Here is a 113202-nt window from a genome sequence, read left to right as displayed (position 1 = left end):
GCTGCTGCTTCTGCGAAGTCACCGGTGGTCGTGGTGACGACCTTGGCAAGGAGGGGATCGAAGGTGCGGTCGACGACCAGGCCGTCGAAGACATGAGTGTCGACCCGCGCACCTTCGGGCAAGTCGACTCGGGTGACCGTGCCCGTGGTCGCGGAGACGGTGCCGCGGTGTTGCCGCTCGGCGTTCACACGAGATTGGATCGCGTAGACCCCGGTCCGAGGCCGGTCCAGGCGGATCTGTTGCAGGGAGTCGCCGACAGCTATGCGTAGTTGCGCCACCACGAGGTCCACGTCGGTGACCTGCTCGGTGACGGTGTGCTCGACCTGGAGGCGCGGGTTCACCTCGATGAAGGCATGGTCGAACTGAGGTCCTCGATGGAGCGACCGTGCGTCGACCAGGAACTCGACGGTGGCCAGGCCGCGGTAGTCGAGCGGAGCGACGAGCCGCTCTGCATGCCCCTCGAGCACCGCACGCTGCTCCTCGCTGAGTGCGGGGCTGGGAGCGACCTCGATGAGCTTCTGGTGTCGTCGCTGGATGCTGCACTCTCGCTCACCCAGCGTCGCCACCGCGCCGGTACCGTCTCCGATGACTTGCACCTCGATGTGCTTCGCGTGGGTCATCATTCGCTCGGCGTACACCGCGCTGTGGCCGAATGCGCGGCCCGCCTCCGATCGACAACGATCGATGGCCTCGTCGAGCTCCTCCAGTCGTCGCACCACTCGAATCCCGCGTCCGCCCCCGCCGGCGACCGCCTTCACCATGATGCCGTCGGGGGAGTCGACGAGCAGCTCACGGGCGTCCTCGGGCGAGTCGAGCGTCGAGGTGGCGGCGAGTACGGGAACCCCGCTCCTCACGGCGTGCGCCCGTGCGCTGGCTTTGTCGCCGAATAGCTCGAGGACCTCCGGCGCAGGTCCGACGAAGATCAGGCCGGCCTCGAGGCACGCCCGTGACAATTCAGCGGTCTCGCTCAGGAATCCATAGCCGGGATGGACGACATCGCTCCCGCTCTCGCGAGCGGCTCGGACGATCTCGTCGACGTCCAGGTATCCGTCGACGCCGGCTCGGGCGAGCAGCGCCGACTCCGGAGAGGCGTCTTCGCCCTCGACGTGCACGTGCTGCACGGTCCAGTCCAGCGCCGTCACGGCCCGTTCGATCCGGACGGCGATCTCGCCGCGGTTGGCGATGAGGACCTTCATGCCTGCTCCCATGCGTTGACGTTGGTGTCAATGGGTACACTGTCACGTCGTTGACACCAATGTCAACGGTTGGGATACTCGCGGCATGAGTTCAGGCTGGTCGGTACGCGAAGAACACGACCGCGCAGGGACCGACCGTCGAAACGAGTTGCTTGCCGCCGCTCGCGGCGCCTTCGAGGACTTGGGATACGGGGCGACGACGATCGCCCAGATCACCGATCGGGCGGGAGTCAGTCGTGCGACCTTCTACGTCTACTTTGCCTCGAAGAACGAGGTGTTCGCTGTCCTCGCCCGGGAGGTGCGTGACCGGTTCGAGAAGGCGCAGGACGTCAGCGACCTGGCAGCTGAGGACGTCCCCTCGGTCCTGCGTCATACGATCGCTACGACGCTCGCCGTCACTGCCGAGCATCTCGCGCTCATGACGGTGCTGGATCACCAAGCGCTGGCCGATCCGGAGATCAAGCGAATGTGGGGTGGAATCCGGCACGAGTCCGTCCTGCGCACGGCCCGCTACCTCGAACGTCAGGCCGCCGCGGGGCGGATCCAGCCGGCGGCCTCGGCGGAGGCTCTGGCCCTCATGGGCGCGGGCATGAACGATCGCTGTGCGCCGCTCGTCGCCGACGGGTCGATGCGCGCCGAGGACGCGGTAGCGGAGATGCACGCCATCTGGATGGCCTGTCTGCGTCGTTGAGGAGCGGACCCTCAGTGCCGACTCGTGGCAAGCTCGTGGCTGCGGGGGAGGTCCCATGCGAGTGAACCCTGCTCACGCAGTCGGGCGTCGATGGCGTCCGTCAGTTCCGCAGGCATCGCCGTGGTGCGGCGAGTTTCGAGATCGACGTACGCCTCGACGTACTCCGCCGTACTCGCGACGCGGTCGTTCGTGACGTTGAAGAGGATCGCCATTGCGTGGATCACCTTGCCGCTTCGGCCGAGGATCCGATGGTGGAGCGAGAGTTCGTGACCGACCAGGATCTCGGAGTGGAACTGCAGGTGGTGCGCGATGCTGAAGGTGCTCTGGCCCGTCCGCTCGATCCAGTCTGGAGTGAGACCGAGATCTCGGAAGGCCGCCTCCGTTCCCTCCATGAGCAGTCCGAAGTGATGCCTGACGTTCACATGGCCGTTCTCGTCCTCGAAGGTCGGCGACGCCGTCCTCAGAAGCACCGTTCCCAGCGCTTCCAGATCGGCGCGCGTCGGGTAGGTGGAGCCGTTCATGACACTACCTGTCCGCCGAGAGCGGAGGCTTCGCTCGCCAGCTCGTTCTTTCGGACCTTGCCCGTGGCCGTCATGGGCAACTGGTCGACCACGGCGACCAACGGCACTTTGTACGGGGCCATGTTCTCGCGGCACCAGGCGATGAGTGCAGCAGCCTCCATCGTGGCGCCGTCACGCAGGACGACGAAGGCCACGGGGCGCTGACCGGTGGTCGGGTCGTCGGTCGGCACCACCGCGACGGAGTCGACGGCCGGGTGCTGCGCGAGAAGCATCTCGACATCCGCAGGAAAGACGCTCATCCCATTCACCTTGATCATCTCCTTCCGTCGTCCGAGATAGTGCAAGAAGCCGTCCGCGTCGATGCGGCCGTTGTCGCCGGTGTGAATCCACCCGTCGACGAGCTGTTCACGAGTCGCGGTCTCGTTCCGCCAGTAGCCGTCGGTCACCGAGGGGCTCCGGACGATGATCTCGCCGACCTCGCCGAGAGGGGTGGGCTGCAGGGTGCCCATCTCCACGACCGCGATGTCGGTCCCCGGAACGGGGATCCCGCAGAACACCGGTTCCGACCGCAGGTCGAGATCGTCGGCATCGAAGCCGTAGGGGGTGGCATCGATGGTGTGAGTCTCCGTCATGCCGAAGGAAGACTCGCGAAGCACGGATCCGGGAACGATCTCGGCCCACTGGGCACGGACCTCGGGTGTCATCTTTCGGACGAACGAGACCGCCTGGGGGTCGACGAGAGAACTCAGATCGCGCTCCTTGATTCCCTCCAGCGCCATGAGCTCCAGATAGTTCTCGACTGTCCCTGTCATCAGGGTGACTCCGTGCTCCTCGATCGCGTCGAGGGCACGCTCGGCGCTCCAGCGAGGCATGAGGATGCTGGTCCCCCCCAGGACGAACGGGATCAGCAAGCCGAGGTCCTCCCCTGCGATCCAGAAGATCGGTAGATAGCAGAGTCCGACGTAGCTGCCGTCGGAGGGCATGCGGGTGGCCGTGGCGGCGCTGGCGGCCGTGTAGAGCATGTGGCCTTGCGAGTGACGACAGCCCTTCGGCATGCCGGTCGTGCCGCCGGTGTAGTTGAGCGCTGCGAGCGAGTCCAGGTCACCGTCATCGGACTCGAAGGGCGCGTGCCGGAGGGCGTCAGACCACTCGGGACTGTCCACGACGAGCTCGGAGATCTCGGGGACGCGATCGTCGCACTTGCGGATCACTGGGCGGAGGGCCGAGCTGGTGACGATCATGACAGGCTCGGCGTCGAGCAGCTCGTACGCCAGCTCCGCAGGTTGGAACATCGGGTTCACAGGAACGTGGACCGCTCCGAGGCGGAGGAGTGCGAGGAAGGCGATCGCGAACTCGGGTGAGTTGCCGAGGAAGAGAGCGACCCGGTCCCCTTTCGACACGCCGCGAGCAGACATCCACGTGGCCACCCTCCGGTGCGTGTCGTCGAGTTGGGCATACGTCCAGAACCGATCGTCCATGCGCAAGGCCACGTGGTCGGGGCGTCGAGTCGCCCAGTGGCTGACGTGCTGCGGGATGGTGATCAGGCCCGCGGGATAGCCGACCTCGTGGGGCACGCCTGGGGGTCGAAGGTCTCGGTGGCGTCGCCTCAGCTCGGCGACGTAGTGCTCGAGGTCGTGCGTTCCGCTCATCGCTCTCCTCGTGGTCGGGTCGGCTGCGCGTACTCACATTGACGTTGACGTCAATGTGAGTACAGCGTCTGTTGACGCTCATGTCAATGCTTGAGGACCAGGGAGAGCGCCAAGTCGGCGTACTGCACGCCGATCGCGGTCGGAGAACGTCGGAAGTCGTGGTGGTACCACCGCGCCACGTCGATGCAGAACGACAGGATCAGGATCTTCATCCCTTCCGGATCGGGAACGTCGAACGCCCCGGTAGAGACTCCCTCCTCCAACAAGGAGCGAAGGAACTGCTCGACGCCGCGCCTCAAGCGGGCGACGTCGCTGAACCGCTCGCCGCCGTGCAGACGCATCTCGTACTCGATCATTCGCGAGAGGATGTGCATGTCCGCGTTCCACGCGGCGAACGACGTGATCGCCAGGCGAAGCTTGGTGCTGGGGTCCGTCGCCAGGCCCGCGGGGTCGATGAAGGCCGCCGTGGAGGCACGGTGGCCCTCCGTCGCGATGCGCAGGAACAGGTCCTCCTTCGACTCGAAGTGGATGTAGACGGCGGCTGGGCTCATGCCCGACCTGGCGGCGATCTCTCGTGTCGAGGCGCCGTGGTAGCCCAGGTCGGCGAAGGCGAGCGTGGCACCGGTCAGGATCCGCCCGGCGGCTCCGTGAGCGCGGTCGCTCCAGAAGTCCTCGACGCGTCGCTCGCTGGCCAGTCTGGGTCTTTCGTGTTCCGGCATCGGGTGCTCCCGGGCGGTGGTGATCCGCGATGCTGTCGGGATCGACGGACAGGGCCAACGTGCTAAGCATATGCTTAGAGATCGGGAAATACTCGATTCCGCAAGCGTGAGGAGAACATCGTGTCGAAGACACTTCATACGGAGCTGGCAGCGTCGGTCTTCAAGATCCATGTCTCGCCGGGGGACCGGCTCGATGCCGGTGACACCGTCGCCACTCTGGAGTCGATGAAGATGGAGATCCCGATCGTCGCGGAAGTTGCCTGCAGAATCGACGAAATCCTGGTCGAAGAGGGCGACATCGTCGATGAGGGTGATGCGGTGGCTCGATGGTCAGGGTGTTGAGGCCCTGACGCCGCGCGACAGCGCTCGAAATGAAGATGAATTCATATTAAGGCTTGCGGAGCGTGACCCGCGTCACTTACCGTCGACTGTAGAGACCTAAGCGAACGCTTAGGGGTAGTCGTTCGAGGAGCGCAATGGCACACGTCTGGTCCGCCGAGATCGAGGAGATCGCCCGCCGCCGGGACATGGCCGCCGAGCTGGGCGGCCCAGAGAAGGTCAGGCGTCAGCACGACAACGGGCGCAGCACGGTCCGAGAGCGCATCGGTGACCTGCTCGACGACGATTCCTTCGAGGAGATCGGTGTCCTGGCGGGGTTCGCCCACGAAGGGGCGGATGGATCGCGCAAGGTCGTGCCGGCCAACTTCGTCTACGGACTAGGAGAGCTTGACGGCCGTCGCGTCGTCGTTGGGGGGGACGACTTCACCATCCGCGGAGGAGCGGCAGACGCCGCGATCATGGCCAAGCAGGTCGACTCCGAGCGGGCCGCCTGCGCGCTGCGCCTCCCGCTCATCCGCCTGATCGAGGGCACGGGCGGAGGCGGCAGCGTCAAGATGGTGGAGCAGGCTGGATACACCTACGTGCCCGCCAACCCGGGCTGGGACGTCATCGTGGACAACCTGTCGCAGGTACCGGTCGTCTCGGCCTGCATGGGTCCAGTGGCAGGTCTGGGCGCAGCTCGGGCTGTCATGAGTCATTTCAACGTCCTCATCGAGGACGTCGCGCAGCTCTTCGTAGCCGGTCCGCCGGTGGTGAAGCACGCCACCGGCGAGCAGCTCACGAAGAACGAGCTGGGCGGAGCCCAGGTCCATCGTCGCAGCGGCGCCGTTGACCGGATCGCTCCCGACGAGAAGGCCGCGCTGCAGTCCGTGCGCGACTTCCTCTCCTACCTCCCCTCCAGCGTGCACGAGCTGCCTCCCGTGGCGGAACCGGTGGCTGCCGCGACCGATTCGGAGGCGTTGGCGAGTGTCGTGCCGCGCAACGCCCGGCAGCCCTACCGACTGCGGACCGTGCTCGATGCCGTCTTCGACGCGGGGTCGAACTTCGAGTACGCGTGCTACGGCGGATCGGTCTACACGGGGCTCGCGCGCCTCGATGGGCACCCCGTGGGCGTCGTCGCCACCGACTCCTACAAGGGAGCCACCATGACTCCCAACGGGGCCGACGCGCTCACCCGGCTCGTGGACCTCTGCGAGACCTTCCACCTTCCTCTCGTCAGCCTGACCGACCAAGCCGGAATGATGATCGGGCTGCAGGCGGAGCGCGGCGCATCCATCCGGCGTGGAGCTCGGGCGGTCGTCGCTGCCTACCAGGCGCGCATCCCGATGGCGGAGGTCATCGTCCGCCGCGTGTTCGGTGTCGGTGGTGCCGGTCAGGTCAATCGGCACCGGTTCAGCCGACAGTGGGCCTGGCCGTCCGGTGCCTGGGGGAGTCTGCCGGCCGAGGGCGGCGTCGAGGCGGCGTACCGGCACGAGCTGGAGAGTGCCGAGGACCCCGAGTCCTTCATCCGGGACGTCAACGACCGCATCCAGTCGGCCGTGTCCCCGTTTCGCACGGCTGAGCACTACGGGGTCCATGATCTCATCGACCCGCGGGAGACCCGGGGTCTGCTGACGCGATGGGTTCGCGACGCCTACCGGATCCTGCCCGAGCTCACCGGACCCCCGAGCTTCGGAACGAGGCCATGACATGACCCCGTCCGAACGACTTGAGTTCGACTTCTCGACCGCGGTCGAGGCCCTTGATCATCACGCCCGGACCACGCCCGACCGGGTGGCGGTGCACTACGGCGAGACCGGGCAGGACACGACCTACGCCGAGCTTGCCCGCACGACCGACCTCATCGCCGGCAATCTCGCCGACCGCGGTCTTCGGCCCGGGGCCAAGGTCAGTGTCCTGACCACTCAGCCCCTCGTCGCCACGCTCGCCATGTTCGGCGCCTGGAAGGCGGGATGTCTGTATGCCCCGATCAACTTCCAGTACACCCAGGACCTCCTTGCCTACCAGTTGAACGACACCGATCCCGACCTGCTCGTCGTGGATGTTGGCCTGCTCCCGGCAGTCCAGGCCGTCCACGCTGCACTGGAGCAGGTGCCGCCGACGGTCGTCGTGGGCGGCGAGGGTCCCGACACGTGGGACTCCCTCCTCGCCGAGTCGACCCGACCAGATGTCGTCGTCGAGTGGGACATGCCGGCGAACATCATCTACACCTCCGGCACCACCGGACCATCCAAGGGCGTGGTCCAGCTCCACCGGTGGGTGAACCAGTACTGCTGGTTGGGGCGACGGATGCTGACACCCGACGACGTCGTCTACAACGATCTGCCGATGTACCACGTCGGCGGAGCTCACTTCAACGTCACACGGGCCATCTGGTCGGGTGCCAGCGTGAGCCTGTGGGATCGATTCAGCCCACACGACTTCTGGCGGCGGATCCGCGGGACCGGCTGCACTGCCGCGGTCCTCCTCGACGTGATGATTCCCTGGTTGCTGGGTAGCGAACCGAGCGACGATGACCGCGCCAACCCGCTCAACAAGGTGCACATGCAGCCCTTGCCCGCGACGCACCACGAGTTCGCAGTCCGCTTCGGCATCGACTTCGTCACCTCCGGGTTCGGTCAGTCCGAGGGCGGCAACCCGCTCGCGGCGGTGTTCGAGCAGCTGCCCGAAGGCGAGGGAACACCTCCTGAGCTCTACCGGGGGCGGAACCACGCTCAGGTGCACGCGCTGGTGGAGGCCTTCGACCTCGTGCTCGTGCGCGGGGACGAGGAGGTGCCGAAGGGCATCATGGGTCGTGAGCTGCCACACATGGAGGTCACGGTCCGCGATACGACGGACGACGAGTGTCCGCCCGGCCAGGTCGGCGAGCTCTGCATGCGGCCACGCTCGCCCGGCGTGCTGTTCCACGAGTATCTCGCGAAGCCGGCCGCGACCGTCCAGGCCTGGCGCAACCTCTGGTTCCACACAGGAGACGCAGCCTTCGCGGATGCGGACGGAATCTTCTACTACGTCGATCGGCTCGGTGACCGCATCCGAGTCCGCGGGGAGAACATCTCCAGCTTTCACGTCGAGGAGCTGCTGGCGAAGCACGAGTCGGTGCAGCTGGCTGCTGTCGTCTCGGTACCCAGTGCCGTCGGCGACGAGGACGAGATCGTGGCCTTCATCGAGATGGCCGAGGGGCACAGCTTCGACGCGAACTCGCTGCGGTCGCACTGCGAGTCGACCATGCCGAAGTTCATGCGGCCCCGCGACGTGATCGTGCTCGAGCAGATCCCGCGCACCCCGACCAACAAGATCGAAAAATACAAGCTGCGCAAGCAGTTCTTGGAAGGAACACCATCATGACCCTGCGAACCCGAAGGGGTGCCATGCTCGTGGCAGCCCTCCTGACCGTGTTGACCGCCTGCGGCGGCGGTGGCGACTCGAACGGCTCCGACCGCGCGCTTCGTGTCGCCGCGGCCGCCGACGCGTCCTCGTTGGACCCGATCCGCGGGAACGCCGGCACGGACCACGTGCTGCTGTACCCCATGTACGACACCCTCGTGTCCATCGACGCTGGTCTCGAGCCGCAGCCCGGGCTCGCTGAGTCGTGGGAGCAGGTCTCTCCCACCGAGCTCACCATGCAGCTGCGCGAGGGCGTGACCTTCCACGACGGTGAGCCGTTCGACGCCGAGGCAGTCAAGTACAACATCGAGCGAGCGAAGGGCGAGGGGTCGAACATCCAGGCGGACGTGGCGGCCGTGGAGTCAGTGCGGGTGGATGACCCGATGACGGTGACCTTCGAGCTGGGGAGACCCGACGCGTCGCTCCTCCTGGTCCTTGCCGACCGGGCCGGGATGATGGTGTCTCCGGCCGCTGCCGAGGCAGCCGGTGGAGACCTCAGTACCAGTCCCGTCGGTGCGGGTGGGTGGGAGTTCCAGGAATGGCGTCGTGGCAGTGTGCTGCGCGTGGCCCGGTACGACGACTACTGGGACGAGAGTGCCGAGCGGGTCGCATCGATCGACATGAACATCATCCCGGACCCCACGACGCGTGCCACGTCGCTGCGCTCGGGTCAGCAGGATATTGCCCTCGAGGTGGCTCCGTCCGACGCCGGTTCGCTGGAGGACGCCTCCGGGGTCGACCTGGACCAGTCTCCGCGCGTGAACCTGCATCAGGTCTACCTCAATCGGGGTTCCGACGAGCTCGGTGACCCGGAGGTCCGGCGGGCACTCTCGTTGGCCATCGATCGCGACAACCTCCTCGAGAGCGCCTTCTTCGGGCGGGGTTCGGTAGCGCACGGCGCCCTCCCGAACGACTACTGGGCGGAAGCGCCCTCGTCGGTGCGGTACGACCACGACCCAGCGGAGGCTCAACGCCTGCTCGAGGAGGCCGGCGCGAGCGACCTCAGCTTCGACATGATCGCCAACGCCGACTCCGCCACCGTCCGCGTGGCCGAGATCCTCAAGGAGCAGTGGGCAGCGGTCGGCGTCACCGTCAACATCCTGCCGCGCGAGGTCGTGCAGGCGACGAACGACTACTTCAACGACCGCCGGGCCCCTGCTCTGCTGTCGATGTGGACCGGACGTCCGGACCCTGCCATGACCTACACACTGATGTTCTCTGCCGAGGGGTACTTCAACACCTCGGACGAGGCCACCCCCGGTCTCGAGGAGGCCGTGGCCCGTGCTGACGTATCGACGGATCCGGCCGAGCGCAAGCCTGGCATGGACGAGGCGGCGGAGGCGGTCTTCGAGGACACACCTTTCCTCCCCTTGGCCTTCGCGGACTCGTTGATCGGTCTGCGTGAGGACGTCGACGGATTCGAGTCGAACCTGCTCGGCAAGCCGAAGTTCATCGGCGTCACGCTCGGCTGACTCGAACCCACATGAGGAGGTGATGGTCATGCCGCTGTTGGAAGTCGCGGGCCTCGAGGTCTTCTTCGGTCACGAGAGCGAGGAAGTCCAGGCCCTGCACGACATCAATCTGACCATCGAGCCCGGGGAGATCGTCGGCCTGGTCGGCGAGAGCGGCAGTGGCAAGACCGTCACCTCCTTGGCGCTCATGGGGCTGCTCGACCCCCGCAGTGCTCGTGTGCGGGGCCACGCAGTCCTCGACGGCGACCCGCTCTGGGACGAGCGAGGACGTCGACGGCCACGTCGTGACGTCCCCCTCGCTATGGTCTTCCAGGAGCCGATGACCGCGCTCGACCCGGTCTTCACCGTGGGGCGTCAGCTGGTGGAGACCCTGAGGGTGCGCCAGCACATGACCAAGACCGCCGCGCGGGGCGAAGCCCTGAACCTGCTGGACTCGGTGGGCATCTCCGACTCCCGGGCCAGGATGAAGGCCTATCCCCACGAGCTCTCCGGCGGCATGCGCCAGCGAGTGATGATCGCCATCGCCCTGGCCTGCAACCCCAGTCTGCTGATCGCCGATGAACCCACGACGGCGGTCGACGTGACCATCCAGGCTCAACTGCTCGATCTGATTCGGGACCTGGCCCGTGACCGTGGCATGGCAGTTCTCTTCGTGACGCACGACCTCGGAGTGGTAGCCGAGACGTGTGACCGCGTCGTGACGATGTACGCCGGGCAGATCGTGGAGCGTGGCCCCGTTCGACGGGTGTTGTCCGACCCCGGCCACCCCTACACGGCCGGGCTCCTCGCAGCGCTACCGTCCCCCACCTCCCGCGGCGGACGACTCGAGACCATCCCGGGCCGGGTGCCCGCTCCGGGTGAGCTGGTCTCGGGATGCGTCTTCGCCCCGCGCTGCCCGCATCGGCGTGAGGCCTGCGAGGACGTCCAGCCCCTCATCCAGCTCGAGGACCAACGGGACGCACGGTGCGTCCGGGCCCACGAGCTCGACTTGAAAGGCGCCCCATGACGACTTCTGTGCCACTGCTCTCCCTGGAGTCGGTGACGGTGCGGTTCCCCATCGGTCGACGACGCCACGTGACCGCGGTCGACACCGTCGACCTGAACCTCCTTGAGGGGGAGACGCTGGGGTTGATCGGCGAGAGCGGTTCGGGCAAGTCCACGGTCGCCCGGGCCGCGATCGGCTTGGCGCCGGTGAGCGGCGGCACGGTGCGATGGCGGGGCGACGACGTCCGCTCCTTCTCCGGACAGCGCCGTCGGGAGTTCACCGAAGCCGTCCAGATGGTCTTCCAGGATCCACACAGCGCTCTCGACCCGCGTCGGACGATCATCCAGAGCGTCCGCGAGCCACTCGACGTGATGGGTCGGGGTCGCAAGAGCGCTCGCCAGGAGACTGCGGAGAAGGCTCTCTCCGACGTCGGCCTGCCGCGCCAGATGCTCGGGAGGTATCCCCACCAGCTGAGTGGAGGGCAGAAGCAGCGTGCGAACATCGCCCGGGCGCTCGTGACGGACCCGCAGGTCCTGATCTGTGACGAGTCGGTCGCCGCGCTCGATGTTGCGCTCCAGGCAGAGATCTTGAACCTGCTGCAGGACCTGAAGGAGAAGTACGAGCTCACGGTCCTATTCATCAGCCATGACCTGAGCGTCATCAGCCATCTCGCCGACCGCATCGCCGTCATGTATCTCGGTGACATCGTCGAGGAGGCACCTACCGACGCCATCGTCGAGCGCCCTCTCCACCCGTACAGCGAGGCCCTGTTGTCGGCCCAGCCGCTCGTCAGTCACGCTTCTCGGGGCACTCGGATCACACTCGAAGGTGACATCCCCAGTCCGGTATCTCCTCCACCGGGGTGCCGCTTCAACACGCGCTGCCCGCACGCAGCGGATGAGTGTCGTGAGACCAGGCCAGCCCTGGTCCCGGTCGTGCCCGGACACGAGTCGGCGTGCTTGAGGATCGAGGATCTCTACCCTGGTTCCGTGCGCTCGGAGGCGCTCCGATGAGGGTCTTGCGCGTCGCCGGGACCAGCGCAGTGGCGGCGGTGCCTACGCTCGTGCTCGCGACTCTCATCGTCTTCTTCCTGCAGCGTCTGATCCCTGGAGACCCGGCGGTCGCCATTGCGGGCGAGTACGCCACTCCAGACAACCTGGAACGGATCCGGGTCGACCTCGGGCTCGACCAGCCACTGGTCATGCAGTACCTGAGCTGGATCGGGAATGCTCTCACCGGTGACCTCGGGACGTCCTACCAGACAGGCGAGCCGATCGCGGCCCTCGTGTTCGATCGGTTGCCGCTGACCCTGCTGCTCACACTCTTCGCTCTGGTGGTCGCGATCGCCATCGGCCTGCCGGCTGGGGTGATCGCCGCACAAAAGGTGGACACCGCGTTCGATCGCTTCCTCACCACAGCGGCGACGTTCGGCCTTGCCGTGCCGAACTTCTGGCTCGGCATGATGCTCATCGTGGTCTTCGCGCTCGGACTCGGGTGGTTCCCGGGACCGGGGGGCGTCAGGCTGCAGGACGACCCTGCCCAGGCGCTGCATGGGCTCGTCCTTCCCGCGCTCGCGCTCGGGCTCGTCGGGGGGGCCGAGATCTGTCGCCAGGTGCGAAGCGCGATGGTGGAGAATCTCTCTGCCGACTATGTGCGGACACATCGCGCGAAAGGGCTGCCCAATCGGGACATCGTGTGGCGGCACGCCCTCAAGAACTCCAGCCTCCCGTTCGCGACGATCATCGGTCTGCAGGTGTCCCGACTGATTGGCGCTGCGGTCGTCGTCGAGGCGGTGTTCGGACTCTCCGGACTGGGATCACTTGCCGTCGAAGCGACGAATCAGCGCGACTACGGCGTCATCCAAGCTGTCGTCTTCGTGGCTGCGCTGATCGTGCTCCTGACGAATCTTCTCGTCGACATCTCCTACCGCCTACTCGACCCGAGGATCGCCTGATGAGCGTCATCACCACCCACGTCAAGGCTCGCACGCCTCGTCGTCGCGCAGGTCGACTCGCCGTATGGACCAGCTACGCCATCCTCGGTGCAGTCCTGGTCGTCGTCCTGTTCGCAGGCCTCCTCGCTCCGTACTCACCGACTGAGCAGGCACTCGATCGCATCCTGCTTCCGATGAGCACAGCACACCCGTTGGGGACCGACGACCTCGGGCGAGATGTGCTCAGCCGGATGCTGCACGGAACGCGTGTGTCGGTGCTCGCGGCGTCGTTGGCCGTCGCCATCGCCGTGGTAGCAGGTCTTCCAGTGGGCATCCTGGCAGGATGGCGAGGCGGTCTGGTCGACCTGTTCGTCATGCGGCTCGTGGACTCGGTGATGTCATTCCCCGCCATCGTCCTGGCGATCGGGATCACCGCGACCATGGGGCCGAACATCACCAATGCGATGATTGCCGTCGGCATCGTGCTCTCGCCGGCCATCATCCGTCTCGCCAGGGCCCAGGTCATGGCCATCAAGTCGGAAACCTACATCGAAGCCGCGGCGTCCTTCGGTGCCGCGGGCTTGCGACGGATGATCGTGCCGCATGTCGTGCCAAACATCATCCAGCCGATACTCGTGCAAGTGGCCGTCCTCATGGGCTTCGCTCTCATCGCTGAGGCCAGCCTGAGCTTCCTGCAGCTCGGCGTGCAGCCCCCGGACGCGTCGTGGGGGGCGGTGCTCTCGCGCTCCTACGTGTTCCTCGATCAGGCGCCGCTGCAGATATTCGTGCCGGGAATCGCCATTGCGGCAACCGTCTTTGCCTTCAACATCATCGGCGACGAGGTTCAACGACTGCTCGACCCCAAGAGGAAGTGACCATGTCGACCTTGTTCGTGGCCAACCGTGGCGAGATCGCCGCACGCATCATCCGTAGCGCGAGGGAGGCAGGCTTTCGTTGCGCCGTTGCGCGGCCCGACGTCGATGAGGGCTTGCCTTACGTCGATGATGCGGACGTCGTGATCGACCTCGAGTCCCCGCGGTCCTTCTCCGACCCAGCCGTGATGGTCGACGCCGCCGTCGCGGCGGGTGCCGACCTGCTGCACCCAGGCTACGGGTTCCTTTCCGAGAGCGCGGACTTCGCACGAGCAGTTCAGCAGGCGGGAATCGTGTTCGTCGGCCCCGGCCCGGACATCATCGAGACGATGGGCGATAAGGCCAACGCGCGGGCACGTGCCGTTGCCTCAGGCCTGGCCGTTCCGGCCGGGTCGCTCGGGCCGATCAGCTCGGTGCGTGAGGCCCGGCTGGTTGCGGCCGAGGCGGGTTTCCCTCTCATGGTCAAGGCCGTAGCGGGCGGAGGCGGGATCGGCATGGCTGTCGCCGCCGACGAATCTTCGCTCGAGGAAGTGGTCACAGCCGTCATGGGCAGGGCCGCGTCCGTCTTCGGTGACGACCGCGTCATCGTCGAGCAGTACCTCTCGGCCTCGAAGCACGTGGAGGTCCAGGTGATGGGTCTACCGGACGGGCGCGTCATCGCTCTCGCTGAGAGAGATTGTTCCGTCCAGCGTCGCCATCAGAAGGTCGTGGAGGAGAGCCCGTCACCGGCGGTTGACCGGACACAACGGGCAAGGCTGCGCAGCCTTGCCTGTCAGCTCGCCGAGGGTGTCGGCTACCAGAACGCCGGAACGGTCGAGTTCATCCTGGACTCTTCGTCCGGCGAGGCCTACTTCCTCGAGATGAACACCCGGCTTCAGGTTGAGCACCCTGTCACTGAAGCCGTGCACGGGGTGGACCTCGTGCGGTGGCAACTCGAGATCGCGCAAGGGTCGTCTCGCGTCCCTGATGGCCTCCTCCTGGAGCCACGGGGACACGCGGTCGAGCTGAGGCTCTATGCTGAGGACTCGGAACGCTTCCTCCCACGGCCCGGGAAGATCTCGCGGTGGACGCTACCGTCAGGGAAAGATCTCAGGGTGGACTCAGGATACGCGGACGGGGCAGTGGTGACCCCATTCTTCGACCCGCTGTTGGCGAAGATCATCGCGCTGGGGGGCACCAGGGATGAGGCCATCGACTCGGCGGTCGCCGCGGTGCGCGAAACGCGAGTCGACGGGCCTGGGAACAACCTTGTGTTCCTCGATCGCGTCCTCCGAACACCCGAGTTCCGCGAGGGCACCTACGACACGAACGTGGTCACCGTGATGGCTGCCCGTCGGCATGATGACGACAGGGCACCCGCCGAGTAGCCCGTCGACGCTTCGACCCCTGGTGATCGAAGGTGTCATGCAGACATGGGCGACGTGCTCGCCGCCCGGACCGATTTGAATCCCGCGCCTCCAGCGGCGTAGACTTCCCTGTCGGCCTGTACAGGCGCGCTCACCCCTGCCTGCGGGCTGGACGCGCGCGTGCGCGGTCCGAGTCAGACGAAACGATTCGAGAAGCTGAGGTTCATGGCGAAAAAAGAAGGCGTCATCGAGATGGAAGGTGCCGTTGTCGAGGCACTGCCCAACGCGATGTTCCGCGTGGAGCTGGCCAACGGCCACAAGGTCCTCGCGCACATCAGCGGCAAGATGCGTCAGCACTACATCCGCATCCTCCCCGAGGACCGCGTGGTGGTGGAGCTCTCGCCGTACGACCTCAGCCGTGGGCGCATCGTCTACCGCTACAAGTGAGCCAGCTCCCCGTGAGCACCGGGCTCGACCACAACAGAACAGCACCACACACGTTCAGAGACTGAGAAGAGAGCTTCCTCGATGAAGGTCAACCCGAGCGTGAAGAAGATCTGTGACAAGTGCAAGGTGATCCGTCGCCACGGCCGCGTCATGGTGATCTGCGAGAACCCCCGCCACAAGCAGCGGCAGGGCTGAGACAGCTTCTTCACACGCACCACCCACATCTGACGGCTCACCTGCCCACGGCAGGTGTCACCCCCGGCGCAGAGGCCGGGGCCCGGCTCAGGACCCCCAGTGGTCCTGGAGGCAGCCGGGGCGCCCCGGATGACGACACCTCTGCCGAACGGAAGGACACGCCACCATGGCACGCCTCGTTGGTGTCGACCTCCCGCGCGACAAGCGCGTAGAGATCGCACTCACCTACATCTTCGGGGTCGGACGCACTCGTGCGATCCAGACCCTCGCCGCCACCGGAGTCAGTGGGGACCTGCGGGTCCACGAGCTGACCGACGACCAGCTGGTCGCCCTGCGCGACCACATCGAGGCCAACTACCAGGTCGAGGGCGACCTGCGTCGTGAGGTCACCGCCGACATCCGTCGCAAGATGGAGATCGGTAGCTACCAGGGCCGCCGCCACCGTGCGCACCTGCCGGTCCGCGGCCAGCGCACCAAGACCAACGCGCGCACCCGCAAGGGCCCCAAGCGCACCGTCGCCGGAAAGAAGAAGTGATCTGATGGCTCCCCGTACTGGCGCCAAGAAGACGCGCCGCAAGGTCAAGAAGAACGTCGTTCAGGGCGAGGCCCACATCAAGAGCACGTTCAACAACACGCACGTCACGATCACGGACCCCACCGGGGCCGTCATCGCCTGGGCCTCCGGCGGCACCGTCGGGTTCAAGGGCTCGCGCAAGTCGACTCCGTTCGCCGCGGGCATGGCCGCCGAGGCCGCCGGCCGGCAGGCGATGGAGCACGGCATGAAGAAGGTCGACGTCTTCGTCAAGGGCCCCGGCTCGGGCCGCGAGACGGCGATCCGCTCGCTGAGCGGAGTCGGCCTCGAGGTCGGCACCATCTCCGACGTGACCCCCAGCCCGCACAACGGCTGCCGCCCGCCCAAGCACCGGAGGCTCTGACACATGGCCCGCTACACCGGACCCCTCACCAAGAAGTCGCGCCGCTTCGGCGTCGACCTCGTCGGCGGAGACGCCGCCTTCGAGAAGCGCCCCTACCCGCCCGGCATGCACGGTCGTGCCCGGGTCAAGGAGTCGGAGTACCGCACCCAGCTGCACGAGAAGCAGAAGGCGCGCTACACCTACGGCGTCCTCGAGAAGCAGTTCCGCACGTACTACGAGAACGCGCACCGCAAGCCCGGCAAGACCGGTGACAACCTGCTCCAGCTGCTCGAGTGCCGCCTGGACAACGTCGTCTACCGCTCCGGCCTGGCGCGCACCCGTCGTCACGCCCGCCAGCTCGTGACCCACGGTCACTTCCTGGTCAACGGCGTCAAGACGAACATCCCGTCCTTCCAGGTCAGCAAGCACGACATCATCGACGTCAAGCCCAAGAGCCTGGAGACGACGCCATTCATCGTCGCCCGCGAGACCCACGACGCCGACACCGTCCCGGCGTGGCTCGACGTCTCGCCCGATCGCGGTCGCATCCTCGTGCACGACAAGCCCGTGCGCGAGCAGATCGTCGTCCCCATCCAGGAGCAGCTGATCGTGGAGTTCTACTCCAAGATCTGAGGCCTCCGCCCGTCCCGGAGCCCAGCTCCACCCCGTCCCGTTCCCTCAAATGGTGGGGGGTTCGGAAAGGAAGAAACACATGCTCATCGCACAGCGCCCCATCCTGACCGAGGAAGTCGTCGACGACTACCGTTCGCGGTTCGTCATCGAGCCCCTCGAGCCGGGCTTCGGCTACACGCTCGGCAACTCCCTGCGTCGCACGCTGCTGTCCTCGATCCCCGGAGCGGCCGTCACGTCGATCCGCATCGACGGCGTGCTGCACGAGTTCTCCACGGTCCCCGGGGTCGTCGAGGACGTCACGGAGATCATCCTCAACCTCAAGAGCCTCGTTGTCTCCTCCGAGCACGACGAGCCGTTCGTGATGTACCTGCGCAAGAGCGGCTCCGGTGTCGCGACGGCCGCGGACATCGAGGCGCCCGCGGGCGTCGAGGTCCACAACCCCGACCTGCACGTCGCCACCCTCAACGACAAGGGATCCCTCGAGATCGAGCTCGTCGTCGAGCGCGGCCGCGGCTACGTCTCGGCGGCGCAGAACAAGACCGGCGACGAGGAGATCGGTCGCATGCCGGTCGACTCGATCTACAGCCCCGTGCTGAAGGTCAGCTACAAGGTCGAGGCCACCCGAGTCGAGCAGCGCACCGACTTCGACAAGCTCGTCGTCGACGTCGAGACCAAGCGTTCGATGGCCCCGCGCGACGCGCTGGCCTCGGCCGGCTCCACGCTGGTGGAGCTGTTCGGCCTGGCGCGCGAGCTCAACGTGGAGGCCGAGGGCATCGACATCGGTCCGAGCCCGGTCGACGAGCAGCTGGCCGCCGACCTCGCCCTGCCGGTCGAGGACCTGAACTTCACCGTCCGGTCCTACAACTGCCTCAAGCGCGAGGGCATCCACACCGTGGGTGAGCTCATCACGCGCTCGGAGCAGGACCTGCTCGACATCCGCAACTTCGGCTCCAAGTCGATCGACGAGGTCAAGGCCAAGCTCGCCGAGATGGGCCTGGGCCTCAAGGACAGCCCGGCCGGGTTCGATCCCGCCGCCGCTGCCGAGGCCTTCGACGACGACGCGAGCTTCGCCGAGGACGAGCAGTACTGACCTGCCGCCCGCACGACTGAAACTGGAGACACCCTCATGCCTACGCCCACCAAGGGAGCGCGCCTCGGCGGCAGCCCCTCGCACCAGCGCCTCATCCTCGCCAACCTGGCGACGGCGCTGTTCGAGCACGGCCGCATCACGACGACGGAGGCCAAGGCCCGCCGCCTGCGCCCCTACGCCGAGCAGCTCATCACCAAGGCCAAGACCGACACCGTCGCCAACCGGCGCCAGGTCGTGAAGGTCATCCGCGACAAGAGCGTGCTGCACACGCTCTTCACCGAGATCGGGCCGGCCATGGCCACCCGTCCGGGCGGCTACACCCGCATCACGAAGATCGGCCCCCGCAAGGGTGACAACGCCCCGATGGCCGTCATCGAGATCGTCGAGGGCAAGGAGTTCTCGGCGACCACCGAGAGCACCAGTGCCGCTCCGGCCGCCGAGCCGACGGTGAACGACGCCGACGACGCCGCCGAGGTCGAGACCGACGTCGTCGCCGGCGCCCCGGCCGACGAGGCCGAGACCGAGCCGGCCACCTCCGAGGAGGTCGAGGCGTCCGCCGAGGCCGTCGAGGAGGCGTCCGCCGACGCCGAGCCGGAGAACGCGGCCGACGACAAGGCCTGATCTTCCGGGTCACGCCGTCACGGGACCCCCGCACCGCGCACGCGGAGCGGGGGTCCCGTGCGTCCACCCGATCCCGGCGATCCCGTCCGCCGGCGGCCGCGAGGCACTAGCATCGAACGGTCGGGGACGGTCGGAAGGGGCCCACGGATGAGGTCGGTCTCGCTCGCCGGCGTGGTCATGGTGCTCGCCGCCTCGCTCGCGGCCCCCTCGGCAGCGACCGAGGACCCGGCTGACGAGGCCTCGCCGGTGGCGCGCGGGCTCATCGTCAGCTCCGACGTCTCCGACGAGGGCCTCGAGGCGTCCGCTCAGGAGCAGGCGGAGGAGGTCGGGCCGGTCGAGGTCGTGCAGGTCGCCGGGCTCACCGACGACCTCCAGACGGTCCGCTTCGACGAACCCGTCCCGTACGACGACGCCGCGGAGATCGCCGATGCGCTCACCGAGCAGGCCGACGTCGAGTGGGCGGTCCCCGACGGCAGGGTCGTCGCGCAGGCCGCCTCGCCGGTCACGCCCGACGACCCGCTCTTCGGATCCCAGCTGCAGCTGTGGGACAGCGCGGCCTCGACGGCCGGTGGGCACAGCACGAAGGCTCCGGCGTTCTGGAGGACGAGCAGAGGAGCCGGAGTCGTCGTCGCGGTGCTCGACACCGGGATCACACAGCACACCGACCTCCGGCGCCGGACCGTCCCCGGGTACGACATCGTCGGGGCCGACCGCGACGCCGCCGGACGCCCACTGCCCGCTGGTCACCCGGACCGCTACTACACGGCCAACGACGGCGACGGCCGCGACGCCGACGCCACGGATCCCGGCGACTGGGTCCCGGCGGGTGACGCCCGCTGCCACGGCCTGCTCGCGCCCAAGGTCGACAGCAGCTGGCACGGGACGCACGTGGCGGGGATCATCGCCGCCGAGCAGGACAACGGCACGGGCATCAGCGGGATCGCCCCGGACGCGCGGGTGCAGTCCGTGCGTGTCCTGGGTCGCTGCGGCGGGTGGGACTCCGACGTCCTCGCCGGCATCACGTGGGCCTCCGGAGGGTCGGTCTCCGGACTTCCCCGCAACCCGACGCCGGCCGCGGTGCTGAACCTCTCCCTCGGCAGCGAGTACACCTCGGCCTCGGCGGCGGCCTCGGCGTGCCGGGCCTACGACACCGTCCTCGACGGTGCTCGCTCGCGTGGGTCCGTGACGGTGGTGGCGGCCGGCAACGCGTCGGGTCCGGTCGCGGCGAGCACCCCGGCGGCCTGTCGCCACGTCGTCGCGGTCGCCGCGACCGGGCGGTCGGGCCGACCGGCGGTCTACACGAACCGGGGGTCGGCGGTCGACGTGGCGGCGTTCGGCGGCGATGCGAGCCGGGACGGATCGGCGGTCCTGTCGACGATCGACACCGGCGTCACCACGCCGGCGGGTCCGGGGTACGCCCGACGTCAGGGGACCAGCATGGCCACCCCGGCAGTGGCAGGAGCAGCGGCGCTGCTGCGGTCCGCGGGCGTGCCGGCGTCGTCGGTGGAGACGGTGCTGCGCCGCTCGGTGCAACCCCATCCGACCACGGGAGGCGACGTCTGCACCACGAGCACGTGCGGGGCCGGGGTGCTCGACCTCTCCCGCGTCCCGGTCACGGTCGGGCTCACCGTCAAGACCACGCGACGTGCGTACGGCAGCAGCGCCGCCTACCCGGTCAGTGTGCGCATCGACGGCCGGCACCCGGCCAGGGGTCGGGTGGAGCTGCGTCGCGGGTCGACGGTCCTGGCACGCGCCACGCTGTCCAAGGACGGCACCGCGCGGCTCAAGGTCAAGGGGTCCGCCTGGCGCATCGGACGCAACGACCTGCGCGTCGTGCACCAGGGCGGGCGACGCTCGTCGGTGCGGACCGTGACCGTCACCAAGGCCACCCCGACGGTGCGGATGTCGGTGCCCTCGAGTGTCGGCAGCAGGACGCGCGCCCGGATGTCGGTCCGGGTCACGGCCGCCGGAGTGGCCCGTCCGGCCGGACGCCTCGACGTCTACGACGGTCGTCGACGGATCGCCTCGGCCACGCTCACGTCGGCTCAGCAGGGACGACGGACGATCGTCCTGCCACGACTGGCCCGCGGCGACCACCGGCTCCGTGTCGTCTACACCGGCTCGTCGACCGTCGCCAAGAAGTCCTCCGCGAGCCGCACCGTCCGGTCCCGGTGATCACTCCCGCCTGACGGTCAGCACACGGAAGCCCTTCGCTCCGGCCGACCGGTCGCAGGCCCACCCCTCCTCGACCAGCCAGCGCTGGAGGCTGTCGGCGCCGAGGTTCTTGCCGACGACGAGGTACGCCGTCCCGCCGTCGGACAACCGGGGCAGCCAGCGCTGCAGCAGCGCGTGGAGGGCCGGCTTGCCGATCCGGATGGGCGGGTTGGACCACAGGTGGTCGAACCTGAGGTCCGCGGGGACGTCGTCAGGGGCGGCCACGTGCACCTCGACGCCGAGCCGTGCGGCGTTGTCGCGCGTCAGCTCGAGCGCGCGTTCGTTGACGTCGGTCGCCCAGACGGTCGTCGCGGGGGAGTGGTGGGCGATCGCGCAGGCGATGGGTCCCCATCCGCAGCCCAGGTCGAGCACCGTCCCCGTCGTGGGCGGGTCGACGGCGCCCAGGAGGATCGCGGTGGCCTTGTCGAGGCGCTCGTGGGAGAAGACCCCGTCGGCGCTGTGCAGGGTCAGCTCCGCACCCCACGCGGACACCGTGACGTCACGGCGGCGCTCGGGGCCGGTCGGTGTCTCGAAGTAGTGGTCCTGCGCGCGGCCGTCGTCCACGCGTCCATCCTGCCTCAGCAGCGTCGCGCGACGTGGTCGGGGGACCAGGGCGGGAGGAGGAGCCGGTCGCGCTGGATGATCGAGATCTGCTCACCCCGCTCGGCGCAGGAGCGTTCGAAGCCCTCGGGGACGTTGTCGGTGTACTCCACCTGGATCATCTCGTCGCCGTAGCGCTCCTCGAAGAGCCCGCACGTGTCGTAGGCAGCGCACTCCTCGGCGATCGTGAAGTCGAAGCCCAGCCGGCTGCCGTCGATCTCGAGGGTGTTCTTCTGGGCGATCGCGAGACCCTCGGCGTGCGCCATGTCGACCATGGCCGCGGCGATGTCCTCTGCGTCCTGCAGCGTGAGCAGCTCCTCGGAACGGCCGAAGGAGTCGAGGTTGTCCGGCTCGACCGCCTTGAACCCGGCCTCGGCACAGCCGGCGAACCAGTCCGACATGAGGGCCAGGTACTCCTCGCGGTGCTCGGGCCGGGTGTCCAGCAGCACCTCGTCGGGCCAGTTGGGGTCACCGACGAGGTTGCCTTCCTCGGTACGCAGCAGCAGGTCGGGGTGGTTCTCCTCCCACCAGTCCATCGTGCCGGGCTGGGTCTGGAAGGCGTTGATGTAGCAGATCCCGTAGAGGTCGGGGACCCCTGGCGCCTCGTGGTCACGCACGACGACGGTGACGTCGTCGGCGGGGACGTAGGCGCCGCCGAGCTGGTAGTCGACGACCGCGTCGACTGGGAGCGGCTCGATCTCGCGCGTGAGGTCGGCGGTCTGCACAGGAGCCGGGGCGGGTCGCTGGAGGCCGACGGCGAGCGCGACGACGCCGACGAGCGCCGCCACCGCGACGACGCTGCCCAGCACACGACGACCCAGCGCACGACCGACGACCATGGACCCCAGTCTGCCCAACGCGACGAAGCGCGGCAGGGCGGTCCCGGCTCAGTCCTCGTCGCGACGACGGCGCGAGACCCGGACCCGCTCGGCCAGGAGGGCCGGCTCGGGGTAGAGGACCTCCTCGAGGGTGAGACCGTGGGCCGGCATCACCCGGACGCGCGGGTCGCGCGCGCCTGCCCGCAGCACCTCACCCGCCCAGTGCGGTGGGTGCCGGTGCTCGCCGGCCGCGACGAGGGCTCCCATGAGCGCGCGGACCATGGAGTGGCAGAAGGCGTCGGCGCGGACGGTCGTCGTGACCACGGGACCCTCCCGCCGGCTCGACAGCTCCAGGAGCGTCCGGATCGTCGTGGCTCCCTCCCGGCGGCGGCAGAACGCGGCGAAGTCGTGCTCACCCACGAGGTGCTCGGCTGCGGCGTCCATCGCGACGACGTCGAGGCGACGACGCCAGCCCACGACGTGACGGCGCGTCAGCGGGTCTGGTGCGCCGGAGTCGTCCAGGCGGTAGGCGTACCGCCGCTCGAGGGCGGCGAAGCGCGCATCGAAGCCCTCGGGGGCGACCGATGCGTCGCGCAGTGCGACGTCGTGGGGCAGGATGCCGCGGACGCGTCGGGCCAGTCGTTCGACATCGACGTCGTCGGGCAGGTCGACGTGCGCGACCTGCCCGCGCGCGTGCACCCCGGCGTCGGTTCGCCCGGCGCAGGTCAGGCGCGGCGCGGGCTCGAGCCGCGTGACCGTCGCGAGGGCGTCCTCCACCACCTGCTGCACGGTGCGCAACGACGGCTGCGCCGCCCAGCCACGGAAGTCCGTCCCGTCGTAGGAGAGGTCGAGACGCACGCGCACGGGCCAACGGTAGCCCGGTGGTCAGGAGGTCTCCCTGAGGAGTCCCTCACCAGCAACGAGCAGTGGTGGAGCCTCGTTCTCAGCGGTCACGACCACGTCGACGACTGCAGCGACGCCGGTCGCCGCGGCCGTCACCTCGAGCCCGACCCGCCGGTCGGTGCGGTCCCGGAGGAGGTGGTCATCGACGGAGGTCTCTAGCCGGCCAGGCGGACGTTGTTGCAGCGCGGCGTGCCGAGCATCGTCACGTCCATCGTCCCGACACGGATCCCGAGCGCAGCCAGCACCGGCGCCACCAGGAGGTCGACGGCGCCGGTGAGTGCGTTGACGACGTCGAGCAGAGTGTTGTCGATGGGCTCCAGCAACCCGCTGATCAGGCCGGTCGGCTCAGCCTGGATGACGATCCGGCTCGAGCCGCCGTACTGCTGCACCAGGTCGTGCGGTGCCGGCGGGTAGGGGAACTCCCGCACGTCGGTCCGCTCGCCGACCTCGCCGACGAGCCGCGCGCTGAGTCCCAGAACAGTGATGTTCGAGTTCCCCCGATTCTCCCGCGGCTGGATGGACGCGAGGCCGGTCGTTCCCTGCACGGTCGTGCGCTGCGGGCTCTCGCACCGGACGGCGGTCAGCTCGGCGCTGCCTCGGGCGACGCCGACCGCCATGCTGATGCTCGCGGTCTCGAGCCCGAGGAGGCGGATGTCCTTCGCCATGTCGATGCGCACCTGCGCCGTCCGAGCGACCGTGCCGACGGGCCCGCAGGCGATCTGCGGCGGCTCGATGATGTGCAGCTGCGTGCTGCCGTTGACGAGGTCGAGGGGGAGGGCGATGTCGAGCTGGTTCACCCGCAGGGCGTTCGTCCCGTTGGCCGCGACGATCGACGCGGCGACGAGGTCGAGGGCGTTGACGCTGGCGTCGAGCGCCGAGGTGCCGGTGGTGCCGAGGGCGAGGACGTCGCCGAGCAGGAAGCTGCGGCTCCCGGCACGGACGGCGATGGACCGCAGGACGGTGGCGCGCGCGACGGCGGTCGCGGTGGCCTCGGTCGACAGGACGTCGGCGGCGGCGTCGAGGAAGCTCGCCAGCGTCACCCGGGTGGTGGCGACCTCGTCCGGCGTCCCGATGCCCAGCTCGGCGGTGAGCCTGCCGATCGGGACCGACAGGTCCTTCAGGTCGACGAGGCCGGTGTACCCCGCCACGTCGAGGTTGTTGACCTTGATCACCTGGTCCAGCACCGGACCGAGGGCGCTGGCGGAGGAGTTGAGGGACAGTGCCTTCGTCCCGGCGGAGAAGCACACGGACGCCGGGGCCTGCGCCCCGATCGCGCTGCGACGTGCTGTGCCGCTGTCGGTGCCGATGACGGGGGCGAACGCGTAGTCGACCTCGGTGCGCGACGTGATGCGGACGGCGTTGCAGGCGGTGCTGGCGGAGGTGAACGTGCCGGCGGCGTCGATGCGTCCGGGCTCGACCTGCAGGGACTGGTCGCGCCCGATGCGTGCCGGCTGCCGCGTCAGGCTCGCGTTGGCCACCTGGGTGAGGGTCGTGGCGTTGCAGGTCGAGAGCGCCGGGGACCGCGCGGTGTCGAGGGCGACGGCGTCGGCGACGGACTGCATGTCCCGCACGGCCACCCGGTTCAGGCCGAGGTCGACGGCGAACGCCGTGAAGCCGAGCACCACGGTCACCATGAGGGCGGTCATCGGCAGGATGGAGCCGCGCTCGTCGCGTCCGGCGGCGAACCACGAGGACCTGCGCCTGGACACTCAACCCACCTCCATCGACGCGGAGTACCGCAGCCGGTCGGGCAGGGTGATGCCCAGCCCCGGGAAGGACGGGATCAACGGATTGGCGCGATAGGCGTGGTCGACGACGACCGTGGTGCACGTGCCACCGCCCGACCCGCACGACGTCGACGTCGTGATCGTGCAGGACCCGACGGTCGTGCCTCCTCGGGTGAGGACACCGCCCGTGGCGCACTGCACGCCGTACGAGCCCAGCGACCCGTTGATGGCGTCGCGGGCGCGGGAGGCGAGCTGGGCCTGCGCCGTCCCGCTCGGCGCCACGGCGACGCTTCGGGCTCCCTCGGACGCCGCCTGACTGACCGCCTGGCGGTAGCTGAGCATGTAGCCGTAGCTGATGACGGCGAAGACCAGGGCGATGAACAGCGGCGCGATGAGGGCGAACTCGACCATGGCGGCACCGTGCTCGTCGCGCCGGCGCACGCGGTGGCGTCGGTTCCCGATCATCACTCTGCTCCCTCAGGTGACTCGTCGACCTCGTGCTCACGGGTCGGGCGGAAGCTCCCTCCCCACCGGGGCTCCCGACCCGGCAAGGCTTCCTGCCTCGAATCTAGCGCGCGAGAAGGCCCCCTGTCCCCGGAACCGGGGAACAGGGGGCCGTCAGGACCGGGTCGGGGTCAGGCCCAGCGCTGGGCGGCGGGCACGAAGTCGAGGCCGCGACCACCGGTGTAGATCTGCTTGGGCCGGGCGATCTTCTGCTCCTTGTCGTCGACGAGCTCCACCCACTGCGCCAGCCAGCCCGACGTGCGCGGTATGGCGAACAGGACGGTGAACATCTCCGGCGGGAACTGCAGCGCCTCGTAGATGAGCCCGGAGTAGAAGTCGACGTTCGGGTAGAGCTTGCGCTGGACGAAGTACTCGTCCTCGAGCGCGATCTTCTCCAGCTCCTGGGCGATCTCCAGCAGCGGGTTGACCCCGGTGACCTCGAAGACGTCGTCGACGGCCTTCTTGATGATCTTGGCGCGCGGGTCGTAGTTCTTGTAGACCCGGTGACCGAAGCCCATGAGGCGCTCGTCGCCGTTCTTGACGCCCTCGATGAACTCCGGGACCTTGTCCTTGCTGCCGATCCGCTTGAGCATGCGGAGCACGGCCTCGTTGGCGCCGCCGTGCAGCGGGCCGTAGAGGGCCGCGATGCCGGCCGAGACCGCCGAGTACGGGTCGACCTGGCTCGAGCCGACCGACCGCACCGCGTTGGTGGAGCAGTTCTGCTCGTGGTCGGCGTGCAGGATGAACAGGACCTCCAGCGCCTTGGACAGGCGCGGGTCCGGGTCGTACTTCTGCTCGCTCATCTTGAACAGCATCGAGAGGAAGTTCTCGGTGTAGGTGAGGTCGTTGTCGGGGTAGATGTACGGCTTGCCCTGCGCGTGGCGGAAGGACCACGCGCCGAGGGTCGGCATCTTGGCGATCATGCGCACGATCTGCTCGTGGCGGACCTGCTCGTCGGTGATGGCGCGGGCCTCGGGGTAGAACGTCGACAGGGCGCCGACGCCGGACAGCAGCATCCCCATGGGGTGCGCGTCGTAGCGGAAGCCCTGCATGAGGCTCTTGAGGTTCTCGTGCACGAAGGTGTGGAAGGTGATCTCGTGCACCCACTGGTCGTGCTGCTCCTTGGTGGGCAGCTCGCCGTGGATGAGCAAGTACGCGACCTCCAGGTACGTGGAGTGCTCCGCGAGCTGCTCGATGGGGTAGCCGCGGTACTCCAGGATGCCCTTCTCGCCGTCGATGTAGGTGACGGCGCTGCGGGTGGAGGCGGTGTTGGTGAAGCCGGGGTCGTAGACGGCGAGACCGGGCTCGTCGTCGGTCTTGCCGATCTTGCCGAGGTCAGCGGCACGCACGGTGCCGTCGGTGATCTCGAGCTCGTACTCCTCGCCCGTACGGTTGTCGCGTACGGTCAGCGTCTGGTCGGTCACGATGGGTCTCCTGTGCCGTGCAGTTGCAGTCCGCGGTGTCAGCGGCGCTCTCGTCCCAACCTAGTGGCCGCAGTGGTGCGGCGCACACCGCCCCCGGCGTCCGCGCCCCGTTTTGACCCCGTGGGGATGGGCCCGTTACCCTTGAGAGTCGCTGTCGACCGATGCCCGCCCGTGGGTCGTAGGTCGACGGCCGGACCGGTGGTCATCCCCGGTCACCCCCCCGTCATCATCGACTGCATTCGACCCGAGTACTTCGACACCGAGAAGGTCACGCCGTGCCCACGTACAGCCCGAAGCCTGCTGACATCAACCGTCAGTGGCATGTCATCGATGCCGAGGACGTCGTCCTCGGCCGCCTTGCCGTCCAGGCCGCGACGCTGCTGCGCGGCAAGCACAAGCCCACCTACGCCCCGCACGTCGACGGGGGCGACTTCGTCGTCATCGTCAACGCGGACAAGGTCTCGCTGTCGGGCAACAAGCGCACCGACAAGCCGGTCTACCGGCACAGCGGCTACCCCGGTGGTCTCAAGCAGATCGCGTACGGCGACCTGCTCGACAAGGACGCCCGCAAGGCCATCGAGACCTCGGTGCGCGGCATGCTGCCGAAGAACCGCCTGGGTCGTCAGCTGATCAAGAAGCTCAAGGTCTACGCCGGCCCCGAGCACCCGCACGCGGCGCAGCAGCCGCAGCCGTTCGAGATCACGCAGATCTCCCAGTAAGCACCTGAGCACAGCGAGCCGAGAGAAGATCACCGTGGCCGACACCACCACCGAGACCGAGTTCGAGACCACCGCCGACGGCGTGGCCTACACCTCCGAGAGCACCGCCTCCGCCGAGGGCACCACGAGCGACTCCATCGTCGCTCCCGGTGCCGCGACCGGTCGACGCAAGGAGGCCAAGGCCCGCGTGCGCATCACGCCCGGCACCGGCGTCTGGACCGTCAACGGCAAGCCGCTGGAGGAGTACCTCCCCAACAAGCTGCACCAGCAGATCGCCAAGGAGGCGCTCGCCGAGACCGGGCTGGAGTCCAGCTTCGACGTCATCGCCCGCGTCAGCGGCGGCGGCATGACCGGCCAGGCCGGTGCGCTGCGCCTCGGCGTGGCCCGTGCGCTGAACGGTGTCGACGAGGACGTCAACCGCCCCATCCTCAAGAAGGCGGGCCTGCTGACGCGCGACGCGCGCATCAAGGAGCGCAAGAAGGCCGGCCTCAAGAAGGCTCGCAAGGCTCCGCAGTACAGCAAGCGCTGATCCCTTGGGCCGGATCTTCGGCACCGACGGGGTCCGGGGACTGGCCAACCGGGACCTGACGGCCGAGCTCTCCCTGGACCTCGCGGTGGCCGCCGCGCACGTCCTGGGAGAGGTCGGCGCGTTCGCCGACCAGCGACCCACCGCGGTCGTCGGACGTGACCCGCGGGCCTCCGGCGAGTTCATCGAGGCCGCGATCGTCGCCGGGCTCGCCTCAGCAGGGGTGGACGTGCACCGCCTCGGGGTCGTCCCCACGCCCGGCGCCGCGTTCCTGACCGCCGAGCTCGACGCCGACATGGGCGTCATGATCTCCGCGAGTCACAACGCGATGCCCGACAACGGCATCAAGTTCCTCGCGCGGGGCGGCCTGAAGCTCGCCGACGACCTCGAGCGGGCCATCGAGGAGCGTCTCGAGGAACCCTGGGAGCGTCCGGTCGGTGCCGCGGTGGGCCGCGTCGGGGACAGCCACGTCGGGGTCGAGACGTACGTGCGGCACCTCGTCTCGGCGGCCGGTACCCGTCTCGACGGACTGAAGGTCGTGCTGGACTGCGCCGACGGGGCGGCCTTCGAGGTCGGACCCCGCGCCTTCGCCGACCTCGGCGCGACGGTCGTCGCCATCCACGCCGAGCCCGACGGGCTGAACATCAACGATCGCTGCGGCTCCACCCACCTCGACGGTCTGCAGCGCGCGGTCGTGGAGCACGGCGCCGACGTCGGCTTCGCCTTCGACGGGGACGCCGACCGCTGCCTGGCGGTCGACGCGTCCGGTGAGGTCGTCGACGGCGACCAGATCCTCGCCGTGCTGGCCGTGGCCGCGAAGGCCGCCGGGACCCTGCGTGCCGACACCGTCGTCGCCACCGTGATGAGCAACCTCGGCTTCGTGCAGGCCATGGAGTCAGCCGGCATCTCCGTCGTGCAGACCGCCGTGGGGGACCGGTACGTGCTGGAGGCCATGCGGGCCAGCGGGTTCGTGCTCGGCGGCGAGCAGTCCGGTCACGTCATCATGAGCGAGCACGCCACTACCGGCGACGGTGTCCTGACCGCCCTGTGCCTGGCGGGGCGGATGGTCGAGACCGGGTCGAGCCTGGCCGAGCTCGCCGGTGTCATGACGCGCCTGCCGCAGGTCCTCGTCAACGTGCCCGGGGTCGACAAGTCCCGTGCCGAGAGCGATCCGCGGCTGCAGGCCGAGGTGGCGGCGGCGACGGGGCGCCTGGCCGGGAGCGGGCGGGTGCTGCTGCGCCAGTCCGGCACCGAGGACCTCGTGCGGGTGATGGTCGAGGCGCCCACGAGCGAGCTGGCCGGCGAGGTCGCCGACCACCTGGCGACGGTCGTGCGCCTGACGCTCGGCTGACGGGTCAGCCCCTGCGCACCTGCTCACCCGAGAGCAGGTAGGCGGCCAGGAGCCGCTTGAGCTCGATGACGGCCTCCGCGTGGCCCTGGCCGTCACGCACCGAGAAGTTCAGCATCGAGTACGTGACGTGGACGAGCACCTCGGCCATGATGCGTCGGCGCTCGCGAGGGGTGCCGGGCGTGAGGGGTGCGAGCGCGCGAGCCACCTCCGCGGCGAGCTCGCGCTCGGTCACCGCCGCCGTGGCGCGCGTCGCGGGGGTCGACTGCACGGCGTGCCACACCGCTCGGCGCGACGGGTCGGCGAGCCACAGCGCCGCCATGTGGTCCACCAGCCGGTTCAGGAAGCGCAGCCAGTCGAGCGTGGGGATCTCCTCGGCGAACCGGGCCAGCTCCTCGCGCACCGCGACGGCGTCGCGACGGTCCAGCTCACAGACGATGACGTACTTGTTGGCGAAGAACTGGTACAGCGTCCCGATGGGCAGCTCGGCGCGGTGGGCCACCTCCTCGCACGTGAACGACTCGAAGCCGACCTCGAGCAGGAGGTCACGGGAGACCTGCAGCAGGAGGTCGAACTTCCGCTGGCTGCGCTCCTGCGTGGGGCGCCGTCGCGGCTCGAGGATCTCGGCGGGCACGGCCCCACCCTAGATCAGGCGCGCAGTCCTGCCTGGATGAGCGGGACGATGAGGTCACCGATGCCGTCGAAGCCGGCGCCGAGGGTCTGGCCGTGGGAGTGCCGGTAGTGGATGCCCTCCAGGATCACTGCGAGCTTGAAGAAGGCCAGGGCCAGGTGGAAGTCGATGTCGGAGACGTCGCGACCGGACCGCTCGGCGTAGCGGGCGAGGACCTCCTCGCGCGACAGGTAGCCCGGCGCCTTGGCCGCGTCGGTGACCAGGGCGCGACCGGCGCCGGGGGCCTCCTCGGCCAGCTGCTGGTAGGCGAGCAGGACGGCGACGTCGGTGAGCGGGTCGCCGAGGGTGCTCATCTCCCAGTCGAGCACCGCCGTGATGCGGTCCTCGTCGGTGGTGTCGACGAGTAGGTTGTCGAGGCGGTAGTCGCCGTGGACGATCGTGCCCTCGCCGGTGCTCGGGATGGTCCCCTCGAGGCGGGCGACGAGGTCGTCCATGCCGGGCAGCTCGCGGCTGCGGGAGGCGTCGAGCTGCTTCTTCCATCGTCGGACCTGGCGCTCGAGGTAGCCGTCGGGCCGCCCGAAGTCGGCCAGACCGACCGCTGCGGGGTCCACGGCGTGCAGCTCGGCGAGGACGTCGACCATGCGTCCGGTGATGTCCCGCGTGCGCTCCGCGCCGAGCACCGCGAGGTCCGAGGCCTGGGAGAACGCCGTGCCGGCGGCACGCTCCATGACGTAGAACGTCGCGCCGATGACGGACTCGTCCTCGCACAGGGCGTGCGTGGCCGGCACCGGGACGGCCGTCGGCGCCAGGGCGGTGATGACCCGGTGCTCGCGGGCCATGTCGTGTGCCGTCGCGAGCACGTGCCCGAGTGGGGGCCGCCGGACGATGACGTCGGTGCTGCCGTCGGAGACGGCGTACGTGACGTTCGACTTCCCGCCCGTGATCAGTGTCGCCTCGAGGGGCCGGTCGAGCAGACCGGGCCGCTCGGCGTCGATCCAGTGCGCGAAGGCGTCGAGGTCGAGTCCGTCGGGCACGATCAGTCCTTCGGTCCGCCGGCGACGTAGATGACCTGTCCGGAGACGAAGCCGGCGCCCTCGCTGACCAGGAAGGAGGCGGTGTGCGCGATGTCCTCGGGCTGACCCACCCGCTGGACGGGGATCTGCTCGGCGCTGTACTTGATGAAGTCGTCGAAGGGGACGCCGACGCGCTCGGCGGTGGCCGCCGTCATGTCGGTCTGGATGAAGCCGGGGGCGATCGCGTTGGCGGTGACTCCGAACTTGCCGAGCTCGATCGCGAGCGTCTTGGTGAAGCCCTGCAGGCCGGCCTTGGCGGCGGAGTAGTTCGCCTGTCCGCGGTTGCCGAGGGCGGACGTGCTCGAGAGGTTGACGACGCGCCCCCAGCTCGCCTCGACCATGTGCTTCTGGGCGGCCTTGGTGACCAGGAAGGAGCCGCGCAGGTGGACGCCCATGACGGTGTCCCAGTCGTCGACGCTCATCTTGAACAGCAGGTTGTCCCGAAGGACGCCGGCGTTGTTGACCACGATGGTGGGCGCACCGAGGTCGGCGACGACGCGATCGACGGCCGCGGTGACGTCGCTCTCGGAGCTGACGTCGGCACCGACGGCCAGGGCCGAGCCGCCGGCGGCGGTGATGGCGTCGACGGTGCCGCTGCAGGCCTGCTCGTCGAGGTCGACCACGGCGACGCGGTGTCCGTCGGCGGCCAGACGCTGGGCGACGGCTGCGCCGATGCCGCGGGCGGCTCCGGTGACGATGGCGGTGCGGGGCTCGGTCATGGGACTCCTTCGTCGGTGCGAGACAGAACGCTACTAAGCGCTTGCTTAGCGCCACCGTAGCGCACGGTCGGGGGCGGTGGCGAGACATGCGGCACAGAAGATGAGGAATGCCTCAGGTTCTGTGTATAGTTGAGGAAGTCCTCATGTTCTCGATCCGCTCGACAGGGAGACCGCATGACCCAGCTCGATGCCCTCACCTCGACTCGTCCACCCTCGAGCGAGCACCGTGACGTCCTCACGCAGCGACGCGCGGACCGGTTCGAGCGGGTGGAGCCACGAGGACGTCGGCAGCACACGGCGCGGGAGCGGGCCGAGCTGTTCTGCGACCCGGGGTCGTTCGTCGAGATCGCGCCGTTGCGCACGGCCGGCTCGACGGGCGGCGCCGGAGTCGTCACCGGATGGGGCACCGTCGCCGGGCGACCCGTCGTCGTGGCCAGCCACGACGCCGCCGTGGCGTCCGGGGCCATCGGAGCGGTCTTCGCCGAGACGGTGCAGCGCGCCCAGGAGCTCGCCATCGACCGGGGTCACCCGATCGTCTACATCAACGACTCCGGGGGCGCGCGGATCCACGACGGCATCCACGCCCTGCACGGCTGCGGCGGGATCTTCGCGCTCAACGTGAAGGCCAGCCGTCGCGTCCCGCAGATCTCCTTGATCCTCGGGCCGTGCGCGGGCGCCGCGGCCTACTCCCCGGCGCTGACCGACTGGACGATCATGGTCAAGGAGCAGGGCCAGATGTTCCTCACCGGACCCGAGATCGTCCGCGCAGCGACCGGCGAGGACGCCACCGCCGACGAGATCGGAGGCTCGGGCATGCACACCCGCACGAGCGGCGTCGCCCACCTCGAGGTCGAGGACGAGGACGAGGCCTTCGACCGGGCCCGACGGCTGCTGTCCTTCCTGCCCTCGCACGTGGGAGGCCGGCCCGCGGCGGTCCAGGCCGTGCCGGCTCCGGCGGAGGCCGTCGAGCGGCTGCCGCACGTGGTGCCGGAGAAGTCCAGCATCGTCTTCGACATGCACGACGTCCTCGACGGCGTGCTCGACGCCGACACCGACGGGACCGGACGCCTGGAGCTGAGCCCGGAGCACGCGCCGAGCGTCATCACGATGCTCGCTCGACTCGACGGCAGGGCCGTCGGCGTCGTGGCCAACCAGCCACTGCGCCGCGGCGGGGTCCTCGATGCCAAGGCGTCGGTGAAGATCTCCCGGTTCGTGGACTTCTGCGCCCGCTACGACCTGCCCGTGGTGACCTTCGTCGACGTCCCGGGCTTCCTGCCCGGGACCGTCGAGGAGGGACGTGGCGTGATCACGCAGGGCGCCACGATGCTGCGCGCCTACGTCGAGGCGACGTCGCCGGTGCTCACCGTCATCGTCCGCAAGGCCTACGGCGGTGCCTACATCGCGATGGGCGCACGCTCCCTCGGTGCGGACCTGACGTGGGCCTGGTCCGGCTCGGAGATCGCGGTCATGGGGCCCGGCGGGGCCGTCGCCCTGCTGCACCGGCGTGCCCTGCGCGACGCCGAGGACCCCGACGCCCTGCGCGAGGAGCTCGCCGCGGAGTACCGCGAGAAGGTCGCCCGGCCGTACCTCGCCGCCGAGGCCGGCATCCTCGACGACGTCATCCACCCCGAGGAGACCCGCGACCGCCTGGTCCAGGCCGTCCGGATGCTCGCCCCGGAGCCGGCATGAGCACGACCCCCGCCGTCGCCGACGTCGTCTCCAACGTCTGGAAGCTGCTGACCGAGCGCGGTGCGCAGGTGCGCCAGGGCGACGTGCTCGCCGTGCTGGAGTCGATGAAGATGGAGATCCCCGTGCACGCACCCGTTGGCGGCCGCGTCGTCGAGGTGCCCGTGGTCGAGGGCCAGATCGTCCAGGAGGGTGACACGCTCGTCCTCATCGAGACCGACTGACGGCGCGTCACGGCATCTGGGAGCATCGGGCGCGTGCCCGATGAGCTGATCCACGACCTGCCCATGCGCTGGGCCGACCTCGACGAGCTCGGCCACGTCAACAACGTCGTCTACGTCGACTACGCGCTCGAGGCCCGTGCCGCGCACGTCCGTGCCGGCGACCTGCCGGCGCTCGAGGTCGCCTCGGCGACGGTCGAGTTCCTGCGCCCCCTGCTGCTGTCCGAGCGCCCGGTCCGGGTCCGCTCGACGATGGTGGCCGACGAGCTCGTGCAGGAGATCGCGCCGGTGGGCGCGGCGTCCCCCTTCGCGCGCGTGACGACGCGAGCGACGGCCGCCACCCTCGCCGCGCGTCCGGACGCGGGCGCGGACTACCGCTTGCGGGTCCGGGGCAGCGACCTCGGACCCGACGGATCGGCCACCCTCACCCGGGTCTTCGAGTACGCCCAGGAGTCGCGGATCGCCGCCCTGCGAGGACTGCACGAGGAGCACGGCGCGATGGGACGCTTCGTCGTCGCGCGCGTCGACGTCGTGCTCGCCGAGCCGTTCACCTGGCGCGCCGAGCCGTACCGGGCCCGCACGTCGATCACGCACGTCGGTCGCTCGTCGTTGACGCTCGGCACCGACTTCGAGGAGGGACGCCTCGGTCGCTCCGATGCCGTCCTCGTCGGGTTCGACCTGGCGACGCAACGCTCCCGCGTGCTGGAGGACGCCGAGCGGGAGATCCTCAGCCGGGGGTGTTGATCATGAACTGCGCGGCGTGCTGGGCGTAGGCCCAGAACTGCTCGTCGTGCTCCGGGTCGAGGCCGGCGGCGTCGAGACCGGCTCGGAAGTGCACGAGCCAGCGTTCCTTGGCCTCGGCGTCGACGGCGAAGGGTGCGTGTCGCATGCGTAGTCGCGGGTGACCGCGCTGCTGGCTGTAGGTGGTCGGGCCACCCCAGTACTGCTCGAGGAACATGGTGAAGCGCTCCGCGGCGGGGCCGAGGTCCTCCTCGGGGTACATCGGGCGCAGCACGTCGTCGTGGGCCACACCTTCGTAGAACACGGTGACGATCCGCTCGATGGTGGCGCGGCCGCCGATCTCGTCGTAGAAGCTCACGGGGTCACGCCGGCGGCGAGCAGGGAGCGGGGGATGGTGATGCCCTCGGCGTCGAAGCGTGCCTTGACCCGTCCGCGCAGGGCGCGCGTGGTGGCCCACTGCTGCAGCGGCGCGGTCTTGATGGCGACGCGCAGCACGACACCGTCCTTCGCGAGGTCGTTGACGCCCCACACCGACGGCTCCTCGAGGATGACGCCCTTGAACTCCGGGTCCTCGGCCATGGCGTGCGCCTCCTCGGCGAGCACCTGCTGGGCGCGGTCGAGGTCGGTGTCGTAGTCCACGGTGACGTCGAGCACGGAGCGGGCCCACCCCTGGCTCTGGTTGCCCACGCGCAGCACCTCGCCGTTGCGGACGTACCAGACGGTGCCGTCGGTGTCGCGCAGCCGCGTGACCCGCAAGGTGACGTCCTCGACCTCGCCGGAGGCGTCCCCCAGGTCGATCCAGTCCCCGATGCCGTACTGGTCCTCGAGGATCATGAAGATGCCCGCCAGGTAGTCCTTGACCAGCGTCTGTGCACCGAAGCCGAGCGCGATACCGAGGATGCCGGCGCTCGTGAGCAGGGGAGCGATCGGGACGCCGACCACACTGAGGATCGTGACGAGCGTGACGCCGGCGATGAGGATGGTCACGACGGAGGTGAGCAGGCCGCCGAGCGCCTGGGCGCGCTGCTTGCGTCGCTCGCCCGCGCCAGGACGGAGGTCGCGCAGGGCTCCGCCGGCCTTGGTGCGCCCGAAGGCGCTCGAGCCGGGCCCCTTCGTGGCACGGTGGACCACGCGGCGGATGCCGCGTCCTGCGAGCCATCGCAGGACCAGGGCGAAGAGCACGATGACGCCGATGCGGACGCCGGCGGCCACCAGGGGCTCGAGGGCGAGGGTGTCGGGCAGGGTCACGTCGAGGCCGAACATGATGTCCAGCCTACGGGCGGATAGAATCGAGTCCATGAAGGCTCCTGTGCGGATCGTCACCCTGCTCGCTGCCTCCCTCCTGGGGCTCCTCGCCACCGCCGGTGCCGCCGCTGCGGACACGCCCGCGGGTGGCGACTGGATCGCCGGTCCCGAGCGGTCGACGCTCGAGCTGCTGCTGCTGTTCGGTGGCGGGACCGTGGGGATGTTCGTCGTGGTGGCGCTGTTCGGCCTGCTGACCGCCCGCAACAACTACGAGCCGCCGGAGCCGGGCACCGAGCTCGTCCGCACCTCCGACAGCGCCCCAGCGCAGCACTGAGAAGGCACAGCGCAGCGCTGACGCCTCAGGCGCGTGCGGCGTTCTGAGCGCGCAGCGCCCGGGCGAGGTCGTCGCGTCCCTCGCTGACGTAGCGTGTCGCCGCCGCGGTCGCGGAGGTGGACCCGAGCCACGTATCGACCTTGTCGAGGGTGTGCTGGGCCGGGTTGGCCAGGGGGAACAGGCTCACGAGGGCGATCTGGCCGATCCAGACGCCCTGCTCCTCGACGATGGTCTCGGCCATCTCGAGGTAGCGGTCGACGAACGGCTCGAGCAGGTCGCCCTGCCCGTGGACCTGGAAGGCCGCGGCGGTCTGGCGACGTGTCTCGTTGGGGGTCGAGGCGTCGACGACGACGGCCTGCCAGGCGGCTTCCTTGGCCTCGCGCGTCGGTCGGGTGGCGCGGGCGGCGGCGGCCCGTTCCTGTCCGGAGATGGTGTGGTCGCGCTCGAGCTCTGCGGCGATCTCGGTCTCGTCGGCTGCGCCCAGACGTGCCAGTGCCGTCAGCAGCGTCCAGCGAAGGTCGGTGTCGACGTCGAGTCCGGGCAGGCCGTCGTCGAGCAGGGCGCGGACCCCGTCGGGCGCTGACGTCGCGGAGGCGTAGGCGCGCACGAACGCGAGCTGGTGGTCGCTGCCCGGTGCCGCGGACTCGGCCAGGGACTTCAGCCCGTCCTCCCAGCGTCGGGCGAGCGCGGGACGGTCGTCCTCGTGGGTGAACAGCCGGACCGCGGTGGTGCCCTGGCGCAGCAGGGACCCGACGGCGGTCAGGTCGGACTCCGAGCCGACGCCCGCGAGGACGAGGGAGACGAAGTCGGTCGAGGTGAGCTCGGCGTCGCGGGTCATGTCCCACGCGGCTCCCCAGCACAGGGCGCGGGGGAGCGACTCCTCGATCGAGGCGATGTGCTCGACGAGGGTCGCGAAGGAGGCGTCGTCGAGCCGGATCTTGGCGTAGGTGAGGTCGTCGTCGTTGAGCAGGACGAGGTCGGGTCGTCGGGTGCCGACGAGCGCGTCGATCGGCGTCTCGGCGCCGACGACGTCGACCTCGACGCGCTCGGTGCGCCGCAGGGCGTCGCCGTCGCGGTCGTACAGGCCGATGGCGATGCGGTGCCGACGCAGGGTGGGGTAGGCCTCGATGGCCGTCTGCTCCACCACGAAGGAGGAGAACCGTCCGTCGGCGTCGACCTCGAAGCGCGGACGCAGGGTGTTGACCCCGGACGTCTGCAGCCACTCGGCGGCCCAGGAGTCCAGCTCGCGTCCGGAGGCCACCTCGAGCTCCACGAGCAGGTCAGGCAGCGTCGTGTTCCCGAAGGCGTGCTTGGCGAAGTAGGCCCGCAGCCCGGCGAAGAAGTCCTCCTCGCCGACCCACGCGACGAGCTGCTTGAGCGCGGAGGCGCCCTTGGCGTAGGTGATGCCGTCGAAGTTCGCCTCCACCGCGTGCAGGTCGTGGTTGTCCGCGGCGATCGGGTGGGTCGAGGGCAGCTGGTCCTGTCGGTACGCCCAGTTCTTGCGGTTGTTGGTGAAGCCCGTCCACGCGTCGGTGAAGCGGGTCGCCTCGACGCTCGAGTGGTGCGCCGCGAACTCCGCGAACGACTCGTTGAGCCACAGGTCGTCCCACCACTTCATGGTGACGAGGTCGCCGAACCACATGTGCGCCATCTCGTGCAGGATCGTGTTGGCGCGCTGCTCGTAGGCGGAGACGGTCTGGCGGGAGCGGAAGATCATCTCGTCGCGGAAGGTCACGCAGCCCGCGTTCTCCATGGCGCCCATGTTGTACTCCGGCACGAAGAGCTGGTCGTACTTGCCGAAGGGGTAGGCCATCTGGAAGGCGCGTTCGAAGAACTCGAAGCCCTGCTTGGTGATGAGCACGATGTCGTCGGAATCCAGGTGCTCCACCAGCGACTGGCGGCAGAAGACCCCGAGCGGGATCTCGCCGTACTCGCCGACGTAGGAGTCGCGCACGACGTGGTACTCGCCGGCGACGAGCGCGGTGATGTACGTCGACATCACCTGCGTCGGCGCGAAGTCCCATCGCGCCGTGCCGTCCCCGACGGGCGTGGGCTCGGGCGTGGGGGAGTTGGAGACGACCTGCCAGTGCGACGGGGCGGTGACGCCGAACTGGAACGTCGCCTTCAGGTCGGGCTGCTCGAACGTGGCGAACACGCGACGCGCGTCGGGCACCTCGAACTGGGTGTAGAGGTAGACCCGGTCGTCGACCGGGTCGACGAAGCGGTGCAGGCCCTCCCCGGAGCGCGAGTAGGTGCAGGTGGCCTCGACGCGCAGCTCGTTCTCGGCCGCGAGGTCCGGCAGGGGGATGCGGCTGTCGACGTACGTGGCCGGGTCGAGCGGCTCGCCGTTCAACGTGATCGCGGCGACCTCGGCGTCGACCAGGTCGCAGAAGGTGGACGAGCCGGGCACGGCGCCGAAGCGGATCGTCGTGGTCGAGCCGAACCGCTCGGGACCGACCGTGAGGTCGAGGTCGATGACGTAGGAGTCGGTCGAGACGACGCCGGCGCGCTCGGCGGCCTCGTCGCGCGTGAGGTTGGTTCCGGGCATGTGGCAATGCTTCCACGCGCCGGTGTCCGCGCCGACGGTGAGGTTGGGCTCAGGGCCGTCGCGCGGTGAGGTAGGTGAAGGCGCCGGCGGGCGTCAGGTCCACGTCGACGAGCCCGGCGTCTGCCATCCACCGGCGCAGGTCCGCCCTGGTCCCGCCGGGGCCGAGCACGCCGGCGGCGCGTCCGGCGACCCACGTCGCCCGGTGGCGCAGGCCCGCATCGGTGGTCAGCGTGCTGCCGACGAGGCGACCGCCCGGCCGGAGCACCCGGGCCAGCTCGTGCACGGCCATCGCGGGGTCGGGGAGGCAGTGCAGGCCGGTGAAGGTCAGCACGAGGTCGTAGGTGTGGTCCTGGTCGTCGAGTCGGTGGACGTCGGCCTCCTTGGTCTCGATGCCGGGCACCTCGAGTCGCTCTGCCTCCGCCCTCGTGCGGCGCAGCATGGCCGGTGAGATGTCGGCGGCGACGTAGCGCAGCGCGTGGTCGCGGGGGAGGTCGCGCAGCACGATGCCGCTCCCGCACGGCACGTCGAGGACGCGTGCGCCGGGCGGCAGCGCGTCGAGGGCGGCCGCCGCCCGTGCGTGCAGCTCGTCCACGGAGGACCCCGTGCCGAGGCGCCACAGCAGCGGACCGAGACGGTCGTCGGTGCTCACGCGCTCGTAGACCTTCGCCCACGGGTGGTCGAGGCGCCACGAGGCGCTGGCATCTCCCATGGCGCGACGATATCGGCGCGACGGCTCCCGTGGGGCAGGATGGACCACGTGCACCTGCCCTTCGCCTCCTCGGCGCGCTCGAGCGTCGGCATCGAGTGGGAGCTAGCGCTCGTCGACGCCGACTCCGGTGACCTGCGCCAGGTGGCGCAGACGGTGCTGGACGCCGTCGCACCCGACGGCGGCGGACAGCATCCCCTCATCCGTCAGGAGCTGCTGCTGAACACCGTCGAGGTGGTCTCGCGCGTGCGCAGCACGGTCGCGGAGGCGGGGCGGGACCTGACGGAGGCGATCGAGGAGATCCGCGGCGTCACCGACCCCCTGCGGGTGGAGCTGATGAGCGCCGGGACCCATCCGTTCGCCCGGTGGGACAACCAGAAGGTCACCGACCAGGAGCGGTACGCGACGCTCATCGACCGCACGCAGTGGTGGGGGCGACAGATGCTGATCTACGGCGTGCACGTCCACGTCGGGATCGAGGACCGCGACAAGGTGCTGCCCATCGCGAACGCGATGCTCGCCTACTACGGCCACCTTCAGGCGCTCAGCGCTTCCTCGCCGTTCTGGGGCGGCAAGGAGACCGGGTACGCGTCGAACCGGGCGCTCATGTTCCAGCAGCTGCCCACGGCGGGCCTGCCGTTCCACTTCCAGGAGTGGTTCGAGCTCGAGCACTACGTGCAGGACCTCACGACCACGGGCGTCATCGACGTCTTCGACGAGATCCGGTGGGACCTGCGGCCGTCGCCCAAGTTCGGCACGCTCGAGGTGCGGGTCTGCGACGGCATCCCCACGATGCACGAGCTGCTCGCCACGTCGGCCTTGACGCACTGCCTCGTGGAGCACCTCTCCAGCGAGCTCGACGCCGGGAACGAGCTGCCGGACCTGCCGCCATGGTTCGCGCAGGAGAACAAGTGGCGCTCGGCGCGCTACGGCATGGACTCCTGGCTGATCCTCGACCAGCACGCCAACGAGGACCTCGTGACCGCCGACCTCGCCCGCCTGCTGGAGCGTCTCGCGCCCGTCGCCGAGCGCCTCGGGTGCACCGACGAGTTGGCCGCCGTCGACGACATCGTGCGGCACGCACCGTCCTACGAGCGGCAGCGCCGGGTGGCCGAGGCCAACGGCGGCAGGCTCGACGCGGTCGTCGCGTCGCTGGTGTCGGAGATGCGTGCCGGTCAGCCCGTGCCGCTCCAGCCCCGCTGAGCGGGCGAGGTCGTGACCGCCGCGGCGTAGCGGTCGACCACCAGGTCGACGAGCCGCGGGTCGACCGGCCCGTCGTCCAGGAGCGGGCGCGTCACGACGTCGACGTCGGCCGCCGCGACCCGGTCCTGGAAGAAGCCCGGCGCCAGGAGCAACGAGGTGGCGACCACACGCCGGTCGCTCCCGTCGACCCGCGCCGCGGCCACGACGTCGGCCAGCGGTCGGCCGGTGCCCCCCACGTAGCCGACCGGGACGATCTGACCGATCGCCGCGCTGAGGTCGCGCGCCACGGTCTCGAAGCACGCCTGCGCGACGGGGTCGCTCGAGCCGGCCGACGCCAGCACGACGACGTCCTCGTCGCACGCGCCCGCCGCGAGCAGGCGGCGCACCAGCACGCCGACGAGACGGTCGTCGGGGCCGAGGGTCGCGGCGGCGGTGCACCCAGGCGCCGAAGCGGCGCGGGCGACGTCGACCCGCACGTGGAAGCCGGGTGCCAGGAGCAGCGGCACCACGACCGCCGGCCGACCGAGGTGCGCGACGACGTCGTCGGGCGTCGGGGTCTGCACGTCGACGAAGGCGTCGTGCACCTGAACGTGCGGCAGACGACGGCGGACGGCCTCGACGAGCGCCGCGACGGCCCGTCGCCCGGCCGGGCTCGACGTGCCGTGGCTGGTGGCCACGAGCGCGGGGGTCATGCGTCCTCCTCGACCGCGAGGCGGTAGCCCCGCTTCACGACGGTCCGGATGGTGCTTCGCCCGACGGCCTCGCGCAGGCGCGCCACCGCCATCTCGGCGGTGTGCGGGTCGCGGGAGTCGCCGGGCAGCACGGCGAGCAGCTGCTCGCGGGAGTAGACGCTGCCCGGCTTCTCGGCGAGCAGCCGGAGCACGGCGAGGCCGCTGGGGGAGACCGGCTGCACCTCATGGTCGAGGGTCACGCTCGTCGCCCTGAGGCGCAGCGATCCTTCGGGCACCTGGATCGCGGTCGCGTCCTCGCCGAGGTGGACGATCAGCTCGCGCACCAGCGCACCGAGGCGGGACCGCTCCGGGACGAGGGGGCCGAACCCGCGGGCGACGAGCGGGTCCGCGGTGACCGGGCCGACCGCGGCGAGGGTCAGCCGACGGGCTGCGACGAGCTCGTGGAGGGCGTCGACGCCCCCGTGGGCGTCGACGACCTCGAACCATGCACTCGCGCCGGGGGAGGACGTGAAGACGACCGCGTCGTAGCCGCCCGCGACCGCGACCTGCGCCGAGCGGTCGACGGCGGCCGGGTCCGGCGGCGGGCCCCAGCGGTAGACCACGAGCGTCGTGGTCGTGGCGCCCGCTCCACGCAGCGCCGTCTCGATGCCGTCGTCGCCGGCGCCGTGGTGCTGCACGGCGACGTGCAGGCCGTCGACGCCCTCCGTGAGGAGCAGCGTCACGATCTCCGCGGACGTCTCGGACTCCGCGACCCAGTCCGGCGTGAGCCCGGCCGCCTGGAGGGCACCGCGGGCCTTCGGTCCACGCGCCACGATGCGCGTGCGGCCGAGCGCCTCGACGAGCTCGTGCCCGAACCCGGAGGCCTCGGCGGTGTCCAGCCACCCCCGAAAGCCGATCCCGGTCGTCACCACCAGCACGTCCGGCGGCGAGTCGAGGAGCCGGCGCGTGGCGGCCAGCAGCCCGGCCTCGTCGATGTGTGACTCCACCCCGAGCGACGACGCCGTGGTGACGCAGGCGCCCCGACGTTGCAGGGCCCCTGCAAGCTCCTCTGCGCGACGTTGGGCGGTGACGAGCATGGAGGTGCCGGCGAGCACGGGTCGAAGGGCGTTCACGATCACCCAGTCTCGTCGACGACGACGTGCACGACGTCGTCGACGACGTGCACGGGGTACGTGGCGAGGGCCACGTCGGGGTCGTCGAGGCACCGCCCGGTGCGCAGGTCGAACGCCTGCTTCAGCAGGGGCGAGGCCACGGTGGGGACGTCGCCGCGGGACCCGACCAGCCCGCGGGCGATGACGTTCGCCCCGGTGAACGGGTCGCGGTGGGAGACCGCCAGCACCTCGTCGGTGACGGCGAGCCGGAAGAGGGCCACCTGGTGCCCCTCGACGAGCGCCGCCGCTCCGCGGTCGGGGTGCAGGTCGGCGAGTCGGCACACGGCCACGATCGTCGTCCGGGTGGTCAGCAGGTCGGCGTAGGTGGTCACAGAGGTCCTCCAGCGGTACGGACGGGCAGGGTGGCGCCGGCGATCACGACGCCGCGCTCCTCGGGGGGCGCGGGTCGTCGCTGGCCGCGCTCGGCGACGTAGGCGAGGTCGGGGTCGGCGACGTCCGGGGCGTTGACGAACGACGCGAACTTGCGCAGCTTCTCGGGGTCATCGAGCGTCGCAGCCCACTCGTCGCGGTAGCCGCCGACGTGGGCGTCCATCGCGGCGTCGAGGTCGGCGGCGATCCCGAGCGAGTCGTCCATCACGACCGCGCGCACCGCGTCGATGCCGCCCTCGACCGCCTCCACCCACGGTGCCGTGCGCTGCAGCCGGTCGGCCGTGCGGACGTAGTACATGAGGAAGCGGTCGATCGCGCGCACCAGCTGCTCGGTGGTGAGGTCCTCGGCGAACAGCTGGGCGTGCCGCGGCGTGAAGCCGCCGTTGCCGCCGACGTACATGTTCCAGCCCTGGTCGGTGGCGATGACGCCGACGTCCTTGCCACGGGCCTCGGCGCACTCGCGGGCACAGCCGGAGACGCCGAGCTTGATCTTGTGCGGCGACCGCAACCCGCGGTACCGCAGCTCGAGCGCGATGGCGAGGCCCACGGAGTCCTGCACGCCGTAGCGGCACCACGTGGACCCGACGCACGACTTCACGGTGCGCAACGACTTGCCGTACGCGTGCCCGGACTCGAAGCCGGCGTCGACGAGGCGGGACCAGATCGCCGGGAGCTGCTCGATGCGGGCGCCGAAGAGGTCGATGCGCTGGCCACCCGTGATCTTCGTGTAGAGCCCGAAGTCCTTCGCGACCTCGCCGATGACGATGAGGCCCTCCGGCGTGACCTCGCCCCCCGGGATGCGCGGGACGACCGAGTACGACCCGTCCTTCTGCATGTTGGCCATCACATGGTCGTTGGTGTCCTGCAGCGCCGCGCCCTCGCCGTCGAGAACGTGCTCCTGGTAGAGCGAGGCCAGGATCGACGCGGCCACCGGTCGGCAGACGTCGCAGCCGCGACCCCGGCCGTGCCGGGCCAGCAGCTCGCTGAACGTGCGGATGCCGCTCACGCGCACCACGTCGAAGAGCTGAGCACGGCTCAGCGAGAAGTGCTCGCACAGGTCGTTGCCGACCTCGATGCCCGCTTCTGCGAGCTGCACCTGGAACAGCTGCTTGACCATCGGCACGCACGAGCCGCAGCTCGTCCCGGCCTTCGTGCACGCCTTGACCCCTGCAAGGTCGGTGCAACCCTGGTCGGTGACGGCGCAGCGCACGGTGCCCGCGCTGACGTTGTTGCACGAGCAGACCGTCGCGTCGTCCGGCAGGGCGCCGCCCGTGGGCCGCTGCGCGGACTCCGGCAGCAGCCAGGCGGCGGCGTCGGCACCGAGCGGGTGCCCGACGAGGGGCCGTAGGGTCCCGTAGGCCGACGCGTCTCCCACGAGAACGCCGCCGAGCAGGGTCCCGGCGTCGTCGCTGAGGACCAGCTTCTTGTACAGGCCCTGCACCGGGTCGGCGTAGACGACCTCGAGGCTGTCCGGGGTGGTGCCGAAGGCGTCGCCGAAGCTCGCGACGTCGACCCCCAGGAGCTTGAGCTTGGTCGAGAGGTCGGCGTCCGTGAACGTCGCCTCACCACCGAGCAGACGGTCGGCGACGACCTCGGCCATCGTGTACCCGGGGCCGACGAGCCCCCAGACCCGGTCGGCCACGCACGCGACCTCGCCGACGGCGAAGACGTCGGGGGCGCTCGTGCGGCAGCCCTCGTCGGCCAGCACGCCGCCGCGCGGGTGCACCGCCAGGCCCGCCTCGCGGGCGAGCTCGTCGCGTGGGCGCACCCCGGTCGCGAACACGACGACATCGACGTCGAGCGCGTCGCCGTGAGCGAACTCCATGGCGCTCACGGCAGCGTCGGTGCCGGCGACCACGCGGGACGTCGCCGTCGAGGTCCGGACGTCGACGCCGAGGCCCTCGATCAGGCGGCGCAGCGCCTCGCCGCCGCCGGGATCGACCTGGACAGGCATGAGGCGGTCGGCGAACTCGACGACGGTGGTCGCGGTCCCGAGCGCGGTGAGGGCGCCGGCCGCCTCGAGGCCCAGCAGGCCGCCGCCGACCACGGCGCTCCGGACGGGGCGCCCGAGCTCGGCGCCGCGTCGCTCGATCCAGTCGCGGAGGGAGTCGAGGTCGTCGACGGTGCGGTAGACGAAGCACCCCGGCAGGTCCGCGCCCTCGACCGGCGGCACCGCCGCGTAGGACCCGGTGGCCAGCACCAGCGCGTCGTAGCGACGGGTCTGGCCGCCGACGACGACGGTGCGGCTCGTGGGGTCGACCGCCTCGACCGGCGTGCCGGTGTGGAGGTGGATGCCTGGGGCGTCCCACACGGACTGGTCACCGAGGAGCAGCTCCTCGATCGAGTCGCAGTCGAACCAGCTGGTCAGCGCCACCCGGTCGTAGGGGGCGTACGGCTCGTCGCCGTAGACCTCGACGTCCCACTGCTCGGTGGCGCCCCGTTCGACGAGGGCCTCCACCAGACGGCGGGCGACCATCCCGGCCCCGACCACGACCACGGTGCTGCGTTCCATGGCGAGGACGCTACGGACGTCGTGTGTCGTCGCTTCACACGTTGGGTTACCTCGCTGCAACACCTCTCTCACGCTCCTGCGACGCCTCGTGTGAGGACGGCGGGTCGACCTGCTGCAACCACTCCACGAGTCCGCAGACCAGGCTCCGGCACCCGCCGCACCCCGTGGTGGCGCGCGTGGTCTCGACGACGTCCTCGAGGGTGCAGCAGCCGGCGTCCCAGGCGCCGAGCACGGCGGCCTTGGTGACCCCGTTGCAGCGGCACACGGTGGTGCTCGGCGGCATGGCGGTGGGGGAGCCGACCTGCTCGTCGGGGACCCCGACCAGCAGCTGGAGCGGGTCTGGCGGCATGATGCCGGGCCGGTCGAGCAGCATCGAGAGCCGCCCGGCCAGTTCGGGTGCCCCGACACAGGTCGTGCCGACGAGCGTGCCGCCGCGTACCACCAGCTCGACGAAACGTCGGGCGCCACCGTCGTCGATGCTCACGACGCGGTCGTCCGGGCCTGACGTCGACGCGCGCACCCCGGCGGTGACGACGTCGAGTCCGACGGCCTTCAGGCGCAGCGCGGCGCCCTGGACCGGCACGGGGGCGACGGGTCGGTCACGGAGCAGCCGCTCGGCGAGGGCCGCCGCCTGGGCCCAGCCGGGGGCGACGAGCCCGCTGACGCCGTCGGGGGTCTCGGCGCAGTCGCCGATCGCACTCACGTCCGGGTGGCTGGTCCGCAGGTCCTCGTCGACGACGACCCCCTTGCCCACGGCCAGGCCCGCATCGACGGCGAGCTCGGTGCGCGGCACCGACCCGGTCGCCAGCACGAGCAGGTCCGTCGGCACGTGGGAACCGTCCTCCAGCACGACGGCGTCCACGTGACCATGCGAGACCTCGACCGCGCGCACCCCGGCACGGGGGACCACATGGACCCCGAGGTCGGCGAGGGAGCGTGTGGCGACCGCGGAGACGCGCGGGTCGAGGTCGCGGTCGAGCACGCCGTCGCGGGACGCGAGCACGGTGACCTCGAGCCCACGACCGCGCAGGCCGCACGCCACCTCCACCCCGATGGCGCCCGCGCCGACGACGCATGCGCGGGTGGCGTTGACGGCGCCCGCGACCACACCGCGCGCGTCGTCGATCGTGCGGAGCACGTGGGCCCCGATGACGAGACGGCCGTCGCCCGCCTCGAGGCCGGGCAGCGGCAGCACCCGCGCCCGCGCGCCGGTCGCCAGCACGAGGTGGTCCCAGGTCACCCGCGCCCCGTCGTCCAGCTCGAGGTGGCGTGCGGCGAGGTCGACGCCGACGGCGCGCACCCCTCGCCTCCTTCCCACGCCTGGCGCCTCGGGCAGCACGACGGCGGAGAGGTCGCTCCGACCTGCGACGACCTCCGAGAGCAGGACCCGGTTGTACGGCTCGTACGGCTCCTCGCCCACGACCACCACGTCGGCGCCGGGGTCGAGCCGCACGGCCTCCTGGGCGAAGCGGTGGCCCACCATCCCGCCACCGACGACGACGATCCTCATGACACGGCCTCCTGGGACGGGTGGAGCATCGACTCCGCGACGTCGACCCGTTCGACGGTGACCGCACAGACCTTGAACTCGGGCATGCCGGACACGGGGTCGGTGGCATCGTTGGTCAACGCGTTCACGAGGTCCGCGCCGGCGAAGTGGAACGGGACGAAGACGACCTCGGGCGGCACGTCGGGGCTCACGCGCGCTGTGGCGACCATCGAGCCGCGGGCCGAGGTCACGCGGACCGGCTCGGCGCCGTCCAGCCCGATCCGGGCGGCGAGCGAGGGGTGCATCTCCACGTGCGCCTGCGGCGCTGCGTCGCGGAGCTGGGTGACGCGCCGGGTCTGCGCACCCGACTGGTAGTGCTGGAGGAGTCGGCCGGTCACGAGGTGGACGGGCGCGTCGGGGCGCACGTCGTCGTCGGGTCCGGTGACGGTGGCAGGGACCATGCGGGCGCGCCCGTCGGCCGTGGGGAAGCCGTCGGTGAACAGGCGCGGCGTCCCGGGGTGGTCGGCGCTCGGGCACGGCCAGTACAGCGCCTCGCCGGTGTCCAGCCGGGCATGGCTGAGGCCGCTGTAGTCGGCTCGTCCGCCGGCGCTCGCCCGTGCCAGCTCGTCGAACACCTCCGAGGCGTCGGTGGACCAGGTGCCCGGCGCGTCGAGCCGACGTGCGAGCTCGGCCCACACCCACAGCTCGTCGCGGACGCCCGGCGGGGGCGTCACGGCCCGACGACGCCGCAGCACCCGCCCCTCGAGGCTCGTCATGGTGCCGTCCTCCTCCGCCCACTGCGTCACGGGCAGGACGTAGTCGGCCAGCAGGGCCGTCTCCGAGGGCACGACGTCGCAGACGACCAGCAGGTCGAGGGCCTGCAACCTCTCCCGCACGGCGGAGGCGCGCGGGGCACTCACCACGAGGTTGCTGCCGTGCACGAACAACGCGCGCGGCCCGCCGTCGACGCCGAGCGACGACAGCAGCTGGACGGCCGGCACGCCGGAGCGGGGGATGTCGTCCGGCGTCACGCCCCAGACCTCGGCCACGTGCGCCCGCGCCTCGTCGTCCTCGATCGAGCGGTAGCCGGGGAGCTGGTCGGCCTTCTGCCCGTGCTCACGCCCGCCCTGCCCGTTGCCCTGGCCGGTGATCGCGCCGTAGCCCCCGCGCCGGGACCCGGGCAGTCCGAGGGCAAGTGCCAGGGCGATCGCGGCGCCGACCGTCTGCGAGCCGTCGACGTGCTGCTCGGCCCCGCGGCCGGTGAGCACGAACGCACCCCGGCCTCCGCGGTGCGGCGACGCGTCGGCGAGCAGGTGCGCCACGCGGCGCAGGTCGCCCGCGGGGACGCCGGTGACCGACGCGACCCGCTCCGGCCACCACTGCGCGACCGACCGGCGGACCTCCTCGACGCCCTCGACCCGGTCACGCAGGTAGGCCACGTCGGCCAGCCCCTCGCCGAGGACGACGTGGAGGAGCCCCTGCAGGAGCGCGAGGTCGGTGCCGGGTCGCAGCGACAGGTGGATGCCGGCGCGGTCGTCGGCCAGGCGGGCCGTGGCCGAGCGGCGGGGGTCGACCACCGCCAGGCCGCCGCGCTCCCGGACCGCCGCAAGGTGCTGCACCGCCGGCGGCATCGTGTCGGCCAGGTTGCTGCCGAGCAGCAGCACCGCGTCGGCGTCCTGCAGGTCGGTGAGGGGGAACGGCAGCCCACGGTCGATGCCCAGCGACCGGTTCGCCGCGGCTGCCGCAGCAGACATGCAGAAGCGACCGTTGTAGTCGACGAGGCGTGTCCGCAGCGCCAACCGGGCGAACTTGCCGAGCTGGTACGCCTTCTCGTTGGTCAGGCCGCCGCCCCCGAACACGGCGGCGGCGTCGGGGCCGTGCTCCGCGCGCAACGCCAGCACGCGTGCCGCGACGTCGTCGAGGGCCTCGTCCCACGAGACCTCCTCGAACCCCTCGGACGTCCGCCGGAGGGGCCGCGCCAACCTGTCCGGGGTGCGTAGCAGGTCGGCGGACGTCCAGCCCTTCTGGCACATCCCACCGCGGTTGGTGGGGAAGTCCCGCGGCTCGGCGGCCACGGGGTGGCCGCCTAGCCGCTGCGCGCACTGCAGGGCGCAGTACGGGCAGTGCGAGTCGGTGCTGGGCGGGTTCGAGCCGACGGGTCCTTGCACGTCAGACCCGCGCCCGCGCCATGGGCGACCCGGGTCGCATGTACACGAGGTAGGTCACGACGAGGCACACCACGTAGAAGCCGGCGAAGATCGCGAAGGCGGTGCGGACCGCCGACACCGGGTCGTCGATCCACGGGGCGCCGAACGTCATCGGGATGAGGAAGCCGCCGACGGCTCCGACGGCTCCGACGATGCCGAGCACGGCCGACGCCTCGCGCGTCGACTGCAGCAGCGCCCGGTTGCGCTCGGGTGAGCCCTCCGGGCCGGCCTGCTCGGCACGCACCTTCCAGATGATCGGGATCATCCGGTAGGTGGATCCGTTCCCCATGCCCGACGCGGCGAAGACGAACAGGAACGCGGCGAGGAAGAACCAGAACGTCTGCTCGTTGGCCTCCACCGCGCTGGTCACGGCGTCGGGGAACGTGAACGTGGCCGGGTCGACGGTGGTGGGGTCGACCTTCGGCACCGGCGTGAGCCGGGTCAACGTGAACAGCACCACCAGCGTGCCGGCCGTCATGAGCGCGAACGACGCGACCGTCACCCTGGCGCCGCCGAAGCGGTCGGCGAGCCAGCCGCCGAAGGGACGGGTGATGGACCCGACCAGCGCGCCCAGGAAGGCGAACGACGCCACGTTGATGCCGATGCCCACGACGTCGGGCGTCGGCTGGTCGAAGAAGTTGATCTTGATGAGCAGCGGCATCGCGGCGGAGAAGCCGATGAACGAGCCGAAGGTGCCGATGTACAGGAACGCCATGATCCAGGTGTGGCGGTAGCGCACCACGCGCAGCTGCTCGCGGGGTCGCGAGCGTGCCACGGAGAGGTTGTTCATGAAGAAGAACGCACCGGCCGCGGCCACGAGGGCAAGCCCGCCCCAGAGGTAGGCGGCGCGCTCGAGGTGCAGCGAGCCGCTCGCGGCGACGAGGCCGAAGAGGCCGGCACCCCCGACGATGACCGGGAGGAACAGCTGGACCAGGGAGACGCCGAGGTTGCCACCGGCCGCGTTGAGGCCGAGCGCTGCGCCCTTGCGACTCGCGGGGTAGAAGAAGTTGATGCTCGCCATCGACGAGGCGAAGTTGCCCCCGCCGACGCCCGCGGTCGCGGCGACCAGCATGAAGACCCAGTACGGAGTGTCGGGTCGCTGCACGACGTACGCGAACAGCCCGGTCGGCACCACGAGGAGCAGGGCGCTGACGACCGTCCAGTTGCGGGCACCGAACCTCGGCACGGCGAAGGTGTACGGCAGCCGGATGAGTGCACCCACCAGGTTGGGTGCCGCCACCAGCCAGAACAGCTGCTGCGGCGTGAAGTCGAACCCGGCCGACACGAGGAACGTCGCGGTCACGCTCCACAGCAGCCAGACCGAGAAGCCGAGGTGCTCGGCGAAGATCGACCAGGCGAGGTTGCGGCGCGCGACCCGGCGCCCCTCGACCTCCCAGAAGTCGGGGTCCTCGGGGTCCCACCGGTCGATCCACCGTCCGGTGCGACGCGCAGGGACCCTCGCTCGGGCGCCGGCCCCTGCGGGGGGTGCGGTCGTCGTGGGTCGGACGGTGTCGATGTCGATGGTCATGGGCTGCCTCGCTCGGGACCTGGAGGGGTGCTCATCGACCCCACGTGCCGCCGACGCTAGGGACGTCGTGTTTCGGGCGGTGCGGTCCGCATGTCAGGTCGCGGTAACACGTTCCGCACGGTCCGGCCCCGGACCGCGTGAGATGGTCGAACGGCGCGGGTGGGAATGGTGGCGGCGGCCCCGTCGTTCACCCGACCATGACCCGGACGCAGACCACCGAGACCGTCGACTTCTGGTTCGACCCCCTGTGCCCGTGGGCCTGGATGACATCGCGCTGGATGCTGGAGGTCGAGCAGGTGCGCGACGTCCGCACCGTCTTCCACGTCATGAGCCTGTCGGTGCTCAACGAGGACAAGGACGTCCCCGACGAGTACCGCGAGATGATCGCCACCGGCTGGGGTCCGGTGCGGCTCGCGGTCGCCGTCGAGCAGCAGCACGGTCAGGAGTCGCTGCGCGAGTTCTACACCGCGATCGGCACCGCCCGCCACCCCGGTGGCCGAGACTTCGAGCGCGGACTGTACGAGGAGGTGCTCGCCGAGATCGGCCTGCCGACCGAGCTCGCCGACGCCGCGGAGGACTCCTCGCTCGACGACGCCGTCCGCGCGTCGCACGCCGACGGCATCGACCGCGTCGGCCAGGAGGTCGGCACACCGGTGATCGAGGTGGGCGGCGTCGCGTTCTTCGGCCCCGTCCTGTCGCCGGCCCCCAAGGGCGAGGACGCCGGTCGCGTCTTCGACGGTGCGCGGCTGCTCGCCGGCTACGACGGCTTCTACGAGCTCAAGCGCACCCGCGACCGCGACCCGATCTTCGACTGAGGCGCGGTAGCGTCCGGTCCATGAGTGCACTGGACGGCGTCAGCGAGACCTTCGACCCCACGGCGTGGCGGGACGTGCCCGGCTTCGAGCACCTCACGGACGTCACGTACCACCGGGCGGTCGCGCACGGCACGGTACGCGTCGCGTTCGATCGTCCGGACATCCTCAACGCGTTCCGCCCGCACACCGTCGACGAGCTGCTCCAGGTGCTGGAGCACGCGCGGACGTCGGCAGACGTCGGGTGCGTGCTGCTGACCGGGAACGGCCCCAGCGCCAAGAACGGCAAGCGCTCCTTCTGCACCGGCGGCGACCAGAGGATCCGCGGCAAGGCCGGCTACCAGTACGAGGCCACCGACGCCGACGGTGCCGACACCGGCGCGGAGGAACCGAGCCCGATCGACAAGGCGAAGCTCGCCCGGCTGCACATCCTGGAGGTGCAGCGCCTCATCCGCTTCATGCCGAAGGTCGTCGTGTGCGTCGTGCCCGGCTGGGCCGCCGGTGGCGGGCACAGCCTGCACGTCGTCTCCGACCTGACGATCGCGTCGGCCGAGCACGCCCGCTTCAAGCAGACCGACGCCGACGTCGGCAGCTTCGACGGCGGGTTCGGCTCGGCGTACCTGGCGCGCCAGGTGGGGCAGAAGTTCGCGCGAGAGATCTTCTTCCTCGCCGAGGAGTACTCCGCCGAGGACGGCGTCCGCATGGGCACCGTCAATCGCGCCGTCCCGCACGCCGAGCTCGAGGCGACGGCCCTGGAGTGGGGTCGGATGATCAACGGCAAGAGCCCCACCGCCCAGCGCATGCTCAAGTACTCCTTCAACCTCATCGACGACGGCCTCGTCGGCCAGCAGGTGATGATGGGCGAGACCACCCGCCTGGCCTACATGACCGACGAGGCGCAGGAGGGTCGCGACCAGTTCCTGGAGAAGCGCGACCCGGACTGGTCGGACTACCCCTGGTACTACTGATGAGCCTCCACCAGCAGTCCCGCGCGCTGCTCGCGGAGATGGGCGAGCCGGAGTCCGGCGTGCCGACCCTGGCGGAGATCGAGCAGGCCCGGATCGAGGCGCGCGAGATCGCGCTCGCCGACGACCGCATCGGGCTCGACCACGTCGAGGACGTCGACGCCGGCGGGGTGCCGTGCCGGCTGTACCGGCCCCGGGCGGGGGCGCCGGTCGCGCTGTACGTCCACGGCGGCGGGTGGGTCTTCCACGACCTCGAGACGCACGACGTCTTCTGCCGTCACCTCGCCCACGTGACCGGGTGGGCGCTCCTGGCCGTCGACTACCGCCGAGCGCCGGAGCACCCGTACCCCGCGCCGCTCGACGACGTCGAGACCGCAGCCCGCTGGCTCCGTCGAGACGGACGCGACCACCGCGTCGACACGGCCTGGCTGCCCGCGATCGGCGACTCCGCCGGCGGAACGCTCGTCGCCGGACTGGCCGTGCGTGACGCGGCCCTGGTCGACGCGCTCGTCCTGCTCTACCCGGCCACCGACCGGCGGGCGGCCCTCCAGGCAGACCTCGAGAACGCCGCGCTCGACGCCGCCACCATGGACTGGATGTGGGACGCCTACGCCCCGGGCGAGGCCGCCGACCACCCCGAGGTGAGCGTCGTGCGCGCCCCGCACCTGGCGGACCTGCCGGCGACCTTCCTCGTCACGTGCGAGCACGACGTGCTGCGCGACCAGGGCGAGGCCTTCGCCGCTGCGCTCGCCGAGGCGGGCGTCGACGTCACGGCGCACCGCGCACTCGGCATGGTGCACTCGTTCTGGCGACGCCCCGAGACCTTCGACGCCGCCCGCTCGCTGGTGGTCACCGTCGGTGCCTGGCTCGATGACCGACGCAGGACTCTGGGACACTGAGCCCATGCGCGTCCACCTGGGAACCGACCATGCCGGCTTCGAGCTGAAGAACCGGATCGCCGAGTGGCTCACCGCCCACGGTCACGAGCCCGTCGACCACGGCGCCCACACCTACGACGCCGCCGACGACTACCCGCCGTTCTGCGTCGCCGCCGCCCAGGGCGCCGTCGACGAGGGGACGCTGGGCATCGTCGTCGGCGGCTCCGGCAACGGCGAGCAGATCGCTGCGAACAAGGTCCGTGGTGCGCGCGCCGCCCTGGCGTGGAGCGTCGAGACGGCCCGCCTCGCCCGCGAGCACAACGACGCCCAGGTCGTCTCCATCGGCGGGCGGATGCACACCGAGGAGGAGGCGCTCGCGATCGTCGAGGCCTTCCTGACCACGCCGTTCAGCGGCGAGGAGCGTCACCAGCGGCGCATCGACCTGCTCGCGACCTACGAGGACACGGGCGGATGTGCCTGAGGGCCACACCCTGCACCGGCTCGCCCGCACGGTGCAGCGGCGTCTGCGCGGGCAGGCGGTCGAGTCCTCCAGCCCGCAGGGGCGCTTCACCGCGGGAGCGGCCGCCGTCGACGGTCGGGAGCTGACCTCGGCGCAGGCGTGGGGCAAGCACCTCTTCGTCACGTTCGACGGGGTCGCAGAACGCGTGCACGTGCACCTCGGGCTCTACGGCAGCTTCCGGTTCTCGACGTTCGACGACGAACCACCGGATCCGGTCGGCCAGGTGCGGTGGCGGCTCGTCGGCGACGGGGTCGTCGGTGACCTGCGCGGTCCCACCGCCTGCGAGCTGCTCGACCCGCACGCGGTCGACGAGCTGCTCGATCGCCTCGGCCCGGACCCGCTGCGTCGCGGCGCCGATCCCGACGCCGCATGGGCAAGGATATCGCGCTCGCGGTCCTCGATCGCCGGTCTGCTGATGGACCAGTCGGTCGTCGCGGGGATCGGGAACGTCTACCGCGCCGAGCTGCTGTTCCGCCACGGCGTGCCGCCGGACCTGCCCGGACGCGACCTGCCGCACGACGTGTGGCTGCGCATGTGGGACGACCTCGTCGACCTCATGCGCGTCGGCGCCCGGAGGGGTCGCATCGAGACGCTGCGTCCGCAGGACGATCCCGGACGGCGGGCAGGGGAGCGTCGCTCCTACGTCTACCGCCGGGCGGGCGAGCCGTGCCGCATCTGCGGCACGCCCGTCGCGGGAAGGGTCCTGGCAGGACGCAACCTGTTCTGGTGTCCCACGTGCCAGAGCGAGGCTAGGGTTCTCGGGTGAACCTGCGCCGCGTGATGCCGACGGCCGTCGGCTACGTCGACGACCGGTTCATGCGGTGGCGCACCGGGACGACCGAGGGCCAGGTCGTCGTGCTCGTCGTGCTGCTCGCGATCTCCACGGCGATCTTCGTCGGCTCGCTCGTCGACTACCCGATGTTCCCGGCCGTCACCTTCGTGCTGCCGCTCCTGGTCGGATCGCTGACCCTGCGCTACGGACCGCTGGCCGTGCTCGCTGTCACGATCGCCGTCTTCGTGTCGATCACCGTCACGGTCGAGACGATGACCCGAGGCATGAACCCCGGTCGCATCAGCACGCTCGTCACCCTGGTGCTCGTGGCGGTCATCGTGCTGTTCGAGGCGAGGCGTCGCCGCAGCGGCCTGCCGGGCCCGCTCGGCGAGGCGATGCTGGTCGAGCTCAACGACCGCCTCCAGGCGCAAGGCGTCGTCCCGGAGCTCCCGGCAGGCTGGCACGCCCAGTCCGCGTCGCGTTCGGCCGGCGGAGCCCGCTTCGCCGGCGACTTCCTCGTCGCCAACCGTTCGGGGGACGGTCGGTTCCTGGAGATGATTCTCGTCGACGTGTGCGGCAAGGGCGTCGCGGCCGGGACCCAGTCGTTGCAGCTCGCGGGGGCCCTGGGCGGGCTGATCGGGTCCCTGCCGCCGATCGGCCTGTTCGCTGCGGCCAACGACTACCTGCTGCGCCAGGAGTGGGAGGAAGGGTTCGCGACGGCTGTGCACGTGATCGTCGACCTCGAGTCCGGTCAGTACTCGATTCTGAGCGCAGGCCACCCGCCGGCGCTGCGCTGGGACGGACAGCAGTGGCAGGTCGACTCCGCCCGCGGCATCGCCCTCGGGCTCTTGGCCCGGCCGGAGTTCGAGCACACCACGGGCGTGCTGTCCGAGGGCGAGTCGCTGATGTTCTACACCGACGGCATCATCGAGACCCGCGACCGCGACATCGACGACGGCGTCGCGTGGCTGCGGGAGATCGCTGCCAAGGCGGTCGCGCCGGGCGTGGAGGGGCTGTCGAAGCGGGTCATCGACCAGGTCCCGACGCAGGACGACGACCGCGCCGTGCTGGTCCTCAGCCGGACCCGGACCTGAGAGGTGGCGCCGGCGGACGGGGTGGAGCGGACGACGAGATTCGAACTCGCAACCTCCTGCTTGGAAGGCAGGGACTCTAGCCATTGAGTTACGTCCGCGTGCTGCGCTGCAGCGTCGTCCATGATGCCACACGCTCCGGCCGCCGGATCACCCGACGGTGACCACCTCGCGCTCGGGGTCGTGCGCGAGGTCGCTGTGCCCGTCGAGTCGCAGGTCGGCGCGCTCGCGCGTCCGGTCCGTGGAGAACAGGGCTGCTTCCTGGCGAGCCCACCGCTCCCAGTGGGGTCGGTAGGTCTCACCGTCGCGCTCGATCCCGCGGCGCATGCGCTCGTCGCGCGGAGCCTCGATCCACAGCAGGAACGACAGGAACGGCGCACACGCGAGCGCACCACTGCCGACCCCCTCGACGAGCAGGACGTCCGCGGCGCGCACCGGGTGTCGCTCGGCCCACCGGTCCGCGTCCCAGTCCCATCTGCGGTAGCCGGCGTCCTCTCCGGCGGCGAGCGGAGCCAGGACCTGGTCGAATAGGAGACCGGGAGCCTCGGCGAGCCCGTCCCACCCGGGGTAGAGGGCGTCCATGTGGACGCTGGGGCACCGCAGCCGCCGTCGGATGCGACGGGCGAGGGTCGTCTTGCCCGAGCCGCTCGGTCCGTCGATCGCCACGACGCGCGTCGCGGCGGCACGTGGCTCACGAGCGACCACCCGGCTCACGAGCTGATCGATCGCGACGACCTCCACCCGACCACCGTAGGGCCTGCGGACGACCTCAGGCCGCGTCGAGCGTCGGGTAGTCGGTGTACCCCTCGGCGCCCCCACCGTAGAAGGTGGCCTGGTCGGGCTCGTTGAGCTCCGCCCCGGTCCGCCAGCGGGTGGCGAGGTCGGGGTTCGCCAGGAACGGACGTCCCACGGCGACGAGGTCGGCCAGGCCGCCGTCGACGATCTCCTTGACCTCGTCGAGGTCGGTGACATCGGAGAAGCCGCTGTTGGCGATCACGATGCCGCCGAAGGCGCGCCGCAGCTCGGCGAACAGCTCGCCGTGGGGGTCGGCGAGGATGCTCAGGTAGGCCAGACCGAGGTCGGCGATGCCGTCGACGAGCGCGGCATAGGTGGCGCGGGTGTCGTCGGCGTCGGTCTCGAGGACGCCCTGGATGTTGTGAGCCGGTGAGATGCGCAACCCGACCTTGTCGGCGCCGATGGCGTCGGCGACGGCCCGGACCACCTCGACGACGAGACGGGCCCGGTCCTCGGGGCTGCCGCCGTAGGAGTCGACGCGCTCGTTGGTCGACGGGGCGAGGAACTGGTGCAGCAGGTAGCCGTTGGCGCCGTGCACCTCGACCCCGTCCAGCCCGGCCTCGACCGCGTTGCGCGCTGCCTGCACGAACTCCCCGACGATGCCGGGGATCTCGTCGGTCTCGAGGGCACGAGGCTCGACGTGCGGCTTCTGGCCGTCGGCGGTGACCATCTCACCGGGCGCGGCGATGGCACTCGGGGCGACCGTCTCCAGTCCGTCCTTGTTGTCGGGGTGGGCGATGCGGCCGACGTGCATGAGCTGCGCGACGACTCGGCCACCGCCCGCGTGCACCGCCTCGGCGACGCCGCGCCACCCATCGACCTGCTCGGTGGAGTGCAGCCCTGGCGTGGCGAGGTACCCCTGTCCGACGGCGGACGGCTGCGTGCCCTCGGTGACGATGAGCCCGGCGCCGGCGCGCTGGCCGTAGTACTCGGCGGCGAGGCGGCCGGGGACGCCTCCGGCCTCGGCGCGGTTGCGGGTCAGCGGGGCCATGACGAAGCGCTGCGGCAGCTCCCAGGATCCGACGGTGATGGGGTCGAAGACGGCGGTCATGTCACTCCTCGAAGATCGACGGGGGCAGTGCGCCCTGGTCCGTGACGGTTCAACGACGCGAGGGTGACCCGGCATTCCTGACGGGCGGGCGTGTGGGGGATGTCACCGGGCGCCGTCGTCCAACAGTGGTGACCTCAGATCTCCAGACGGGGTGACGTCCGGTCGGGGCGGGCGAAGGCACCGGGGTCTAGACTCGCCTCGCTGCTGCGGCAGTACCGGGATGTAGCGCAGCTTGGTAGCGCATCCGCTTTGGGAGCGGAGGGTCGCAGGTTCAAATCCTGTCATCCCGACCACGTCGTGGTCGTCGACGATCGGGGGAGATCGCTCATGAGGGACGCGCTTGCTCGGCGCCGAAGGGGCATGCGCAACGCCGTGGCGGTCGCCCTGCTGCCCGCGCTCGTGCTCGCGGGCTGTGCCACCGAAGGCGGCGAGGCTCCGGAGGCGGAGGGGGGTCCCACGACGGGTCCGGTCGTCGACGTCTCCGGCGACCTCGGCGCTCTCGAGGAGCGGTTCGACGCGCGCGTCGGGGTCGTCGCCGTCGACCTGCAGGACGGTCGGCGGGTCGAGCACCGTGGCGACGAACGCTTTGGGTACGCCTCGACGGTCAAGGTCTTCGTCGCGGCGGCACTGCTCGACGCGACCGACGAGGTCCGACGCGGGGAGCGGGTGGAGTGGTCGCAGGCCGACATCGACGCCGCCGGGTACTCGCCGCTCACCCAGGAGTCGTTGGACGAGGGCTTGACGCTGGACGAGCTGGCCGAGGCCGCTGTCCGCGAGAGCGACAACACCGCCACGAACCTCGTGCTCGAGCGGCTGGGTGGGCCGGCGGGGCTCGAGAACGCGCTGCGTTCGGCGGGCGACGAGGAGACGAGCGTCGATGCCGTCGAGCCGGGCATCAACGACGTGACGCCTGGTGAACCCGCCAACACGACGACGCCGGCGGCGTTCGCCGCGTTGCTGGAGTCGATCGCCAAGGGCGACTGGCTCGAGTCGGCGGACCGCGAGCGGCTGTTCGACTGGATGTCGGGGAACGCGACGGGCGATCCGTTGATTCGGGCCGGTGCGCCGGAGGGGTGGATCGTGCTCGACAAGTCCGGGGGCGCGGGTCCGCGGCGCGGCGACGTCGCTCTCGTCCACCCGCCCGGTCGTGAGCCGATCGTGCTCGTCGTGCTGACCGAGCGCAACGACCTGTCGGCCGACTACGACGACGCGCTGGTCGCCGAGGCGGCGGCCTTGGTGCTGGGCGCGCTGGACTGACGAGGGGTTCTCACCCGGCGCGGACGGTGTCGGCGGGGACCTCGCGTCCGGTGGGCAGGATCCATCGCAGGACGTCGTGTCCCTTCATGGAGTGGTGTCTCCTGCACAGTGCCCACATGTTCGATCCGTTGGTCGCCCCGGTGGGCCAGGGTTCTCGGTGGTCGAGGTCGCATCGTTCGGCGGGGACCCGGCATCCGGGTGCTCGGCAGACGCCGTCTCTGAATCTGATGGCCTTGGCGAGGGTTTCTGGGGCGAATCGTCCGACGTAGTCGTGAGCGAGGACGTCGCTGGTGACGGGGTCGGTGATGATGCGGTGCCAGAAGGTGTCGTCGGGGTCGATGTTCTCGAGGATCCACGACGCGGGGACGGACCACTCGCCGTCGGAGGACTCGGCGTGGCCGTCGATGAGTCCGGTGAGGACGTCGGCCTCGATGGTGACGGCGATGTCGCCGGTGACGGTGGGGAGGTCGGTGGTCTCGCCGTGGGTGAGCCAGGAGACGAACAGGTCGGCGCTGCGCTGCGGCAGCGTCCGATCGTCGTCATCGTCCAGAGGAACGCGGGCGGCGCGGTCGAGGCGCTTCATCACCGCCGCTGCCTGGTGGGACGGCAGGTAGGCCGAGAGCCAGGACATGCCGTCCTCGAGGTGGTGCAGGGACACGTGCCGCTGGGCGCGGGCCTTCTCGGCCCGGTCGAGGGCTTCGTCGGGCTCGATGCGGGTGACGAACCGCTTGATCCAGGCCCGCAGCTCAGCGGTGGTGTGGGTGGTCGCATACGCGAGGGCCTTCTCGTCGAGCAGCGCCCACGAGGACTCCCGTTCCAGCCGATCCAATCCCGTGGAGATCTCCCGCACCCGCGAAGCGTCGATCAGCCCGTCGCAGAACGCCGCCCAGCAGGCGGGTGCGTGGGCGACCATCCGATCGGCCGTCGCGAGCCGTGCCCAGACCTGGTTCTCCGACAGGCCCATCGCTTGCCCGATCGACATCGGGATCGCCGAGCGCTCCACGAGCTGACGCATGGACCCGTCGAGCCGACTGATGCGTGCCTCTTCGGCATCGCGGAACGCGAGCATCGCCGAGTACATCGCCGCCTCACCCCGAGCCGCCGTGCGAGCAGCCATGACCATGGCCTCCTCGCTCGTGCTGTCCCCGATGTCCATGAATCAAACATACGTGCGACCACCGACAGTCCTCTGAGCGCGGAATCGTGATGTCTCAGGACATCGGTGACACGTCCGATCGCGGTCTCGTCGGAGCTGGCGAAGGGGTGGTCGACGTGGAAGATCAGGTCGGTCGATCGGTCCGCTGGCCGCGGCCCGGGACGGTAGGCCTGATGCTTCTCCTGCCGGCCAGTGCGTTGCTGGCCCTCAGTGGGTACGCAGTCATCGGACCGACGGCGACGGTCGTCGCTGCAATGGGCGCCGTCGTGGCGACGTCACTGCTCGTGGTGGGCACGTGGGGCGAGGCGGGACCACGGACGCCGGGATCGGAGGGGCGTTCCGAACGGTCCTCCGCGACCTCAGGGACGTCGTCTCGACGGTGTTCTGACCGCCGCGGCGCTCAGCCCAGGCGCTCGACCAGCGCCCGCCCCAGAGCACGCCCGGAGAGGAAGGCCGTCTCGATCGACGACGTCTCACCCCAGGAGTCGCCGCACGCCCCGACGAGGTCGTCGCCGAGATGGAAGGGGCGACCGTGGCCGGCGACGGGACGCGAGTACGTCCACCGCTGGACGTGGATCAGCGTCGGCTCCTCGGCGGGCGCGTCGACCACCTCGCGCAGTGCTGCGAGCATCGGCTCGGCCGCGGTGAGCGGGTCGGTCAGGTGGCGGCGGGAGCGGTCAGCGGTGCTGTGCGCGACCAGCACGGGGGCGTCGTCGCCGCGTCGGCGACCGTCGTCGGCGACGAACGCGAGGTCGGGGTGGTCGTTCACGAACAGGGCGTCCGGCATCGACCACGTCCGCCGCTCCCAGCCGGCAGTGAGGGCGTGCGCCGGCTCGTACGGGTCGTCGAGCGCCTCGTGCGCCGGCGACCCGACCTCCAGCAGCGGGCGCGCCTGTGGATCGGGCAGAGCGAGCGCCACCGCGTCGACAGCCTCGCCGTCGACGCTGGGACCGGCGCCGACGACCGTCACGCGCTCGACCGGGGCGGCGCTGCGCACGTCGAGCCCCGCCGCGAGGTCCTGCACGAGCGAGCGCAACCCACCGGGCGCGGCCCATCGCATCGGCCCGGTCGTCGTTCCGACGTCCTCGGGACTCCAGGTGCCGAACGTGTCGGTCCACGGTCGGGCCAGGCCCCGCTCCTGCCAGTCGTCGACCCGCGCGGCGAAGGCGTCGTCACGCACGGTGAAGTAGCCGGCGCCGATGTCGACGACCCGTTCGTCGTGGCGCCGCAGGGCCATCCGGCCACCGGGGCGTCGTCCCCGGTCGCGCAGGACCGCCTCGTGGCCCGCGGCGACGAGCTCGCGAGCGCACACCACGCCGGACAAGCCGGCTCCGACGACGACGATCGATGCCACCGTCCGATCGTCCCACCGCGCGCAGGATCCGCAGGCCGTCGCGCGGGGTCCCAACGCGTCGGCCACCGGTCCCCGGCCGTTCACCGGACCCGGCCGCGTCGGTTCACCCGCGCCTGCGCGCAATGGACCCGTGGAGCCACGGAGCACCGGCCGTCGCGCGCGCCGGCGACCCGGCACAGGGGTCTTCCAGCACGGGGTGGCCTCCGGCGACCCGCTGCCGCACGCGGTGCTGCTCGGGACACGCGTGACGGTGCGGCCGGACGCCGTGCCCGGCTCGGGCGTCGGCGAGGCCGTCGACGTCGCCTGGGAGGTCTCCCGCCGACCGGACTTCGGCACCCTCGCCGCGGACGAGGCCAACGAAAGGTGTTCTCGGCCCGAAGGTGCGCTCGAGCGGGCGATTCGGGCCCGGCGGTGCCTGCATGAGAGACTGGAACGACGCCCCCGGGCCGTGGTCGCCGACGTCAGGCTCGAGCCCGCCCCGTGGCGTCCGACGACCCCCGTAGCCCATCCAGGAGTTCCGCACGTGAAGAGCAGCACCGAGTCCCTGAGCCCCACCCGGGTCAAGCTCACCATCGAGGTCCCGTTCGAGGAGTTCAAGCCGAACCTCGACAAGGCGTACAAGCAGATCGGTGGGCAGATCCAGGTGCCCGGCTTCCGCAAGGGCAAGGTGCCTGCGGCGATCGTCGACCAGCGGGTCGGTCGCGACGCGGTCCTCAGCGAGGCCGTCAACGCCGCGCTGCCCGACTGGTACCGCCAGGCGCTGGAGGAGACGAACGTCCAGCCGCTGAGCCAGCCGGAGATCGACCTCACGAAGTTCGCCGACGGGGAGGACATCGAGATCACCGCCGAGCTCGACGTGCGTCCCGAGCTCGACCTGCCCGACCTCGCCGACATCACCGTGAAGGTCGAGGACGCCGAGGTCACCGCCGAGGACGTCACCGAGCAGATCGACGCCCTGCGCGAGCGCTTCGCCACGACCACCGACGTCGAGCGTCCTGCTGCCGACGGCGACGCCCTGACCATCGACCTCGTCGCGAAGGACAAGGACGGGGAGCCGATCGACGGAGCCGAGGCCAACGCCATGCCGTACACGGTCGGATCGGGCGTCCTGCTCGACGGCCTCGACGACGCCGTCACGGGTCTGTCCGCCGGCGAGGAGGTCACGTTCTCCACCGAGCTGGTCGGCGGTGAGCTCAAGGGCACGCCGGTCGACGTCACCGTCACGGTCGTCGACGTCAAGGAGCGCACCCTGCCCGAGCTCGACGAGGAGTTCGTCCAGACGGCCTCGCAGTTCGACACCGTCGAGGAGTTCACCGCGGACGTCCGCGAGCGGCTCGTGCGCGGCAAGCGCATGGAGCAGGCTGGGCAGGCCCGCGACCTCGTCCTCGACGAGATCATCGGCAAGGTCGAGGCGCCTGTCCCCGACGAGCTGCTGGCCGCAGAGCTCGGCGCCCGTCGCGAGCAGGTCGCCCAGCAGCTGGCGCAGGCCGGCCTGACCATGGAGAACTACCTCGAGGACGAGGGCCAGACCGCCGAGGAGTTCGACGCCGAACTCGAGCGCCGCACGCGCGACGCGATCGTCGCCCAGTTCGTCCTCGACCAGGTCGTGGCCGAGCAGGAGATCGGCCTCGACGACACCGAGCTGAGCCAGCACATCATGCAGCGCGCCCAGCAGTCGGGCCAGGACCCCAACGCCTACGTCCAGCACATCATGGAGCACAACCACGTGCCGGAGATGGTCAGCGAGGTGCTGCGCGGCAAGGCGCTCGCGTCGCTCGTCGAGGGCGCCACCGTGACCGACGAGTCGGGCAACGACCTGCGCCTGTCGCAGCTGCGCGGCGACGGCACCTACGCCGACGAGGAGACCGACGGCGACGACGCCTGAGTCCTGCTCGTCGACCTCCCCTGGGACGACACCGTCCGACGACGCCCACCCACCGGCCCGGTGAGTGGGCGTCGTCGTTCTCGGTCGACGTCCCTGAGAGGTGATCAAGAACTCCGCTCGAAGCGGTTCACATCACGTTCGGATACCGGCAGTATGTAGGCATGCCCGTCGAGCCCGCGCGAACCACCGACGTCGCCGCACTCGCCCTGGACCACCTCGACCGGCTGGTGGTCGGGACCGTGCGCGACGTCCACCGCGCCGTCGCCTCCCGCGCGTTCGGCGCCACCCGGATGGTCGGCGGGCGCCTGCCGGAGTCGGTGCACGACGCGGTCGCCACGTCCCTGTACGGGGCGGCTTCGGGCGTCCTGCGCATCGGCAGCGCGTCGGTACGGGCTCTGGGCGCCCGCGGCGTCGGTGCGCCGGTGGAGCAGTCACGCCTCGGTCGCAGCGTCGTCGCCGCCGTCAACGGACTCATCGGCGACGAGCTGCGGATGCTCGACGATCCCCAGGCCATCGTGATGGCGGTGCGGGTCGAGGGAGCCGACCTCCCGCTCACGCGGTGGCAGGTCGGCGACGCCTTCCGGGGCGCCGGTGGACACCTCGTGGTCTTCCTGCACGGTCTGTGCGAGAACGACGAGTCGTGGCAGCTGGCGGAGCGTCAGCGAGGCACCACGTACGCCCGGCGCATCGTCGAGGACACCGACGCCACCCCGGTGATGGTCCGCTACAACACGGGACTGCACGTCTCGGAGAACGGCAAGCACCTCGACGCCCTGATCGGTCAGCTCGTCCAGAGCTGGCCCACGCGCGTCACCCGCATCACGCTCGTCGGTCACTCGATGGGCGGGCTGGTCGCCCGGTCGGCCACCAACCATGCCACCGCCGAAGGTTCGACGTGGCAGCACCTCGTGCGCGACGTCGTCTGCCTGGGCACCCCGCACGGCGGGGCCAACCTCGAGAAGGTGGCGCACCTCGGTTCCCGGGCGCTGCGCTTCTGGCCCGAGTCCCGTCCGTTCAGCACGATCCTCGACACCCGGTCCGCAGGCATCGTCGACCTGCGGCACGGCTACATCTCCGCGGACGAGTGGGAGGGTCAGGACCTGACGGCCCGCTGGGGGCTCGACCGCATCGCCGCCGCGCCACTGCCGCACGCGGAGTACCACTTCGTGGCCTCCACGCTCGGAGCGTCGCAGAAGCACCCGCTCAGCAGCGTGCTCGGCGACCTGCTCGTGCACTTCTCCTCGGCCACCGGGGTCGGCCGGTCCGGCCCCATCGTCGACGGGGCACGGTTCGAGTACGTGCCGAGTGCCCATCACTTCGCCCTGCTCAACCACCCGTCCGTCGCCGACTGGCTCGTGCGGTGGATCCGGGCCGACCAGCGCCAGGACCGCGTGCTCGTCGCGTCGCCTCGTTGAGGCACCCCACCCCTCCCCCAGGCGACGCCCGTCGCCGACGAAAGGAACGTCCATGGCCAACCGTGAGCGCATCGAAGGATCCATCGAGATCGACGCCCCGCCGGCGCGTGTCTGGGAGGTCGTCTCGGACCTGCGCCGCATGGGGGAGTGGAGCCCGCAGTGCAAGAAGATGATCATCCGCGGCGGCGAGGTCAAGCAGGGCACGCGCACGATCAACGTCAACCGTCAGGGCTGGAAGGTGTGGCCGACGCGCTCCTATGTGAAGGTCTTCGAGCCCGAGCGTGAGCTGGCGCTCAAGATCGCCGAGAACGGGACGGTCTGGACGTACGAGCTGGAACCCACCTCCACGGGTACCCGTCTCACCGAGCACCGCACCGCCCCGAACGGGGTCTCGTCGCTGTCGAACTTCCTGAGCCGGAACGTGCTCGGCGGCACCGAGAACTTCGAGGCCGAGCTCGAGCAGGGCATCGCCGAGACCCTGCGCCACATCAAGGTGGCGGCCGAGCAGGGCCGCTGACGTGCCACCGAGGTTCCCGGCGGAGGGGCTCGCGGCCCTGGAGGCGGACGTGCACGTCGACGCTCCGGTCGAGCGCGTGTGGGCACTGCTCAGCGACCTGAGGTCGATGAGTCGCCGCAGTCCGGAGACGGTGCGGATGTTCATCGCTGACGAGCCGACGGTCGGGTCGAGAGGTCTGAACGTGAACCGCCGGGGAGTGGTCGTGTGGCCGACGACCACGCGCATCACGCAGTGGAAGTCGCCGACGCACGACGGCTCGGCGGCGCTGGCCTTCGACGTCGGTCCGGCACACGTCGAGTGGTCCTACGAGCTGCGACCGACCTCGGCCGGCACGCACGTCGTCGAGCGGCGCGCGGCGATCCCCCGAGCGGGCGCCGTCGTGAGGTTCGTCGGGCGGTGGGTCATGGGCGGTTCGCAGAACCACGACGTCGAGCTCTTCGAGGGGATGCGGCGCACGCTCGAGCAGCTCAAGCGCGAGGCTGAGCAAGACTCTTGATCCTGACGTCAATATGTCTTGACAAACTATTGACGTGACCCGGCCGGCCGGGCGAGACTGGCACACGCGCGTGCACCGGCACGCCGTCCCCCCGTGCTGGTCCGTCCGAAAGGTCCCCGATGTCCTCCTCCGCTGTGCCGCTTCGTGACCGCATCGCCGGTGCCCCCATCTCCTGGGGCGTCTGCGAGGTGCCCGGGTGGGGGCTGCAGCTCCCGGCCGACCGGGTGCTCGCCGAGATGCGCGAGCTCGGCATCACGGCCACCGAGTTCGGGCCCGAGGGCTTTCTGCCCGATGCGCCGGAGGCGAAGGCCGAGGTCCTCGCGAGCTTCGGGCTCTCCGCCGTCGGCGGCTTCCTGCCGGTCGCCCTCTTCGACGCCGACCACGACCCGCTGCCGGAGGTCGACCGCTTCATCGACGACTGTCTCGCGTCCGGCGCCGGCGTCGTGGTGCTCGCCGCGGCGACCGGCAAGGAGGGCTACGACGACCGCCCCGTCCTCGACGACGTGCAGTGGAAGACGCTGACCTCGAACCTCGACCGCATCGCCGACCACGCCGCCGAGCGCGGCGTGGTGGCCGTCATCCACCCCCACATGGGCACGATCGTCGAGAACGGTGCCGACGTCCAGAAGGTCCTCGACGGCTCCCACATCGGCCTGTGCATCGACACCGGCCACCTCGCCGCGGCGGGGGCCGACCCCATCGCCATCACGCTCGCGAACCTCGACCGCGTCGCCCACGTCCACCTGAAGGACGTCGACGCCGACAAGGCAGCGCGTGTCGTCGCCGGTGAGGTCAGCTTCTCCGACGCCGTCGCCGACGGGATGTGGCAGGTGCTCGGCACGGGCTCCGTCGACGTCGCCGCCATGGTGCGCGCCCTGGAGACCAACGGCTACACCGGCTGGTACGTCCTCGAGCAGGACCTCATGCTCGCCGCCGAGCCCGAGGGCGAGGGCCCCAAGGCCGACGTCCGTCGCAGCCTCGCCTACGTCGAGGGCCTCGCCGGCTGAGCGCCGCCGGGCCGCGGTAAACCGCACGCACCCCGGAGCCGTGGCCCCGGGGTGCGTCGTTCCGTCTCAGGCGTTCGGTGTCACGTGCTTCTGGGTCACGTGTGCTGTGTCATGTGTTCTGGGGGAAGCCCAGGTCGACGCCGCCGTGGCTGGGGTCGAGCCAGCGGGTCGTCACGACCTTGCCGCGAGTGAAGAAGTGCACGCCCTCGGTGCCGTGGGCGTGGGTGTCGCCGAACAGCGAGCTCTTCCAGCCACCGAAGGAGTAGTAGGCCATCGGCACGGGGACGGGCACGTTGATGCCGATCATCCCGACCTCCACCTCGTTCTGGAAGCGCCGGGCGGCGCCGCCGTCGTTGGTGAAGATGGCCGTGCCGTTGCCGTACGGGTTCGCGTTGACGAGGTCGAGCGCCTCGTCGTACGTCTCGACGCGGACCACCGACAGCACCGGACCGAAGATCTCCTCGGTGTAGATGCTCATGTCCGGGGTGACGTGGTCGAAGAGCGTCGGCCCGACGAAGAAGCCCTCACCCTCGGCGTCGACGTCCGGGTTGCGGCCGTCGACGACGAGCGTCGCACCCGCGGCCTCGCCGGCGTCGACGAACCCCGCCACGCGATCGCGCGACTGGGCGGTGACGAGCGGGCCCATGTCGCAGCCGCGGGTGCCGTCGCCGGTGCGCAGCGCCTCGGCCCGCTCCTTGACCTTGGCCACGAACTCGTCGGCGACGGCACCGACGGCCACCACCGCAGAGATCGCCATGCACCGTTCCCCGGCCGAGCCGAACCCGGCGTTGATGGCCTGGTCGGCGGCGAGGTCGAGGTCAGCGTCCGGCAGCACGATCATGTGGTTCTTGGCGCCGCCGAGGGCCTGCACGCGCTTGCCGTGCGCGGTGCCCGTCTCGTACACGTACTTGGCGATGGGGGTGGAGCCGACGAACGAGACGCTCTTGACGTCCGGGTGCGTCAGCAGGCCGTCGACGGCGACCTTGTCGCCCTGCAGGACGTTGAAGACCCCGTCGGGCAGGCCGGCCTCCTTCCACAGCTCGGCCATCCAGACGGCGGCGGTCGGCACCTTCTCCGACGGCTTGAGCACGACGGTGTTGCCGGCGGCGATGGCGACGGGGAAGAACCACATCGGCACCATGGCCGGGAAGTTGAACGGGCTGATGATGGCGACCGGGCCGAGCGGCTGGCGCACGGAGTGGACGTCGACCTTCGTGGAGGCGTTCTCGGTGAAGCCGCCCTTGAGCAGGTGGGGGATGCCGCACGCGAACTCGACGACCTCCTGGCCGCGCGCGACCTCGCCGGCGGCGTCGGAGAGCACCTTGCCGTGCTCGGCGGTGATGATCGCGGCGAGCTCGTCGGCGCGAGCGTTCAGCAGCTCGCGGAACGCGAACAGCACCTGCGTGCGACGCGCGAGCGACGTGTCGCGCCAGGCCGGGAAGGCGGCCTTGGCGGCGGCGACGGCGCGCTCCACGTCGTCCTGTGACGCGAAGGCGACCGTCGACGAGACCTCGCCGGTGGCGGGGTTGGTGACGTCGCCGTGACGTCCGCTGGTGCCGTCGACGGATGACCCGTCGATCCAGTGGTGAACGGTGGTGGGCTGGGTCGTGGCCATGGGAGTGGCTCCTCGCTGGGGGTGGGGGTGGTCAGGTGGCGCTGGTGGGCGGCGGACCGAGGAAGGGACGCTGGGCCGCCTTGGCCTCGCGGTACGTTGCGAAGGCCTGCTGGGTCGAGTCGAGGGTCGAGACTTCGCTGACCGGGACGTCCCACCACGACTCGCTGTCGGGGGCGCCGATGAGCGGGTCGGTCTCGACGTGGATGACGGTGCTGGTGGGTGACGCCTTGGCGGCGGTCACGGCCTGTCCGAGGTCCTTCGCGGACTCGACCCGCACGACGTCGACCCCGAGGCTCTCGGCGTTCGCGGCGAGGTCGACCGGCAGGCGGTCGCCGTCGAGGCGACCGGACTCGGGCGAGCGGTAGCGGTAGCGGGTGCCGAAGCGCTGCGAGCCGAGGCTCTCCGACAGTGACCCGATCGACGCGTACCCGTGGTTCTGCACGAGCACGACGATGATCTTGACGCCCTCCTGCACCGCGGTGGCGAGCTCGGTGGCCATCATCAGGTAGGAGCCGTCGCCGACCATGACGAAGACGTCGCGATCTCCCTGCTCGGCCATGGCCGCGCCGATGCCGCCGGCGATCTCGTAGCCCATGCAGGAGTAGCCGTACTCGACGTGGTAGCCCTTGCTGTCGCGGGTGCGCCACAGCTTGTGCAGGTCGCCGGGCATGGATCCGGCGGCGCACAGCACGACGTCGCGGGGGTCGGACAGCTCGTTGACCAGGCCGAGCACCTCGCCCTGGGTGGGCAGGCCCCCGGCGCCTCGGTCGGCGACCTCGGGGGCGTAGGTGGCCTCGACCGTGGCGTCCCAGTCGGCCGCCAAGCGCTGGTACCGGGCGACGTAGCCGTCGTCGACACGGTGACCGACGAGCGCATCGCGCAGCGCGTCGAGGCTCTCTCGGGCATCGGCCGTGATCGCGAGGCCGGCGTGCTTGACCGAGTCGAGAGCGGCGACGTTGATGTTCACGAACCGCACTCCCTCGGCGGCGAACGCGGTGCGGCTCGCGGTCGTGAAGTCGGAGTAGCGGGTGCCGACGCCGATCACGAGGTCGGCCTCCCGAGCGATCGCGTTGGCCGCCGTGGTGCCCGTGGACCCGATCGCGCCGAGGCACTGGGGGTGGTCGAAGACGAGCGTGCCCTTGCCGGCCTGGCTCTGGCCGACGGGGATGCCGGTGGCCTCGCAGAACGCCGCCAGGGCGTCGGTGGCCCCGCTGTGGTGGACCCCGCCACCGGCGACCACGAGCGGTCGCTCCGCGGTGCGGATCAGCTCGGCCGCCAGCTCGATGCGCGAGCGCTCCGGGACGGGCCGCGCCACGTGCCAGACGCGCTTCTCGAACAGCTCGACCGGCCAGTCGTGGGCCTGGGCCTGGACGTCCTGCGGGAAGCACACCGTGACGGCCCCGGTCTCGGCCGGGTCGGTGAGCACCCGCATCGCCGACAGCAGGGCGGCGGGCAGCTGCTCGGGCCGCCACACGCGGTCGAAGTAGCGCGAGACGGGACGGAAGGTGTCGTTGACCGTGACGTCGCCGGACTGCGGCAGCTCCAGCTCCTGCAGCAGCGGCGACGCGCTGCGGTCGGCGAACGTGTCGGCCGGCAGCAGCAGCACGGGGAGGCGGTTGATGGTCGCGAGCGCGGCGCCCGTGACCATGTTCGTCGCCCCGGGGCCGACGCTCGTGGTGACCGCCCACGTCTGCAGGCGGTCCTTCTGGCGCGCGTAGGCGACGGCCGAGTGCACCATCGCCTGCTCGTTGCGGCCGAGGACGTAGGGCAGCAGGTCGGGGTCCTCCAGCTCGGCCTGCAGGAGCGCCTGACCGAGGCCGGCGACGTTGCCGTGCCCGAAGATGCCGAACGCCCCGGCGAAGAGCTTGTGCTCGACGCCGTCGCGCTCGCTGTACTGCGCACCGAGGAAGGCGACGGTGGCCTGGGCGACGGTGAGCCGTCGGGTCTGCGACATCTCAGCTGCCTCCGGTGAGTCGTGGGTCGATGTCCTGGTGCTCCCACGTGGAGCGGATCCAGGCCTGGTCGGGGTGGTCGGAGATGAGCCAGGCGCGGTCGGGGGCCGGGCCGGCCATCACGTTGAGGTAGTACATGTCGTGCCCGGGCGCAGCGGTGCAGGGCCCGTGCCACCCGTGGGGGACGAGGACGGTGTCGCGGTCGCGGACCTCGTGCAGGACGTCGATCTCGCCGGCCGGCGTGGAGCTCGTGCGGTGGAAGCCGAGGCCGGGCTGGCCCTGCGGACCGGCGGCGACCTCGAAGTAGTAGATCTCCTCGAGCTCGCTCTCGTGCTCGGTGGCCTCGTCGTGCTTGTGGGCCGGGTAGCTCGACCAGTTGCCACCGGGGGTGATCACCTCGCACGCGATGATGGAACCGGCTTCGAGCACGCCGACCATCCCGAAGTTGCGCACCTGGCGGCTGCTCTGCCCGGCGCCGCGCAGCTCGACCGGCACGTCAGCGGCGGGCAGGTGGCGAGCGGGGAGCCCGACGTCGGTCGGGGCTCCGCACACGGCGAACCGACCGCCGCCCGTCGACGTCAGCGTGACGTCGCTGCCGACGCCTGCGTACAGGACGTCGGTGGGGCCGGCGAAGACGTCGGGACGTCCGGCGAGCGCGTACGTGCTCCCGTCGACCTCGACGTCGACGGCGCCGGCGAGTGGCACGACCAGGAGCTCCTGACCCGGGGCCGAGACGGTGCGACGTCCGCCCGGTGCGAGCGTGATCGTCCAGAGGCTGGTGTGCGACCACCCGTCGCGCTCGCCGGCGACGACCGCGAGGTCGTAGCCGTCGTCACCCCCCGTGCCGGCCGGGATCACCCACTGCCCGCTCATCGGACCAGTCCCACGGCGGTGTCGACGGCGGCGGCGACGTCGTCGTCGTGCGGGAAGAGCATCGTGCGGCCGACCATCAGGCCACGCACCCCGGGCTGGGCCAGGGCGCTCTCCCAGCTGCGGTAGACGACCTCCGGGTGGCCGGTCGGGTCGCCCCCGAGCAGGAGGGTCGGCAGCGTCGTCGAGCGCATGACCCGCTCCATCTCCTCGACGACGGGCAGCTTGAGCCAGGTGAAGGCGCTGGACGCGCCGAGACCCTGGGCGATGGCGACGGACTTGATGACGGCGTCGGGGGAGAGGTCGTTCACGACCTTCCCGTCCCTGCGGCTCGACATGAACGGCTCCACCATCGCGATCGTCTCGGCACGGTTGAGCTCGCTCACGGCGGCGGCCTGGGTCTCCAGCGTGCGGAGCGTCCCCGGGTCGTCGAGGTCGATCCGGGTGAGCATCTTGGCGCCCTCGAAGCCCGACTCGATCGTGCCGCGCACGTCGTAGCCGGTCATCCGGTCGTCCATCTCGTACGCCGAGCCGGCGAGGCCACCGCGGTTCATCGACGTGAACACGACCTTGCCCTCCAGCGCGCCGAGCAGCAGGAGGTCCTCGAGGACGTCGGCGGTCGCCAGCACGCCGTCGACGCCGGGCCGGCCGAGAGCCGTGACGAGGCGCGCCAGGACCTCGTGCCGGTCGGCCATCGCGGTCGGGCGGCCGGTCGCGGCGAGGGCACCGCGAGCAGGGTGGTCGCAGGCCACGATCATCAGCCGGCCGTCGGGCGGCAGCAGCGGGCGGCGGCGTCGCGCGGCGAGCAGCCTCGCGACGCGACGGGGATCGGTGGCCCGCACCTCGTGCAGGTCCGCGACCGAACCCACGAAGGGTCCTGACGCGGACGCGTCCGCCGTCTGGTCGGCGGTGGGTGCGTGCGTCGTCATCGGGTCTCCTGCGCGAAGCGCTCGCGGACGAGCGCGTCGACCTCGTCCTGGGTCGGCATGGCGGTCGAGCACTCCAGTCGCGAGGCGACGATCGCACCGGCCGCGTTGGCGTTGCGCAGCACCGTCTCCAGCGGCAGGCCGGCGAGCAGGCCGTGGACGAGCGAGCCGCCGAAGCTGTCACCGGCCCCGAGGCCGTTGACCGGCTCGATGGGGATGGGCGGCGACTCGACCCGCTCGGTGCGGGTCTTGGCCAGGACGCCCTTGGGGCCCTGCTTGACGACCGCGAGCTCCACCCCGGCCTCCAGCAGGGCGTCGGCGGCACGCTCGGGGTCGGACTCGCCCACCGCGACCTCGCACTCCTCGCGGTTGCCGACGGCGACGGTGACCATGCCGAGGATCGGCTGCACCTGCTCGGTGGCGGCCGCCGCGTCGGTCCAGAACATCGGTCGGTAGTCGAGGTCCAGGACCGTGTGCCGCCCACGGCCCGGCACCCCCGCCGTGTCCTCCTGCCGCCCACGGCCCGGCACCCCCGCCGTGTCCTCCTGCCGCCCACGGCCCGGCACCCCCGCCGTGTCCTCCTGCCGCCCACGGCCCGGCACCCCCGCCGTGCGTGCCTCGAGCATGGCGATCTGCGTGGCCCGGCTGGGCTCCTCGGACAGCCCGCTCGTCGTGACCCACAGCAGGTCGACGTCGCGCACGAGGTCGAGGTCGACGTCGTCGACGGTCAGGTTCATGTCCGGCGCACTGGGGCGTCGGTAGAAGTACAGGGGGAAGTCGTCCGGGGGGAAGATCTCGCAGAACGTGACCGGCGTGGGCAGGTCGGGGACGACCACCACGTGGGAGTCGTCCACCCCGAGGTCGCGCAGGGCGCGGCGGACGAAGCGACCGAACGGGTCGTCGCCGACGCCGGTGAGCGCGGCCACCCGGTGTCCCAGACGGGCCGCCGCGACGGCGACGTTCGCCGTCGTGCCGCCGAGGAACTTGCCGAAGGACTCCACGTCCTCGAGGCCGACCCCGATCTGCAGGGGGTAGACGTCGACGCCCGCCCGACCGTAGGTCAGGACCTCGGGTGTGGTGCTCATGACGGCCTCTCTGTACCCGGCTCTGCCGTTCTGTGGGGCGGTGGTGCGGGGCGGATCTGCGGGGCGGATGCTGGCGTGCTCGACGGTACGAGGACCGCACGGATCCTGTCAAGACTTTGTCAGGACAAAGTATTGTCTTGACAAAGAGTCGTCAGCGGTCGACGAGCGTGAGCTCGAAGGTGTAGAGGTCCGGGCGGTACAGGTGAGTGCCGAACTCGACGGCACCGCCCGCGTCGTCGTAGGACGTGCGCTGCATCGTCAGCAGCGGGGCCGACCGCTTCTCACCGAGCAGCTCGCACTCGCGGGCGTCGCCCTTGCGGGCACCGATCCGCTGCTTCGCCACGCGCATGAGGACGCCCCGCTCGCGCAGCGTCTCGTACAGGCCGTGCTCGGCGAGGTCCACCGCCTCGAGGTCGATGAGGTCGACCGGGAGGTAGTTGTGCATGAGTGCGAGCGGCTCGGTGCCGATGTGCCGGACACGCTCGAGGGACCAGACCTCCTCGCCCGGGGCGACCCGCAGCTCGGTGGCGACCTCCTCGGTCGCCGCGACGCGCGTGCACGACTGGACCACCGTGTGGGGGTCCTGGCCGGCCGCCGCGAGGTCGTCGAACAGGCTCGTCAGCTCCACCGACCGGTTGATCTTGCCGTGCACGACCTGCGTGCCGACGCCGCGCTTGCGCACGAGCATGCCCTTGTCGACCAGCACCTGGATGGCCTGGCGCACGGTCGGGCGGGAGAGCCCGAGGCTCCCGGCAAGGCTGATCTCGTCGCTGATGCGTGCACCAGCGCCGAGGTGTCCGTCGAGGATGGCGCGCTCGAGCTGCGCCGCGACCTGGAAGTACAGCGGCACGGGGCTCGACCGGTCGAGCTTGATGTGCTCGGCGGTATCCGACACGATCAAACTCCTCTCTTTGTGAGGCTCCATCGAACCGCGACACGAGCAGTTCGTCAATATGTCTTGACATATTCAGGTGGGGTGTTGTGAAGTGGGGCACACCGCGAGGCACCCCCGCCCCCGTGGGACGGTCCTGACAGGCCGCACGACAGGAGAAACCCCGCATGAAGAAGTTCACGCTCGCAGGCACGGCCGTCGCCGTCGCAGCCCTGCTCGCCGCTTGCAGCGGCACGGGTCAGGAGACTGCCGACGCCGAGGACCGCGACCTCACCTACGCCGTCATCACCCACTCCAGCCCCGGCGACGCCTTCTGGGACCGGGTCAAGTCCGGGGCCGAGCAGGCCGGCGAGGACTACGACGTCACCGTCAACTACAGCAACGACCCCGACCCGGCTCGCCAGTCGCAGCTCATCGACGGCGCGGTCGCCGACGGCGTCGACGGCATCGTCGTCTCCATGGCCAACCCGGACGGTCTCGAGGAGGCCGTCAAGCGTGCGGTCGCCGAGGGTGTGCCGGTCGTCTCCATCAACTCCGGCATCGACCGCTGGCAGGAGTTCGGAGCCCTCACGCACATCGGCCAGTCCGAGACCGTCGCCGGAGAGGCCGTGGGGGAGCGCCTCTCCGAGGAGGGCAAGACCAAGGCCATCTGCGTCGTGCAGGAGGCCGGCAACGTCGGGCTCGAGGAGCGCTGCCGCGCTGCGGCCGGCACCTTCGAGGGCGAGATGGAGAACCTCCAGGTCGACGGCACCGACGACAACGCCGTGACCTCCACCATCACCTCCAAGCTGCAGGCCGAGTCCGACATCGACGTCGTCCTGACGCTCGGCGGCCAGTACGCCATCGCCGCGGTCTCCGCCGTCGACCAGGCCGGCAGCGACGCCGAGGTCGCGACGTTCGACCTCTCCGCCGACGTCGTCCAGGCCATCGAGGACGGGACCATCCTGTTCGCCGTCGACCAGCAGCCGTACGTCCAGGGCTTCCTCGGCGTCACCACGCTGTTCCTCAAGGACATCAACGGCAACGACGTGGGCGGCGGCCAGCCGATCAACTCCGGCCCGGCCTTCGTCACCGCGGAGAACGCGGCCGACGTCGCGACGTTCGCGGCCAACGGAACCCGCTGACCCCAGCGGACCTGCGGTGGGGCCTGCGCCCAGGCGTCGGCCCCACCGCCCCCGCTCCACCCGAAAGGCCACCCATGTCGACAGCCACCGCGTCCGACGAACGGATCGCCCAGACCTCGATGCTGAGCGCGTTGCTCAAGCGTCCGGAGATCGGCGCCCTCGTCGCGGCCGTCGTGATCTTCGCCTTCTTCGCCCTCACGACCGACGCCTTCGCCACCGCCAGCGGCGCCAGCACGTGGCTCCGCTCGGCCTCCACGATCGGCATCATGGCCGTCGCGGTCGCGCTGCTGATGATCGGTGGCGAGTTCGACCTCTCGGCCGGCGCCATGACCGGTTTCACCGGCCTGACCGTCGGCATCCTGTGCACGCAGTACGGACTGAACATCTGGGTCGCGATCCTCGTCGCGCTCGTGCTCGCGCTCTGCGTCGGCTTCGTCAACGGGGTCATGGTGATGCGCACCGGGCTCCCGAGCTTCATCGTCACCCTGGGCACGTTCTTCGTCCTCCAAGGACTCAACCTCGCCCTCACCAAGGCGCTCACCGGCCAGGTCGCCATCCAGGGCATGGCGCAGGTGCCGTTCTACGACCAGCCGAAGGCCGTATTCGGCTCGTCGGTCTCCATCGCCGGCGGTGCCGTGTTCGCGTCGGTGTGGTGGTGGCTGGCCGTCACCGCCGTCGCCACCTGGGTGCTGCTGCGCACCCGCGTCGGCAACTGGATCTTCGCCGTCGGTGGGGCCCAGGTCTCCGCCCGCCAGGTCGGCGTCCCCGTCTTCAAGACGAAGGTCGGGCTGTTCATGACCACCTCCGGAGCCGGCTGGCTCGTCGGCATGCTGCTGCTCTTCACGACCTCCACCGTCCAGTCCAACACCGGCGTCGGCCAGGAGTTCATCTACATCATCTGCGCCGTCGTCGGGGGCTGCCTGCTCATGGGCGGCTACGGATCGGCGATCGGCGCGGCCTTCGGTGCCCTCATCTACGGCATGGCCAACCAGGGCATCGTCTACTCCGGCTGGGACAACAACTGGTTGCGCGCCTTCCTCGGCATCATGCTGCTGGGAGCGGTCCTGCTGAACGAATGGGTACGCAAGCGAGCGGAGATGTCGCGATGAGCGAGAAGACCACCCCCGAGACCGTGACGATGACGGAGCCGCCGGCGCGCGGCACCACGATCGTCGAGGTCCAGGACATCGGCAAGAGGTACGGCAACATCATCGCCCTGTCCGACGTCTCGACGTCGGTCAAGGCCGGCGAGGTCACGTGCGTCCTCGGCGACAACGGTGCCGGCAAGTCCACCTTCATCAAGATCCTCGCCGGAGCCCACCAGCACACCGACGGCACGCTCCTGGTCGACGGCGAGCCGACGACGTTCGCGAACCCTCGCCAGGCGCTCGACGTCGGCATCGCGACGGTCTACCAGGACCTCGCCGTGGTCCCGCTCATGCCGGTGTGGCGCAACTTCTTCCTCGGCAGCGAGGTCCGCAAGGGCGTCGGACCGTTCAAGAGCCTCGACATGGACTTCATGAAGAAGACCACCAAGAGCGAGCTCGCCGCGATGGGCATCGACCTGCGCGACGTGGAGCAGCCGATCGGCACCCTGTCCGGTGGTGAGCGCCAGTGCGTCGCGATCGCCCGGGCGGTGTACTTCGGTGCACGGGTGCTGATCCTCGACGAGCCCACGGCGGCGCTCGGCGTCAAGCAGTCCGGCGTCGTGCTCAAGTACATCGCGAAGGCCCGTGAGCGCGGGCTCGGCGTCGTGTTCATCACCCACAACCCGCACCACGCCTACCCGGTCGGCGACCGGTTCATGCTGCTGCGTCGCGGCAAGAGCATGGGGGACTACCCCAAGTCCGAGATCACCCTCGACGAGCTCACGTCGATGATGGCCGGCGGCGCGGAGCTGGAGTCCCTCGCCCACGAGCTCGCTCAGACGATGGGCGAGGACGTCGTCCAGGAGATGGGCGCCGACTGACCCCGGTCCCGCAGGGATCGACGATGACTCGGTCCCCTGAGGGGATCGACCTGCCGCTGGACCGGGACCGACCACGGAGACGACTCCGGAGTCGCTCCCGGCCTCGCGGCGTCCACGGGTGCCGCCGCGACGGTGCCACCGACGAGTGAGAGGCAGGATCCGTGAGTGCTCCCGAGCTGAGGGTCGGCGTGGTCGGCTTCGGCTGGATGGGCCAGGTGCACGCCCGTGCCCTGAGCCGCCTGGTCCAGCACTACCCCGACGCGCCGCTGCGGCCGCGCCTCGTGGCGGTAGCCGACAACGCGCCCGACGACCGCACGACTCGCGCCGCCGGCGCCTACGGGTTCGCGCACGTGCTGACCGATTGGCGCGAGCTCGTCTCGCGCGACGACGTCGACCTCGTGTGCGTGACCGGCCCCAACTTCATCCACCGTGACGTCGCCGTGGCCGCGGCCTGGGCCGGCAAGCACCTGTGGGTCGAGAAGCCCGCCGGTCGCGACGCCGTCGAGACCGCGGAGATCGCCGCCGCCGTCGAGGCGGCCGGCGTCCAGGCCGCGACCGGGTTCAACTACCGCAACGTCCCAGCCGTCCAGCGCGCCAGGCGCCTCGTGGCGTCGGGAGCGATCGGCGCGGTGGAGCACTCGACGGTCCGGTTCCTGGCCGACTACTCCGCCGACCCCGCGGCAGCACTGTCGTGGCGCTTCCGCAGCGACCTGTCCGGCACCGGTGTCCTCGGCGACCTCGTCAGCCACGCGACCGACCTCCTCGCGCACGTCGTCTCGCCGATCAGCGAGCTCGTCGTCGAGCGCGCCACGTTCATCGACCAGCGTCGCGAGGCGGTCCCGGGAGCGATGCACTACGAGCAGGGTGCCGGCGCGCTCGGCGACGTCGAGAACGAGGACTACGTGAGTGCCCTGCTGCGCCTGGAGGACGGGTCGCGGGCCGTGCTCGAGTCCAGCCGTGTCGCCGTCGGCGAGCAGAACACCTACGGCTTCGAGGTGCACGGCACCCGCGGGGCGATCGCCTGGGACTTCCGACGGATGAACGAGCTGCGCGTCGCCACCGCCGACGGCGACCGCTACCTCGACACCTACTACGCCACCCAGTACGCCGGTCCCGGCGACGGCGAGATCGGCGTGTTCCAGCCCGGGACCAACAACCCCCTCGGCTTTGACGACCTCAAGGTCGTCGAAGCCCGCCGGCTCGTCGGGTCCATCGCCTCCGGGGTCGCCGAGGGGGCCACCATCGCCGACGCCCTCGCCGCCGCCCGTGTCCTCGACGCCATGATCACCTCCTCCGACGAACGAAAGTGGGTCTCGCTGTGAGCACGTCCCGTCCCCGTCTGAAGGTCGGCGTCATCGGCGCCGGCGCGATGGGTGCCGCGCACGCCCGCACGCTCGCCACCGCCGCACCGGGAGCCGAGGTGACGCGCGTCTTCGACATGGACACCGACCGCGCTGCCGCCGTCGCCGCGGAGGTCGGTGGCGAGGCCGCACCGTCGCCCGAGGCGCTCGTCGCCGACGTCGACGCCTTCGTGGTCGCCTCGCCGGACTTCACCCACGCCGACCTCGCGATCGCCGGCATCGAGGCCGGCAAGCACGTCCTGTGCGAGAAGCCGCTCGCCGTCACCGCCGACGACGCCCGCCGCGTCGTCGACGCCGAGGTCGCCGCCGGTCGACGCCTCGTCCAGGTCGGCTTCAACCGTCGCTTCGACCCGGGCTTCCTCAGCCTCAAGGGATCCGTCGTCGACGGCACGCTCGGGACGGTCAAGCTCCTGCACGGGATCCACCGCAACGCCTCGAACCTCACCAGCACGGACTCCTCGACGCTCGTGACCGGATCGATGATCCACGAGTTCGACACCTTCCGGTGGCTGCTCGACGACGAGATCGTGGCGGTGCGCGTCGAGTCACCGATCCTCGAAGGATTCAAGGACCCGCAGGTCGCGACCCTCTGGATGGCGTCCGGCCCCATGATCACCGCCGAGGTCTACGTCAACGCCGCCTACGGCTACGACGTCCGCGTCGAGGTCGTGGGCGACGCCGGATCGGCGACCCTCGAGCCCCGCACGCCGGTCGTGCGGCGCCTCGGCGGCCAGGGCGGCTCGAGCATCGGCAGCGACTTCGTCGAGCACTTCGTCGAGTCCTACCGCCTCGAGCTCGGTTCCTGGGTCGACGCGTCACTGCGCGGGGAGGTGGTCGGCGCGTCCGCCTGGGACGGCTACGTGGCGAACCTCGTCGCCGCCGCCGGCGTCACCGCCCTCGAGTCCGGTACCCGCGAGCCGGTCGACGTCCCGCAGCGGCCTGGGCTGTACCGGTGACCTTCACGCTCGCCGTCTGCTCGGAGATGGTCCTGACCGAGCTGCCGCACCTCGAGCGGGTGGAGCGCATCCACGACGCCGGCTTCGCGGTCGAGATCTGGGACTGGACGAAGAAGGACGCCGACGCGCTGCGGGCGACCGGCGCGTCGTTCACGTCGATGACCGGGTACGTGAGCGGCGACCTGACGACCCCCGAGGGCGCCGACGACCTGCTCCGGACCGCCGAGGAGTCGATCCCGTTCGCGCACGCCATCGGCTGTCCGACGCTCAACATCCACGGCACCGGACTGGGCGAAGGAGGCCTGCCCGTGCGGCCCGTGGAGGTGACGACCGGTGAGGACTGGGTCGCCGCCGTGCGCACGCTCGAGCGCGTCGCCGAGCTGGCCGAGCGGCACGACGTGACGTACGTGATCGAGAACCTCAACCTCGAGGTCGACCATCCCGGCACGCCGTTCGCCCGCGCCGCCGACACCCTCGCCCTCGTGCGCGCCGTCGGCAGCCCGCACCTGCGGATGAACCTCGACCTCTACCACGCCCAGATCGGCGAGGGGAACCTCGTGGAGCTCCTGCGCCGCGCCGTCCCGTACGTCGGGGAGGTGCAGGTGGCCGACGTCCCCGGGCGCTGCGAGCCCGGGACCGGCGAGGTCCGGTGGCCGTTCGTCGCCCGGGCCCTGGCCGACGCCGGCTACGACGGCGTCGTCGCGATGGAGGCGTGGGCCAGCGACCCGTCCGTCGCCGGCAGCGAGCGCGCCATGGACGCCTTCCGCGAGGCGTTCACGGTCTGACCCGACGGGCCGTCATCGCGGTCCGAAGGCACGGGGCACGTTGAAGGGCGTCACGACCTGCACCTGCGAGGGCACCGACGTGGGCGCACCGGGGAGCGCACCGTGGTGCTGCAGGATCAGCCGGCAGGCGTGCCGGGCGTCCGCGCGCAGGTCGTGGTGCAGCACGTGGTGGATCCGACGGGTGCGCAGCAGCTCGGTGTTGTCGGCGTCCAGGTCGTGCGCGACGAACGTCCCGATGGTGCGGCCGGCGTCGGCGAAGGCATCGAGCGTCGCGCGGTTCCCGCCGCCGACGGAGTAGACGGCGTCGACGTCGGGGTGGCCCGCCAGCGCAGCACGCACCCCGGCGCCGGTGGTGGGGTCGAGCCCGTCGGTGTCCGTCAGGTCGACGACGCGACGCCCCGGTGCGAGCGTCCCGAGCGCGTCGACGAACGCCCCGACCCGTTGCTCCTCGCCACGGAAGTCGCTGCGGCTCAACGTGACGAGCACGGCGCCGGGCCCCGGCGAACCGAGCGCGACGAGGTAGGCCGCGGTGCGACCGGCCGCGTCGTTGTCGATGCCGACGTAGGCGAGGCGCCGACTGCCCGGCACGTCGGTCACCAGTGTCACGACGGGGACGCCGGAGTCCGCGAGCGCCGTCACCTCGGCCGCCACGTCCGGGTGGTCGGGTGCCTTGAGCACCACGCCGTGCGAGCGCCGCCGACGCACGTCGCGCAGGGTCGCGACCATCGCGCCGGCGTCGGCCTCCTCGCGCAGGTGGAACCGCGAGCGCACCACGGCGGGACGCAGTCCCGGCAGCTCGGCCTCCATCGCGTCGCGCACCGCCGAGCTGAAGCGTGCCGGTGCCTGCATCACGAGGTCGAGCAGGAACGTGCGCCCGACGAGCCGCAGCTGCGTCGCCTGCCGGTCGAGCTCCTCGATGGCCCGCTCGACCTCGGCGACGGTGGCCGCCCGCACCCCGGGCCGCCCGTGCAGCACCCGGTCCACGGTGGCTGCGCTCAGCCCGCTCTGCTGTGCGATCTCGCGGACCTTGTGACGGTGGGGCACTCCGGCAGCCTAGACCGCGCGGCCGCTGCCTGAGGTGTTCTTGAGGTCTTCTCGACCCCACGGCGTCGACGCGCAGGCCTAGCGTGGAGTCGTCACCACCCCCGTCCACCAGGAGCACGTCATGAGCATCGCGGATCACCCCGTCACCACCCTCGCCGCTGGTCGAGTGAGCGCCGTGCCCGGCCGGTTCACCCCCGCCGACGTGCGGCTCGAGGACCTCGTCGAGGTCGTGTCCGCCACGACGCGTGCGGTCGACTACCCGCACGCCGACCACGTCGAGCAGGGGGTGCTGGTGTACTCGTCCGCCGCCCTGCGCGAGAGCGTGTCGACGGCCGCCGGCGAGGACGCCGTGCGCGACGAGCTCGTGCGTGCCTTCGTCGACGGACCTGGCATCGTCGTGCTGCAGGGCGCGTGGGACGACCTCGACGTCGTCGACCGCGCGACCTCGGCCTTCGAGGCGATCATCGCCGACGAGAAGGCCTCCGGGGGTGCCGCCGGTGACCACTTCGCGAAGCCGGGAGCCAACGACCGGATCTGGAACGCGCTGGAGAAGCTGGCCGTGACCGACCCCGAGACGTTCGTGGACTACTACGCCAACGACGTGCTCGCGCTGGTGAGCACCGCCTGGCTCGGTCCGGGCTACCAGGTGACGTCGCAGGTGAACGTCGTGCGGCCCGGCGGCGTCGCGCAGGACCCGCACCGCGACTACCACCTCGGCTTCCTCACCGACGAGGTGACGGCCCGCTACCCGGCGCACGTGCACCTGCTCTCGCCGACGCTCACGCTGCAGGGCGCGGTCGCCCACGTCGACATGCCCGTCGAGAGCGGCCCGACGCTGTACCTGCCGCACTCGCAGAAGTACGCACCCGGCTACCTCGCCTACCGCCGACCGGACGTCCGTGCGTACTTCGAGGAGCACCGCGTGCAGCTGCCGCTCGCGAAGGGCGACGCCGTGTTCTTCAACCCGGCCCTCCTGCACGGTGCCGGCAGCAACGTCTCCACCGACGTGCAGCGGGTCGCCAACCTGCTGCAGGTCTCGTCGGCCTTCGGCCGGGCCATGGAGGCCGTCGACCGGGCGCGGGCCGCCACGTCGGTCTACCCGACGCTCCTGGAGCGACAGGCGTCCGGGTGGTCCACGGCCGCCCTGTCGCGGGTCGTCGCGACGGTCGCGGAGGGCTACCCGTTCCCCACGAACCTCGACCTCGACCAGCCGGTCGACGGGATGACGCCGCTGGCGCAGACCGAGCTGCTGGAGCAGGCGCTGGCAGGGCAGTGGCCCGCCGCACGGGTGGCCGAGGCCCTCGCCTCCTACGCCGGGCGTCGTCGCACGAGCGAGCAGGGAGTCTGAGATGGGGCTCCTGCAGGACCACGTCGTCCTCGTCAGCGGCGGCACCCAGGGCGTCGGACTGGCCATCGCGCGCGCGGCTGCCGCCGAGGGTGCGCGCCTGGTGCTGACCGGTCGTCGTGTCGAGGTGGGGGAGCGAGCGGCCGCCGAGCTCCGCTCGGCCGGGGTGGACTGCCGGTTCGTGGCGTGCGACGTCGCCGACGTCGACGCGTGTCGAGCCGCGGTGGAGGAGACGGTCCGGCTCCACGGCCGCATCGACGGCCTCGTCAACGCGGCCGGGTTCACCGAGCGCGGCACCCTGCTGGAGGAGACGCCCGAGCAGTTCGACCGCCACGTGGCGATCAACCTGCGCGGTCCGTTCTTCCTCATGCAGGCGGCGGTGGCCGACATGGTCGGCCGGGGTGAGCCGGGCGCGGTCGTCAACGTCATCACCATGAGCGCGCACGGCGGTCAGCCGTACCTCGCGGCGTACGCGGCGACGAAGGCGGCGCTCGTGGGTCTGACGAAGAACGCCGCGCACGCGCACCGGTTCGACCGTGTCCGCATCAACGGCATCAACATCGGCTGGACGGACTCCGAGGGGGAGGACGCCATCCAGCGACGGTTCCACGACGCGGGGGACGACTGGCGCGAGGAGGCCGGTCGGCGCCTTCCCGCCGGCCGTCTGGCGAGCCCGGAGGACGTCACCGGCCTGGCCGTCCTGCTGCTCTCGCCGGCCAGCGGCGTCGTGACCGGCTCGGTCGTCGACTGGGACCAGACGGTCCCCGGTGCGTCGGACTGACCCGGCAGCGTCGCTACGCCGATGGCGAACAGGGGGTGGTCGTGCGTGTGTGGAGGTCACTCGCCCTCTAGGGTCGAGAGCGTGAACACTTCTGATGCCACACCGCCGCGTTCGGCCGTCGGCGACGTCGGTCCCGGCGACCTCGACGGCCACATCTACCAGCGTCTGCTCAAGGAGCGGATCATCTTCCTGGGCTCGGAGGTGCGGGACACCAACTCCAACGCCATCTGCGCCCAGATGCTGCTGCTCAGCGCCGAGGACCCCGACGCCGACATCTCGCTGTACATCAACTCCCCGGGTGGCTCGGTGGACTCCGGCATGGCGATCTACGACACCATGCAGTTCATCTCCAACGACGTCTCCACCGTCGCCATGGGCCTGGCCGCCTCCATGGGTCAGTTCCTGCTGGCCGCGGGCACGCCCGGCAAGCGCTACGCGCTGCCCCACGCGCGGATCATGATGCACCAGCCCTCGGGCGGGATCGGGGGCTCGGCCTCCGACATCAAGATCCAGGCCCAGCAGTCCATCCTGCTGAAGAAGCAGCTCAACGAGCTCCAGGCCCAGCACACGGGTCAGAGCGTCGAGCAGGTCGAGCTCGACGCCGACCGCGACCGGTGGTTCACGCCGTCGCAGGCCAAGGAGTACGGCTTCATCGACAAGGTCATCAGCAGCGTCCGAGAGGTGGGGCAGGCATGAGCTACTACATCCCGCAGTGGGAGGAGCGCACGTCCTACGGCTTCCGCCGCATCGACCCGTTCACCAAGCTCTTCGAGGACCGCATCATCTTCGTCGGGACCCCGATCGGTGACGACGTCGCCAACGCCGTCATGGCGCAGCTGCTGAGCCTGCAGCAGATGGACGCCGACCGCGACATCCAGCTCTACATCAACAGCCCCGGTGGCTCCTTCACCGCGATGACGGCCATCTACGACACGATGCGCTACCTCAAGTCCGACGTGCAGACCGTCTGCCTGGGCCAGGCCGCGTCCGCGGCCGCCGTGCTCCTGGCCGCCGGCACGCCGGGCAAGCGGTTCGCGCTGCCGAACAGCCGCATCCTCATCCACCAGCCCTACACCGAGGGCACCGGTGGGCAGATCTCGGACCTGGAGATCCAGGCCAACGAGATCCTGCGGATGCGCGAGCTGATGGAGAAGATGATCGCCGACGCGACCGGCAAGACGCCCGAGCAGGTCAGTGCCGACGTCGAGCGTGACAAGATCCTGACCGCCGAGCAGGCCGTCGAGTATGGCCTGATCGACCAGGTCTTCGACACGTTGAAGACGCCCGAGGTCTGATGAGGGTCCCGAGCGTCGCCACGCAGTGGGCGACACGCGCGGTGGCGCTCGGGAATGCTCGGACGTACCGTCGAGAGACTTGTAGGGTGAGCGAATCGCAGTCCCGGGACCGGGTTGCCAGCCCAAGTAGTCAGCCCAGTGAGGAGCCCCGTCGTGGCACGCATCGGTGAGACCGCAGACCTGCTGAAGTGCTCGTTCTGCGGCAAGAGCCAGAAGCAGGTCAAGAAGCTGATCGCCGGCCCCGGTGTGTACATCTGCGACGAGTGCATCGACCTGTGCAACGAGATCATCGAGGAGGAGCTGGCCGAGGGCTCGGAGTTCAGCCTCGGTGAGCTGCCCAAGCCGCACGAGATCTTCGACTTCCTCGGCGGGTACGTCGTCGGGCAGGACAACGCCAAGCGCAGTCTCGCGGTCGCGGTCTACAACCACTACAAGCGGGTCCAGGCCCAGAGTGCGGCCGGCCGGACCAAGGACGACGCCGTCGAGCTGGCCAAGTCCAACATCCTGCTCGTGGGCCCCACCGGCTGCGGCAAGACCTACCTCGCCCAGACGCTGGCCCGGATGCTGAACGTGCCGTTCGCCATCGCCGACGCCACGGCCCTGACGGAGGCCGGCTACGTCGGCGAGGACGTCGAGAACATCCTGCTCAAGCTCATCCAGGCCGCCGACTACGACGTCAAGAAGGCCGAGACGGGCATCATCTACATCGACGAGGTCGACAAGATCTCGCGCAAGGCCGAGAACCCCTCCATCACGCGCGACGTCTCCGGTGAGGGCGTGCAGCAGGCGCTGCTGAAGATCCTCGAGGGCACCACGGCGTCGGTGCCGCCCCAGGGTGGGCGCAAGCACCCGCACCAGGAGTTCATCCAGATCGACACCACGAACGTCCTGTTCATCGTCGGCGGTGCCTTCGCCGGCCTGGAGGAGATCGTCGAGCAGCGCAGCGGCAAGGTCGGCGTGGGCTTCAACACCGGCAGCGTGCCGGAGAAGAAGGCTGAGGGGCCGCAGAAGCTGTACTCCAAGGTGCTGCCCGAGGACCTGCTGAAGTTCGGTCTCATCCCGGAGTTCATCGGCCGGCTGCCGGTGATCGCCGCCGTGGACAACCTCGACCGCGAGGCACTGGTCTCCATCCTCACCGAGCCGAAGAACGCGCTCACCAAGCAGTTCGTGCGCCTGTTCGAGATCGACGGCGTCGAGCTGGAGTTCACCGACGGTGCCGCCGAGGCGATGGCCGATCTCGCCCTCGAGCGCGGCACCGGCGCGCGCGGCCTGCGCTCGATCATCGAGCACGTCCTCCAGCCGGTCATGTACGACATCCCGAGCCGCGAGGACGTCGCCAAGGTCGTCGTCACCGCCGCCACCGTGCGCGGCGAGGAGGGCCCCACGGTCCTCACCGGCGAGCAGGTCCGCAAGGCCTCCTGACCGCGGGCTTGCGGTTTACCACGGTCCCACGGCAAGCCTGTACTTCCCGCGGGAGATCTGCCGCGGGAAGAACGAGGTCGCCGCGGGAGGACGCCTCGAGCGGGTCAGGCCGCCGCGCTAGGGTCGCGACATGACGGTCGACATCACCCTGCACGGCGCGACGGGCTTCACCGGCGCACTCACCGCCGAGTACCTCGGCACCCACCTGCCCGACGGGGCGTCGTGGGCGATCGCCGGCCGCAACGCCGACAAGCTGCAGGCGGTGGCCGACGACGTGGTCGCCGCCGGCGCGACCGCTCCGGAGGTCGTCGTCGCGGACATCGACGACCCCGCCTCGATGCGCGCGATGGCCGAGGGCACCCGCGTGCTCGTCAGCACCGTCGGGCCCTACCTCAAGCACGGACTCCCGGCCGCACGCGCCGCCGCCGAGGCGGGCATCGGTTACCTCGACCTCACCGGCGAGCCGCAGTTCGTCGACCAGGTCTGGCTCGACCTGCACGAGACGGCGAAGCGCACCGGCGCCCGCCTCATCCACTGCTGTGGCTTCGACTCCATCCCTTACGACCTCGGCGTCCTCTACACCGTCGCCCAGCTGCCCGACGACGTCCCGATCCGCGTGAAGGCGTTCGTGCGCGGGAACATGGGCCCGTCGGGGGGCACGTACCACTCCGCGATCGGGCAGTTCGCCTCGTTCCGCCAGTCGGCGCAGGTCGCCAAGCAGCGTCGCAGCCTCGAGGAGCGCCCCAGCGGTCGGCGCATCCGCGGAGCCGGTTCGCTCGGACGTGCCGAGCACGATCGCGGCTGGGCGGTGCCACTACCGACGGTCGACCCACAGATCGTGCTGCGGTCGGCTCGCGCGCTCGACGCCTACGGCCCGGAGTTCACCTACGAGCACTACGCCCACGTCAAGACCACCCGCATGCTGGCTGCGGGAGCAGTGGGCCTGGGGGTGCTCGGCGTCGGGTCGCAGATCCCGCCAGTGCGGTCTTTGTTGCTGAAGGCCAAGAGCCAAGGTGACGGCCCGACGCCGGAGGAGCGCGCCAAGGCGTGGTTCACGCTCGACCTGCTCGCCGAGACCCCCACGTCCACGCTGCACACCAAGGTGAGCGGCCGAGACCCCGGCTACGGCGGCACCGCCAAGATGCTGGGCGAGGCGGCCCTGAGCCTGGCGTTCGACGACGTCGCCGACGTCGCCGGTCAGACCACGACGGCCGTCGCGCTGGGACAGCATCTCATCGGCCGGCTGCACCCCGACGCTCTGCGGTTCCAGACGCTCGACTGAGCGCCCGGCGCCCGGGTCGCGACGACTCAGTCGGTCTCGGCGAGCGTCGCCTCGACGGTGACCTCCGCGAGGTCGGCGGACTCCAGCGAGAGGGCTCCCACGACGCGACCGGCGGCCGCGACGTCGACGAGCGCCTGCTCGGCGAGCAGCAGCGTGGCCTCGGGTCCGCGAGCCACTGCCGAGACGACCTCGGTGCGCTGGCTGACCTTCGCCGTCGACTTCGCGCCCCGGATCCCGGCGAGGACTGCGGCGGCGGCCGGGAGGATGGCGGCGTCGGTCTCGACCGTCGGCAGGTCGTCGACGGTGGGCCAGGCGGTGCGGTGCACCGAGCCCTCCTGCCACCAGGACCAGACCTCCTCGGTCACGTACGGCAGGAACGGGGCGAGGAGGCGCAGCTGGACCGACAGCGCCAGCACGAACGCCGACCGCGCAGACGCCGTACCTTCTGCCGCCCACGGCCCGGCACCCCCGCCGGGGGCGGCCTCGCCGCGTGCGCGGTCCTTGACCAGCTCGAGGTAGTCGTCGCAGAAGTCCCAGAAGTACTTCTCGGTGATCTCCAGCGCCGAGGAGTAGTCGTAGGCCTCGAAGCTCGCGGTGGCCTGCTCGACGACGCGTCGCAGTCCGGCGAGCATCGCGAGGTCCAGCGGCTCGGTGACGGCGGCGGGGTCGAGGTCGGCGGCGGTGGCGCCGAGGCCGTAGTCCTCGGGCGCGGCGAGCACGAACTTGCTCGCGTTGAGCACCTTCATCGCGAGCCGGCGTCCGACCTTCATCTGCGTCTCGTCGAAGGGGGAGTCCGCGCCCGGGCGGGCGAGGGCGGCACGCCAACGGACGGCGTCGGCGCCGTACGTCGTGAGGATCTCGTCGGGCACGACGACGTTGCCCTTGGACTTGCTCATCTTCTTGCGGTCGGGGTCGACCACGAAGCCGGAGATGGCGGTGTGGGTCCACGGCACGGTCCCGAACTCCTGGTGGGAGCGGACGACGGTGGAGAACAACCAGGTACGGATGATGTCGTGCGCCTGCGGGCGCAGGTCCATCGGGAAGGTGCGGGCGAAGAGGTCCTCGTCGCGCTCCCAGCCGCACGCCAGCTGCGGGCTCAACGACGAGGTGGCCCACGTGTCGAGCACGTCGGGGTCGGCGATGAAGCCGCCCGGCTCGCCGCGCTGGGACTCCTCGAACCCGGCTGGAGCCTGCGAGGCGGGGTCGACGGGCAGCTCGGCCTCGGTGGCGAGGATCGGGTCGTCGTAGTCGGGCTCGCCGTCTGAGTCGAGGCGGTACCAGACGGGGAAGGGGATGCCGAAGAACCGCTGGCGGCTGACGAGCCAGTCGCCGTTGAGGCCCTCGATCCAGTTGGTGTAGCGGCTCTGCATGTAGCCGGGCTTCCAGTCGATCTCGTCGCCGCGCGCCACGAGCGCAGACCGCAGGTCGGCGTCACGGCCGCCGTTGCGGATGTACCACTGGCGGGTGGAGACGATCTCGAGCGGCTTGTCGCCCTTCTCGTAGAAGTTGGCGACGCGCTGGGTCGGCTCGGGCTCGCCGTCGAGGGCGCCCGCCTCGCGCAGCGCGGCGACCGTCAGCTCGCGCGCGGTGAAGACGGTCTTGCCGGCCAGCTCGGCCCACAGGTCCTCGCCCGGCCCGCCGGCGATCCACTCGGGCACCTCGCGCAGGAAGCGGCCGTCGCGACCGATGACGGTGCGGTTGGCGAGCTGGAACTCGCGCCACCACTGCACGTCGGTGAGGTCGCCGAAGGTGCAGCAGTGCACGATGCCCGAGCCCTTCTCGGGGTCGGCCAGCGGGCTGGCGATGATCGGCACCTCGACGCCGAACAGCGGCGACGTGGCCGTCGTGCCGAACAGGTGCTGGTAGCGCTCGTCACCGGGGTGGGCGATGATCGCAACGGCTGCGGCGGTGAGCTCCGGACGCGTCGTCTCCACGACGATCGGTCCGCTCTCGTGCTGGTAGGCGACGCGGTGGTACGCGCCGGGGTAGTCCCGCGCCTCGAGCTCGGCCTGGGCGACGGCGGTCTGGAACGTCACGTCCCACAGCGTGGGTGCGTCCTGGCTGTAGGCCTCGCCGCGGGCGAGGTTGCGCAGGAAGGCCCGCTGGCTGACGGTCTGCGCGTCGGCGCCGATGGTCGTGTACGTCTGGTCCCAGTCGACGGAGAGACCGAGGGTGCGCCACAGCTTCTCGAAGACCTTCTCGTCCTCGACGACGAGCGTGTTGCACAGCTCGATGAAGTTGCGCCGGCTGATCGGCACCTGCTTCTTCGGGTCCGGCTTCTCGGGCGGGATGAAGTCGGGGTCGTAGGGCAGCGACGGGTCGCACCGCACGCCGAAGTAGTTCTGCACCCGACGCTCGGTGGGCAGGCCGTTGTCGTCCCAGCCCATCGGGTAGAACACCTCCTTGCCGCGCATCCGCTGGAAGCGGGCGACGAGGTCGGTGTGGGTGTAGCTGAACACGTGCCCGACGTGCAGCGAGCCGGAGACCGTCGGCGGAGGGGTGTCGATGGAGTAGACGTCCGCCCGCTCCTTCGACCGGTCGAACGCGTAGGTGCCCTGCTCCGCCCACACGCCGCTCCAGCGCTCCTCGAGACCTTCGAGGGCGGGCTTGGCCGGGACGCGGTTCTGAGCAGTGGTCACGGGAGGACAGTCTAGGAGGAACGCTGAGGTCGTCGCCGACGGGCGGTTTACCACGGTCCCACGGCAAGCCTGTTCTTCCCTCGGCAGATCTGCCGAGGGAAGAACAAGGAACCCTTGGGACCGTGGTAAACCGCCAGTCAGCAAGGTCCGGGCCCGGCGTGGGATACTGGACCACGATGAATCCCACCTACCGTGAGGTCGAGGCCGCCCTGCTGGGCCGCTGGCCCGAGTCCCGCCTCGAGCCGTCGCTCGACCGCATCCGCGCGCTGCTGGAGCTGCTCGGCGACCCGCAGCGTGCCTACCCCGTCATCCAGCTGACCGGCACCAACGGCAAGACGTCGACGGCGCGCATGATCGACGCTCTCCTGCGCTCGCTCGACCTGCGCACCGGCCGGTTCACGAGCCCGCACCTGACGTCCATGACCGAGCGCATCAGCCTCGACGGCGAGCCGCTCAGCGAGGAGCTGTTCGTCGAGGCGTACGCCGACGTCGCCCCGTTCGCCGACCTCGTCGACGCCGCCCAGGAGCACCCGCTGTCGTTCTTCGAGACGAGCGTGGCGATGGCCTACGCGGCCTTCGCCGACGCCCCGGTCGATGCCGCGGTCGTCGAGGTCGGGATGGGGGGCACGTGGGACGCCACCAACGTCGCCGACGCCCGCGTCGCGGTGATCACGCCGATCTCCGTCGACCACGCTGCCTACCTCGGCCACGACCCCGTCACGATCGCGCAGGAGAAGGCCGGGATCATCAAGGCCGGTTCGCACGTCGTCATCGCCGAGCAGGAGCCCGAGGTGCTCGACGTCCTGCTGCAGCGTGCCGCGACGGTCGGTGCGACGGTGTGGCGCGAGGGCGTCGACTTCGGCGTCGCCGACCGGCTCGCGGCCGTCGGTGGACAGCAGCTCTCCCTGCAGGGCGTGGGCGCCCGCTACGACGAGGTGCTGCTGCAGCTGCACGGCACCTTCCAGGCCCGCAACGCCGCGCTCGCCCTCGCGGCCGTCGAGGCACTCACCGGCGCCAAGGAGCTCGACGCCGAGGTCGTCCAGGCGGGCTTCGGAGCCGTGAGCTCGCCGGGACGGTTCGAGGTGGTGCGGCGTGGCCCGACGGTCATCGTCGACGCCGCCCACAACCCGCACGGCGTCGCGGCGAGCGTCGCGACCCTGCAGGAGGAGTTCACGTTCAGCCCGTTGGTGGTGGTGCTCGCCGTCATGGCCGACAAGGACGTCGAGGAGATCGTCCGCGCGCTGGAGCCGGTCGCCTCGCACGTGGTCTGCACCCAGAACTCCAGCGACCGGTGCCTGCCGGCGGGCGAGCTCGCCGAGATCGTCGGCGACGTCCTCGGCGACGAGTCTCGCGTCAGCCTCGCCCGGCAGCTGCCCGACGCCCTCGAGAAGGCCATCACCCGTGCCGAGACCACCGAGGGCTACGAGGACGCCGTCGGCAGCGGTGGGGTGCTCGTCACCGGGTCGGTCATCACCGCCGGCGAGGCCCGGCTCCTGCTCGTGAGGAGCGACTCGTGAGAGGCATGTGCGCGGCGATGCTGACGTTCGAGGCGATCCTCCTCGGGCTCAGCGTCCCGGTCATGATCACCGTCGAGGACGTCCCCGCGTCGCTGGCCGCGCCGCTCGGCCTCGGGCTCGCCGTGCTGTGCCTGCTGACCGCAGGCGCCCTGCGCCGCCCCGAGGCGTACCTGGTCGGTCACGCCATCCAGGTCGCCGCGATCGGTCTCGGGTTCCTGGTCCCCGCGATGTTCTTCGTGGGCGGGCTGTTCGCCGTGCTCTGGGCGAGCGCCTACCTGCTCGGTCGCAGGATCGAGGAGGACAAGGCTCGTTGGGCGCGCGAGGCCGGGGACGACCCCGAGCCGGTCTGAGGTTCGGTGGCTGATCTCGCACCCGTGAGCGAAGGGCGCGGGGCGAGTAGTCTCGACGCATGGTCAAGGTGCTCGCAGTGGCCGACGAGGAGGTCCTCGGCTACGAGTCGCGCCTGTCCGGACTCGACGTCGACGTCGTCCTGTCCGCGGGTGACCTGCCGTGGGGCTACCTCGAGCAGCTCGGGGACGCCCTCGGCGTGCCCTGCGGGTTCGTCCCGGGCAACCACGACCCCGCTACCGCCGGAGGCGACGGCCCTCGCGGGTGGACGAACCTCGACCGCTCGCTCGCCGACCTCGGTGGTCTGCGCATCGCCGGGCTCGGCGGCTGCGTGCGCTACAAGGCCGGACCGCACCAGCACACCCAGGCCGAGTTCGCGTCCGCCGCCGACCGACTCGCGGCCGTCGCCTCGAGCGGGACGGTCGACGTCGTCCTGACGCACGCCCCGCCCCTGGGGCTCGGCGACGAGCCCGACGGTCCGCACGTCGGCATCCAGGCCCTGCACCCCCTGCTGGCGGCGCTGCGCCCGTCGTGGCACCTGCACGGGCACATCCACCCGTTCGGGATGCTCAAGCCCGACCGCCACGTCGGCGACACGGTCGTCCGCAACGTCATCCCCTGGCAGGTGATCGACGTCGTGCCCCGCGCGACGCCGGTCCCGTCCCCCTACGAGAGAGGCTGAGGCCATGGTCGGCAGCACCGGTTCGCCACGCGTCGACGCAGAGAGCGACTTCCTTCGTGCCCGCCGGCACCAGGTCCTGTCCGCGCTGGCCGGGCGGATCCGTGGCGACAAGGACGACGTCGTCCAGTCGATGTCCTTCGACGAGGTGGTCGAGGCACTCGGACGCCGAGCCGAGCACTACGTCGGCACCAAGGTGATCCCCCTCGACCGCATCGTCGGCTCCGTCGACAAGGTCCGCGACTTCGACCGCCGCTTCCGGCCCACCTCCGCGCGCAGCCGCCAGCGCTGGGAGCGGCTGGCCCGGGCCAGCCGCAAGGGTGAGGAGATCCCGCCGATCGACGTCTACCAGGTCGGTGACTACTACTTCGTGCGCGACGGCCACCACCGCGTCTCCGTCGCCCGCGGCATGGGGGTCGACCGCATCGAGGCGCGGGTGACGGCCATCGAGACCTTCCTCAAGCCCGTCGGCATCGACGCCCGCAAGGACCTCGAGCGCAAGTACTGGCGCCGGTTGATGCTCGAGCGGGTCCCGTTCACGGGGGAGGCGCGCGCAGCCGTCGCCGTCGACGACCCGTGGGACTACGGCGTCATCGCCGAGACCGTCGAGGCGTGGGGTGCGCGTCAGATGCACGCCGAGAAGGCCTACATGGACAAGCCGACGATGGCGGCCCGCTGGTACGCCGAGGAGTTCAAGCCCGTCGTCGACATGATCGAGGAGGCGGGCCTGCGCGGCCCGAACGAGCGACCGGCCGCGGCCTACCTGCGGGTCGCGTGCGAGCGCTACCGCCTGATCCGCGAGCACGAGTGGAACGCGGAGGTCGTGGAGGCCAGTCGTGCCTCGAAGCCCCGCAAGCGCTGAGCGGAGCGGGCCCGACGTCAGAGCCCGACGGTGAGGTTCTCCCCGCTCGAGGGGTCGAACAGGTGCAGCTTGTCGAGGTCGATCGTCAGCTGCGACGCCCCCTCGGTCTCCCTGGCCGCCGAGTCCAGCGACACGACGAGCTGCGTCCGCAGGGAGTCCCCGTCGACCTCGCGGGCCAGGGACTTCAGCTGGTCCTGGACGTTCGGCTCGGCGTCGTAGGGGATGTAGGCGTACTGCTGGTCTCCCAACCACTCGCGGACGTCGATCGTCGCCTCGAAGGTGCGCGCCTCGTCGACGTCCTCGAGCACCGAGACGTCCTCGAAGTGCTCCGGACGGATGCCGGCGAGCAGGAGGTCGCGGCCCTCGACCTTGGCCGCCTTGTCCGCGGGCAGCTCGAAGGTGCCGAACGGCAGCTCGACCTGGGTGCCCTGGATCTTCGCGGGCAGGAAGTTCATCGGCGGGGAGCCGATGAAGCCGGCGACGAACAGGTTGACCGGCTGCTCGTACAGCTCGCGCGGGGTGGCCAGCTGCTGCAGCACGCCGCGCTTGAGGACGGCGACGCGGTCGCCGAGCGTCATGGCCTCGGTCTGGTCGTGGGTCACGTAGACGGTGGTGATGCCGAGCTTCTTCTGCAGGCGCGCGATCTCGGTGCGCATCTGACCGCGCAACTTGGCGTCGAGGTTCGACAGCGGCTCGTCGAACAGGAACGCCTCGGCGTCGCGCACGATCGCACGGCCCATCGCGACACGCTGACGCTGGCCGCCGGAGAGGTTCGCGGGCTTGCGCTCGAGGTGCTCGTCGAGGTCGAGCGTGGCGCTGGCCTGGCGCACCTTCTCGTCGATCTCGGAGCTCTTCATGCCGGCGAGCCGCAGCGGGAACGCGATGTTCTCGTAGACCGTCAGGTGCGGGTACAGCGCGTAGTTCTGGAAGACCATCGACAGGTTGCGGTCGCGCGGGGCGAGGTCGTTGACGCGCTTGCCACCGATGACCATGTCGCCGGAGGTGATGTCCTCCAGTCCGACGATCATCCGCAGCAGCGTCGACTTCCCGCAGCCGGACGGACCGACGAGGATCAGGAACTCGCCGTCGGCGACGTCGATGCTGACGTCGTTGACCGCCGGGAACCCGTCGCCGTACTCCTTGACGATGTTCTTCATCTCGATGGTGGCCATGGATCAACCCTTCACTGCGCCGGCGGTGAGACCAGCGACGATCTTGCGTTGGAAGAACAGGACGAGCAGGACGATCGGGACCGTGGCGACCACGGCTCCGGCGGCCAGCAGGGAGGCCGGACGGTTGAACGGGTCCGAGCCGACGAAGAAGGACAACGCAGCGGGGATCGGGCGGGCGTTCTCGGTGGACGTCAGGGAGATGCCGAAGACGAAGTCGTTCCACGCGAAGAAGAACGTCAGGATCGCCGCGGTGAACACGCCGGGCGCGGCGAGCGGCACGATGACCTTGCGGAACGCCTGCCACGACGTGGCGCCGTCGACCTGCGCGGCCTGCTCCATCTCCCACGGGATCTCGCGGAAGAACGCCGAGAGCGTCCAGATCGCCAGCGGCAGCGTGAAGCTCATGTAGGGAATGATCAGGCCGACGTAGGTGTCGTACAGCCCCAGCGTCCGCCACATGTCGAACAGCGGCCCGACGAGCGAGACGACCGGGAACATCGCGATCACGAGCGCCGTGGTGAGCACGAACTTCTTGCCGGTGAACTCCAGGCGTGCCACGGCGTAGGCGGTGAGCGTCGCGATGATGACGCTCAGCGTGGTGGCCGTGATGCAGATGACGAGGGAGTTGACGATGGCGCGGCGGAACTGGTCGTCGGCGATGACGTCGACGTAGTTCTGCCACCCCGCGCCTCCGCCGGACTGCGGGAAGAAGCCGGGGCTGCCGTTGGTGACGGCCTCCTGGCTCTTGAACGACAGCGACACGATCCAGGCGATCGGGAGCAGGCACCACGCGAGGATGGCGGCGACACCGAGGCCGGTGCCGAGGCGCTGCAGGGTCTGGTTGCTGTTCATCGTGGCCCTCTCAGTCCTGCCGCGCCGCGGCGAGGTCGACCCGGAACACCTTGACGATGAAGAACGCCACCACCAGCACCGACAGGAACAGCAGGACCGACAGCGCCGATCCGATGCCGAGCTGGAACTGCTCGATCACCTGCCGGTAGGTCAGGAACGAGATGGACTCGGTGCCGTTGGCGCCGGCGGTCATCACGAAGATGTTGTCGAAGATGCGGTAGGCGTCGAGCGCACGGAACAGCACGGCCACCATGATCGCGGCGCGCATGTTCGGCAGGATGACGCGCCACAACCGTTGCCACCACGACGCGCCGTCGACCTTCGCGGCCTCGATCATGTCGTCGGAGACCTGCGCGAGCCCGGCGAGCAGCAGCAGGGCCATGAACGGGGTGGTCTTCCAGATCTCCGAGACCATGATCGGAATCATCGAGGAGGAGTACTGACCGAACCAGTTGAAGTCCGGACTCATGAAGGGCAGCCACTCGTTGACGAACCCGTTCGTGTTGGAGAACGCGAACTGCCAGGCGAATCCCGAGACGACGGTGATGATGCCGTAGGGGATGAGGATCGACGTCCGCACGGTGCCGCGGGCGAAGATCAGCCGGTGCATCACCATCGCGAAGGCGAACCCGATGACGAGCTGGAAGAAGACCGTGACCACCATGATGAAGACGGTGTTGGCGGTCCGGAGCCAGAACAGCTGGTCCGTCAGCGCGGTCGCGTAGTTGCTGAAGCCGACGAACGTGCGATCGTCCGGTGCGGTCAGGGAGTAGTCGAACAGCGAGAGGTAGAGGGCCCGCAGCATCGGGAACGCCGTGACGAACAGCATGAGCACGATGGCCGGTGCGACGAGCTTGAGCGCCAGGGAGTTCTCGGCGCGGGTGCGCTCCGACGCCGGTGCCTCGTCCTTCTTCGTCGTGGCGCGGGGTGCGGTGACGGCACTCACAGCAGGGCCTCCCCTCGGAGCACGGCCTCGAGGAAGTCGGCCGAGCGGCGTGGCGTGGACTCGGGGTTCACGTCCCTGGGGGAGTGCCACCGGGACTGGACGGCGTTGGAGATCTGGCTGTAGAAGGCGCTCTTGGGGCGGGGGCCGCCCTCCTCGATGCTGACGCTGTACAGCTCCAGCAGGTCGGCCGGGTAGGCCTCCTGCAGCTCCGGGGAGTCGTAGACGCTCTGGCGCGACGGCATGAGCCCCTCGTTGACGGCCAGGGCGGCCTGGGCCTCCGGCGACGTGACGCACAGGGCCGCCTCGCGGGCGGCGTCGACGTCGTCGGAGAACGCGCCGACGCCGATGTCGATGCCTCCGATCGGCGGCCGTGAGGTCTCGCCGGCCACGGTCTGCGGGTACCGCGCCCAGCCGAGGTCCTCGAACTCGGCCTCGTCAGCCGGACCGCCGCCGGCGCCGATGAGGCCCTCGTAGTTCTTGTAGACGAAGGTCCAGTTGGTCATGAACGACCCCGGGCCCTCGGCGGGGAACATCCGGCCGAGGCTGGTGCCCTCGTTGGAGGTCGTGAAGTCGGGCTGGGCGGCGCCGGACTCGGCCAGCTGCGCGATGACCTCGGCGGCCGCGGCGCCGGCCTCGGAGTCGATCGTGACCTCGGCGTCGCGGCCGTCCTCGACGGTGTCGGGGTCGAGGATGTCGCCCCCGGCGCCCTGGATGAGGGCGTTGATCCACACGACGTACGCCTCGTAGCGGTTGGCCTGGACGCCGACCGTGCCGCCCTGGTCGGCGGCGGCCTCGATGACCTCCGACCACGTGACAGGCTGCTCCATGTCCAGACCGGCGGCCTCGGCGAGGGAGCGGCGGTACCAGAGCACCTGCGTGTTGGCCCACTGCGGGACGGCGACGACCTCGTCCTCCCACGTGACCGTCTCGGCGGCACCGGCGAGGACGTCGTCGTCGACCGCCTGCTCGGCGAGGTCGCCCTCGAACGGCGCCAGCCACCCGGCGTTCGCGAACTCCGGCACGAAGACCGGGTCGAGACTCATGAGGTCCGTCGAGCTGTCGCCGGCGGCGAGTCGCCGGGCCAGCTGCGTGCGCTGGTCGGTGGCGCTGGCCGGCAGCAGCTGGATGGCGATGTCGTAGTCGTCGGTGCTGCACTCCTCGGCCAGGGCGTTGAGGGTGTCCTGGCCGTCGGGGTTGATGTACCAGTTCAACGTGGTGCCGTCCGAGCCCCCGCAACCGGCGAGCAGACCCACGGTCAGCCCGGCCGACGTCACCGCCGTCGCGATGCGTGCTCCCTGCCGTCTCATCCGCTCCTCCGATGCTGTGACTTGCGTCACGTCAGGACGTCAACCTACGCTCAGCCCGCGACGGATCGCAAGACGGCTACCGGTCAGGGCCGGCGCACCCAGATTGTCGTGTCCGAGGGGAGGGTGCCGTCGTCGATCGTGGCGGAGGAGACGAGCACGCGCACGTCGACCGGGAGCGGGACGGGTCCCGGACCGGTGTTGGCCAGCACGACGATCTCGTCCCTGTCGTCGGCCAGGAGGCGCAGGGCCAGGACGTCGGGGGACTCGTGGTCGACCCACTCCAGGCGACGGCGTCCGAGGCCGAGCTCGCGGCGCAGGCGCAGGAGCCGGCGGTAGAGCTCGAGCGTCGAGCGCTCGTCACCGCGCTGGCGGTCGGGGGCGAGGTCGGCGTACTCCGGCGGCTGCGGCAGCCAGGGCGTGCCGGAGGGCCCGAAGCCCAGGCTCGGGCCGTCGGCGGCCCACGGGACGGGGACGCGGCACCCGTCACGACCCCGACGGGTGTGGCCGGAACGCTCCCACGTGGGGTCCTGGCGGGCGTCGTCGGGGATGAGCGTCGCCTCGGGCAGGCCCAGCTCCTCACCCTGGTACAGGTAGGCCGAGCCCGGCAGCGCGAGCATCAGCGCGGTCGCGGCCCGGGCGCGCCGCAGCCCGAGTGCCGCGTCCGGCTGCGGGTCGCCCGGGCCGATGCCCGTCGGCGGTGCCTCGCCGCTGACCTGCGGGTAGCCGAGACGGCTGGCGTGGCGCACGACGTCGTGGTTCGAGAGCACCCAGGTCTGGGGGGCGCCCACGGCCTCGGCGGCCTGCAGCGTCCGGTCGACGACGTCGCGCAGGTCGGCGGCGATCCACGGGGTCATCAGGAACGCGAAGTTGAACGACTGGTGCAGCTCGTCGGGGCGGACGTAACGAGCGAGCGCTTCCGCCGGCTGGACCCATGCCTCGGCGCACAGGAGCCGGTCGCCGTCGTCGGCCCACCGTGGGTCGGACGGGCCGTACTCCTCGACGAGGCGCCGCCAGCGCCGGTAGATCGCGTGGACGCCCGGCTGGTCCCACATCGGGAGGTCGCCGGTGGGGTCGACGTTCGGGTCGAGCGACAGGTCGGCGTCGGGCAGGCCCCCGGCCTTGACCATCCCGTGCGCGACGTCGATGCGGAACCCGTCGACGCCGCGGTCGAGCCAGAAGCGCAGGACCGCGTCGAGCTCGTCGTGGACCTCGGGGTTGGTCCAGTCGAGGTCGGGCTGGGTGGTGTCGAACAGGTGCAGGTACCAGTGCTGGTGGGTCTCGCCGTTGGTCTCGCCCGGCCACGGCGACCACGCGCCACCGCCGAAGTTGCTGAGCCAGTTGTTGGGCGGCTCCTCACCGGCACCACCCCGGCCCGGCCGCACGACGTAGCGCGCCGCGGCGGCGCTGCCGAGTCCGTCGACGAGGGCCTGTTGGAACCACCGGTGCTCGCTGGAGGTGTGGTTCGGGACGACGTCGACGACCACCCGCAGACTCAGCTCGTGGGCACGCGCGACGAGAGCGTCGGCGTCGTCGAGGGAGCCGAACAGCGGGTCGACGGCGCGGAAGTCGGTGACGTCGTAGCCGGCGTCGTGCTGGGGGGAGACGTAGAACGGGGAGAGCCAGACCGCGTCGACGCCGAGGTCGACGAGGTGCTCGAGGCGCGACGTGATGCCCGGCAGGTCGCCGATCCCGTCGCCGTCGGCGTCGGCCCACGAGCGCGGGTAGACCTGGTAGATGACGGCGTCGCGCCACCAGGGGCTGGCAGGTGCCGGAGTGGGCATCGAGGGGCTCTCTGGTCGAGGTGTCGTCGGTGAGAACGCTACCGACCGGCGACGAGCGCTGGCGTCGTGGCTTGTACCGTGAGCGCCATGTCAGAGCGCACCCTCGTCCTGCTCAAGCCCGACGCCGTCCGCCGCGGACTCGTGGGACAGATCCTCGCCCGGTTCGAGGCCAAGGGCCTGAGCATCGTCGCGATGGAGCACCGCACCATCGACGCCCCGATGGCCGATGCGCACTACGCCGAGCACGTGGAGCAGCCGTGGTACCCGCCGCTGCGCGAGTTCGCGGTCTCCGGACCGCTCGTGGCGCTCGTGCTCGAGGGCGACGAGGCGATCTCCGTCGTGCGCGCCCTCAACGGCGCCACCGACGGCCGGGCCGCCGCACCCGGCACCATCCGCGGCGACTTCTCGCTGTCCAACCGCGAGAACCTCGTGCACGCGTCGGACTCCACCGAGTCGGCCGCTCGCGAGATGGCGCTCTGGTTCCCCGACCTGGGGTGATGGGACCTGGGTGATGGGACCTGGGGTGATGGGCTGAGGCCGTCCGCAGGGGTGGCTCAGCCCTGGTCGCCGTCGCCCGGCTCGAGCTCGCGCGGGTCGTCCGGCACGTCGCTGGGCCCCGTCCAGGGCACGTCGAGGTGGCCGATCACGGCGTGGAACCGGCCGCGGATCTCCTCGGGCAGCCAGACGACGTCGTGAGACTGCGACGCGAGCTCGACCGGCTCGGTCAAGGTGACGGCGTCGACGGCCTGACGGGGGGCGTCCTTGCCGCCCGTGCCCTCCGGCTCGAGCTCCACGAGCGTCACCTTCATGCTCACCGGGACGTCGTTGCGGTTGACCACGCCCACGCCCCAGAAGTCGGCCGGGTCGAGGGTCGCGCGCTGGTTCATGTCGACCATGAGCGCCTCGACGGGCGCCGTCGCCCCGCCGAGGTCGGCCTCGGTCGCGTCGACCATCGCGATGTTGACGCCTCGGACGTTGCGCGCCCCGAGCCCGTGGAAGTGCAGGACGTCGACCGCGGTCTGGCCGGGGGCCACCACGACGGCCCCGCGGTCGATGCCGAGGACCGTCCCGACCTCGACGTTCGGCAGCTCGCGGCCGTAGAAGTCGACCGCGGTGAACGTGAGCACCGGCCGCACGCCCACCTCCGTGGTGTTCTCGACCCGGACGGTCTGGTCGAGGGTGCCATCGGTGCCGCGTGGAGCGTAGGCCACCTTGAGGCCTGGCTGGTTGCGTCGAGAGAACAGACCCATGGCTGCGAGGGTATCGGCCACGTTCTCGAGGCTCGTTACGCTGGTGGGCATGCCCGTCGACTCACTCTTCCCCCGCCTGGAGCCGCTGCTGCCCTCGGTCGGCAAGCCGATCCAGTACGTCGGCGGTGAGCTCAACGCCACCGTCAAGGACTGGGACGCCGTGTCCGTGCGGTGGGCGCTCATGTACCCCGACGCCTACGAGGTCGGCCTGCCGAACCAGGGCGTGCAGATCCTCTACGAGGTCCTCAACGAGCGCGACTGGATCCTCGCCGAGCGCACCTACGCCGTCATGGCCGACATGGAGGCGGTGATGCGCGAGCACGGCATCAGCCAGTTCACCGTCGATGCCCACCGCCCGGTGGGCGCGTTCGACCTGCTCGGCGTCTCCTTCTCCACCGAGCTCGGGTACACCAACCTGCTGACCGCGCTGGACCTCTCGGGCATGGCCCTGCACGCCGTCGACCGCACCGACGACGACCCGATCGTGATCGCCGGCGGGCACAGCGCTTTCAACCCCGAGCCGATCGCCGACTTCGTCGACGCCGCCGTCCTCGGCGACGGCGAGGAGATCGTCCTGGCGATCAGCGACATCGTCCGCGAGTTCAAGGAGGAGGGCAGGCCCGGTGGACGCGAGGAGCTGTTGTTCCGGCTCGCCGCCACCGGCGGCATCTACGTCCCGCGGTTCCACGACGTCAGCTACCTGCCCGACGGTCGCATCGAGAAGGTCGTGCCGAACCGTGCCGGCGTGCCGCACCGCGTCACCAAGCACACCCTCATGGACCTCGACGCGTGGCCGTACCCGAAGAACCCGCTCGTGCCGCTCGCGGAGACGGTGCACGAGCGCTACTCGGTGGAGATCTTCCGCGGCTGCACCCGTGGGTGCCGCTTCTGCCAGGCCGGGATGATCACGCGCCCGGTCCGCGAGCGCTCCATCGAGACCATCGGGGCCATGGTCCAGAACGGGCTGGAGAAGTCCGGCATGGACGAGGTGGGCCTGTTGAGCCTGTCCAGCGCCGACCACACCGAGATCGGCGAGGTCGCCAAGCAGCTGGGGGACCGGTACGAGGGCACCAACACGTCGCTCTCGCTGCCGTCGACCCGCGTCGACGCGTTCAACATCGCCCTGGCGAACGAGTTCAGCCGCAACGGCCGTCGGTCCGGGCTGACGTTCGCGCCGGAGGGAGGCAGCGAGCGGCTGCGCAAGGTGATCAACAAGATGGTGACCGAGGACGACCTCGTCCGGACCGTCACCGCCGCGTACTCCCACGGGTGGCGTCAGGTGAAGCTCTACTTCATGTGCGGTCTGCCGACGGAGACCGACGAGGACGTCCTGCAGATCGGTGAGCTCGCCAAGCGGGTCATCGAGGTCGGGCGGGAGGTCTCGGGGCGCCGCGACATCCGCTGCACGGTCAGCATCGGCGGGTTCGTGCCCAAGGCGCACACCCCCTTCCAGTGGGCGAGCCAGCTCGACCACGAGACCACCGACGAGCGGCTGCGCAAGCTCCGGGCGTCGGTGCAGTCGGACAAGCGGTTCGGCAAGGCGATCGGATTCCGGTATCACGACGGCAAGCCCGGCATCGTCGAGGGACTGCTGTCGCGCGGCGACCGTCGCGTCGGCCGGGTCATCGAGGCCGTCTGGCGCGACGGCGGCCGCTTCGACGGCTGGAGCGAGCACTTCTCCTACGAGCGTTGGGCCACCAAGGCCGCCGAGGTCCTCGCGGACGAGCCGGTCGACCTCGACTGGTACACGGTCCGTGAGCGCACCCACGACGAGGTCCTCCCGTGGGACCACCTCGACTCCGGCCTCGACAAGGAGTGGCTGTGGGAGGACTGGGAGGACGCGATCGACCCCGACGGCGCCGTCGAGGTCGACGACTGCCGCTGGACCCCCTGCTTCGACTGCGGCGTCTGTCCCGAGCTCGACCTGGAGATCCAGGTCGGACCCACCGGCAAGACCCTCCTGCCCCTCACCGTCGTCTGACCGTCCCACCCGCCCCGTCACCCGCGAGTGGCGCAACCTGGGGAAAGTGGGACGGCGTGTCGCCCCAGTTCGCGCCACTCGCGGAAGACTTTCCGCCACTCGGTGACGACTTTCCGCCACTCGACGGTGCTCGATGCGGCGTCGAGTCGGGTCAGCCGCGCGACGTCGGCACCAGTCGGTCCTCCAACGGGGTGGAGCGGTCGACGAGCGTGCCGGCGACGGCGATGAGTACGCCGAGCGCGGCCAGCCCGACCAGCGGCGGCGTCCACGACCCGGTGACGTCGTGGAGCGCGCCGGTGCCGAACGGCACCAGCCCGCCGACCAGGTAGCCCGGACCCTGCACCAGGCTCGACAGGGCGGTGGTACCCGCCGTGGTGCGGGTGCGCTGCCCGATCATGGTCAGGCACCAGGTGAACGCACCGCTGCCGAGGCCGAGCAGCACCGCCCACAGGGCAGGCGCCGTGGATGGCGCCAGCACGAGTCCGGTCCACCCCGCGACGGTCAGCGCACCGAACGCGACCGGGAGCACGCCCGTGCCGCCGAGTCGGGCGATCAGCCAGGGCAGACACAGCGTGAGCGGGATGCCGACGCCGGTGAGCAGCCCGAGCAGCGCCCCCGCCGTGGCGGGGCCGGTGCCGGCGTCGACGACGATGCTCGCGAACCAGCCGAACTGAGCGTAGGCGCCCCCGGACTGCGCCGCGAAGCAGACCACCAGCGCCCAGGTCAGCGGGGAGCGGAGCACCTGGCCCGTGGGGAGCCGGTCGGTCGGTGCGAGAGACGTCCGGACGTCGCGCGAGAGCAGGGTGAGCCAGGGCAGGAGGGCCAGCAGCGCCAGCGCCGACCACAGACCGACGCCGACCCGCCAGGAGCCGAACGCCTCGGCCGCCGGAACCGACAGCGACGAGCTGAGCGTCCCGGATGCGATGAGTGCGGCGCCGTACAGGGCGCTGATGCCGGCGACCCGGTCCGGGAAGTGTGTGCGTGCGAGCGGGGGCAGGACGACGTTGCCCATGGCGGCACCGCCGAGCGCGAGGACCGACGTCGCCAGGAAGGCGACGGTGGAGTCGGCGACGGCCCGTGTCCCGAGGCCGACGAGCACGAGGGCGAGGGCCAGGGCCGTCGTGCGGTGCAGGCCGAGGCGGCGCACGATCGCCCCGGTCGAGAGCCCCACGACGGCGAAGCACACCATCGGTAGCGTCGTGAGGACGCCTGCGGTCGTCGCGGACATGCCGAGGTCGTCGGTGACGGCCGACAGCAGCACCCCGACGCTGCCGACGGCGGAGCGCAGGTTGAGCGCGAGCAGCACGATCGTCGCCCCCGTGAACCACCGCCCCGCGCGCACCGGCCCATTGAACGCCTCCGACAGCCACGGGGTGCGGGCGGGGCGGCAGTAGGCTCGTGGGATGACAGGAGACGGGAGCACGACGCTGCAGGGCACGCCCAACCCGGAGGCGCCCAACCCGCAGCTGCCGATCGTCCAGAAGCTGAGGATCCGCTACGCCAAGCGTGGCCGGCTGCGCTTCACCAGCCATCGCGACTTCGGCCGAGCCTTCGAACGCGCCGTGCGACGCGCCCGGGTGCCGATCGCGTTCAGCTCGGGCTACACGCCGCACCCGAAGATCTCCTACGCCGGCGCCTCGCCGACCGGCGCCGCGAGCGAGGCCGAGTTCCTCGAGATCGGCCTCACGCAGCAGCGCGACCCGGCGCAGGTGGCGCGCGAGCTCGACGCGTCGCTCCCGCCTGGCCTCGACATCCTCGAGGTCGTCACCTCCGCGGGCGGTGCGCTCGCGGACCGACTGGAGGCCAGCGCGTGGACCATCGAGCTCCCCGGGACCGACCCGGCGGACCTGCGACGCGCCGTCGACGGCTTCCTTGCCGCCGACGTCGTGGAGGCGGTCAAGAGCACCAAGCGCGGGCCCAGGACGGTCGACGTCCGCGGACCCGTCGTGAGCCTGGAGGTGCGCGACGCCGAGGGACATGGCGACCCGTGTGCGATACTGGCCCTGGTCGTCCGGCACGTAACACCGTCGGTACGACCGGATGACGTTCTTGCCGGACTGGTGTCCGGGCAGGATCTGAAGCTCGACGGGACGCCGCTGGCGACCCGGACGGCCCAGGGTCCGCTCGACGCGCAGTCCGGCACGGTCGGCGATCCGCTCGCCCTCGACCGCGACGCACCCTGATCGGGTGACGACCGCGGCGGGCCGACGGGGCAGCCGTGTGACAGGCCGAGGCGTCGTCCTCCTGGCGGACGGACAGCGGACGCCGGGCGAATGAGACTTTCGGTCCGCCGCGGCGGACCCAGACGCACACCTCGGAGCGATCCGTCGCCCGCGAGGCAGGGAGAGCAGATGCTCGACGACGACACCCCCCAGACCCCGGCCACCAGCACCACGGCCACCACCCGCAGCACCAGCCGCCGGACCGCCGGCCGCCCCGCCGGACCGCCTTCGGTGGTCGAGTCGGGGGCCGCAGCCGACGAGGCGCAGACCGTGCCGATGCCCGAAGGCCCGAAGGCCGCCTCCAGCGGCGTCACGACGAGCACCGAGTCCGCGGCCAAGCGTCGCGCCGCCCGCCGCCGGACCGCCTCGGCCACGCCGGCCGAGGCGCCGCAGCCGAGCGAGGCGGAGCCGCAGGCCGAGGTCGAGCAGGTCGCGGACCCCTCGGACGCCTCCGCGCCCGAGACCGCGGTGCCCGCCGAGCCGACGACCGGTCCCGCGAAGGCCGGCAGGAAGCGCTCCGGCACGAGGAAGAAGGCTGCGCCGACCCGCGACGAGCAGCTTCCGCTCGACGAGGCCGTCGACGCGCCCACCTCCGACAGCCGCGCCTCGCAGGAGCCTGCCGAGGAGGTCCCCGCGGACGAGGCCCCGCGCAAGGTGAGCACGAGGGCCGGCAAGAAGAAGGCGCCCGTCGCCGAGAGCCCCGTCGAGGACGACGCGACCGGCGACGACGCCCCGGCGGCCGGTGCAGCGGCCACGATCGCCCCGGCCTTCGCGGTCCCCACCTTCCAGGCGCCCGAGCCGGTCGCCGCGCCCCAGCGCCCGGCCACGGCCGTGGAACCGGAGGACGACGAGGACGAGGACGACGACGACAACGACACGTCCGGCTCCGGTGGTGGCCAGTCCAAGCGGCGCCGCCGCAGCCGCGGTGGACGCCGCCGCAACAAGTCCGACGACTCCGCCCAGGGTTCCGACGACGACTCCGCAGCCGACACGAGCCAGGACGAGAGCACCGACGACGGCGAGGACGACTCCACCGAGGGCGGAGGCGGCGGCACCCGTCGCCGTCGCCGTCGCGCCCGCTCCGGCGAGCGCGCCCAGAGCTCCCCGGACGACCCCGACAACACGGTCGTCAAGGTGCGCGAGGGTCGCAGCGCCGAGGACGAGATCACCGGCGTCACCGGCTCCACACGGCTGGAGGCCAAGAAGCAGCGCCGCCGCGAGGGTCGGGAGGCGGGCCGCCGTCGAGCGCCCATCGTGTCCGAGGCCGAGTTCCTCGCCCGCCGCGAGTCCGTCGAGCGGACCATGGTCGTGCGTCAGCGCCCCGCCGACGCCGACGGCTCGGACGACTACACCCAGATCGCCGTCCTGGAGGACTCCGTCCTCGTGGAGCACTACGTCGCCCGCGAGTCGCAGGTCTCCATCATCGGCAACGTCTACCTCGGCAAGGTCCAGAACGTCCTGCCGAGCATGGAGGCCGCGTTCGTCGACATCGGAGCGGGCCGCAACGCCGTCATCTACGCCGGCGAGGTCGACTGGAGCGGCGTCGAGAATGGCAAGGCCCGCAAGATCGAGGAGGCGCTCTCCCCGGGCCAGACCATCCTCGTGCAGGTCAGCAAGGACCCCGTCGGCCAGAAGGGTGCGCGCCTGACGAGCCAGATCAGCCTGCCGGGCCGCTTCCTCGTCTACGTCCCCGGCGGCCAGAGCAACGGCATCTCCCGCAAGCTGCCCGACACCGAGCGCGCCCGCCTCAAGGGACTTCTCAAGGAGGTGCTGCCCGAGGACGCCGGAGTCATCGTGCGCACCGCCGCCGAGGGAGCCACCGAGGAGCAGCTGACCCGCGACGTCGCTGCCCTGAAGGCGCGGTGGGAGGACATCGAGCGCAAGGTCGAGCAGGCGACGTCCGGGCAGGCCAAGGCACCGCAGCTGCTGTACGCCGAGCCCGACCTCGTCATCAAGGTGGTCCGCGACCTCTTCAACGAGGACTTCGACTCCCTCGTGGTCGAGGGCCCCGACGCCTGGGACAACATCTCCGGCTACATCCGCCACGTCGCCCCGGACCTCGCCGAACGGCTCCAGGAGTGGCAGCCGCAGGAGCACGACGGCAAGGGCTCGTTCGAGTCGTTCCGCATCGACGAGCAGATCCACAAGGCGCTCGAGCGCAAGGTGTGGCTGCCCTCGGGTGGTTCGCTGGTGATCGACCGCACCGAGGCCATGACCGTCGTCGACGTCAACACCGGCAAGTTCACGGGGTCCGGCGGCAACCTCGAGGAGACCGTCACCAAGAACAACCTCGAGGCAGCCGAGGAGATCGTCCGCCAGCTCCGGCTGCGCGACATCGGCGGCATCATCGTCGTCGACTTCATCGACATGGTCCTCGAGAGCAACCGCGAGCTCGTCCTGCGTCGCCTCGTGGAGTGCCTCGGGCGCGACCGCACTCGTCACCAGGTCGCCGAGGTCACGTCGCTGGGTCTGGTCCAGATGACGCGCAAGCGCATCGGCACCGGGTTGCTGGAGTCCTTCAGCACGGACTGCGACCACTGCAAGGGTCGTGGCGTGGTGATCACCGCCGAGCCCGTCGAGCCCGTCAAGGACGACGGCCAGCGTCGCGGAGGTGGGCGTCGTCGCGGCGGCCGCGGCGGCAACGGCAACGGCAACGGCGGCAATGGAGGCAATGGAGGCAACAACGGCGGCGGTCGCTCCGGCGGACAGGGCGGCAACCGCTCGGCGAACGGCTCGAACGGCGCGGCGTCCCCCTCCGACGAGTCGACGCCGAAGGATGCCTCGGGGTCCGCGGACCAGTCCACGTCCAGCAAGCCCGCCGAGACGGCGGAGAGCGCCGAGGCAGCCGTCGAGCCGGTGGACGTGACCGGACCCAAGGAGCCCGTCGACGGACCCGTTTTGACCGACACGCCCGACGCTCCGTAGACTAGGACGTCGGTGCCCCCAGAGGCGCCGCTCCGCATGCCCGCGAGGGCTCGGACCCCCGACATCTCAGTACCGTCTCAGTACCAGAGTCTTTCAGCAGAACCGAGTGAGGAACACCGTGGTGTACGCAATCGTGCGCAGTGGCGGCACGCAGCAGAAGGTCGCCGTGGGCGACGTCATCGAGATCGACCAGCTCGGCCTCGCCGAGGGCGAGTCCGTCTCGCTGCCGGTCGTGCTCCACGTCGACGGCGACACCGTCACCTCGGGGGCCGACGAGCTCGCCAAGGTCTCGGTCACGGCCGAGGCGATCGGTGCCACCAAGGGCCCGAAGATCACGATCCAGAAGTACAAGAACAAGACCGGCTACACGTTGCGCCAGGGCCACCGCCAGCGCTACACGCAGGTCAAGATCACCGACATCGCGAAGTAGGAGCGGACATGGCACACAAGAAGGGCGCAGCCTCCACCAAGAACGGCCGTGACTCCAACGCGCAACGCCTCGGCGTCAAGCGCTTCGGTGGCCAGCAGGTCAACGCCGGCGAGATCATCGTCCGTCAGCGTGGCACCCACTTCCACCCCGGCACCAACGTCGGTCGTGGCGGTGACGACACCCTGTTCGCGCTCTCGGCCGGTGCCGTGGAGTTCGGACGTCGTCGCGGCCGCAAGGTCGTCAACATCGTCCCGGCCGGCGAGTAACAGCCGAGATCTCCACGACAGGGGCGGTCCGCACTGCGGGCTGCCCCTGTCGTCGTCTCCACCCCCACCACCCAGGAGTGCACCGTGGCCGTCCCGACCTTCGTCGACCGGGTCCGCCTGCTCGTGTCCGCCGGCAACGGAGGCCACGGCGTCGCCTCGGTGCACCGTGAGAAGTTCAAGCCGCTGGGCGGTCCCGACGGCGGCAACGGCGGGCACGGCGGCGACGTCGTGCTGCGCGTGGCGCAGGACGTCACGACACTGCTCGACTACCACCACGAGCCGCACCGCAAGGCCGGCAACGGGGCGCCGGGGGCCGGCAGCAACCGCAGCGGCGCCAACGGTGACGACCTCGTCCTGAGCGTCCCGGACGGCACGGTCGTGCGCGACGCCGAGACCGAGGAGGTCGTCGCCGACCTCGTCGGACCCGGCACCGAGCTCGTGATCGCCGCGGGGGGTCGCGGCGGCCTCGGCAACGCGGCGCTGGCCTCCAGCAAGCGCAAGGCGCCGGGGTTCGCGCTCAAGGGCGAGCCCGGTGAGGAACGTGCGATCGTCCTCGAGCTCAAGGTCGTCGCCGACATCGGACTCATCGGCTTCCCCAGCGCGGGCAAGTCCAGCCTGATCGCGGCCCTCTCGCGCGCCCGGCCCAAGATCGCGGACTACCCGTTCACGACCCTCGTGCCCAACCTCGGCGTGGTCACCGCCGGCTCGCTCACCTTCACCGTCGCCGACGTCCCCGGCCTGATCGAGGGCGCCAGCGAGGGGCGGGGTCTCGGTCACGACTTCCTGCGCCACGTCGAGCGGTGCGCCGCGCTCGTGCACGTCATCGACTGCGCGACCGTCGAGCCCGGGCGCGACCCGCTCACCGACCTCGACATCATCGAGAACGAGCTCGCCCGCTACGCCGAGAGTCTGCCCGCCGACGCCGCCGGCGCCGACCTGCTGGAGCGGCCGCGCCTCGTCGCGCTCAACAAGACCGACGTGCCCGACGCCGCGCAGATCGCCGAGTTCGTGCGGGCCGACCTCGAGGGGCGCGGGTTCGACGTCTTCGACGTCTCCGCTGCCAGCCGGGCCGGGCTGCGGGAGCTGTCCTTCGCCATGGCCGAGATCGTCGCCGCCCGCCGCGCCGCGACGCCCGACCAGGAGGTCACGCGCATCGTGCTGCGCCCGCCGGCCCCCTCGGGCGTGGGCGATGAGTTCACGATCGACGAGCGTCGCGGCGCAGGCGGCGAGCGCCAGTGGATCGTCCGCGGGGACAAGCCGACGCGCTGGGTGCGCCAGACCGACTTCTCCAACGACGAGGCCGTCGGGTTCCTCGCCGACCGCCTCAACCGGCTCGGCGTGGAGGCGAGGCTGCTCGCGCTCGGCGCGGAGCCGGGTGACGACGTCGTGATCGGCGGCAGCAAGCGAGATCTCTCCGACGCGGTCATCTTCGACTTCGACCCCACCGTCGACGCGGGCGCAGAGGTGCTGGGTCGCCGGGGCGAGGACCTCCGTCTCGAGGAGAACGCACGGCGGACCAACGTCGAGCGTCGTGAGCAGCTGGCGGCGCGACGGGCGCACGAGGCCGAGGCCCGCCGGGCGCGCGAGGCCGGCGACTGGAGCTTCCCCGAGGAGGCCGACGACCTCTTCGACGAGGACGACCAGCCGTGAGCCGGGTCGTCGTCAAGGTCGGGTCGTCGTCGTTGACGACCACCGGGGGGCACCTCGACCCCGAGCGCGTGGACGCCGTCGTCGACGCCGTGGCGGCGGCAGCAGCACGTGGCGACGAGGTGGTGCTGGTGAGCTCGGGCGCCATCGCGGCCGGCCTCGGTCCTCTGGGGCTGCCTGCTCGCCCGCGCGACCTCCCCACGCAGCAGGCGGCCGCCAGCGTCGGCCAGGGAGCACTGGTGGCGCGCTACAGCGCCCGGTTCGCCGAGCACGGCCTCACCGTCGGGCAGGTCCTCCTCACGGTCGACGACGTCACCCGCCGCGGCCACTACCGCAACGCGTACCAGACGTTCGCCAAGCTCCACGAGCTCGGCGTCGTGCCGATCGTCAACGAGAACGACACGGTCGCGACGAGCGAGATCCGCTTCGGGGACAACGACCGCCTCGCCGCCCTCGTCGCCCACCTGGTGCACGCCGACCTGCTCGTCCTGCTGTCCGACGTCGACGCGCTCTACACCGGCCACCCGTCGCTGCCGGACTCACGGCGCATCGAGACCGTCGGTGGCCCGGAGGACCTCGTCGGCGTCGACGTCGCCCGCGTGGGTTCGGCCGTCGGGACGGGCGGCATGGTCACCAAGATCGAGGCGGCACGCATCGCGACGGCCGCGGGCATCCCGGTCGTGCTCACCGCCGCCCCACATGCCTCGGCAGCGCTGAGCGGCGACGACGTCGGCACGCGGTTCCTGCCCACCGGTCGTCGTCGACCCACGCGCCTGCTGTGGCTGGCGCACGCGAGCGAGACCAAGGGCGTGCTGACGATCGACGACGGCGCGGTCCGCGCTCTCACGGCCCGCAACGCCTCCCTCCTCGCGGCCGGCATCGACGACGTCGCCGGCGACTTCGCGGCGGGGGACCCGGTCGACGTCGCCGACCGTTCGGGTCGGGTGCTCGCCCGAGGGCTCGTCAACTACGACAGCGCCGAGCTGCCGGCCCTCCTCGGCCGTTCCACCCGCGAGCTGGGCGAGGAGCTCGGCGCCGACTATGAGCGCGAGGTCGTGCACCGCGACGACCTCGTGCTCCTGTGACCGCCGGGCTCTCGGGCGTCGCGGGTTCACCAGGGCCGACGGGGCTCCAGGTCCACCCAGACGAGTCGGTGGTCCGACGACGGGAACGGGAACTCCCCGGTGAGTCGTGACAGCGGGTCGTCGCTCGTGGGCCAGAAGACCCCGGCGTCGACGATCCGCAGGCTGGTGCTGGGCAGCACGTAGTCGGCGCGGATGTTGCCGGGAGGCTCGGTGAAGTCCGCGGTGTCGTGCGCGGCCGGGCTCCGGTGCTCGAGGTTCACGCCGCCCTGGCGCTCGGCGGCCTCGACCGCGCCGGCGCTGGACGGCGTCCGCGACGTGTTGACGCGGGGGTGGTCCAGCAGCTGACCGATCGAGCCCGGCAGCGAGTCGCCGTCGAACGGGTCGGAGTTCAGGTCGCCGGCGACGACGAAGTGCGTTCGCGGTCCGAGACCCCCACGTCGGCCGTCGTCGTCGACCATCCAGCGGGCCTTGCCGGGAGCGGACACGTAGTCGCGCCAGAACCGGATCTCGTCGCTGTTGCGCCGGCCGTTGCGGTCCTCGGGGCCGTCGAAGACCGGGGGAGTGGGGTGGCTGGCGAGCACGTGCACGGTGCGCCGTCCGACGCGCACCGGTACGTCCCAGTGCGACTTGCTGGACAGTCGCAGGACGTCGAGCGCCGCCGTGTCGTACCAGGACTCGCCCGTCTCGGGGTCGCTCGGCAGGAGAGCTCCGGGCATGTCCTTCCAGAGCAGGTGCTGGAACGTCCGTACGCCGGCGGTGTCGATCGGGTACCGGGAGTAGACGACCATGCCGTACTGGCCGGGGAAGTCGCCGAAGCCCTGCGCGTCGCCGGGTCCGTCGGTGCGTCCGTCGCGGTCGAGGTCGAGCCCGGTGGGCACCCCGGTGTTGACCGGCGCGGTGAAGTGGTGCGGGTAGTCGATGGGGTCGGCCCCGCCCTGGCCCACCCGGAGGTAGTTCTCGGCGAACAGCTCGGCGTTGCCCGGCTCGAAGTCGAACTCCTGCAGCACGAGGACGTCGGGCCGCGTGCGCTGGATGATCTCCGCGATGTTCCTGGCCTGGGCGTCGTCGCCCGAGGCGAGGTCGCGGCGCAGGTCACCGGCGGCGGCGCGGTTGAGGGAGGCGTTGAACGTCGCGATGCGCACGTCGGACTCCCTCTGCTGGCTGGGGCGGGTGGCGTCGGCCGCGGGCACGATCAGGAGTGCGGCGACGAGCGCGGCGAGTGCCGCACCGACGACCGTCCCCCGACGGCCCCGACCTCGTGGGTACGGGTGCATGGTCGCAGTATTCCGGTCGTCGGTGAACAGGCGGTGACGACGAGTTCGTCGGTGCCCGGCAGTGGGCAGAGCTCTCCCGCCGGTCAGCGTCGTGCGGGTCTGGTGTGGGTGGGTTCTCGGAAGCGTTGGTGTCTGCGTGGTCGTCGGTGGGGGTCGAGGTGGGCTGGGGGGATGAGCTCGGGGACGTGGTGGTGGGTGAAGCGGATGTGCCAGTCGTCGGTGTGGAGGGTGCGGTGGTGGTGGGGGCAGAGCAGGACGCCGTCGGTCAGGTTGGTGGTGCCGCCTGCGGCCCAGTGCTCGTTGGCGTGGTGCACGACGCACCATCCGGGTGGCCTGTCGCATCCGGGGAACACGCAGCCGTGATCTCTCATCTCGAGTGCTCGACGTTGATGGAGTGAGAACAGTCGTCGGGTGCGGCCGAGGTCGAGGGGCAGGGAGTCTCCGTCGAAGACGGCGGGCAGGAGTCGGTGTTCACACG

The 113202-nt window shown here is 70.8% G+C and carries 107 protein-coding genes and 2 tRNA genes (1 of these 109 only partly in view); 63 read left to right on the top strand and 46 right to left on the bottom strand.

Annotated elements, in window-relative coordinates:
• Positions 1-1196, bottom strand: the start of a protein-coding gene (locus ABD213_RS06085) for a carboxyl transferase domain-containing protein (protein ID WP_344325900.1). It extends 1966 nt beyond the left edge of the window; only the first 1196 of its 3162 coding nucleotides appear in the window; the start codon lies at positions 1194-1196; the stop codon falls past the left edge of the window.
• An 85-nt stretch (positions 1197-1281) separates the two neighbouring features.
• Here ABD213_RS06085 and ABD213_RS06080 point away from each other — a divergent pair, with 85 nt between their 5' ends.
• The gene (locus ABD213_RS06080; protein WP_344325897.1) at positions 1282-1887 is read left to right on the top strand and encodes a TetR/AcrR family transcriptional regulator; all 606 of its coding nucleotides are present in this window, start codon (positions 1282-1284) and stop codon (positions 1885-1887) included.
• 11 nt (positions 1888-1898) lie between these two features.
• Here ABD213_RS06080 and ABD213_RS06075 read toward each other — a convergent pair whose 3' ends face one another.
• The 3 genes from ABD213_RS06075 to ABD213_RS06065 form a co-directional block, all read right to left on the bottom strand.
• Positions 1899-2408, bottom strand: a complete 510-nt coding sequence (locus tag ABD213_RS06075) for an acyl-CoA thioesterase (RefSeq protein ID WP_344325894.1) — start codon at positions 2406-2408, stop codon at positions 1899-1901.
• Positions 2405-4057, bottom strand: a complete 1653-nt coding sequence (locus ABD213_RS06070; protein WP_344325891.1) for an AMP-binding protein — start codon at positions 4055-4057, stop codon at positions 2405-2407. The genes ABD213_RS06075 and ABD213_RS06070 overlap by 4 nt, the downstream gene beginning before the upstream one ends.
• 83 nt (positions 4058-4140) lie before the next feature.
• Positions 4141-4776 (bottom strand): TetR/AcrR family transcriptional regulator, encoded by a 636-nt coding sequence (locus tag ABD213_RS06065; protein WP_344325888.1) that lies wholly within the window; start codon positions 4774-4776, stop codon positions 4141-4143.
• Positions 4777-4896: 120 nt separating this feature from the next.
• Here ABD213_RS06065 and ABD213_RS06060 point away from each other — a divergent pair, with 120 nt between their 5' ends.
• The 17 genes from ABD213_RS06060 to ABD213_RS05980 all read left to right on the top strand — a co-directional run bounded on the left by ABD213_RS06060 (position 4897) and on the right by ABD213_RS05980 (position 21182).
• Positions 4897-5118: a biotin/lipoyl-binding carrier protein gene (locus ABD213_RS06060; RefSeq protein ID WP_344325885.1), complete on the top strand. Its 222-nt coding sequence runs from the start codon at positions 4897-4899 to the stop codon at positions 5116-5118.
• Between the two features lie 134 nt (positions 5119-5252).
• On the top strand, positions 5253-6803 hold the full coding sequence (locus ABD213_RS06055) for an acyl-CoA carboxylase subunit beta (RefSeq protein WP_344325882.1): 1551 nt from the start codon (positions 5253-5255) through the stop codon (positions 6801-6803).
• 1 nt (position 6804) lies between these two features.
• Positions 6805-8460, top strand: coding sequence for a class I adenylate-forming enzyme family protein (locus ABD213_RS06050; protein WP_344325879.1), 1656 nt, complete (start codon positions 6805-6807; stop codon positions 8458-8460).
• Positions 8457-9971, top strand: a complete 1515-nt coding sequence (locus ABD213_RS06045; protein WP_344325876.1) for an ABC transporter substrate-binding protein — start codon at positions 8457-8459, stop codon at positions 9969-9971. The genes ABD213_RS06050 and ABD213_RS06045 overlap by 4 nt, the downstream gene beginning before the upstream one ends.
• A gap of 28 nt (positions 9972-9999) precedes the next feature.
• Positions 10000-10977, top strand: coding sequence for an ABC transporter ATP-binding protein (locus tag ABD213_RS06040; protein WP_344325873.1), 978 nt, complete (start codon positions 10000-10002; stop codon positions 10975-10977).
• Positions 10974-11969: an ABC transporter ATP-binding protein gene (locus tag ABD213_RS06035; protein ID WP_344325870.1), complete on the top strand. Its 996-nt coding sequence runs from the start codon at positions 10974-10976 to the stop codon at positions 11967-11969. Before ABD213_RS06040 ends, ABD213_RS06035 begins: the two co-directional genes overlap by 4 nt.
• On the top strand, positions 11966-12910 hold the full coding sequence (locus tag ABD213_RS06030) for an ABC transporter permease (RefSeq protein ID WP_344325867.1): 945 nt from the start codon (positions 11966-11968) through the stop codon (positions 12908-12910). The genes ABD213_RS06035 and ABD213_RS06030 overlap by 4 nt, the downstream gene beginning before the upstream one ends.
• The gene (locus ABD213_RS06025; RefSeq protein ID WP_344325864.1) at positions 12910-13764 is read left to right on the top strand and encodes an ABC transporter permease; all 855 of its coding nucleotides are present in this window, start codon (positions 12910-12912) and stop codon (positions 13762-13764) included. The genes ABD213_RS06030 and ABD213_RS06025 overlap by 1 nt, the downstream gene beginning before the upstream one ends.
• A 2-nt stretch (positions 13765-13766) precedes the next feature.
• Entirely contained in the window at positions 13767-15128 is a 1362-nt protein-coding gene (locus tag ABD213_RS06020) for an acetyl-CoA carboxylase biotin carboxylase subunit (RefSeq protein ID WP_344325861.1), read from the top strand.
• 204 nt (positions 15129-15332) lie between these two features.
• On the top strand, positions 15333-15554 hold the full coding sequence (gene infA, locus ABD213_RS06015; protein WP_007078610.1) for a translation initiation factor IF-1: 222 nt from the start codon (positions 15333-15335) through the stop codon (positions 15552-15554).
• A gap of 81 nt (positions 15555-15635) precedes the next feature.
• Positions 15636-15749 (top strand): 50S ribosomal protein L36, encoded by a 114-nt coding sequence (gene rpmJ / locus ABD213_RS06010; RefSeq protein WP_008361054.1) that lies wholly within the window; start codon positions 15636-15638, stop codon positions 15747-15749.
• Positions 15750-15915: 166 nt separating this feature from the next.
• Positions 15916-16284, top strand: coding sequence for a 30S ribosomal protein S13 (gene rpsM, locus ABD213_RS06005; protein ID WP_344325858.1), 369 nt, complete (start codon positions 15916-15918; stop codon positions 16282-16284).
• Positions 16285-16288: 4 nt separating this feature from the next.
• Positions 16289-16684 (top strand): 30S ribosomal protein S11, encoded by a 396-nt coding sequence (gene rpsK, locus ABD213_RS06000; RefSeq protein WP_344325855.1) that lies wholly within the window; start codon positions 16289-16291, stop codon positions 16682-16684.
• 3 nt (positions 16685-16687) lie between these two features.
• Positions 16688-17296 (top strand): 30S ribosomal protein S4, encoded by a 609-nt coding sequence (gene rpsD / locus ABD213_RS05995; protein WP_344325852.1) that lies wholly within the window; start codon positions 16688-16690, stop codon positions 17294-17296.
• Between the two features lie 79 nt (positions 17297-17375).
• Entirely contained in the window at positions 17376-18386 is a 1011-nt protein-coding gene (locus tag ABD213_RS05990; protein ID WP_344325849.1) for a DNA-directed RNA polymerase subunit alpha, read from the top strand.
• A 36-nt stretch (positions 18387-18422) separates the two neighbouring features.
• Positions 18423-19007 (top strand): 50S ribosomal protein L17, encoded by a 585-nt coding sequence (rplQ, locus tag ABD213_RS05985; protein WP_344325846.1) that lies wholly within the window; start codon positions 18423-18425, stop codon positions 19005-19007.
• A 147-nt stretch (positions 19008-19154) separates the two neighbouring features.
• Positions 19155-21182: a S8 family serine peptidase gene (locus ABD213_RS05980; protein WP_344325843.1), complete on the top strand. Its 2028-nt coding sequence runs from the start codon at positions 19155-19157 to the stop codon at positions 21180-21182.
• On the opposite strand, the gene ABD213_RS05975 is transcribed toward ABD213_RS05980, so the two are convergent.
• The 6 genes from ABD213_RS05975 to ABD213_RS05950 all read right to left on the bottom strand — a co-directional run bounded on the left by ABD213_RS05975 (position 21183) and on the right by ABD213_RS05950 (position 27197).
• Positions 21183-21785, bottom strand: coding sequence for a class I SAM-dependent methyltransferase (locus tag ABD213_RS05975; RefSeq protein WP_344325840.1), 603 nt, complete (start codon positions 21783-21785; stop codon positions 21183-21185).
• 14 nt (positions 21786-21799) lie between these two features.
• On the bottom strand, positions 21800-22660 hold the full coding sequence (locus ABD213_RS05970) for an endo alpha-1,4 polygalactosaminidase (RefSeq protein WP_344325837.1): 861 nt from the start codon (positions 22658-22660) through the stop codon (positions 21800-21802).
• Positions 22661-22708: 48 nt separating this feature from the next.
• On the bottom strand, positions 22709-23503 hold the full coding sequence (gene truA / locus ABD213_RS05965) for a tRNA pseudouridine(38-40) synthase TruA (protein ID WP_344325834.1): 795 nt from the start codon (positions 23501-23503) through the stop codon (positions 22709-22711).
• A gap of 194 nt (positions 23504-23697) precedes the next feature.
• Positions 23698-25251, bottom strand: coding sequence for a pilus assembly protein TadG-related protein (locus tag ABD213_RS05960; RefSeq protein WP_344325831.1), 1554 nt, complete (start codon positions 25249-25251; stop codon positions 23698-23700).
• Entirely contained in the window at positions 25252-25734 is a 483-nt protein-coding gene (locus ABD213_RS05955; protein ID WP_344325827.1) for a TadE/TadG family type IV pilus assembly protein, read from the bottom strand. It lies immediately after the preceding gene.
• 170 nt (positions 25735-25904) lie between these two features.
• Complete coding sequence (locus ABD213_RS05950; RefSeq protein ID WP_344325824.1) at positions 25905-27197, bottom strand: citrate synthase; 1293 nt, start codon at positions 27195-27197, stop codon at positions 25905-25907.
• A 275-nt stretch (positions 27198-27472) separates the two neighbouring features.
• On the opposite strand from ABD213_RS05950, the gene rplM reads away from it, so the two are divergent.
• The 3 genes from rplM to glmM are packed head-to-tail and all read left to right on the top strand — an operon-like array spanning position 27473 to position 29793.
• The gene (rplM, locus tag ABD213_RS05945; protein ID WP_344325821.1) at positions 27473-27916 is read left to right on the top strand and encodes a 50S ribosomal protein L13; all 444 of its coding nucleotides are present in this window, start codon (positions 27473-27475) and stop codon (positions 27914-27916) included.
• A 34-nt stretch (positions 27917-27950) separates the two neighbouring features.
• Positions 27951-28445 (top strand): 30S ribosomal protein S9, encoded by a 495-nt coding sequence (gene rpsI, locus ABD213_RS05940; protein ID WP_344325818.1) that lies wholly within the window; start codon positions 27951-27953, stop codon positions 28443-28445.
• Positions 28446-28449: 4 nt separating this feature from the next.
• Complete coding sequence (glmM, locus tag ABD213_RS05935; RefSeq protein WP_344325815.1) at positions 28450-29793, top strand: phosphoglucosamine mutase; 1344 nt, start codon at positions 28450-28452, stop codon at positions 29791-29793.
• Between the two features lie 4 nt (positions 29794-29797).
• Here the strand turns inward: glmM and ABD213_RS05930 are convergent, their stop codons facing one another.
• From ABD213_RS05930 to fabG, 3 genes are read right to left on the bottom strand one after another with little or no spacing between them, the layout of a single operon-like run.
• Positions 29798-30424, bottom strand: coding sequence for a TetR family transcriptional regulator (locus ABD213_RS05930; protein ID WP_344325812.1), 627 nt, complete (start codon positions 30422-30424; stop codon positions 29798-29800).
• A 14-nt stretch (positions 30425-30438) separates the two neighbouring features.
• On the bottom strand, positions 30439-31455 hold the full coding sequence (locus ABD213_RS05925; protein ID WP_344325809.1) for a phosphotransferase family protein: 1017 nt from the start codon (positions 31453-31455) through the stop codon (positions 30439-30441).
• Between the two features lie 2 nt (positions 31456-31457).
• Positions 31458-32213, bottom strand: coding sequence for a 3-oxoacyl-ACP reductase FabG (fabG, locus tag ABD213_RS05920; protein ID WP_344325806.1), 756 nt, complete (start codon positions 32211-32213; stop codon positions 31458-31460).
• 174 nt (positions 32214-32387) lie between these two features.
• Here fabG and ABD213_RS05915 point away from each other — a divergent pair, with 174 nt between their 5' ends.
• From ABD213_RS05915 to ABD213_RS05905, 3 genes are read left to right on the top strand one after another with little or no spacing between them, the layout of a single operon-like run.
• The gene (locus ABD213_RS05915; RefSeq protein ID WP_344325803.1) at positions 32388-33902 is read left to right on the top strand and encodes an acyl-CoA carboxylase subunit beta; all 1515 of its coding nucleotides are present in this window, start codon (positions 32388-32390) and stop codon (positions 33900-33902) included.
• Positions 33899-34123: a biotin/lipoyl-binding carrier protein gene (locus tag ABD213_RS05910; RefSeq protein ID WP_344325800.1), complete on the top strand. Its 225-nt coding sequence runs from the start codon at positions 33899-33901 to the stop codon at positions 34121-34123. Before ABD213_RS05915 ends, ABD213_RS05910 begins: the two co-directional genes overlap by 4 nt.
• A 33-nt stretch (positions 34124-34156) precedes the next feature.
• The gene (locus ABD213_RS05905; RefSeq protein WP_344325797.1) at positions 34157-34864 is read left to right on the top strand and encodes an acyl-CoA thioesterase; all 708 of its coding nucleotides are present in this window, start codon (positions 34157-34159) and stop codon (positions 34862-34864) included.
• On the opposite strand, the gene ABD213_RS05900 is transcribed toward ABD213_RS05905, so the two are convergent.
• Both ABD213_RS05900 and ABD213_RS05895 read right to left on the bottom strand, forming a co-directional pair.
• Entirely contained in the window at positions 34848-35219 is a 372-nt protein-coding gene (locus ABD213_RS05900; RefSeq protein ID WP_344325794.1) for a globin, read from the bottom strand. The two genes, ABD213_RS05905 and ABD213_RS05900, sit on opposite strands and share 17 nt — an antisense overlap.
• Positions 35216-36124 (bottom strand): mechanosensitive ion channel family protein, encoded by a 909-nt coding sequence (locus tag ABD213_RS05895; RefSeq protein ID WP_344325791.1) that lies wholly within the window; start codon positions 36122-36124, stop codon positions 35216-35218. The genes ABD213_RS05900 and ABD213_RS05895 overlap by 4 nt, the downstream gene beginning before the upstream one ends.
• Before the next feature lie 34 nt (positions 36125-36158).
• Here ABD213_RS05895 and ABD213_RS05890 point away from each other — a divergent pair, with 34 nt between their 5' ends.
• The gene (locus tag ABD213_RS05890) at positions 36159-36440 is read left to right on the top strand and encodes a hypothetical protein (RefSeq protein ID WP_344325788.1); all 282 of its coding nucleotides are present in this window, start codon (positions 36159-36161) and stop codon (positions 36438-36440) included.
• Positions 36441-36465: 25 nt separating this feature from the next.
• On the opposite strand, the gene pepN is transcribed toward ABD213_RS05890, so the two are convergent.
• Positions 36466-38988: an aminopeptidase N gene (pepN, locus tag ABD213_RS05885; RefSeq protein ID WP_344325785.1), complete on the bottom strand. Its 2523-nt coding sequence runs from the start codon at positions 38986-38988 to the stop codon at positions 36466-36468.
• A gap of 49 nt (positions 38989-39037) precedes the next feature.
• Positions 39038-39697, bottom strand: a complete 660-nt coding sequence (locus ABD213_RS05880) for a class I SAM-dependent methyltransferase (RefSeq protein WP_344325782.1) — start codon at positions 39695-39697, stop codon at positions 39038-39040.
• 48 nt (positions 39698-39745) lie between these two features.
• Between ABD213_RS05880 and ABD213_RS05875 the strand changes: the two genes are divergently transcribed.
• Positions 39746-40897 carry a glutamate--cysteine ligase gene (locus ABD213_RS05875; RefSeq protein WP_344325779.1) on the top strand — a complete coding sequence of 384 codons (1152 nt, stop codon included), beginning with the start codon at positions 39746-39748 and terminating at the stop codon, positions 40895-40897.
• Here the strand turns inward: ABD213_RS05875 and ABD213_RS05870 are convergent.
• From ABD213_RS05870 to ABD213_RS05840, 7 genes are all read right to left on the bottom strand, one after another.
• Positions 40870-41589: a sirohydrochlorin chelatase gene (locus ABD213_RS05870; protein ID WP_344325776.1), complete on the bottom strand. Its 720-nt coding sequence runs from the start codon at positions 41587-41589 to the stop codon at positions 40870-40872. The genes ABD213_RS05875 and ABD213_RS05870 overlap by 28 nt on opposite strands.
• Positions 41586-42701, bottom strand: a complete 1116-nt coding sequence (locus ABD213_RS05865) for a uroporphyrinogen-III synthase (RefSeq protein ID WP_344325773.1) — start codon at positions 42699-42701, stop codon at positions 41586-41588. Before ABD213_RS05865 ends, ABD213_RS05870 begins: the two co-directional genes overlap by 4 nt.
• 2 nt (positions 42702-42703) lie before the next feature.
• The gene (gene nirD, locus ABD213_RS05860; RefSeq protein WP_344325770.1) at positions 42704-43072 is read right to left on the bottom strand and encodes a nitrite reductase small subunit NirD; all 369 of its coding nucleotides are present in this window, start codon (positions 43070-43072) and stop codon (positions 42704-42706) included.
• Positions 43069-45642, bottom strand: coding sequence for a nitrite reductase large subunit NirB (gene nirB, locus ABD213_RS05855; protein ID WP_344325767.1), 2574 nt, complete (start codon positions 45640-45642; stop codon positions 43069-43071). Before nirB ends, nirD begins: the two co-directional genes overlap by 4 nt.
• 46 nt (positions 45643-45688) lie before the next feature.
• Complete coding sequence (locus tag ABD213_RS05850; RefSeq protein ID WP_344325764.1) at positions 45689-47152, bottom strand: FAD-dependent oxidoreductase; 1464 nt, start codon at positions 47150-47152, stop codon at positions 45689-45691.
• Entirely contained in the window at positions 47149-49206 is a 2058-nt protein-coding gene (locus tag ABD213_RS05845) for a molybdopterin oxidoreductase family protein (RefSeq protein ID WP_344325761.1), read from the bottom strand. The genes ABD213_RS05850 and ABD213_RS05845 overlap by 4 nt, the downstream gene beginning before the upstream one ends.
• Before the next feature lie 94 nt (positions 49207-49300).
• Positions 49301-50866 (bottom strand): MFS transporter, encoded by a 1566-nt coding sequence (locus tag ABD213_RS05840; RefSeq protein ID WP_344325758.1) that lies wholly within the window; start codon positions 50864-50866, stop codon positions 49301-49303.
• Between the two features lie 197 nt (positions 50867-51063).
• Between ABD213_RS05840 and ABD213_RS05835 the strand changes: the two genes are divergently transcribed.
• Genes ABD213_RS05835 through ABD213_RS05810 form a run of 6 tightly spaced genes read left to right on the top strand, consistent with a single transcriptional unit; the run spans position 51064 to position 55907 of the window.
• Positions 51064-51681, top strand: a complete 618-nt coding sequence (locus ABD213_RS05835; RefSeq protein WP_344325755.1) for a mycothiol-dependent nitroreductase Rv2466c family protein — start codon at positions 51064-51066, stop codon at positions 51679-51681.
• 20 nt (positions 51682-51701) lie between these two features.
• Positions 51702-52646 carry a 1,4-dihydroxy-2-naphthoyl-CoA synthase gene (locus ABD213_RS05830; RefSeq protein WP_344325752.1) on the top strand — a complete coding sequence of 315 codons (945 nt, stop codon included), beginning with the start codon at positions 51702-51704 and terminating at the stop codon, positions 52644-52646.
• Entirely contained in the window at positions 52646-53542 is an 897-nt protein-coding gene (locus tag ABD213_RS05825; RefSeq protein ID WP_344325749.1) for an alpha/beta hydrolase, read from the top strand. The genes ABD213_RS05830 and ABD213_RS05825 overlap by 1 nt, the downstream gene beginning before the upstream one ends.
• A gap of 4 nt (positions 53543-53546) precedes the next feature.
• Positions 53547-54002, top strand: a complete 456-nt coding sequence (locus ABD213_RS05820) for a ribose-5-phosphate isomerase (RefSeq protein WP_344325746.1) — start codon at positions 53547-53549, stop codon at positions 54000-54002.
• On the top strand, positions 53995-54807 hold the full coding sequence (locus tag ABD213_RS05815; protein WP_344325743.1) for an Fpg/Nei family DNA glycosylase: 813 nt from the start codon (positions 53995-53997) through the stop codon (positions 54805-54807). The genes ABD213_RS05820 and ABD213_RS05815 overlap by 8 nt, the downstream gene beginning before the upstream one ends.
• A complete protein-coding gene (locus ABD213_RS05810) occupies positions 54804-55907 on the top strand; it encodes a PP2C family protein-serine/threonine phosphatase (protein WP_344325740.1) in 1104 nt (367 codons plus the stop codon). The genes ABD213_RS05815 and ABD213_RS05810 overlap by 4 nt, the downstream gene beginning before the upstream one ends.
• Before the next feature lie 22 nt (positions 55908-55929).
• Here ABD213_RS05810 and ABD213_RS05805 read toward each other — a convergent pair.
• The 3 genes from ABD213_RS05805 to ABD213_RS05795 all read right to left on the bottom strand — a co-directional run bounded on the left by ABD213_RS05805 (position 55930) and on the right by ABD213_RS05795 (position 57750).
• Positions 55930-56005 (bottom strand) — tRNA-Gly (locus ABD213_RS05805).
• Positions 56006-56054: 49 nt separating this feature from the next.
• Positions 56055-56645 (bottom strand): AAA family ATPase, encoded by a 591-nt coding sequence (locus tag ABD213_RS05800; protein ID WP_344325737.1) that lies wholly within the window; start codon positions 56643-56645, stop codon positions 56055-56057.
• A gap of 28 nt (positions 56646-56673) precedes the next feature.
• On the bottom strand, positions 56674-57750 hold the full coding sequence (locus ABD213_RS05795) for an alkene reductase (protein ID WP_344325735.1): 1077 nt from the start codon (positions 57748-57750) through the stop codon (positions 56674-56676).
• A gap of 216 nt (positions 57751-57966) precedes the next feature.
• Between ABD213_RS05795 and ABD213_RS05790 the strand changes: the two genes are divergently transcribed.
• Together ABD213_RS05790 and bla are read left to right on the top strand one after the other, a co-directional pair.
• Positions 57967-58043 (top strand) — tRNA-Pro (locus ABD213_RS05790).
• 34 nt (positions 58044-58077) lie between these two features.
• Complete coding sequence (gene bla / locus ABD213_RS05785; protein ID WP_344325733.1) at positions 58078-59007, top strand: class A beta-lactamase; 930 nt, start codon at positions 58078-58080, stop codon at positions 59005-59007.
• A 10-nt stretch (positions 59008-59017) separates the two neighbouring features.
• Here bla and ABD213_RS05780 read toward each other — a convergent pair whose 3' ends face one another.
• The gene (locus tag ABD213_RS05780) at positions 59018-60163 is read right to left on the bottom strand and encodes an HNH endonuclease signature motif containing protein (protein ID WP_344325731.1); all 1146 of its coding nucleotides are present in this window, start codon (positions 60161-60163) and stop codon (positions 59018-59020) included.
• A 400-nt stretch (positions 60164-60563) separates the two neighbouring features.
• Entirely contained in the window at positions 60564-61517 is a 954-nt protein-coding gene (locus tag ABD213_RS05775; RefSeq protein WP_344325728.1) for an NAD(P)/FAD-dependent oxidoreductase, read from the bottom strand.
• A gap of 130 nt (positions 61518-61647) precedes the next feature.
• Between ABD213_RS05775 and tig the strand changes: the two genes are divergently transcribed.
• From tig to ABD213_RS05750, 5 genes are all read left to right on the top strand, one after another.
• Positions 61648-63402 carry a trigger factor gene (gene tig / locus ABD213_RS05770; RefSeq protein WP_344325725.1) on the top strand — a complete coding sequence of 585 codons (1755 nt, stop codon included), beginning with the start codon at positions 61648-61650 and terminating at the stop codon, positions 63400-63402.
• A 161-nt stretch (positions 63403-63563) separates the two neighbouring features.
• A complete protein-coding gene (locus ABD213_RS05765; RefSeq protein ID WP_344325722.1) occupies positions 63564-64817 on the top strand; it encodes an esterase/lipase family protein in 1254 nt (417 codons plus the stop codon).
• A 52-nt stretch (positions 64818-64869) separates the two neighbouring features.
• Positions 64870-65334, top strand: a complete 465-nt coding sequence (locus tag ABD213_RS05760) for an SRPBCC family protein (protein WP_344325719.1) — start codon at positions 64870-64872, stop codon at positions 65332-65334.
• Between the two features lies 1 nt (position 65335).
• A complete protein-coding gene (locus tag ABD213_RS05755; protein ID WP_344325716.1) occupies positions 65336-65830 on the top strand; it encodes an SRPBCC family protein in 495 nt (164 codons plus the stop codon).
• 119 nt (positions 65831-65949) lie between these two features.
• A complete protein-coding gene (locus ABD213_RS05750) occupies positions 65950-66837 on the top strand; it encodes a TIM barrel protein (protein WP_344325714.1) in 888 nt (295 codons plus the stop codon).
• A 109-nt stretch (positions 66838-66946) separates the two neighbouring features.
• On the opposite strand, the gene ABD213_RS05745 is transcribed toward ABD213_RS05750, so the two are convergent.
• From ABD213_RS05745 to ABD213_RS05715, 6 genes are all read right to left on the bottom strand, one after another.
• On the bottom strand, positions 66947-68452 hold the full coding sequence (locus tag ABD213_RS05745) for a CoA-acylating methylmalonate-semialdehyde dehydrogenase (protein ID WP_344325711.1): 1506 nt from the start codon (positions 68450-68452) through the stop codon (positions 66947-66949).
• Positions 68453-68483: 31 nt separating this feature from the next.
• On the bottom strand, positions 68484-70406 hold the full coding sequence (gene iolD / locus ABD213_RS05740) for a 3D-(3,5/4)-trihydroxycyclohexane-1,2-dione acylhydrolase (decyclizing) (RefSeq protein WP_344325708.1): 1923 nt from the start codon (positions 70404-70406) through the stop codon (positions 68484-68486).
• A gap of 1 nt (position 70407) precedes the next feature.
• Positions 70408-71277, bottom strand: coding sequence for a 5-deoxy-glucuronate isomerase (gene iolB / locus ABD213_RS05735; RefSeq protein ID WP_344325705.1), 870 nt, complete (start codon positions 71275-71277; stop codon positions 70408-70410).
• Positions 71274-72203, bottom strand: coding sequence for a Cgl0159 family (beta/alpha)8-fold protein (locus tag ABD213_RS05730; protein WP_344325702.1), 930 nt, complete (start codon positions 72201-72203; stop codon positions 71274-71276). The genes iolB and ABD213_RS05730 overlap by 4 nt, the downstream gene beginning before the upstream one ends.
• Positions 72200-73285, bottom strand: a complete 1086-nt coding sequence (locus ABD213_RS15080; RefSeq protein WP_425546022.1) for a 5-dehydro-2-deoxygluconokinase — start codon at positions 73283-73285, stop codon at positions 72200-72202. Before ABD213_RS15080 ends, ABD213_RS05730 begins: the two co-directional genes overlap by 4 nt.
• A 151-nt stretch (positions 73286-73436) precedes the next feature.
• A complete protein-coding gene (locus tag ABD213_RS05715; protein ID WP_344325699.1) occupies positions 73437-74180 on the bottom strand; it encodes a GntR family transcriptional regulator in 744 nt (247 codons plus the stop codon).
• A gap of 164 nt (positions 74181-74344) precedes the next feature.
• On the opposite strand from ABD213_RS05715, the gene ABD213_RS05710 reads away from it, so the two are divergent.
• The 6 genes from ABD213_RS05710 to ABD213_RS05685 all read left to right on the top strand — a co-directional run bounded on the left by ABD213_RS05710 (position 74345) and on the right by ABD213_RS05685 (position 80372).
• Entirely contained in the window at positions 74345-75301 is a 957-nt protein-coding gene (locus tag ABD213_RS05710) for a sugar ABC transporter substrate-binding protein (protein WP_344325696.1), read from the top strand.
• Between the two features lie 74 nt (positions 75302-75375).
• The gene (locus ABD213_RS05705; RefSeq protein WP_344325693.1) at positions 75376-76410 is read left to right on the top strand and encodes an ABC transporter permease; all 1035 of its coding nucleotides are present in this window, start codon (positions 75376-75378) and stop codon (positions 76408-76410) included.
• Positions 76407-77270: an ATP-binding cassette domain-containing protein gene (locus tag ABD213_RS05700; RefSeq protein WP_344325690.1), complete on the top strand. Its 864-nt coding sequence runs from the start codon at positions 76407-76409 to the stop codon at positions 77268-77270. The genes ABD213_RS05705 and ABD213_RS05700 overlap by 4 nt, the downstream gene beginning before the upstream one ends.
• A gap of 161 nt (positions 77271-77431) precedes the next feature.
• Entirely contained in the window at positions 77432-78592 is a 1161-nt protein-coding gene (locus ABD213_RS05695) for a Gfo/Idh/MocA family protein (protein WP_344325687.1), read from the top strand.
• Positions 78589-79587: a Gfo/Idh/MocA family oxidoreductase gene (locus tag ABD213_RS05690; protein ID WP_344325684.1), complete on the top strand. Its 999-nt coding sequence runs from the start codon at positions 78589-78591 to the stop codon at positions 79585-79587. The genes ABD213_RS05695 and ABD213_RS05690 overlap by 4 nt, the downstream gene beginning before the upstream one ends.
• Positions 79584-80372, top strand: a complete 789-nt coding sequence (locus tag ABD213_RS05685; RefSeq protein WP_344325681.1) for a TIM barrel protein — start codon at positions 79584-79586, stop codon at positions 80370-80372. Before ABD213_RS05690 ends, ABD213_RS05685 begins: the two co-directional genes overlap by 4 nt.
• 12 nt (positions 80373-80384) lie before the next feature.
• Here the strand turns inward: ABD213_RS05685 and ABD213_RS05680 are convergent, their stop codons facing one another.
• Complete coding sequence (locus tag ABD213_RS05680; RefSeq protein WP_344325678.1) at positions 80385-81416, bottom strand: LacI family DNA-binding transcriptional regulator; 1032 nt, start codon at positions 81414-81416, stop codon at positions 80385-80387.
• A 121-nt stretch (positions 81417-81537) separates the two neighbouring features.
• On the opposite strand from ABD213_RS05680, the gene ABD213_RS05675 reads away from it, so the two are divergent.
• The 6 genes from ABD213_RS05675 to ABD213_RS05650 all read left to right on the top strand — a co-directional run bounded on the left by ABD213_RS05675 (position 81538) and on the right by ABD213_RS05650 (position 87541).
• On the top strand, positions 81538-82764 hold the full coding sequence (locus ABD213_RS05675) for a phytanoyl-CoA dioxygenase family protein (RefSeq protein ID WP_344325675.1): 1227 nt from the start codon (positions 81538-81540) through the stop codon (positions 82762-82764).
• Position 82765: 1 nt separating this feature from the next.
• On the top strand, positions 82766-83542 hold the full coding sequence (locus ABD213_RS05670; RefSeq protein WP_344325672.1) for an SDR family oxidoreductase: 777 nt from the start codon (positions 82766-82768) through the stop codon (positions 83540-83542).
• Between the two features lie 21 nt (positions 83543-83563).
• The gene (locus ABD213_RS05665) at positions 83564-84238 is read left to right on the top strand and encodes an ATP-dependent Clp protease proteolytic subunit (RefSeq protein WP_425546021.1); all 675 of its coding nucleotides are present in this window, start codon (positions 83564-83566) and stop codon (positions 84236-84238) included.
• Positions 84235-84837: an ATP-dependent Clp protease proteolytic subunit gene (locus tag ABD213_RS05660; protein ID WP_344325666.1), complete on the top strand. Its 603-nt coding sequence runs from the start codon at positions 84235-84237 to the stop codon at positions 84835-84837. Before ABD213_RS05665 ends, ABD213_RS05660 begins: the two co-directional genes overlap by 4 nt.
• A gap of 153 nt (positions 84838-84990) precedes the next feature.
• Positions 84991-86259 (top strand): ATP-dependent Clp protease ATP-binding subunit ClpX, encoded by a 1269-nt coding sequence (gene clpX / locus ABD213_RS05655; protein WP_344325664.1) that lies wholly within the window; start codon positions 84991-84993, stop codon positions 86257-86259.
• A 130-nt stretch (positions 86260-86389) separates the two neighbouring features.
• Positions 86390-87541, top strand: coding sequence for a saccharopine dehydrogenase family protein (locus tag ABD213_RS05650; protein WP_344325661.1), 1152 nt, complete (start codon positions 86390-86392; stop codon positions 87539-87541).
• Between the two features lie 26 nt (positions 87542-87567).
• On the opposite strand, the gene valS is transcribed toward ABD213_RS05650, so the two are convergent.
• Positions 87568-90180, bottom strand: a complete 2613-nt coding sequence (gene valS, locus ABD213_RS05645; protein WP_344325658.1) for a valine--tRNA ligase — start codon at positions 90178-90180, stop codon at positions 87568-87570.
• Between the two features lie 176 nt (positions 90181-90356).
• Here valS and ABD213_RS05640 point away from each other — a divergent pair, with 176 nt between their 5' ends.
• The 4 genes from ABD213_RS05640 to ABD213_RS05625 are packed head-to-tail and all read left to right on the top strand — an operon-like array spanning position 90357 to position 93586.
• The gene (locus ABD213_RS05640; RefSeq protein WP_344325655.1) at positions 90357-91697 is read left to right on the top strand and encodes a bifunctional folylpolyglutamate synthase/dihydrofolate synthase; all 1341 of its coding nucleotides are present in this window, start codon (positions 90357-90359) and stop codon (positions 91695-91697) included.
• Between the two features lie 5 nt (positions 91698-91702).
• On the top strand, positions 91703-92047 hold the full coding sequence (locus ABD213_RS05635; RefSeq protein WP_344326285.1) for a DUF4233 domain-containing protein: 345 nt from the start codon (positions 91703-91705) through the stop codon (positions 92045-92047).
• A gap of 59 nt (positions 92048-92106) precedes the next feature.
• A complete protein-coding gene (locus tag ABD213_RS05630) occupies positions 92107-92727 on the top strand; it encodes a metallophosphoesterase family protein (RefSeq protein WP_344325652.1) in 621 nt (206 codons plus the stop codon).
• Positions 92728-92731: 4 nt separating this feature from the next.
• Positions 92732-93586: a ParB N-terminal domain-containing protein gene (locus tag ABD213_RS05625; RefSeq protein WP_344325649.1), complete on the top strand. Its 855-nt coding sequence runs from the start codon at positions 92732-92734 to the stop codon at positions 93584-93586.
• A gap of 17 nt (positions 93587-93603) precedes the next feature.
• Here the strand turns inward: ABD213_RS05625 and ABD213_RS05620 are convergent, their stop codons facing one another.
• The 5 genes from ABD213_RS05620 to ABD213_RS05600 all read right to left on the bottom strand — a co-directional run bounded on the left by ABD213_RS05620 (position 93604) and on the right by ABD213_RS05600 (position 99644).
• Positions 93604-94758, bottom strand: coding sequence for an ABC transporter ATP-binding protein (locus tag ABD213_RS05620; protein ID WP_344325646.1), 1155 nt, complete (start codon positions 94756-94758; stop codon positions 93604-93606).
• Between the two features lie 3 nt (positions 94759-94761).
• Positions 94762-95610 carry a carbohydrate ABC transporter permease gene (locus ABD213_RS05615; protein ID WP_344325643.1) on the bottom strand — a complete coding sequence of 283 codons (849 nt, stop codon included), beginning with the start codon at positions 95608-95610 and terminating at the stop codon, positions 94762-94764.
• Between the two features lie 10 nt (positions 95611-95620).
• On the bottom strand, positions 95621-96556 hold the full coding sequence (locus tag ABD213_RS05610; RefSeq protein ID WP_344325640.1) for a carbohydrate ABC transporter permease: 936 nt from the start codon (positions 96554-96556) through the stop codon (positions 95621-95623).
• On the bottom strand, positions 96553-97863 hold the full coding sequence (locus ABD213_RS05605) for an extracellular solute-binding protein (RefSeq protein ID WP_344325637.1): 1311 nt from the start codon (positions 97861-97863) through the stop codon (positions 96553-96555). The genes ABD213_RS05610 and ABD213_RS05605 overlap by 4 nt, the downstream gene beginning before the upstream one ends.
• A gap of 83 nt (positions 97864-97946) precedes the next feature.
• Positions 97947-99644: a glycoside hydrolase family 13 protein gene (locus tag ABD213_RS05600; protein WP_344325634.1), complete on the bottom strand. Its 1698-nt coding sequence runs from the start codon at positions 99642-99644 to the stop codon at positions 97947-97949.
• A gap of 87 nt (positions 99645-99731) precedes the next feature.
• Between ABD213_RS05600 and ndk the strand changes: the two genes are divergently transcribed.
• On the top strand, positions 99732-100142 hold the full coding sequence (gene ndk / locus ABD213_RS05595; protein ID WP_344325631.1) for a nucleoside-diphosphate kinase: 411 nt from the start codon (positions 99732-99734) through the stop codon (positions 100140-100142).
• A gap of 56 nt (positions 100143-100198) precedes the next feature.
• On the opposite strand, the gene ABD213_RS05590 is transcribed toward ndk, so the two are convergent.
• The gene (locus ABD213_RS05590; RefSeq protein ID WP_344325629.1) at positions 100199-100894 is read right to left on the bottom strand and encodes a hypothetical protein; all 696 of its coding nucleotides are present in this window, start codon (positions 100892-100894) and stop codon (positions 100199-100201) included.
• Between the two features lie 49 nt (positions 100895-100943).
• Between ABD213_RS05590 and ABD213_RS05585 the strand changes: the two genes are divergently transcribed.
• Positions 100944-102875, top strand: coding sequence for a TIGR03960 family B12-binding radical SAM protein (locus tag ABD213_RS05585; RefSeq protein WP_344325626.1), 1932 nt, complete (start codon positions 100944-100946; stop codon positions 102873-102875).
• 151 nt (positions 102876-103026) lie between these two features.
• Here the strand turns inward: ABD213_RS05585 and ABD213_RS05580 are convergent, their stop codons facing one another.
• Positions 103027-104217, bottom strand: coding sequence for an MFS transporter (locus tag ABD213_RS05580; RefSeq protein WP_344325623.1), 1191 nt, complete (start codon positions 104215-104217; stop codon positions 103027-103029).
• 61 nt (positions 104218-104278) lie between these two features.
• On the opposite strand from ABD213_RS05580, the gene ABD213_RS05575 reads away from it, so the two are divergent.
• The 6 genes from ABD213_RS05575 (at position 104279) to proB (ending at position 111450) form a co-directional block, all read left to right on the top strand.
• Positions 104279-105058, top strand: coding sequence for a TIGR03936 family radical SAM-associated protein (locus tag ABD213_RS05575; protein ID WP_344325620.1), 780 nt, complete (start codon positions 104279-104281; stop codon positions 105056-105058).
• A gap of 168 nt (positions 105059-105226) precedes the next feature.
• Complete coding sequence (locus ABD213_RS05570; protein ID WP_344325617.1) at positions 105227-108022, top strand: Rne/Rng family ribonuclease; 2796 nt, start codon at positions 105227-105229, stop codon at positions 108020-108022.
• Between the two features lie 121 nt (positions 108023-108143).
• Positions 108144-108452 carry a 50S ribosomal protein L21 gene (gene rplU, locus ABD213_RS05565; RefSeq protein ID WP_344326284.1) on the top strand — a complete coding sequence of 103 codons (309 nt, stop codon included), beginning with the start codon at positions 108144-108146 and terminating at the stop codon, positions 108450-108452.
• An 8-nt stretch (positions 108453-108460) separates the two neighbouring features.
• On the top strand, positions 108461-108718 hold the full coding sequence (rpmA, locus tag ABD213_RS05560) for a 50S ribosomal protein L27 (RefSeq protein WP_344325614.1): 258 nt from the start codon (positions 108461-108463) through the stop codon (positions 108716-108718).
• Between the two features lie 84 nt (positions 108719-108802).
• Entirely contained in the window at positions 108803-110368 is a 1566-nt protein-coding gene (gene obgE, locus ABD213_RS05555) for a GTPase ObgE (RefSeq protein ID WP_344325611.1), read from the top strand.
• Positions 110365-111450 (top strand): glutamate 5-kinase, encoded by a 1086-nt coding sequence (gene proB, locus ABD213_RS05550; protein ID WP_344325608.1) that lies wholly within the window; start codon positions 110365-110367, stop codon positions 111448-111450. Before obgE ends, proB begins: the two co-directional genes overlap by 4 nt.
• 26 nt (positions 111451-111476) lie before the next feature.
• Here the strand turns inward: proB and ABD213_RS05545 are convergent, their stop codons facing one another.
• Together ABD213_RS05545 and ABD213_RS05540 are read right to left on the bottom strand one after the other, a co-directional pair.
• Positions 111477-112724, bottom strand: coding sequence for an endonuclease/exonuclease/phosphatase family protein (locus ABD213_RS05545; RefSeq protein ID WP_344325605.1), 1248 nt, complete (start codon positions 112722-112724; stop codon positions 111477-111479).
• An 83-nt stretch (positions 112725-112807) separates the two neighbouring features.
• Positions 112808-113202: HNH endonuclease signature motif containing protein (locus ABD213_RS05540; protein ID WP_344325602.1), on the bottom strand; the 395-nt coding region annotated here is incomplete at its 5' end.

Origin of the sequence: Aeromicrobium halocynthiae (genome assembly GCF_039531385.1) — a bacterium.
GTDB lineage: Bacteria > Actinomycetota > Actinomycetes > Propionibacteriales > Nocardioidaceae > Aeromicrobium > Aeromicrobium halocynthiae.
This window is presented reverse-complemented; position numbering and strand designations above follow the sequence as displayed.

Coding starts and splice junctions, on each gene's coding strand:
- ABD213_RS06070 (WP_344325891.1), bottom strand. CDS start 4,057: ATGAGCGGAACGCACGACCTCGAGCACTACGTCGCCGAGCTGAGGCGA.
- nirB (WP_344325767.1), bottom strand. CDS start 45,642: ATGGAACGCAGCACCGTGGTCGTGGTCGGGGCCGGGATGGTCGCCCGC.
- ABD213_RS05955 (WP_344325827.1), bottom strand. CDS start 25,734: ATGATCGGGAACCGACGCCACCGCGTGCGCCGGCGCGACGAGCACGGT.
- ABD213_RS06055 (WP_344325882.1), top strand. CDS start 5,253: ATGGCACACGTCTGGTCCGCCGAGATCGAGGAGATCGCCCGCCGCCGG.
- ABD213_RS05830 (WP_344325752.1), top strand. CDS start 51,702: ATGAGTGCACTGGACGGCGTCAGCGAGACCTTCGACCCCACGGCGTGG.
- ABD213_RS05745 (WP_344325711.1), bottom strand. CDS start 68,452: ATGGCCACGACCCAGCCCACCACCGTTCACCACTGGATCGACGGGTCA.
- ABD213_RS05575 (WP_344325620.1), top strand. CDS start 104,279: ATGACAGGAGACGGGAGCACGACGCTGCAGGGCACGCCCAACCCGGAG.
- ndk (WP_344325631.1), top strand. CDS start 99,732: ATGTCAGAGCGCACCCTCGTCCTGCTCAAGCCCGACGCCGTCCGCCGC.
- rpsM (WP_344325858.1), top strand. CDS start 15,916: ATGGCACGCCTCGTTGGTGTCGACCTCCCGCGCGACAAGCGCGTAGAG.
- ABD213_RS06045 (WP_344325876.1), top strand. CDS start 8,457: ATGACCCTGCGAACCCGAAGGGGTGCCATGCTCGTGGCAGCCCTCCTG.
- ABD213_RS05795 (WP_344325735.1), bottom strand. CDS start 57,750: ATGACCGCCGTCTTCGACCCCATCACCGTCGGATCCTGGGAGCTGCCG.
- ABD213_RS05665 (WP_425546021.1), top strand. CDS start 83,564: ATGGCGAACAGGGGGTGGTCGTGCGTGTGTGGAGGTCACTCGCCCTCT.
- ABD213_RS05780 (WP_344325731.1), bottom strand. CDS start 60,163: ATGGACATCGGGGACAGCACGAGCGAGGAGGCCATGGTCATGGCTGCT.
- ABD213_RS05915 (WP_344325803.1), top strand. CDS start 32,388: ATGACCCAGCTCGATGCCCTCACCTCGACTCGTCCACCCTCGAGCGAG.
- ABD213_RS05625 (WP_344325649.1), top strand. CDS start 92,732: ATGGTCGGCAGCACCGGTTCGCCACGCGTCGACGCAGAGAGCGACTTC.
- ABD213_RS06020 (WP_344325861.1), top strand. CDS start 13,767: ATGTCGACCTTGTTCGTGGCCAACCGTGGCGAGATCGCCGCACGCATC.
- ABD213_RS05825 (WP_344325749.1), top strand. CDS start 52,646: ATGAGCCTCCACCAGCAGTCCCGCGCGCTGCTCGCGGAGATGGGCGAG.
- ABD213_RS05600 (WP_344325634.1), bottom strand. CDS start 99,644: ATGCCCACTCCGGCACCTGCCAGCCCCTGGTGGCGCGACGCCGTCATC.
- ABD213_RS06035 (WP_344325870.1), top strand. CDS start 10,974: ATGACGACTTCTGTGCCACTGCTCTCCCTGGAGTCGGTGACGGTGCGG.
- ABD213_RS05880 (WP_344325782.1), bottom strand. CDS start 39,697: ATGGGAGATGCCAGCGCCTCGTGGCGCCTCGACCACCCGTGGGCGAAG.
- ABD213_RS05675 (WP_344325675.1), top strand. CDS start 81,538: ATGAGCATCGCGGATCACCCCGTCACCACCCTCGCCGCTGGTCGAGTG.
- rpmA (WP_344325614.1), top strand. CDS start 108,461: ATGGCACACAAGAAGGGCGCAGCCTCCACCAAGAACGGCCGTGACTCC.
- rpsD (WP_344325852.1), top strand. CDS start 16,688: ATGGCCCGCTACACCGGACCCCTCACCAAGAAGTCGCGCCGCTTCGGC.
- ABD213_RS05970 (WP_344325837.1), bottom strand. CDS start 22,660: ATGGTCGTCGGTCGTGCGCTGGGTCGTCGTGTGCTGGGCAGCGTCGTC.
- ABD213_RS05705 (WP_344325693.1), top strand. CDS start 75,376: ATGTCGACAGCCACCGCGTCCGACGAACGGATCGCCCAGACCTCGATG.
- bla (WP_344325733.1), top strand. CDS start 58,078: ATGAGGGACGCGCTTGCTCGGCGCCGAAGGGGCATGCGCAACGCCGTG.
- rplQ (WP_344325846.1), top strand. CDS start 18,423: ATGCCTACGCCCACCAAGGGAGCGCGCCTCGGCGGCAGCCCCTCGCAC.
- ABD213_RS05710 (WP_344325696.1), top strand. CDS start 74,345: ATGAAGAAGTTCACGCTCGCAGGCACGGCCGTCGCCGTCGCAGCCCTG.
- ABD213_RS05545 (WP_344325605.1), bottom strand. CDS start 112,724: ATGCACCCGTACCCACGAGGTCGGGGCCGTCGGGGGACGGTCGTCGGT.
- pepN (WP_344325785.1), bottom strand. CDS start 38,988: ATGCCCGGAACCAACCTCACGCGCGACGAGGCCGCCGAGCGCGCCGGC.
- ABD213_RS05650 (WP_344325661.1), top strand. CDS start 86,390: ATGACGGTCGACATCACCCTGCACGGCGCGACGGGCTTCACCGGCGCA.
- ABD213_RS05700 (WP_344325690.1), top strand. CDS start 76,407: ATGAGCGAGAAGACCACCCCCGAGACCGTGACGATGACGGAGCCGCCG.
- ABD213_RS05585 (WP_344325626.1), top strand. CDS start 100,944: ATGCCCGTCGACTCACTCTTCCCCCGCCTGGAGCCGCTGCTGCCCTCG.
- ABD213_RS06040 (WP_344325873.1), top strand. CDS start 10,000: ATGCCGCTGTTGGAAGTCGCGGGCCTCGAGGTCTTCTTCGGTCACGAG.
- ABD213_RS05910 (WP_344325800.1), top strand. CDS start 33,899: ATGAGCACGACCCCCGCCGTCGCCGACGTCGTCTCCAACGTCTGGAAG.
- ABD213_RS05620 (WP_344325646.1), bottom strand. CDS start 94,758: ATGGCCACCATCGAGATGAAGAACATCGTCAAGGAGTACGGCGACGGG.
- ABD213_RS05980 (WP_344325843.1), top strand. CDS start 19,155: ATGAGGTCGGTCTCGCTCGCCGGCGTGGTCATGGTGCTCGCCGCCTCG.
- ABD213_RS06065 (WP_344325888.1), bottom strand. CDS start 4,776: ATGCCGGAACACGAAAGACCCAGACTGGCCAGCGAGCGACGCGTCGAG.
- ABD213_RS05630 (WP_344325652.1), top strand. CDS start 92,107: ATGGTCAAGGTGCTCGCAGTGGCCGACGAGGAGGTCCTCGGCTACGAG.
- ABD213_RS06050 (WP_344325879.1), top strand. CDS start 6,805: ATGACCCCGTCCGAACGACTTGAGTTCGACTTCTCGACCGCGGTCGAG.
- ABD213_RS05895 (WP_344325791.1), bottom strand. CDS start 36,124: ATGTTCGGCCTCGACGTGACCCTGCCCGACACCCTCGCCCTCGAGCCC.
- fabG (WP_344325806.1), bottom strand. CDS start 32,213: ATGACCGAGCCCCGCACCGCCATCGTCACCGGAGCCGCCCGCGGCATC.
- ABD213_RS06080 (WP_344325897.1), top strand. CDS start 1,282: ATGAGTTCAGGCTGGTCGGTACGCGAAGAACACGACCGCGCAGGGACC.
- ABD213_RS05990 (WP_344325849.1), top strand. CDS start 17,376: ATGCTCATCGCACAGCGCCCCATCCTGACCGAGGAAGTCGTCGACGAC.
- rpsK (WP_344325855.1), top strand. CDS start 16,289: ATGGCTCCCCGTACTGGCGCCAAGAAGACGCGCCGCAAGGTCAAGAAG.
- ABD213_RS05890 (WP_344325788.1), top strand. CDS start 36,159: ATGAAGGCTCCTGTGCGGATCGTCACCCTGCTCGCTGCCTCCCTCCTG.
- ABD213_RS05760 (WP_344325719.1), top strand. CDS start 64,870: ATGGCCAACCGTGAGCGCATCGAAGGATCCATCGAGATCGACGCCCCG.
- ABD213_RS05635 (WP_344326285.1), top strand. CDS start 91,703: ATGTGCGCGGCGATGCTGACGTTCGAGGCGATCCTCCTCGGGCTCAGC.
- ABD213_RS05615 (WP_344325643.1), bottom strand. CDS start 95,610: ATGAACAGCAACCAGACCCTGCAGCGCCTCGGCACCGGCCTCGGTGTC.
- ABD213_RS05570 (WP_344325617.1), top strand. CDS start 105,227: ATGCTCGACGACGACACCCCCCAGACCCCGGCCACCAGCACCACGGCC.
- ABD213_RS06030 (WP_344325867.1), top strand. CDS start 11,966: ATGAGGGTCTTGCGCGTCGCCGGGACCAGCGCAGTGGCGGCGGTGCCT.
- ABD213_RS05870 (WP_344325776.1), bottom strand. CDS start 41,589: ATGACCCCCGCGCTCGTGGCCACCAGCCACGGCACGTCGAGCCCGGCC.
- ABD213_RS06075 (WP_344325894.1), bottom strand. CDS start 2,408: ATGAACGGCTCCACCTACCCGACGCGCGCCGATCTGGAAGCGCTGGGA.
- ABD213_RS05750 (WP_344325714.1), top strand. CDS start 65,950: ATGTCCTCCTCCGCTGTGCCGCTTCGTGACCGCATCGCCGGTGCCCCC.
- ABD213_RS05590 (WP_344325629.1), bottom strand. CDS start 100,894: ATGGGTCTGTTCTCTCGACGCAACCAGCCAGGCCTCAAGGTGGCCTAC.
- ABD213_RS05640 (WP_344325655.1), top strand. CDS start 90,357: ATGAATCCCACCTACCGTGAGGTCGAGGCCGCCCTGCTGGGCCGCTGG.
- ABD213_RS05820 (WP_344325746.1), top strand. CDS start 53,547: ATGCGCGTCCACCTGGGAACCGACCATGCCGGCTTCGAGCTGAAGAAC.
- ABD213_RS05730 (WP_344325702.1), bottom strand. CDS start 72,203: ATGACGACGCACGCACCCACCGCCGACCAGACGGCGGACGCGTCCGCG.
- ABD213_RS05670 (WP_344325672.1), top strand. CDS start 82,766: ATGGGGCTCCTGCAGGACCACGTCGTCCTCGTCAGCGGCGGCACCCAG.
- infA (WP_007078610.1), top strand. CDS start 15,333: ATGGCGAAAAAAGAAGGCGTCATCGAGATGGAAGGTGCCGTTGTCGAG.
- iolB (WP_344325705.1), bottom strand. CDS start 71,277: ATGAGCGGGCAGTGGGTGATCCCGGCCGGCACGGGGGGTGACGACGGC.
- ABD213_RS05660 (WP_344325666.1), top strand. CDS start 84,235: ATGAGCTACTACATCCCGCAGTGGGAGGAGCGCACGTCCTACGGCTTC.
- iolD (WP_344325708.1), bottom strand. CDS start 70,406: ATGTCGCAGACCCGACGGCTCACCGTCGCCCAGGCCACCGTCGCCTTC.
- ABD213_RS05850 (WP_344325764.1), bottom strand. CDS start 47,152: ATGAGGATCGTCGTCGTCGGTGGCGGGATGGTGGGCCACCGCTTCGCC.
- ABD213_RS05605 (WP_344325637.1), bottom strand. CDS start 97,863: ATGAGACGGCAGGGAGCACGCATCGCGACGGCGGTGACGTCGGCCGGG.
- ABD213_RS06025 (WP_344325864.1), top strand. CDS start 12,910: ATGAGCGTCATCACCACCCACGTCAAGGCTCGCACGCCTCGTCGTCGC.
- ABD213_RS05840 (WP_344325758.1), bottom strand. CDS start 50,866: ATGACCATCGACATCGACACCGTCCGACCCACGACGACCGCACCCCCC.
- ABD213_RS05765 (WP_344325722.1), top strand. CDS start 63,564: ATGCCCGTCGAGCCCGCGCGAACCACCGACGTCGCCGCACTCGCCCTG.
- ABD213_RS05835 (WP_344325755.1), top strand. CDS start 51,064: ATGACCCGGACGCAGACCACCGAGACCGTCGACTTCTGGTTCGACCCC.
- rpmJ (WP_008361054.1), top strand. CDS start 15,636: ATGAAGGTCAACCCGAGCGTGAAGAAGATCTGTGACAAGTGCAAGGTG.
- ABD213_RS15080 (WP_425546022.1), bottom strand. CDS start 73,285: ATGAGCACCACACCCGAGGTCCTGACCTACGGTCGGGCGGGCGTCGAC.